Genomic DNA, 112,668 nt, shown 5'->3' with positions numbered 1-112,668 from the left:
TTGCGACAACCGGTGCAGATCCGCGCCGCGGACATGCTGTCGCACGCGCCGGTCACCGAACGCCATGTCGGCGGCGCGCTCAGCGTGGCCGAGTTGTGCCGAGCGACGCTGATCTACAGCGACAACCCGGCGGCCAACCTGCTGTTCCCGCTGGTCGGCGATCCTCCGGGGTTGACCCGCTTTCTGCGCGGGCTCGGCGATACGCAGACCCGCTCCGACCGCCACGAGCCGGAGATGAACCGGTTCGCCGCGGGCGACCCGCGCGATACCACCACGCCGGCGGCGATGGCCGCGACCCTGCGCGCGCTGCTGCTCGGCGATGCGTTGCAGCCGGCTTCGCGCGAGCAGCTGGCTGCGTGGATGATCGACAACCGTACCGGCGACGCTTGCCTGCGGGCCGGGCTGCCGCCTGGCTGGAAGATCGGCGACAAGACCGGCAGCAACGGCACCGACACCCGCAACGACATCGCCATCGTGTGGCCGCCGGGCCGGCGCACGCCGTTGCTGCTGACTGCTTATCTCAATGGTGCCAAGGTCGACGATGCGGCACGCGATGCGGCACTGAAGGCGGTGGCGGTCGCGGTGCGGGACACGCTCGCGGATTGAGCGTTGCGGCGCTGCCATCGCGCCATCGTGTATCCCCAGCGGGGCGCGGCAGCCGCACGCGCATTGCAGATCACGGCATTCAGGCGTCGGCGCATGCGCTGCCCAGCCTGTATCGAAGGCATCGCGTTTTCCACGCATCGCATCCATTCCCATTCCATCCTCGCCATCCACTGGATCACCACAATGCGCAATCTTTTGCTTTTTGCAGTCGCAGCCACCGCACTTGTGCTCGCCCACACGCCGGTGCAGGCGGAGATCTGGCAACCATCGCCCGGCCATGTGCAGGTACCGATCTGGCCTGGCAAGGTTCCCAATGCGTTGCCGCATCCGAAGCCGGAATCGGTCGGTCCCGGCGAAGGCCACACCTGGTGGGCCAGGGCCAACGATGTCAGCCAGCCGACGATGACGGTGTATGCGCCCACGGGCCGCAACAGCGGTGCGGCGGTGGTGGTGTTTCCCGGCGGTGGCTATCAGGTCCTGGCCATGGATCTGGAAGGCACGGAGATCTGCGATTGGCTGACGTCGCGGGGTATCACCTGCGTGTTGCTGAAGTACCGCGTACCGAACTCGGGGCCGACCTGGGTCAACGGCGGCCGCTACTATCCGAAGGTACAGACCGCGCTGCAGGACGCGCAGCGCACGCTGGGACTGGTGCGCCTGCATGCGGCGGAGTGGGGGATCGATCCGCACAAGGTCGGCGTGATCGGGTTTTCCGCGGGCGGGCACCTGGTGGCCGCGGCCAGCACGCATTTCGCGAAGCGCACGTATCCGGCGGTGGACGCGGCGGATGCGCAAAGTTGCCGCCCGGACTTCGCCATCGCCGCCTATCCCGGCCATCTGTGGGCGCACGAGGATGAGGATCGCGCCAAGCGCGATCCGACCCATCTGCAGATGCGGCCGGACATCACCGTGACCGCCGACACGCCGCCGACGTTCCTGCTGCAGGCCGAGGACGACGCGGTGGATGGGGTGACGCAGTCGCTGGCTTACTACGTCGCGCTGAAACAGGCCGGCGTGCCGACGGAACTGCATCTTTACGCGCAGGGCGGCCATGCGTTCGGACTGCGGCCGAGCACGTTGCCGATCGCGCAATGGCCAAGGTTGGTGGAGACGTGGCTGGGGACCATCGGCGTGCTGGACGCGGTTGCGGCGCACTGAGCGCCGCTGCGCTGCTGGCGGGGCATGCTCCACACGCAACATCCCGCCTTGCGCGCCTCCATTGCGCTGCGCAAGGCGGGTCGCTCAGCCGAGCGCGCCGATCACGATCGGGTCGTCCTGGTACAACCGCGCCGGCCCGCCCATCGCCGGATCGCTGACGCCGGGTTTGCCGGTTTCCACGCGCCCGGCCAGGCGCTGGCGCGCGCCGTCCTGGATCACCCACAGGTCGTACCAGCCGCCGCTCGGCGCCGCGCTCCAACTGCGCCGCTGTTCGGTGCCGGGCGCCAGGGTCACGCTGTCGTGCGGTTGCGCCTGCGCATAGGCGCCGGGCTGCAGTTCCACGCGCAGCGTGTTGTTGCCTGGGTTGCGCAGCAGCAGGCACAAGGCTTGCGGATCGTGCGCGTCCTGGGTGATCTCGGCGTGCAGCGGTGGTGCGTCGAGGTCGCCGCGGTAATGGCGGTGGAAGCCGTTGGGGCCGAGCAGCCACAGGTCGTAGCGGCCGTCATGGGCGGTCCAGGTGGCGTCCAGCGTGGCGCCGGCGCCGAGCGTGTAGCGCCGCGGAATCGCAGCCAGATCGTAGCGGTCGTAGACGTGCAGCACCGCGGCCGCGCCGGCATTGCCCATCCGCAGCTGCACGTCGCCGCGTGCGTCCATGTGCAGTCGTTGTACCGTCGGGCGATACGGCAAGGCGCGCGAGCGGCGCACGCCGAACGCTTGCCGCGGCGCTTGCACGGTGTCCGGCAGTGGCGGCAGCGCGAGCTCGTGCAAGGCGGCCGCGCGCGCGGCGGCGGCGCTGACGTCGGGCAGCGCAGCGAAGAACGGGCGCGTATCGGCCTGGCGGAAATCGAAGGCATCCACCAGGTCGCCGCAGACCGCGCGGCGCCACGGCGTCAGCCCGCTGGCGGTGACGCCGAAGCGGCGTTCCAGCAGGCGCAACACCGAGGTGTGATCGTAGACCTGCGAATCGATCCAGCCGCCGCGGCTCCACGGCGAGATCACGTACATCGGCACCCGCGGACCGAGCCCGTAGGGCCGGCCGCGCAGTTCGGGCGGATCGGCCTTCTCGTCGCCCGGCGCCGGGTGCAGGTGGTATTCGCCGTCGGTGTTCACCGTGGATGCGCCGGCCCAGCCACCGGCCGCGGCGGGATCGGGCGAGGGCGGCGCCGGCGGCGGCACGTGGTCGAAGAAGCCGTCGTTCTCGTCGAACATCAGCAGCAGCGCGGTGCGCGACCAGACCTTCGGATCGGCGGTCAATGCATCCAGCACGCGCGCGGTGTAGGCCGCGCCCTGCGCGGGGCTGGACGGAATGGGATGCTCGCTGCCGGCGGCGTCGGCGATGATGAAACTCACCGCCGGCAGCCGTGCGCCAAGCACGTCCTCGCGCAGCTGCGCCAGCGTACGCGTGCCGACCCCGCGTTCGCGCAGCTGCGCATCGTGCCCGGGTGCGCCGCGCCAGGCGGCGCGGAACGGGGCGAAGCCGGCCAGCGGGTTGTCGGTGAAGTTGTCGGCCATGTCCTGGTAGATCTGCCAGGACACGCCTGCCTGCTGCAACGCCTCGACGTAGCTGTGCCAACGGTAGTCGTCGGCATGCCCGCCCAGTTCGGGAAAGTTGTCGTGCGAGTTGGCGATCACCGGCCCGCCGGCGCGCGCCTGCGGATCGTTCTGTCCGGTCCACAGGAACACGCGGTTGGGATTGGTGCCGGCCTGGATCGCGCAATGGTAGGCGTCGCACAGGGTGAAGGCCTCGGCCAGCGCGAACTGGAACGGCAGGTCGCCGCGTTCGAAGTGCGCCAGCGCGTGGTCGTGCTTTGCGGCGGCCCAGCGGCCCATGCGACCGTGGTCCCAGGCCTGCTGCGCGTCGGGCCAGGTGTGTGGCGTGCCCTGCACGCGCATCGTGCGGAAGTCGCGCGCTGTCTGCAGCGGGAACGGGGTCAGCAGGCGGCTGCCGTCCTCGCTGGGTTGCAGCCAGACGTTGCGCGGGGCGATGCCGGGCAACGGCGGCGCCGGGATCGGGAAGCGGTCGCCGAAGCCGCGCGCGCCGGCGAAGCTGCCGAAGTAATGGTCGAAGGCGCGGTTCTCCTGCATCAGGATCACCACGTGTTGCAGGTCCTGCAGGGTGCCGCTGCGCACGTCCGGGGCGATCGCGGCGGCGCGGGCGATGCTGGGCGGCAACAGCGCGGCGGCGGCGCCGGCGACGCCGGCCTGGAGCAGGCGACGGCGGGGAAGATCGGTCATGGCGCGGGCACCGTCAGGACGAGACGAAAAGGGCTCGCCGGCGGCGCCAGGCCGCCGGCGAGGACGCAGCATGCGGGCTGCGCGATTACAGATCCAGCGTCAGGGTCAGGCCGACCGTGCGCGGTGCGGCGATGAACGCGCTGTCGCTGCCGTCCACGCCTTCCAGATAACGCTTGTCGGTGAGGTTGCTGACGTTGAGGTCCAGCTTCATGCCCTGCAGTTGCGTAGTCAGCTGCGACAGGCTCAGGCCCAGGTGCGCGTCGAAGGTGGTCACGCCGTCCAGGCTGTTGCGGTTGGACGCATCCAGGTAACGCTTGCCGAGGTAGCGCCCGGAGATGCCGAACGCCCAGGCCTGGCCCTGCCAGTCGGCCGAGGCCACCAGGGTGTTGCGCGGCTGGCCGATGACCTGTGAACCCTGGGCGATCTCAAGTGCCTTGTCGCGGTCGGCGTCGCCGCTGCCCAGGTAGGTCGCCTTGTTGAAGGTGTAGGCGCCGTTGACCCGCCAACCGTTGTCCCAGCGTAGCCCAGCGCCGCTTCCACGCCGCGCGCATGCACGCCGCCGAAGTTCTCGTAGACGCCGTCGGTCTGGCCGATGTAGTCGATGCCGCTGACGAAGTTTTTCGGCACGTAGACGATGCGGTTGTCGAAGCGGATGTCGTACACGGTGACGCTGCCGGTCAGCGGCCAGCGGCTCATGCGCAGGCCCAGCTCGATGTTGTCGGCGGTCTCCGGCTTGACCAGGCTCAGCACCACCGGATCGGTCTCGCCGAGCACGCCCGAGGGGATCGCAGCGAAGTTCTGCGAGTAGCCGGCGAAGGCTTCCAGGCCCTGCACCGGGGTGGTCCAGGTCAGGCCGGCGGAGACCAGCGGATCGGAATGCGAATCCGATTCGACGTGTTCGCTGTCGCCGATGCGGCGGTCGCGGGTCTGGTCGACGAAGAACTGCTTGACGCCCACGCGCCAGGCGAAGTCGCCGTAGCGCATCACGTCTTCCACGTAGTACATGCGCTCGTCGGTGTCGTAGTGGTCCTTGAACTGCACCCAGTACGGCACGTGGTCGAAGGCGATGTTGGTGCCGACGTTGAGCAAGCGGTGCCAGTCGCGGGTGACGCTGCGCTGGTATTTTTCCAGCCACACGCCGCTGCGCACGGTGTTGTCGATCGCGCCCAGGTCGGTGCGCCATTCGGCGTCGGCGGTGACGCCGGCGCGGTGGTTGTCATAGTGGCTGTGGCGGTAGGACTGCACCGCCTGCGAACCGGCCGGATAGCAGGCCGGATCCGACTTGGCCGGCAGTGTGGCGCTGCCGCTGCAGTCGGCCAGCATCGTCGCCGCCGCGCCGGTGGGAGTGACGAAGTAGATCTCGCCCAGGTCGCTGCCGCCGTACACGGTGTGTCCGCCGGTGTATTCGGATTCGGGCTTGCCGCTGCCGTCGTTGGTGACGTTCACCAGGTATGGCGGGATCCAGTCGCCGCGGCCTTCCATGCGATGCGCGTAGCCTGCGAGCGTGGCCTTGAAGCCGTTGCCGCCGTCGAACGCGCCGCGCAGGTAGCCGAAGGTGTTCTTGCGCAGCGCGCGCGAGCCGGAACGGTAGTTCTGGTCCAGATACGGAATGCCGGTGAGGGTGCCGGTCAGCAGGTCGTGCTCGGGATCGCGCGCGAACTGCTCGGGGGTGACGCTGCTGTACTCGGATTCGTCGGCGTCGTCGTAGGACAGGTAGCCGCTGAGCTTCCACGCGCCCAGGTCGCTGTCGAACTTGCCGGCGAGATGATCGCGGGTGGTGTGGCCGCTGCCGTCGATCCAGTCGGTGTTGCTGCTGTGCGAGGCGCTGAGCCAGGCCTTGCTGGTGCCGATCAGGCCGGTGTCGTAGCGGGCGTAGTACTTGCGCGCCTCGTTGTCGCCGATGCCCACCGCCATGCGCACGCGCTGCGCGTCGAGCGGTTCGCCGGTCAGGTAGTTGAGCGTGCCACCCAGCGCTTCGTTGGAGCGCGACGCGATGTCGGCCGTGCCCTGGCTGACTTCGACCGTTTCCAGATCCAGCGTGTCGATGAAGCGGTTGGCCTTGGAGCCGCCGCCGTAGGCCGAGCCGCCGTTGGGCAGGCCGTCGATGGTGGTACCGATCTGCTGCGTATCGCGGTTGCTGACGAAGCCGCGCATGCTGATCTGCGTGCCCCAGTCGGAGGAGCCGAACGCATCGGCCTCGGTCACGATCACCCCGGGCAGCTCGTTGAGCGCGTCGTTGACGCTGCCCATCGCGAACTGGCGGTCCAGCATCTCCTTGCTGACGCTGGTCTTGGCGTAGGTGGTGGCCTGGCCGACGACCTGCACCTGATCCAGCGTGGAAACCTGCGCGCCGGCGTTTGCCGCGGGAGCGTCGGCGTCTTCGGCGGCCTGGGCATGGGCGACCATCGCCGACAGTAGCAGGGCGAGGGTCGTGCGCCGCGGAGTACGGAAGCTTTTCGGAAAATTCATCAAAAGTGAACGCTTGTATGTGGGGGTTGTGATGGTGTCGACAGATGATTGCGTGTGTGTGACCGCCTGTTTGCGGCAGGCGCCACTTGGGGGCGCATCCGAAACACGGCATGCGCAGCGCGCGTACGCGCGGCGAGGTGTGCGGATACGCAGCGTCGCTGCCGAGCAGCCAGCACCTGGCGGGCCGTATCGCTTGCATGCATGGCAGGTTCTGGCAGGCAGCCGGTGCCGTCGCGCATCGCGCGTAACGACATCCGCGCCCGCCACGCGGCATCATTGCCGCCGCCGCCAGCGTCCCCCCCCCACGACGGATGCACTGCCCGATGAGCCACGAACTGATCTACCTGCTGTTGATCTTCGCCCTGCTGGTGATCCCGCGCGCGCTACAGCGCTTCAAGCTGCCGGCGCCGCTGACCTGCCTACTGTTCGGCATCGTCGCGATGCTGGCGATGGGCGAGCGGGCGCATGATGCGGTGATCGCGCTGCTGGCCACGCTCGGCATCTCCTCGCTGTTCCTGTTCGCCGGTCTGGAGGTGGACCCGAAGGCGCTGCGCCGCGGGTTGTGGCCGCTGCTGCTGCACCTGCTGGTGCGCGGCGGCACCTTGTTCGGGGTCGGCTGGCTGGCCTGGCGCTACGCCGCGCTACCGTGGCAGGCGGCCGGGTTGCTGGCGCTGGCCCTGCTGACCCCGTCCACCGGCTTCATCATCGATTCGCTGGGCCGGCTCGGGCTCGGCGAGCAGGAGCGCTTCTGGGTCACCAGCAAGGCCATCGCCGGCGAATTGCTGGCGCTGGCGGCGTTGTTCGTGATCCTGCAGGCCGGCGATCCCTGGCGAATGGGCCTGTCCAGCCTGGCGTTGCTGGCGATGCTGGTCGGCCTGCCGCTGCTGTTCGTGGCGCTGGGACGCTGGGTGGCACCACAGGCGCCCGGGTCGGAGTTCTCGCTGCTGGTGATGGTCGGTCTGATCGCCGCCTACATCACCTATTCGCTGGGCGTGTACTACCTGGTCGGCGCGTTCATCGCCGGGCTGGTCGCGCGCCTGCTGCGCCAGCGCATGCCGCTGCTGGCCTCCGACGAGAACCTGCAGGCGGTGCGGCTGTTCGCTTCGTTCTTCGTGCCGTTCTACTTCTTCAATGCCGGCACCAAGGTGCCGAGCGGGGCGCTGAGCCTGCGGGCGCTGGGACTGGGCCTGGCGCTGACCGCGTGCGTGCTGCCGTTGCGTATCGGCATCGTCTGGCTGCAGCGGCGGCTGCTGTTCGGCGAGGATGCGCGCAGCAGCCTGCGGGTGTCGCTGGCGCTGGCGCCGACCCTGATCTTCACCCTGGTGCTGGCCGGGATCCTGCGCGAGCGCTTCGCCATCGCCGATGCGCTGTTCGGCGCGCTGCTGCTGTATGCGGCGCTGAGCACGCTGCTGCCGTCGCTGCTGTTCCGCATGCCGTTCGACGTGGACCCGGTCGAGGCCGCGCCGTTGCCGGCGGCGCCGGCCCAGGGCCTGATCGAGGCGCCGGCTGCGCAAGAGCCGGCACCACCGTCGGTCCATCCGCCGCGGCCGGCGCTGCCGCAGGCGGCCGTTTGAGCGGCCCGCGGTTCCCGAACCCGCGCAGCGCCGCTGCGGCCCGCCGGGAAATGCAGGACAGGGCGCCACGCGCCGGTATCGCTTGAAAGCCGGCGCCCGGGCCCCATACTGGCTGCCTGTGTTCCTTTCGCGTTTTTGCCGCCATGCCGATCTATGCGTTCCAATGTGCCGAGTGCGGTCACAGCTTCGACCGCCTGCAGAAGCTGTCCGATCCCGACCCCGATACCTGTCCGTCCTGCGGCGCGTCCGCGGTCAAGCGCCAGCTGACCGCACCGTCGTTCCGCCTGTCCGGCAGCGGCTGGTACGAGACCGACTTCAAGAAGGACGGCGACAAGAAGCGCAACCTGGCCGAGTCCGGCAGCGGCAGCGCCGGCGAGGCCAAGCCTGCCGCCGCGGCGGCCTCCACCGACAGCGCGGCCAAGCCTGCCGCAGCGCCCGCGGCCACGCCGGCGCCGGCCGCCAAGCCTGCTGCGACCTGAGCGGGGCGTCCCGGGGCGGGGCGTCCCAAAAGCGCGAACGGCCCGCAGTCGCCTGCGGGCCGTTCGCGTTCCTGCACAGCGGGATTCAGCGCGCGCCGAAGCGTGCCCGGCAACCTTCCTTGACCCACACCGCATTGCCCTCGTAGCCCCAGTTGCGGCCCTCGACGCAGGTGGTGCCGGACAACTGCTGGATCACGCTCGGGCGGCCCTGGCCGCGATCCCAGGCGCAGCTGCGCAGGCGCTTGTCGTCGCTGCTGCAGGTCACCGAGTAGTCGTCGCCGGATGGCGGGCGGCCCGGACCCCAGCCGCCGCCGCCGCGGCCTTCGGCGAACTCGCCGCGGCAACCGTCGTCCACCCACACCGTGCCGTCGCGCTGGCCCCAGCTGCGGCCTTCGATGCAGCGGGTGTCGGACAGTTGCCGGACCAGCACCGCATTGCGCCAGCCGGTGTTGCAGACGCGCTGGCGCTGGTCCTGGCTCTCGCAGCGGATGGTGCCGCCCGGGCCGGGACCTGGGCCAGGACCCGGCCCGGGCCGGCCGCCGTCGCCCCAACCGCCACGGCCCTCGGCGAAGCGGCCGCGGCAACCGCCGTCCACCCACACCACGCCGGGGCCGGAACCCCAGGTCTGGCCTTCGATGCACGGCGAGTCCGACAGTGCGCCGACCAGCCGCGCGCGGCCGCGGAACGGGGTCGCGCACTGGCGGCGCCTGCGGTCGTTGCTGGAGCAGGCGACGGTCTGCGCGTCGAAGCCAGGCTCCGGCCGCCATTGGCCGCTGCTGCCGCGCAGCGAGGTGGAAATGTCCTGCTGGATGCGGCCGAAGCCCCAGCCGCGGTCGATCTGGTCCAGGTAGAACTCCAACTGGTCGTCGGGGATCTGCCGGCCGCGGGTCTGGTCGGCGTATTCGCGCTCGATCACCCGCACCCGGCTCGGCACCGACAGCTGCCGCAGGTCCTCCGGCGCGTAGGCGCGCGCGCTTTGCGCGGCCACCGGCCCGCTGGCCAGGGCCAGTCCGGCCACCAACAACCACCCGCTCAGTTGCTTCAACATGGGTCCCCTCCGATGCCCGTGACGGTGGGCGGACTATAGCCTCACGGAAACTTAAGGCCAGGTGAGTTGCGGCGCGATTTGCCCGGGCCGGCGCCGCGCCGCAGAATATCCGGCTTGCCGGCGCGTTCTGCGCCGGCGGCCCCACCTTGGAGTTTGCGATGCGTACCCACTTCTGCGGCCTGGTCGACGAGACCTTGATCGGCCAAACCGTCACCCTGGCCGGCTGGACCGATGTCGCCCGCAATCTCGGCGGGGTCTGCTTCATCGACCTGCGCGACCACGAGGGCATCGTGCAGGTGACGGTGGAGCCGGAGAGCGCGGAAGTGTTCGCGGTCGCCGCCTCGCTGGGTTACGAGGACGTGCTGCAGGTGGAAGGCGTGGTGCGTGCGCGGCATGCGGTCAACGACAAGCTGCGCAGCGGCAAGGTCGAGGTGATCGCCACCCGCATCACGATCCTCAACAAGGCCGCGCCGCTGCCGTTCCATGCGCACGAGAACCCGGGCGAGGAAACCCGCCTGAAGTACCGCTATCTGGATCTGCGCCGTCCGGAGATGCAGCGCATGCAGCGCACCCGCATCAAGTTGGTGCAGGCGCTGCGCCGCTACCTGGACGAGCGCGGCTTCCAGGACATCGAGACCCCGATCCTGACCAAGGCCACCCCGGAAGGCGCGCGCGACTTCCTGGTGCCGGCGCGCATGCATCCGGGCGAGTTCTATGCACTGCCGCAGAGCCCGCAGCTGTTCAAGCAGATCCTGATGGTGGCCGGCTTCGACCGCTACTACCAGATCGCGCGCTGCTTCCGCGACGAGGCGCTGCGCGCCGACCGCCAGCTCGAGTTCACCCAGCTCGACATGGAGTTCGCGTTCGTGCGCGAGCGCGATGTGCAGGATGCCGTGGAGCAGATGATCCGTCACATCTTCAAGGAAGTGGTGGAGGTGGAGCTGGCCGCGCAATTCCCGCGCATGACCTGGGCCGAAGCGATGCGCCGCTTCGGCTCGGACAAGCCGGACCTGCGCATCGGCCTGGAACTGATCGACGTGGCCGAGTTGGTCAAGTCCAGCGAGTTTCCGGTGTTCACCGCTGCTGCCAACGACGCCGCCGGCCGCGTCGCCGCGCTGCGCATTCCCGGCGGCGCCACGCTGTCGCGTAAGCAGATCGACGACTACGCCGCGCACGCGGCCAAGTACGGCGCCAAGGGGCTGGCCTACATCAAGTTGTCGGACACCGGCGAAATCAGCTCGCCGATCGCCAAGTTCTTCTCCGAAGCGGCCTTCGCCGCACTGGTCAAGCACATCGGCGCCGGCAACGGCGACATCGTGTTCTTCGGTGCCGGCGGCTACAACACCGTCTCCGACTTCATGGGCGCGCTGCGGCTGAAGGCCGGCAAGGACTTCGGCCTGGTCGCCGCCGGCTGGGCGCCGCTGTGGGTCACCGATTTCCCGATGTTCGAATGGGACGAGGAAGCGCAGCGCTACGTCGCCCTGCATCACCCCTTCACCGCGCCGGCGGTGGACGACATCGCGCAGCTGCGCACGCATGCCAGGACCGCGGTATCGCGCAGCTACGACATGGTGCTCAATGGCAATGAAATCGGCGGCGGTTCGATCCGCATCCACCGTCCGCAGATGCAGAGCGCGGTGTTCGAACTGCTCGGCATCGGCGCCGAGGAAGCGCGCGCCAAGTTCGGCTTCCTGCTCGATGCGCTGAACTACGGCGCGCCGCCGCACGGCGGCATCGCCTTCGGTATCGACCGCATCGCCGCGCTGATGGCCGGCACCGAATCGATCCGCGACGTGATCCCGTTCCCCAAGACCACCGGCGCGCAGGACCTGATGACCGACGCGCCGTCGCCGATCGCCGACGCGCAGCTGGCCGAAGTGCACGTGCAGGTGCGCGCCAGGCCGGTGCAGGGCTGATCGATGGCATTGGCGATCCGCCAGGCCACCGCGGACGACGCCGCCACCCTGGCGGCGCTGGCCGCGGCCACCTTCACCGAGACCTTCGGGCATCTGTATTCGCCGCAGGACCTGCATGGCTTTCTCGACCAGACCTACACCGCCGCGCGGCAGCGCACCATCCTGCAGCACCCGGACTACGCGGTCTGGCTGCTGGAGGACGACGGCGTGGCGGTGGGCCATGCCGCGGCCGGCCCCTGCGGCCTGCCGCATGCCGAGGTGCGGCCCGGCGATGGCGAACTGAAGCGGCTTTACCTGCTGCGTTCGCACCAGAACAGCGGCTGGGGCAGCCGCCTGTTCGAAACCGCGCTGGCCTGGCTGGAACGCGAAGGCCCGCGCACGCTGTGGATCGGCGTGTGGTCGGAAAACTTCGGCGCGCAGCGTTTCTACGCGCGCTACGGCTTCGAGAAGGTCGGCAGCTACGAGTTCCCGGTCGGGCAGACCCGCGATCTGGAGTTCATTCTGCGCAGCGTGCCGCGGCAGTAGTCTGGCCGTCGGCCCGCAGGGACGGCAGCGCATTGCCTCGCAGGCTTTGCGCCCTGTTGAACGCCTGATCGCGGTTGGTAAGGCGGCACGTTTTCGGCGCAGTCGCCGTTGTCACTCGGAAGTGCCCTGCATGCCAGGACATGCAGCGGAGCCCTTCTTTGACGATGCCGCCGCATGCCGGCAGGGCGTGTCGTTCATGCCCATCCATTCGTCGTTGCTCGCGCATGCGCAACAAGAACGATCCGTTGGAGACTGAACGACACGCCCTGTTGGGAAACGCTCTGGCCGGTCGCCCGGTCAGTTGGGCTGCAGTTCCCAGGTCTGGTTGGGATTGCCCAGGCAGTCCCACATCTGCACGCGTGCGCCGTTGCTCCTGCCGCCTTCGGAGTCATCGAGGCACTTGTTGTTGAGGTCGCTACGGATCTGCCCGCGAATCCGCCAGGCTTGCGCGGCGCTTCCATTGCAGGTGGCCATCAGGATGGTGTTGCCGTTCGCGCCGGAGTTCCCCCTGGCTTCAAGGCAGTTGCCGCCGTAGCCGACGATCGCGCCATTCGTGCCCAGCGCCCATTTCTGGTACTTGTTCCCCGAACAGTCCCAGAGTTGCACTGCCGTGCCATTGGTCACGCCGCCGCCCATCACGTCGAGGCAGCGTCCGCTGGACACCTGGATGGCGCCGGTGGCCGGATCGAAATTCCAGGTCTGGTTGCTGCCGCCGAGATTGTCCCAGGTCTGCAGGCGCGCGCCGTTGCCAGATCCGCCGTTGACCACGTCCAGCACCTTGCCGCCAGTGGCGATGATGGAGGACGAGCGGAAGTTCCAGCGCTGGTTGGACGCGCTCACCGCCTGGTAGAGCTGCACGCCCGCGCCGTTGCTGGTGTTCACCCCGGCGATATCCAGCACCTTGTCGGTGCCGTAGTTGCGCAGCGCCCGGGTTTTGCTTTGCCACTGCCATTTCTGCTGGCGCAAGCCGTTGCATCCCCAGACCTGCGTCCGCGCCGTGTTCTCGGTGCTGCCATCCACCACGTCCAGGCACTTGCCGGAGGGGCCGACGATCTGGCCTGGCGAACTCGAGTCGTCGAACGGCACGACGGTCGCTCTGTATTGAACGACGCGCGGAATGGTGAGCATGAACGCGGTCGCGTTGTCGGCTTCGGCAATCACGCCGCAGGCCTGTCCATAGCATCCCTGGATCGCGGGAGTCGAGTAGATGTTGACTTCGCGCTGGCCGTTGACGGGGTAGGCCATCACCGTGTGGAAGCTGCCCACGTCGCTACGGTGCCCGTAGTTATAGCCGGTTTCTTGCCCGGTTTCGCGTTGGTGATGCGAACCCAGCAGGTGCCCGAGTTCATGTCCAAGCGTCGTCGAGTAGCAGTAGTAGTTGCCGTCGACGCCATCGGAAACAATCGCGTACGCATAGCGAGAATCGGTGCTTCCATTGACCCAGGCGATGCCGCAGCTGTTTTGGCTGGCGCTATTGAAGCGGCGGACCAGTGCGACCAGATCGGCGCCGTAGTTCTCGCGCACTTGGCGAATCGGGCGGAATGCGTCGTTGTAGGCCTGGATCCAGGTCAGTTCGTCCAGCGCCTGGTTATTGTCGTTGTTGTTGGTATAGCCGACTTCGATGATGCCGACCAGGCGATAGCGCGCCTGCACATTGGCATTGACGAAGGCCTGATTGGCGACCTCGACCAGATTGGTCAGCACCGTCTCTATGGCCGATTCCCCGCCCCGATATGCCTTGTAGTCCGGCGTATAGCCCAGCACCACGTCGATCGTATTGGTGGAGGTGGTGCCGGCAGCGGCATTGACCTTGCCCAAATTGCTGTAGTTGGGAATGACGCCGGTGGCCGCCGCGCGCGGCGCAGCGTTGGCGCTGGGCAACATCTCCCGGGCATCGCCACGCCTGCTCGGCGCCGCCGATCGCACTTCGACTTCGGATGCCGCCATCACATAAGGTTGCCCCTCGACGGTGGAAATCCGGTAGACCTTGCCGCCGCTGGCGCCGAGCGAACCAAACACCGCGTTCTTGCCGAAGGTGATGACCGATTCCTCACCCACCAGCGCGCCGGGCAAACGTCCCACCCAGGTCCAGTTGCCGTTCTTGCCTTCCGTGTGGCGGACGTAATCCATCTGCAGCCGGGTGCCGTCGGGCGCGACGATCGTCATCTTGCCCTCCATCGTGGCGCGCAACGCATAACGCTCGCTGATGCGCGCAGGAAAGAGCTCGAATGGACCTTCCTTGGTCGGCTTGGCGTGGCCGACATAGGTGACCAGCGTGCCGTCGTCCGGTGCGTCGAAGTAGGGAGAGGTGCCTGGGGCGAGCTGCGGCGCGGCGCCATTGGCGGCGCTGCGGGCAAGAGCGGTTTTGACCGGGGCTTGGCCCTGCGCGGCGGCTTGGCCGGCGTTGAATGCGGCATGAGAGGCCCCGCTCTTCGAGACGCAACCTCCGAGCCAGACGCCGGCCGCCACGGCGATGCAGGATGCCAACATGATGCCTCTGTTATACATGCAGCGCTTCTCCTTGATGATTGCGCAGACCTGCGTTTCGATCCTGTTTCCGTCGTCCGCCGCCAGGCGGGCTGGCCCTGGACTGCATCCGGATTGAGAATTCCTTGGCGCGTCAGTTGATGCGTGGGATTGAATTTTCCATGTGCCTGCTCTGTCACTCCCGTGGCTATCGCGATGCCATGCAGCGATTGCTCCATACATGCACGACGGCGCGGGTTTTTTCGCCGTTGCTGCATCGCGTGGACGTAGCAAGGGACTACTCTGCGTTAACGGCCGGTAGTGCGCTTTCTTGAGGCAACTGGGGCGAGAATGTCGCCTTGATCGTTCGAGCTGTGACGCTTTACCGTTTCGCGGGCGCGCGGCTGTCCGCGCTGGTGCATGCAGCTGAGGCGGCGCGCATGTGCGCCGCGAACGCCGCGGCCGGTCCGTTGCCGCAGGTCCTGTTGCTGCACGGGATCTGGAACAACCGCGCCTGGCTCGGGCCGCTGGCCTGGCGGCTGCGCCGCGATGGCTTTCGTGTCGCCAGCTTCGGCTATTCGACCGCGTTCGGCGGCGCCGAGGCGGCGCTGCCGCGGCTGCAGCAGCGGATCCAGCGCCTGGCGCCGCAGGGGCCGGTGGCGCTGGTCCGGGTACAGCCTGGGCGGGCGGATCGCGCTGCATGCCTTGCGCCAGGCGCCGTCGGGTGACCCGGGGGTGGCTGCCTGGGCACGCCGCTGGCCCGCAGCGCGGCGGCACAGGCGCTGTTGCGACGCGGCCTTGGCATCGCCCTCGGGCGCAGCGCGGCCTTGCAGCAGCAGGGTCTCGGCCGCTGGGACGGGCGCGCGGCGGTCGCTATGCTGGCCGGCAGCATCGCCGATGCGGGCGCGGCGGCGCAATCGAGTAAAATCCGCCGCTTGTCCTTACTGATGTCCGGAACCCCCCATGGGTAGAGGCCCCTCGATCGAAGCCCGCAAGAACGCATCCGATGCGAAGCGCGGCAAGATTTTCACCAAGATCATCCGCGAGATCGGCGTCGCCGCGCGCGCCGGCGGCGGCGACCCGTCCAACAACCCGCGCCTGCGCGTGGCGATGGACAAGGGGCTGGCCTCGAACATGTCCAAGGACGTGATCGAGCGCGCGATCAAGAAGGCCACCGGCGAGCTGGAAGGGGTGGAGTACGAGGAGATCCGCTACGAGGGCTATGCCCCGGGCGGGGTGGCGGTGATCGTCGATTGCCTGACCGACAACCGCGTGCGCACCGTGGCCGACGTGCGCCACGCGTTCAGCAAGTGCGGCGGCAACATGGGCACCGAAGGCTCGGTGGCGTTCATGTTCAAGCGCCTGGGCGTGCTCAGCTTCGCTGCCGGTGCCGACGAGGAAGCGATCACCGAAGCGGCGATCGAGGCCGGCGCCGACGACATCGTGGTATATCCGGAGGACGGCGCGATCGACGTGCTGACCTCGGCGGATGCGTTCCAGGCAGTCAAGGACGCGATGCAGGCGGCCGGCCTGGTCGCCGACCATGCCGAGATCAGCTTCCGCGCCGACAACGACATCTCCGTGGAAGGCGACACCGCGCTGCAGGTGCGCAAGCTGCTGGACATGCTGGAAGACCTGGACGATGTGCAGGCGGTCTATTCCAATGCCGATCAGTCCGCGTTGAGTGGCGGCTGAGGTGGCGGCGGCCGGGACTCGGGACTCGGGACTCGGGACTCGGAACGGCGAGTCGACGGGGCCTGATGGATCGCCGGTGCCCCGGGGCGTACCCGCTCAAACCGTCCGCGTCGCCAGCCCTTCGAGTCCCGAGTCCCGAGTCCCGAGTCCCGGCAGAGTCCGCATCCTCGGCATCGACCCCGGTTCGCAGCGCACCGGCGTGGGCATCATCGACATCGACATCGACGGCAGCGGCCGCACCATCCATGTCTACCATGCGCCGTTGCTGCTGCTCGGGGAAGGCGACTTCTCGCAGCGGCTCAAGCGCCTGCTGCACGGGCTGGGCGCGCTGATCGAGCAATACCAGCCGCAGGAAGTGGCGATCGAGCGGGTGTTCATGGGCAAGAGCGCCGACGCGGCGCTGAAGCTCGGCCACGCGCGCGGCGCGGCGATCTGCGCGGTTGTGCTGCGCGACCTGCCGGTGCACGAGTACGCGGCCAAGGAGATCAAGCTGGCGATCGTCGGCAAGGGGGCGGCCGAGAAGCAGCAGGTGCAACATATGGTCGGTCTGATGTTGAGTCTGACCGGAAAACTGCAGGCCGACGCCGCCGACGCGCTGGCGGTGGCCATCACCCATGCCCACGTGCGCGCCACCGCGCAGCGCCTGGGCGTCAGTACGCAGCAGGCTTGGAGCAGGAAATGACGAAATGTATCGGGACTCGGGACTCGGGACTCGGGACTCGGAACGGCGGATTGTCGCGTTCCGAGGAATCGCCGCCGTGCCGGGTCGTGCCCGTTCATCCCCATCGTGCCGCCAGCCCCTCGAGTCCCGAGTCCCGAGTCCCGAGTCCCGACGGAGCGCCCCGATGATCGGCCGTCTGCGCGGCATCCTCGCCTACAAGCAGCCGCCGTGGCTGGTGATCGACGTGGGTGGGGTCGGCTATGAGCTGGAGGCGCCGATGAGCACCTTCTACGATCTGCCCGACGTCGGCCGCGACGTGATCCTGTTCACCCACTACGCGCAGAAGGAGGACAGCGTATCGCTGTACGGCTTCCTGCGCGAGGGCGAGCGGCGCCTGTTCCGCGACGTGCAGCGGGTCACCGGGATCGGCGCCAAGATCGCGCTGGCGGTGCTGTCAGGGGTCAGCGTGGACGAGTTCGCACGGATGGTCACCAGCGCCGACGTCACCGCGCTGACCCGCATCCCCGGCATCGGCAAGAAGACCGCCGAGCGCATGGTGGTGGAGCTGCGCGACCGGGCCGCGGACTTCAGCGGCGGCGCGCCGGTCAGCGGCCAGCTCGGCACCGATGCGGTGTCCGAGGCCACCGTGGCGCTGCAGCAGCTCGGCTACAAGCCGGCCGAGGCGGCGAAGATGGCGCGCGACGCCGCCGCCGACGGCGACGAGGTCGCCAGCGTCATCCGCAAGGCCCTGCAGGCCGCGTTGCGCTGACCGCGCGCCGTACCTCCTTCTTCACGCCTCGCGGCGCTAACCTGACTTCGCCATGTCCTCGAACCACACTGCTACTCCCGCCCCCTGCGACGGCAACGATGCCGCGCACGGCAAGACCGGTTTCGCCGTGGTGCTGGGCGCCATCGGCGTCGTCTTCGGCGACATCGGCACCAGTCCGCTGTATACCTTGAAGGAAGCGTTCTCGCCGCATTACGGCCTGACCCCGGACCACGACACGGTGCTGGGCATCCTGTCGCTGGTGTTCTGGGCGTTGATGATCGTGGTGACGCTCAAGTACGTGGCGATCATCATGCGCGCCGACAACGATGGCGAGGGCGGCATCATGGCGCTGACCGCGCTGACGCAGCGCACGCTGCCCGGCGGCTCGCGTTCGGTATACGTGGTCGGCATCCTGGGCATTTTCGGCGCCTCGCTGTTTTTCGGCGACGGGGTGATCACCCCGGCCATTTCGGTGTTGTCGGCGGTGGAGGGCCTGGAAGTGGCGGCGCCGCGGCTGCACAGCTTCGTCGTGCCGATCACGGTGATGGTGCTGGTGATGCTGTTCGTGGCGCAGCGCTTCGGCACCGAGCGGGTCGGCAAGGCGTTCGGTCCGATCACGGTGCTGTGGTTCCTGGCGCTGGGCGCGATCGGCGTCTACAACCTGACCAAGGCGCCGGAGGTGCTGCACGCACTCAATCCGTGGTGGGGCGTGCGCTTCTTCGCCGAGCACAACTGGCACGCGGTGTTCGTCCTCGGCGCGGTGGTGCTGGCGGTCACTGGCGGCGAAGCGCTGTATGCGGACATGGGCCATTTCGGCGCCAAGGCGATCCGCTATTCGTGGAATTTCCTGGTGCTGCCGATGCTGACCCTGACCTACCTGGGGCAGGGGGCCTTGATGCTGCGCGACCCGGCGGCGGTGCGCAATCCGTTCTACGAATCGGTGCCGGAGTGGGGCCTGTACCCGATGATCGTGCTGGCCACCGCGGCCACCGTGATCGCCTCGCAGGCGGTGATCACCGGCGCCTACTCGGTGGCCAGCCAGGCGATCCAGCTCGGCTACATCCCGCGCATGCACATCCGCCACACCTCGCATTCGACGATTGGCCAGATCTACATTCCCGGGGTCAACTGGATGCTGCTGGCGCTGGTCATCATGGCCGTGCTGGGCTTTGGCAATTCCACCGCACTGGCCACCGCCTACGGCGTTTCGGTCACCGGCACCATGCTCATCACCACTGTCCTGATGGTCATCTATGCGCGCGCCAATCCGCGCGTGCCCAGGGTCCTGCTGTGGATGATGGCGGTGGTGTTCGTGGCGGTGGACTGCGCGTTCTTCTACGCCAATATCATCAAGTTCATGGATGGCGCCTGGTTCCCGCTGCTGTTGGGATTGATCCTGTTCACCCTGATGCGCACCTGGCGTCGCGGTCGCAAGCTGCTGCAGGGTGAGATCCGCAAGGACGGCATCAAGCTCGATACCTTTCTTCCCGGGCTGATGCTGGCGCCGCCGGTGCGTGTGCCGGGGACCGCGGTGTTCCTGACCGCCGATCCGCTGGTGGTGCCGCATGCGCTGATGCACAACCTCAAGCACAACAAGGTGCTGCACGAGCGCAACGTGTTCCTGACCGTGGAGACCCTGCCGGTGCCGTACGCCACGGCCAAGCAGCGGCTGAAGATGGACGCCATCGGCGACGAGTTCTACCGGGTGATCGTGCGCTTCGGCTTCATGGAGACCCCCGACGTGCCGCTGGCGCTGATGCGCTCCTGCGACCAGGGTGGCATCTACTTCGACCCGATGGACACCACCTATTTCGCCAGCCGCGAGACCATCGTGGCCAGCGCCAACCGCGGCATGCCGATCTGGCGCGACAAGCTGTTCGCGGTCATGCACCGCAACGCCGCCCCGGCCACCGGCTTCTTCCGCATTCCGGGCAACCGGCTGGTGGAGCTGGGGGCGCAGGTGGAGATCTGAGTGGGGCCGGGACTCGGGTTTCGGGACTCGGGACTCGGAAAAGCGGCAGTTTGCCTGCCAGTTGCCTACAATAGTCGGATGCCGACCTGCGCCCGTGCCACTGTCCGTTTGCCGATAATCCGTCCGATGGCCGGAGCGTTTGCCGAGTCCCGAGTCCCGAGTCCCGAGTCCCGCTGATGGACCGCATCATCGCCAGCAGCGCCACCCGCGAAGACGACGCGGTCGAGGCCAGCATCCGTCCCAAGCGTCTGGCCGACTACCTCGGCCAGCAGCCGGTGCGCGAGCAGTTGTCGATCTATATCGAAGCGGCCAAGGCGCGCGGCGAGGCGCTGGACCATGTGCTGATCTTCGGGCCGCCGGGCCTGGGCAAGACCACGCTCAGCCATGTCATCGCCAACGAACTGGGGGTCAACCTGCGGGTGACCTCCGGCCCGGTGATCGAGAAGGCCGGCGACCTGGCGGCGCTGCTGACCAACCTGCAGCCGCACGACGTGCTGTTCGTGGACGAGATTCACCGCCTGTCGCCGGTGGTCGAGGAAGTGCTGTATCCGGCGATGGAAGACTTCCAGATCGACATCATGATCGGCGAGGGCCCGGCCGCGCGCTCGATCAAGATCGACCTGCCGCCGTTCACCCTGATCGGCGCCACCACCCGCGCCGGCCTGCTGACCGCGCCGCTGCGCGACCGCTTCGGCATCGTGCAGCGCCTGGCGTTCTATACCCCCGAAGAGCTGGGCAGGATCGTGCGCCGCTCCTCCGGCATCCTCGGCATCGCCTGCGACGCCGACGGCTGCGCCGAGATCGCGCGGCGCGCGCGCGGCACCCCCCGCATCGCCAACCGGCTGCTGCGGCGGGTCCGCGATTTCGCCCAGGTCCGCGCCGGCGGCCACATCGACCTGGACGTGGCGCAGGCGGCGATGCAGATGCTCGGGGTCGATCCGGAAGGCTTCGACGACCTGGATCGGCGCCTGCTGCGCACCATCATCGACTACTTCGACGGCGGCCCGGTCGGGGTCGAGTCGCTGGCCGCCTCGCTGTCGGAAGAGCGCGGCACCCTGGAAGACGTGATCGAGCCCTACCTGATCCAGCAGGGCTACCTGATCCGCACCGCGCGCGGGCGCATGGCGACCAACAAGGCCTATCTGCACTTGGGCCTGAAGCCGCCGCGGGACTCGGGACTCGGGACTCGGGACTCGGGAGAGCTGCTTTGAATTGCGGTATCGCCATGGCGCACCGGGCTTTCTCTTCGACCAGGTCGGTTTAATGACCACCGAGTCCCCAGTCCCGAGTCCCCAGTCCCGGCTATTCAGTTGGCCGACACGCATCTACTGGGAAGATACCGACGCCGGTGGCGTGGTCTACCATGCACGCTACGTCGCCTTTCTGGAGCGGGCGCGCACGGAGTGGCTGCGCGCGCTGGGCTACGGACAGGAGCGCCTGCGCCTGCAGCACGATCTGGTGTTCGCGGTGCGCGCGATGCAGCTCGACTTCCTGCGCCCGGCTCACCTGGACGATACCCTGCAGGTCGGCGTCGCGCTGTCGCAGTGCAAGCGCGCCAGCCTGCTGTTCGCGCAGTCGATCCACCGCGACGGCGAGTTGCTGTTGCGCGCGCAGGTGAAGGTGGCGGCGCTGGGCGCCGGCAACTTCCGCCCGCGCGGCATCGACGACGCGTTGTACGACATGTTGAAAGCTCTCGAAATCACTGAAACCGAATTACTGAGGAACGACGGATGATCGCATTGCTCCTGGCCCTGCAGGACACGGTGGCGGAGGCGCTACCGCAGGACGTGACCCAGACCGCCGCGCAGGCCGTCGCCAGCACCGCCGCCCATGGCGGCATCAACTACCTGGATCTGCTGATCAAGGCCAGCCTGCCGGTCAAGGTGATCGTGCTGCTGCTGCTGCTCGGCTCGCTGATCAGCTGGGTGATCATTTTCCGCAAGGCGCGGGTGTTCAAGCAGGCCAACCGCGACGCGGACGACTTCGAGAACCGCTTCTGGTCCGGTACCGACCTGACCAAGCTCTACGCCGGGGCGGCCGACCGCAACCGCGTGGTCGGCGGGCTGGAGGCGATCTTCGAGGCCGGGTTCCGCGAGTTCACCCGCCTGCGCGACAAGCGCAAGCTCGACGCGCGGATCCAGCTGGAAGGCGCGCAGCGGGCGATGCGCGCCACCTATGCGCGCGAAGTGGACCGCCTGGAGCGCAACCTGGAGCTGCTCGCCAACATCGGTTCCACCGCGCCGTACGTCGGCCTGGTCGGCACCGTGTTCGGCATCATGGTGACCATGCACGACATGCTCAACAGCGGCCAGCAGGCGGGCATCGCCGCGGTCGCGCCGGGCATTTCCGAGGCGCTGTTCGCCACCGCCATCGGCCTGTTCGTGGCGATCCCGGCGGTGTGGGCGTACAACCGCTTCACAACCCGGGTCGAGCGGATGGCGGTGCGCTTCGAGACCTTCTCCGAAGAGTTCAGCTCCATCCTGCAGCGCCAGGCCAGCGGCGACTGAGCGCCGCCGCGCGCTCTGCCCACGACCCCAGGATTCCCGCATGACTGCCGCCATTTCCCGCCGCAAACGCCGCAAGCTCAAGTCCGAGATCAACGTCGTGCCGTACATCGACGTGATGCTGGTGCTGCTGATCATCTTCATGGTCACCGCGCCGCTGCTCAGCCTGAGCGTGGACGTGGACCTGCCCGATTCCACCGCGCGTTCGGTGGAAAGCAAGAAGGACCCGGTCATCGTCACCGTCGACGGCGAGGGCCGCTACACCCTGACCCTGCAGGACGGCAAGCCGGAGAAGATCGGCGCGCCGGAACTGAAGGCGAAGATGCAGGCCTTCGTCAGCCAGAACAAGGACGTGCCGGTGTTCGTCGCCGCGCCCGGCAGTTCCAACTACCAGCTGGTCATGGACACCATGGTCATGCTGCAGCAGGCCGGCGTTCCCAAGGTGGGCCTGATGAGCCAGCCCGGTACCAATGCACGCTGAAGCCGATTCCCGACCGCCCCGCGACCAGGACAGCGACCAGGGCCTGATCGTCGGCGTGCTCCTCGCGCTGGCCGTGCACGTGCTGCTCGGGCTGCTGTTCTTCCTTGCCTGGTGGTGGTCGCCGGTGCGCGAGGTGGAACCGGCCGCCGGTTCGCCGATGGTCGAGGCCTCGCTGGTGGTCTCGGCTGCCGACGTGCGTTCGGCGCAGAAGGCGGTGCAGGACGCGCCCAAGCCCCTGCCCGACCCGCTGCCGGAACCGGTCAAGGAGGTCGCCGAGGACGACACGGTGCCGCCGCCGCAACCGGTGCCCGTGCCCAAGCCGCAGCAGGCGCCGACCGAGCAGCAGCAGAAGGCGCAGGACTTCATCCCGGTGCCGGACAAGGTCGACCAGGACCGCGCCAGCCGCACCGCGATCTCGCAGGAAAAGGAGAAGCAGGAGCAGGAAGCCAAGCGCCGCCAGGAGCAGATCGACCTGACCGAGCAGAAGCGCCAGCAGGAGGCCGAGCAGAAGCAGCGCCTGGCCGCGCAGCAGGAAGAGGAGCGGCAGAAGAAGATCGCCGACATCCGCAAGCAACGCGAGCAGGCCGACCGCGAGGCCAAGCTGGCCGAGCAGAAGTTGCGCCAGCTGGCCGACGTGCGCGCCAAGCAGGCCTCGGCCACCGCCGCGTCCACGCCGCAGGCCACACCCGGGCAGAACGGCACCAATACCGACCTGTCGGCCAAGTACGCCGCGGCGATCCAGCAGGCGGTGCTGAGCCAGTGGGTGCGCCCGGATTCGGTGCCGCTGGGGCAGAAGTGCAAGATCGCGATCAAGCAGATCGTCGGCGGGCAGGTGATCGAGGCCAAGGTCAGCCCCGACTGTCCCTACGACGAAGCCGGCCGGCGCTCGATCGAGGCCGCGGTGCTGCGGGCGCAGCCGTTGCCGTACCGTGGCTTCGAATCGGTGTTCGCGCGCGATCTGACCTTCAACTTCACTGCGCAGGATCGGTGAGACGCCGGGACTCGGGACTCGGGACTCGGGACTCGGGACTCGGGACTCGGGACTCGGGACTAAAAGCTTGCGCTTTCACTCGCGGGCAGCGCGATAGGCGATAATCCGGGCTTCCTGCCATCGGCTTCACATATCGATGGTTCATGATTGCGAATACGTTCACCCGCGCATTGCTATCTCTTGCGCCTTTCCCGAGTACCGCTGAGCGACCCATGAAGAAACTGCCGCGCTGGCTTGCCGTCCTGACTGCCCTGTTGCTCCCCCTGGCCGCGTTCGCGCAGGACAAGGGCCTGGAAATCGACATCGTCGGCGGCAACGCGTCGGCGACCCCGATCACCGTCGTGCCGATGCCCTATCAGGGTTCGGCGGCCGCACCGTCCACCGACGTGTCCGCCGTGGTGCGTGCCGACCTGGACCGTTCCGGCCAGTTCCGCAACCTGCCCGAGGCGCAGATCGTCGAGCGCCCGACCCGCGGCAGCGAAGTGCAATACGCCACCTGGCGCGCGCTGAAGCAGGATTACCTGGTCGCCGGCCGGGTGATGGATGCCGGCGAGGGCACCTACCGGGTCGAGTACGAACTGTTCGACGTGGCCAAGGGCGAGCGCATGCTCGGCCTGGCGATGACCGCGCGCGCCAGTGCGATGCGCGACGTGGCGCACCAGATGGCCGATGCGATCTACGAGAAGATCACCGGCGTGCGCGGCGCGTTCTGGACCCGCATCGCCTACGTCACCGCCAGCGGCAAGGGCGGGGCGATGCGCTATGCGCTGATGGTCGCCGACTCCGACGGCTACAACCCGCAGACCATCGTGCGCTCGGCCGAACCGCTGCTGTCGCCGAACTGGAGCCCGGACGGCAAGAAGCTGGCCTACGTCAGCTTCGAGCGCGGCAACTCCTCGATCTACCTGCAGGACATCGCCACCGGCGCCCGCCAGCTGGTGTCCAGCTTCCGCGGCATCAACGGCGCGCCCTCGTTCTCGCCGGACGGCCGCAAGCTGGCCCTGGCGCTGTCGCGCAGCGGCAACCCGGAGATCTACGTGATGGATCTGGGCAGCAAGCAGCTGACCCAGCTGACCAACCACTTCGGCATCGACACCGAGCCGACCTGGGCGCCGGACGGCAGCAGCATCTACTTCACCTCCGATCGCGGCGGCCGGCCGCAGATCTACCAGGTGGCGGCGACCGGCGGCAGCGCCAACCGGGTCACCTTCCAGGGCAACTACAACGCCACCGCCAGCGTGTCTTTCGACGGCAAAAAGATCGCCGTCGCCCAGGGCAGCGGCAATACCTACAAGATCGCGATGATGGACCGCAGCCTGGGTTCGCCGCGCTGGAGCACATTGTCTACGGGGTCGTTGGACGAGTCGCCGAGCTTCGCTCCGAACGCCAGTATGGTCCTGTACGCCGCCCGCGAAGGCGGGCGAGGGGTGCTGTACGCGGTCTCGGCCGATGCCCGCGTCCGTCAGCGCCTGGTCCTGGCCGATGGCGACGTGCGCGAGCCGTCGTGGTCGCCGTACCGGACGGCGCGTTGACGCGTAAGTTTGATGTTAATATTTCGCTGCGTTGAACCCCTTTTCGGCTCAGGAGCCATATAGGTATCCCCATGAACAAGACCACCCGCGTACTGCTTGTTTCGCTGTTGTCCGTCGCAGCTCTGGCCGGCTGCTCCAAGAAGGTCAAGGAAGTTCCCCAGACCGACACCACCGGCACCACTGGCACCACCACCCCGACCGGCCCGTCCACCTCCGGCCTGTACGGCCCGGGCGATCTGGACACCGATGCCTGCCTGCGCCAGCGCGTGGTCTACTTCGATCTGGACCAGGACTCGCTGAAGCCGGAGTTCCAGGCGATCATGGCCTGCCACGCCAAGTACCTGCGTGACCGTCCGTCCTCGCGCATCACGCTGCAGGGCAATGCTGACGAGCGCGGTTCGCGCGAGTACAACATGGGCCTGGGCGAGCGTCGTGGCAACGCCGTGTCTTCGGCGCTGCAGGCTGCCGGCGGTTCGGCTGCGCAGCTGACCGTGGTCAGCTACGGCGAAGAGCGTCCGGTGTGCACCGAGTCGGGCGAGTCCTGCTGGTCGCAGAACCGCCGCGTCGAGATCGTGTACACGGCTCAGTAATAGATGCGTATCGGTGTCCTTACATCGATGATCGTCGCGGCGGCCCTGGTGGCCGCCGCGCCGGCTCATGCGCAGCGCGCAAGTCTCGCCGATCGCGTGTCCGCGCTCGAGCAGCAGGCCATGAACACCCAGGGCAACACCGACATGCTGAACCAGCTCAACCAGCTGCGGACGCAGGTGCAGTCGCTGGAGGCCACGATCGAGCAATTGCAGCACGACAACGAACAACTCAAGCAGCGCGCCAAGGACCAGTACCTGGACCTGGACGGCCGCCTGAACCGGATCGAGGGTGGCGCGACGCCGCCGTTGCCGCCGGCTGGGGCTGCCGCACCCGCCGTTTCCGCACCTGTCGCCAAGCCGGCTGCCGCCGTTCCCGAACGGCCGCCGTCGGTGCATGGCGACGCCGGCACGCTCGCCGCCAGCGGCGACGAGCGCACCAGCTACAACGTCGCCTTCGACGCGCTGAAGGCCGGCAAATACGCCGACTCGGCGAATCTGTTCCAGAGCTTCCTCGAGCTGTACCCGAACGGCGTGTATGCCCCCAATGCCTTGTACTGGCTGGGCGAGAGCTATTACGCCACCAAGAATTTCCCGCTGGCCGAGGCGCAGTTTCGCGACCTGATCGGCCGCTACCCGACCCACGACAAGGCCTCCGGCGCGCTGCTCAAGCTGGGCCTGTCCCAGTACGGCGAAGGCCGCGCCCAGGATGCCGAGCAGACCCTGCAGCAGGTGATCAGCCAGTATCCGGGATCGGATGCCGCGCGCACCGCGCAGGACCGCCTGCAGTCGATCCGCATCGGCCAGCAGTTGCGCTGAGCCCCCGAACGCTGCCGCCATCGTCGCGGGGGCATACTTTCCCGCCATGGCCGCCGTTCCCAGCGATATCGTTCAAAGCCCGCTACCGCGCCTGAAGCTGACGGAGATCTTCCTGTCGCTGCAGGGCGAGGCCGACAGCGCCGGCTGGCCGACCGTGTTCGTGCGCCTGACCGGTTGCCCGCTGCGCTGCAGCTATTGCGATACCGCCTACGCTTTCCACGGCGGGCAGTGGTGGGACATCGACGCGATCCTGGCCGAAGTGGCGCGCCACGGCGTGCGCCATGTCTGCGTGACCGGCGGCGAGCCGCTGGCGCAGAAGCGCTGCCTGCGCCTGCTCGAGCAGCTGTGCGACGCCGGCTACGACGTATCGCTGGAAACTTCCGGCGCGCTGGACATCGCCGAAGTGGACCCACGCGTGTCGCGGGTGCTCGACATCAAGACCCCGGCCTCGCAGGAGGCCCAGCGCAACCGCTGGGAAAACCTGCCGCTGCTGAGCGCGCGCGACCAGATCAAGTTCGTGCTGTGCGGCCGCGCCGACTACGACTGGGCGCGCGCGATCGTCGCCGAACACCGCCTGCACGAGCGCTGCACCGTCTGGTTCTCGCCGAGCAAGAGCGAACTGGCGCCGCGCGAGTTGGCCGACTGGATCGTCGCCGACCGCCTGCCGGTGCGCTTCCAGATGCAGCTGCACAAGCTGCTGTGGAACGACGAGCCGGGGCGTTAGCGGCGCGGGCGCGCAGCCGGGAATCGGCAATGGAGCAACCGGAATCGGCAAAGCGCAGCATTGCAGGCGTCTTGTTGCTGGCCTCGCTTCCGCTTCCCTAAAACCGGCGATCCTCCCTGTTCGGTGCGGCTGCTACGCTCTACCCATTCGCGTTTCTCCATTCCCCATTCCCGGCACCCCAATGAAAAACGCCGTCGTCCTACTCTCCGGTGGCATGGATTCCGCCGTTGTCGTCGCCATCGCCCGTGAGCAGGGCTATGCCGTGCATGCGCTGAGCGTCAGCTATGGGCAGCGGCATACCTCCGAACTGGACGCGGCCACGCGCGTGGCCGCCGCGCTCGGCGCGGTGGCGCACAAGACCGTCAACGTCGACCTGCGCAGCATCGGCGGCTCCGCGCTGACCGACGACATCGAGGTGCCGGACGCGGGCGGCGAGGGCATCCCGGTCACCTACGTGCCGGCGCGCAACACCATCATATTGTCGGTGGCGCTGGGCTGGGCCGAGGTGCTGGGCGCGGCGGACATCTTCTGCGGCGTCAACGCGGTGGACTACTCCGGCTACCCGGACTGCCGTCCCGAGTTCATCGACGCGTTCCAGACCCTGGCCAACCTGGCGACCAAGGCCGGCGTGGAAGGCGCCGGCCTGCGCGTGCACGCGCCGCTGCAGCGCATGAGCAAGGCTGACATCGTGCGCGAGGGCGAGCGCCTGGGCGTGGATTTCGGCCTCACCGTGTCCTGTTACCGCGCCGATGCCGACGGCCGCGCCTGCGGTCACTGCGACGCCTGCCGGCTGCGCGCCGCCGGCTTCGCCGATGCAGGCGTGGCCGACCCGACCCGCTACGCCTGATTTCGCGTTGACCCGGAGGCTGGGGTAGACTACGCACCCGGCGCAAAGCCTGGACGTTGTTTTGGGCCGTTAGCTCAGTCGGTAGAGCAGAAGACTTTTAATCTTTTGGTCGATGGTTCGAATCCATCACGGCCCACCAATTCGATCAGCGATTCAAGCGTCGCCTTCGCTGGTTTCGCCAACGTCTCCTGAAATCACGCCTGAAAACGCTGGCGGTGAACGGGTATGCGGAACTTCGGTTGCCGCAGTGAGTGCGACGCCGGCGATACGTCGAGCGAATCCGCAGGCAGCGTTCGTAGTCGAAGCTTCTTTGCCCTGCACCCAGCGGCCTGGGTGCAAGTCACTGTGGGAAGGGCTTGGGTCGCGACAAGCGCAGCAACTGAGCACGCCCGGTTCAAGCGCGTTGCCGGTCGCCCTGCATGCTGCGCGTCGCCGTGCGCAGAACCGCCCCAGGAATCCCGGAGGCTCCATTACTTGAAAAGATGGAGCCATGAGCAGAGCAAGCAAGTTCTCCCCGGAGATCCGGGAACGGTCGGTGAAGATGGTTCTGGAGCACCAGGGCGAGTACGACTCGCAATGGGCGGCGATGGTATCGGTGTCGGCCAAGGTGGGCTGCACAGCCGAGACGCTACGGGGTTGGGTGAGGCAGCACGAGCGCGACGTTGGCAAGCGCGACGGGATGACGAGCACCGAGAAAGAGCGCATCAAGGCGCTTGAGCGCGACGTTCGCGAGCTGCGTCAGGTCGACGCAATCCTGCGCAAGGCGTCGGCCTATTTTGCGCAGGCGCAGCTCGACCGCCCCTTCAAGCGATGAAGCAGTTCATCGATGAGCATCGTGATGTCCATGGGGTCGAGCCGATCTGCAGGGTGCTGCCGATCTCCCCGTCGACCTACCACGCGCACGCGGCCAGGATGGCCGATCCGCAGTTGCGCTGCGCACGCCCGAAGACCGACGAGGCGTTGACGGCGCAAGTCCAGCGCGTGTGGGACGAGAACTTCAAGGCTACGGTGTGCGCAAGGTCTGGCGGCAACTGCGACGCGAACAGTTCGACGTGGCGCGATGCACCGTGCAGCGGTTGATGAAGCCGCAGGGCTTGCGCGGCGTCATGCGAGGCAAGACCGTGCGTACGACGGTGAGCGACCCGAAGGCACCGTGCCCGCTGGATCATGTGAAACGGCGATTCAAGGCCGATCGGCCTAACGCGTTGTGGGTCAGCGATTTCACGTACGTGTCGACGTGGCAAGGATGGGTCTATGTCGCCTTCGTCATCGACGTCTTCGCCCGTCGCATCGTGGGCGGGAAGGCGTCGTCCTCGATGCAGACGGACTTCGTGCTCGACGCGCTCGAACAGGCGCTCTACGCGCGCAAGCCGGTCGGCCCGGATCGCCTGATTCACCACAGCGACCGAGGCGTTCAGTACGTGTCGATCCGCTACACAGAGCGGCTCGTGGAGGCCGGCCTGGAGCCCTCGGTAGGCAGCGTAGGGAACTCCTACGACAACGCGCTGGCCGAGACCATCAACGGCCTCTACAAGGCCGAGGGGGTCTGCTCAAAAGATCGTGAACAGGGTCTAAGTTGTGGTCGGGCGCATGGACCATGGCGTGATTCGCCTGAAGCTGTGAGCCACGGTCGCGATTGCGCACAACTGGGCATGTCTTCACAGTCGCGACAAGATGCAATGACCTATCTGTTGCAAAGCGGTGACAGATCGCTTGTTCGTGGCAGCGGTGGCGGCTATGCTCGGGACACAGAAGCAGACAGGAGCAAGCGATGTATTGCCATGTTTACACGTCGCGTCCTGCGGCCGTCCATCCCCGCGTAATCCGATGAGTCCGGTTTCCGGTCATAAGCAAACGGCGCAGTGCGAGCACACCGGCGATGCCGATGCGGCTGCACAGGAACAGGATCCGTCGCGGCGCCGTTTCCTGCAGTGGAGCGCGCTGGCGGCAGCGGCGGGCCTGCTGCGCGTGCCGGTGGCGGCGGCCGAGTCCAGCGCAGGCCAGGTGCAGGCGCTGCCGTCGCAGCGGTACTACGACGGCGATCCCCCGGTTGGGCAGAACCCATTGCGCTTCGCGTCCTCCGGCAATGTGGTGCACAACGGCAAGGAGTCGATCGGCAAGCGCGGCGTGCAGATCCGCTGGCCCTATGTGCTTGGCTCCGCTGACCTGTCCGAGCTGCGGCTGCTGCTGGACAACTGGTGCTTTTCCTACCGCAACAATGCGATGGTCAACCTGGGCAATACGCTGCCGATTCAGGGGGCATCGTTGGAGATCGGTGGCGTGGTGAAGCCGATCACTTTCGGCGGCGCGGCCGGTATCACCCTGGACGATGGCGCCAACGACGTCCTGAGCGATCCGCTCACGCCGGCCGACTTCGCGCTTGCGACGTTCGCGCGCGGGACGATCGTGTACGTGAAGATGCTGGTGCTGTTCGACCTGTCCACGGCATCGAACCTGTGCAACAGCTCGGCGCGCGCCACGTCGCAATCCGGAGCCCGCGTGGCCTGGTTCGATCCAACGCTGACCGTCAGCAGCGACGTGTATGCGGCGGGGCAATGGACGCAAACCGGAGATGCGGTGCAGAGCCGCCCGAACGGTTATGTGCCCAAACTGGTCGGTCGGCACGTTGATGCGGCGGCCAAGGCATGGCTGTGCGTGGGCGATTCGCTCTGTCAGGGCACCGGCGATGCGGGCAGCACCACGCGCGTGGCCGGCCTGGGCTGGATGTCGCGGGCAATGCGCGATTCGAGCGACGCCGATGCAAGCCAGATCGGCTACATGAACATGGCCGTGCACGCCAGCACCAGCACGATAGCAGTCGCTGATGCGCGTAGCGCGACGCTGGCGAGATACGCGACGCATGCCGTCGTCATGTACGGTACTAACGACATCGGCATCGCCGGCACCGGCGTGTCGCTGGACACGCTGCAGACGCGGCTGTCGGCCATCTACTCGATGCTGCGCGCCAACCAGGTGCAGAAGATCCTGGTCGCGGACCTGTTGCCGCGGACCACCTCGACCGACAGCTGGGCCACAGAAGCGAACCAGAACTATTGCGGCGGCCCTGGCGGCTGGGACAGCACAGGACTCGCTGCGCAACTCAGCGCCTGGCTGGCGTCGAATGCGGGCGCAGCGGTCGATGCGTTCCAGCATTGGCCATCGATCCGCGGCAGCGACGATATGAAATTTCTGGCAACCGGAGCCGCGCGCTATGCGACCACCGACGGCACGCATCCCACCACTGCGGGCTACGGCCTCATGGCGGCAGACGTGCGTGCGCAGATGGACGCGCTGTAGCGCCGGACAGGGAAGTTCAGTGCCGCGCGTGGTGCGCCGGCCCGATGCCGATACACGCATGCCGCCGCTGCGCCGGCGGCTTGGCCGCTACCAGCCGCCGTAGGGATAGCCGTAGCCGCCGCGGCCGTAGTAGCCGCCGTGGCCTTCGCTCTGGCCGACGCTGATGCTGATGCCCACTTCGCGCGGCTTGCCGTCGTCGTTGTAATAGGTCTTGCACAGGTTGAGGTTGGCGGCCTGATAGTTGCTGTTGCCGCCGCGCGAGGAATAGCCGAAACCGGTGGCGACGCTGCCGTGCACATCGCCCTTGCAGCGGTCGGCATGCGCCTGCTCGGCCTCGGCCACGGCCTGGGTGGCCGCGGCCTTCTGCGCCGAGGCCGAGGTGCCGCTGGTGTCGCCGTAGTAGGCGCCGGGCGGATCGGCCTTGTACACCGGGTCGCTGCCGTAGGTGATCGGCTGCTGCGGCACGCTCAGGTCCAGCGCGCGCTTGGCCGCTTCGCTGTCGCGGCTGCCGGAACCGGCGTCGGCGGAGGTTTGCGCCATGGCCGGGCCGGCGAGCAGGGCGCAGGCAAGCAGGAGGGATCGTTTCATCGGACGTACGCCAAGGAAAGAGGGGCTGGAGGGCGGCAGCTGCGGCTGCGCGCCACCATGAGCCGACGCTATCAAGATCACGTTGAACCCGGCCTGTCGGTGCTGGGGAATTTTGTTGCCGGCGCCGGCCATCTGCCGCGATGCGGCGGCAAGCGCCGCCTTCTTCTTACTGTGGCTAGCCTTGCTGCAGGACGATATCGATCAGCTGCTGGCCGTAGCGGGCCAGTTTGGTGCCGCCGATGCCGCCGACGTGGGCAAGTTCGTCCAGGCTGGTCGGGCGCTGTTCGGCGATGTTGCGCAGGGTGCTGTCGTGGAAGATCACGAACGCCGGCACGTTCTGCTCCTTGGCCAGGCCCGCACGCAGGTCGCGCAGCGCATTGAACAGGCCCAGGTCCTGCGGCTGCACCGGGACGCCGGTGCGCGGGCTGCCGCTGCGCTCGCCGCGCTCGCGGCCGCGGCTGGGCGCCTCGCGGCGCATCATGATCTGGCGCTCGCCCTTGAGTACCTGGCGGCTGCCGTCGGTCAGGCGCAGCCCGCCGTAGGCGTCGCTGTCCACTTCCAGCAGCCCGGTGGCGACCAGCTGCCGGAATACGCCGCGCCAGGCGCGCGCGTCCAGGTCCTTGCCGATGCCGTAGGTGCTGAGCCGGTCGTGGCCGAACTGCTTGATCTTCTCGCCGTCGCTGCCGCGCAGGATGTCGATCAGGTGGCCGACGCCGAAGCGCTGGCCGCTGCGGTAGACGCAGCTCAGTGCCTTCTGCACGGCCACGGTGGCGTCCCAGGCCGCGGCCGGGGTCAGGCAGTTGTCGCAGTTGCCGCAGGGCTGCGGATAGGTCTCGCCGAAGCCGGCCAGCAGCACCTGGCGCCGGCATTGCATCGATTCGCAATAGCCCAGCAACTGGTCGAGCTTGCGCCGCTCGACCCGTTTGCGGTCTTCGCCGGCTTCGCCTTTTTCGATCATCTGCTTGAGCAGCACCACGTCGCCCAGGCCGTAGCACAGCCAGGCCTCGGCGGCTTCGCCATCGCGCCCGGCGCGGCCGGTTTCCTGGTAGTAGCCTTCCAGCGACTTGGGCAGGTCGGTATGCGCGACGAAGCGCACGTCCGGCTTGTCGATGCCCATGCCGAAGGCGATGGTGGCGCACATCACGATGCCGTCCTCGCGCAGGAAGCGGCGCTGGTTGCCGGCGCGCACCTCGGCCGGCAGGCCGGCGTGGTAGGGCAGGGCGTTGAGCCCTTCCTTGGCCAGGAACTCGGCGGTTTCCTCGACCTTGCGCCGCGACATGCAGTAGACGATGCCGGCGCTGCCGCGGTGCGCGCGCAGGAAATCCAGCAACTGGCGCTTGCTGTTGTCCTTCTGCACCACGGTGTAGCGGATGTTGGGGCGGTCGAAGGAACTGACGAAGTGGCGCGCCTGGGTCAGGTCCAGGCGCTCGGCGATCTCGCGCTGGGTCGGCGGATCGGCGGTGGCGGTCAGGGCGATGCGCGGGATCTGCGGCCAGCGCTCGTGCAGCACGGTCAGCTGCCGGTACTCGGGGCGGAAATCGTGGCCCCATTGCGACACGCAGTGCGCCTCGTCGATCGCGAACAGGGCGATGCGGCTGCGTTCGAGCAACGACAGGAAGCGCGGGGTCAGCAGGCGTTCGGGAGCGACGTACAGCAGGTCCAGCTCGCCGGCCAGCAGTTCGCGCTCGACCCGCTGCGCGGTCTCGGCGTCCAGCGTGGAATTGAGGTATTCGGCGCGCACGCCGAGCTGGCGCAGCGCTTCGACCTGGTCCTGCATCAGCGCGATCAGCGGCGAGATGACCAGGCCGGTGCCGTCGCGCAGCAGCGAGGGGATCTGGTAGCACAGCGACTTGCCGCCGCCGGTGGGCATCAGCACCAGCGCGTCCTGCCCGGCGGCGACGTGTTCGACGATGTCCTGCTGCGGACCGCGGAACTGGTCGTAGCCGAACACGCGGCCGAGTACGGAATGGGCGGAAGATTGCATGTGCCTAGGATACCGCGTAGGTCAAGCGCGGCAGTGCGTCACCGCCACGCACCGCGGTGTCAGGCGCCAGCGGCCGCGTGCGTAGGCATCGACCGACGCGCGCGGCGCCTGCCGACGAAGTGGCCGATCAGCAGCACCGGCAACGCGACCAGCCCATGTCCACTATTGGTGTGCACGCCCGAGTCGTCGAGTTGCGACCCCGCATAAAAGCCGGCGGCCAAGCCAGCCGCGATAGCGACGACGCATCCCAGCACGATGGCCAGCAGCGGGCCACGCAGCGAGGGAGACGCAGCACTCATCGAACGTCCATGTGGGCGGGCCGCGACCCTGGTGGGTCAGTATGCAGGATGTGTGTGAGTTAGGAGGCCTCTTGCGCAGAGGCTTCCAGCGTGCAAGCCCCCTTGAGTCAAGGGGGCGCGCCGACAGGCGCGGGGTTGTGGCAGGCGAGTGAGCAGGGGCCCAAGGTTTCGCCATCGGCGAAACTTTGGGTAAGCCCGCCAGGGGGCGGAGCCCCAGGGCTTACTGCAGCAACGACCGCAGCATCCACGCGTACTTTTCGTGGGTCTGCAGGCGCTGGGTCAGCATGTCCACCGACGGGTCGTCGCCGGCATCGTCGGCGGTCTTCAGCGCCTTGCGCGCGGTGCGGCACAGCGCCTCGTTGCCGACCACCAGCTGGCGCACCATCTCGCGCCAGTCGGCGCTGTCGCTCAGGCCCGGCTCTTCCGGGATCGAGGTCAGCGCGGCGAATTCCTTGTACGACCCCGGCGCGTTGAAGCCCAGCGCGCGGATGCGCTCGGCGACGTCGTCCAGCGCCGCCCACTGCTCGGTGTACTGGGTCTCGAACATCAGGTGCAGCGAGTTGAACATGGACCCGGTCACGTTCCAGTGGAAGTTGTGGGTCTTCAGGTACAGGGTGAACGCGTCGGCCATGAAGTGCGACAGGCCGTCGGCGATCTTCTTGCGGTCGCCGCCGCCGATCCCGATATCGATGTTGGGCGCGGACGGCGCCAGCGCGGCCAGCGGCGTGGTGGACGCTGCCTGCTTGGTGGGGCGCTTGGTCTTGCCGGGGGTCTTGCTCTTGGCCATCAGGGAATCCTCTTGAGGGGTTGGGAACGATATGGCGTCACAATAGACAGACTAAAGCATGCGCTGTTATTCAACGTTCAACGGCATCCGATTGATGAGCACGATCGAAAAAGAATTGGCCACCCGCCTGCGCGAGCGCCGCGACGCGATCGACGCGGCGCTGACCCGCGACCGCGGCCGCCTGTATGGCCTATGGTCGCGCTGGCAGGCCGCGCCCGGCGATCCCGCATTGGAGGCGGCGTTCGAGCAGGCGCTGGGCCAATCGCGGGCGCGCTGCCAGGCGCGTGCGGCAGCGGCGCCGGCGATCACCCTGGACGACCAGTTGCCGATCGCGCGCGAGGCCGAGCGCATCGTGGCGCTGATCCGCGCGCACCAGGTGGTGGTCATCGCCGGCGAGACCGGCTCGGGCAAGACCACGCAGCTGCCGAAGCTGTGCCTGGCCGCCGGCCGCGGCGCCGCCGGCATGATCGGCTGCACCCAGCCGCGGCGCATCGCCGCGCGTGCGGTGGCCGCGCGCGTGGCCGAGGAATTGCGCACGCCGGTGGGTGGGGCGGTGGGCTTCCAGGTGCGCTTCAACGACCGGGTCGGCGAGGAGACCCGGATCAAGTTCATGACCGACGGCATCCTGCTGGCCGAGATCGCCAGCGACCGCTGGCTGTCCAGCTACGACACGATCATCGTCGACGAGGCGCACGAGCGCAGCCTCAACATCGATTTCCTGCTCGGCTACCTCAAGCAGCTGCTGCGCAAGCGCCCGGAGCTGAAGGTGATCGTGACCTCGGCGACGATCGACACCGCGCGCTTCGCCGAGCATTTCGACGGCGCGCCGGTGATCAGCGTCGAGGGCCGCACGTTCCCGGTGGAAGTGCGCTACCGGCCATTGGAGGGCGAGGGCGGCGGTGCGGACGGCGAGGGCGAGGACCGTGCCGGCGAGCGCACCGTCAACGATGCGATCGTGGCCGCGGTGGACGAGATCACCCGGCTGGATGCGCGCGGTGACGTGTTGCTGTTCCTGCCCGGCGAGCGCGAGATCCGCGATGCGCACCAGGCGCTGGAGCGGCGCAAGTACCGCGAGACCGAAGTGCTGCCGCTGTACGCGCGGCTGTCCAACAGCGACCAGGACCGGGTGTTCAATCCCGGCCCGCGGCGGCGCCTGGTGCTGGCCACCAATGTCGCCGAGACCTCGCTGACCGTGCCGCGGATCCGCTACGTGGTCGATCCGGGCTATGCGCGGATCAAGCGCTATAGCCCGCGGCAGAAGCTGGACCGGCTGCACATCGAGCCGATCTCGCAGGCCAGCGCCAACCAGCGCAAGGGCCGTTGCGGGCGCGTGGCCGAGGGCATCTGCTACCGGCTGTACGCCGAGGCCGATTTCCAGGCGCGGCCGGAGTTCACCGATCCGGAGATCCTCCGCTCCAGCCTGGCCGGGGTGATCCTGCGCATGCTGCAGCTGGGCCTGGGGCGGATCGAGGATTTCCCGTTCCTGGAACCGCCGGACGAGCGCGCGGTTGCCGATGGCTGGCAGCAGCTGGTGGAACTGGGCGCGGTCGGCGAGCCCGACCGCCACGGCCTGCGCAAGCTCACCGAGATCGGCCGCAAGATGGCGCGGTTGCCGGTAGACGTGAAGCTGGCGCGGATGCTGGTGGCCGCGCAGCAGCACGGCTGCCTGCGGCCGATGCTGGTGATCGCCGCGTTCCTGGGCATCCAGGACCCGCGCGAGCGCCCGCCGGAAGCGCGCGAGGCGGCCGACAACGCACATGCCAAGTTCGCCGATGCGCGCTCGGAATTCGTCGGCATCCTGCGCCTGTGGGACGGCTATCGGCAGGCGCACGAGGAGCTGACCCAGTCCAAGCTGCGCGACTGGTGCGGGCGCCACTTCCTCGGTTTCCTGCGCATGCGCGAATGGCGCGAACTGCACCGCCAGCTGCACCTGCTGTGCGAGGAACTGGGCTGGAGCGAGGAGCCGGCGGCGGCCTCGCTGCTGCCGCTGCTGGCCGGTGCCGCAGCGCCGCCACCGGCCCGCGATGCCGAGACCAGCGCGCGCGCAACGCGTGGGCAGTTGCATCGCGCGGCGCGGCTGGCGCGCGAAGGACGCAGCGAGCCGGCGGCGGTCGCGCCGGTCGCTGCCAGGCCCGCGCCGCCGGCCAACGCAACCGACGCTGCGCCACGCGCCAGCGAGCGCGAACGCGCCGCCGCCTATCAGGCCTTGCACCGCGCACTGCTCGCCGGTCTGCCGACGCAGGTCGGCCATCGCACCGAGAAGGGCGATTTCCTGGCGCCGCGACAGCGCCGTTTCCTGCTGTTCCCCGGCTCCACGCTTGCCCGCAAGCCGCCGCCGTGGGTGTTGCCGGCCACGCTGCTGGACACGCAGAAGGTGTGGGGCATGACCAATGCCGCGGTCGAGCCGGACTGGGTCATCGCCGAGCTGCCGCACCTGCTGGCGCGCAAGCATTTCGACCCGCATTGGTCGCGCGCGCAGGGGCAGGTGCTGGCGTCCGAACAGATCAGCCTGTTCGGGCTGGTGCTGGCGCCGAAGAAGCCGGTGCACTACGGCCGCATCGACCCGCCTGGCGCGCACGAATTGTTCGTGCGCCAGGGCCTGGTGCCGGGCGAGATCGACACCCGCGCCAGCTTCGTCGCCGACAACCAGAAAGTGCTGGCGCAGGCGCACGAGGAAGAAGCCAAGCTGCGCCGCGCCGGCATCGTCGCCGACGAGGACTGGCAGGCGCGCTGGTACCTGGATCGGATTCCCGGCGAACTGCATTCGGCCGCCGGCCTGGACGCGTGGTGGAAGGCATTGGCGCCGGAGCAGCGGCGCGCGCTGCACTGGTCGTTGACCGACCTGCTGCCGGGCGAAGGCAGCGAGGCCGATCGCTATCCGAAATACTTCGCGCTGGGCGACGCGCGGCTGCCGCTGCATTACAAATTCGAACCCGGTGCGGCCGACGACGGCGTGACCCTGGAGGTGCCGCTGCACCTGCTCAATGCGCTGGATGCGGCGCGGCTGTCGTGGCTGGCGCCGGGCTTCGTCGCCGACAAGGCGGCGGCGCTGATCCGCAGCCTGCCCAAGGCGCTGCGCCGCAACTACGTGCCGGCGCCGGACTTCGCCCGCGCCTTCTGCGAGGCGTTCCCGCAGCCCAGCGCCGACGACATCCGCGGCGAGCTGGCGCGCTTCCTGCAGCGCGCCACCGGCGCGGCGCTGAGCGCGCTGGACTTCGACGAAAGCGCGCTGGAGCCGCATCTGCGTATGCACCTGCGGCTGCGCGACGACGCCGGCAAGGTGCTGGCCGAATCGCGCGACCTGGAGGCGTTGCGCGCGCGCTTCGGCGATCGCGCCGGGCAGGCGTTCGCCGCGCGCGCCGGGCGCGAGATGGCCGCGGACGGGCTGCGCGAGTTCCCGTCCGCGCCGATCCCGCTGCAGGTGCCGGGCGAAGCGGGGGTGCCGGCGTATCCGGCCCTGGTGGACGCAGGCGAGGCCGCGGCGCTGCGCATCTTCGCCGACCGCGCGCAGGCTGAGGCGGCGCATCCGCGCGGCGTGCGCCGGCTGCTGGAGATCGCGCTGGCCGACAAGGTCAAGCAGGCGCGCAAGCAACTGCCGGTGTCGCCGAAGACCGGGCTGCTGTATGCGGCGATCGAGTCGCAGGAGCGGCTGCGCGGCGATCTGGTCGATGCGGCGTTGAATGCCTTGCTCGAAGAGGGCCTGGACGCGATCCGCGACCCGGGTAGCTTCGCCCAGCGCCGCGATGCGGCCGGCAAGCAGTTGTTCGGCGAGGCGATGGAGCGATTGAAGCTGGCCGAGGCGATCATGGGCGCGGCGGCGGAATTGAAACCGCAGCTGGAATCGCCGCTGATGGGCTGGGCCAGCGGCAACCTCGACGACCTGCGCGCGCAGCTGGCGGCGCTGGTGCATCCGGGTTTCCTGCGCGAAACCCCTGCCACGGCGCTGGCGCAGTTCCCGCGCTACCTGCGTGCGATGATCCTGCGCGCCGAACGCGCCAAGCGCGATCCGGCCCGCGACCAGGCGCGGATGCTGGAATTGAAGCCCTTCGTCGATGCGCTGGCCGATGCCGCCGCGGCCGGACGCAGCGCCGATCCGCAATGGCAGGCGCTGCGTTGGGACCTGGAGGAATTGCGCGTGTCGCTGTTCGCGCAGGAACTGGGCGCCAAGGCCGGGATCTCGGCGAAGAAGCTGGCGCAGCGGGTGGCTGGGGGGCGGTGAGGCTCGGGACTCGGGACGCCTCGGGGCTCGGGGCTCGGGACTTTCGCAAGTTCGGCGCATTTTTGCTTTTCTGTAGGAGGGGCTTCAGCCCCGACGCCTTACCGGTAACGCGTCGGGGCTGAAGCCCCTCCTACAAAAAAAGCGGCTGCGCCGGAGCTGCAAAAAAAAGCCGCTTTTTTTTAAAAAATCGGCCCTTTTTGCATCAAATCGCTTGACATCGATTTACCCCGGGACATCATCCTGCCGTCCCGAGTCCCGAGTCCCGAGTCCCGAGTCCCGAGTCCCGAGTCCCGAGTCCCGAGTCCCGAGTCCCGAGTCCCGAGTCCCGAGTCCCGAGTCCCGAGTCCCGAGTCCCGAGTCCCGAGTCCCGCCTCAATCATCCACCCGCTCGCCCATCAGCTCGCGCTGGCGCTTGTCCAGCTCCTCGGCGTAGCGCTTGCGCACGAAGCTCTCGGTCAGTACGCCGAGCACCTTGCCGTGTGCGTCGACTACCGCCAGTTCGTCGCTCTGGGTCAGGTCGAACTGGCGCATCGCGGTGACCACGTCGGTCTCGGCGCGTAGCGCCACGTCGCGGTTGCCGGCGTAGTCGGCAATGGCGGCGTCGGCGTTCACGCCGTCGGCGTAGGCCGCGGCCAGCGTCACCAGCCCGGCGTAGCGGCCGTGTTCGTCTTCCAGCACCACGCGGGTGCTCGAGCCGAGCGGGAAACGTCGGCGGAACTCGGCCACCGAGGTGCCGGCGGCGAGCGGGTGCACGTCCTGGCGCATCATCCGCCCGGCGCTCAGGTGCTTGACCCAGCCTACGTCGCGCGCGCTCTTGATGGTCTCGCCGCGCAGGTGCAGGCGCCAGGTCGAGAACGAATAGCCGAACACCTGGCGCACGATGGTGTTGGCCACCAGCACCGCCACCATCACCGCGCTGGCCAGCACGAAATCATGGGTGCCCTCGAGCACCAGCATCGCCATCGTCATCGGCGCGCCGACCACCGCCGCGGCCAGCGCGGCCATGCCCGCCAGCGAGGCGGCGGTGCCATCGACCAGGGCCATGCCGGTGCCCAGGTTCAACAGGCCGGCGAACAGGCCGCCGACCAGCGAGCCCATGAACAGCGAGGCGAAGAACAGGCCGCCGCGGAAGCCGAAACCCAGGGAAATGCCCGAGGCCAGACACTTGAGCAACAACAGCACGCCCAGCCATTGCAGCGAGGTCGGGCTGGTCAGGTCCAGGTGCAGCGCGCCGTGACCGGAGGAGAGCACTTGCGGGGTGATCAGCGCCAGCGGGATCAGCATCAGCCCGCCGGCCACCGGCCTGGCCCAGCGCGGCAGCGGGCTGCGGTTGACCGCCTGCTCGATCGCCGCGACCAGGCGCATCACCGCCACCGCCAGCAGCGCGCAGATCACGCCGAGCAGCGCGTACAGCACGTAGTCGCGCGCTTCCAGCGCAGACGCCGCCGAGGCCGGCAGCAGATACGGCTGCACGCCGGCGGCCTGGGCCACGAACACCGCGCCCAGCGAGGCCACCGCCACCGGCGCCAGCGCCGACGGCGAGTACGCGCCGATCACGATCTCGAACGCATAGAACGCGCCAGCCAGCGGCGCGCCGAACGCGGCGGCGATGGCCGCGCCGGCGCCGGCGCCGACCAGGGTGCGGATGTCGGCGCGGCGCAGGCGCAGGATCCGCCCCAGGTGCGAGCCGCTGCCTGCGCCCATCTGCGTGTACGCCGCTTCCAGCCCGACCGAGGCGCCGCAGCCGTTGGACAGCAACGTCTGCGCGGACACGATCAGGTTGTCGCGCATCGACATGCGCCCGCCATGCAGCGCATTGGCTTCGACCGCATCGATCAGCTGGCGCTTGCGCGCGCGCGCGGCCATGCCGAGCAGGCCGACCAGCAGCCCGCCCAGCGGCAGCACCAGCAACTGGCCCAGGCTCAACGCCGGCAGCGCGCTGAGCCGGGCATCCACGTCCAGGCCGTACAGCCAGGCCTGCGCGCCGTGCGCCAGGCCGCTCTGCAGTAGGGTCAGCAGGCCGGCGAGCAGGCCGACCAGCAGGGCGAGCGCGATGAACCAGATATCGCTGGCGCGGAAGCGCCGGCGCAGCGCGTCGGCGAGGCTGTGCGAGGCGTCGGCCAGGCCCGGCCGCGGCGGCTGGCGCACGTTCACGGCAGGCGGTTACTTGATGCGACGGACTTTGGCGCGGGTGTTGTAGTTGTCGATCTGCATGTACCACGCGCCCATGATGCCCGGGGTGATCTTCACCTTGGGCGCGTTGCGGCGCACGCTGGCCAGGCTGGCGGCTTCGGTCTGCTCCCATTCCTGGCCGTTGGCCAGCACGTAGTGGCGGCCCTTGGAGAAGCCGCTGAACGTGCCGACCAGGGTGCTTTCGATCGGCTCCTGGCTGCCGAAGTCGAAGAAGCCGCGGTTCTTCACGATCACTTCCTGGCGGCCTTCTTCCTTGGCTTTCTCCAGCGCCACCGCGGTCTCCTTGGCGACCTTGCCCTGCAGCCAGTCGTTCAGCGCGGCCAACTCCTGCGGCGACAGCTTGTCCAGCCCGGCGGCCTTGAACTGCTGCGCCGACATCTGCGTCTGCAGGTCGCCTGCCACGGCGCGCTGCGCGGCGGCAGGAGCGGCGGCCACGGCGAGCGCCGCGCACAGGACCAGGGGAGTGAGGCGCGCAAGCAGCATGGCGGGATCCGGGCAGTGGAGTGCGAGCTAGTGTAGTCGCAAGACGTGGCGCGGGCGCCGCGGGGATGGCCGGCGCGGCGGTGCCCGCGCTGCTCCGAAGTGGGCGCGGTTGCCGCGGCGCTCAGCCGGCGCCGGATTCCGCCGTGGACGCGGTGCGGGGCGGACGCCGGTACACGAAGGCCGGCGCCGCGTCGGCGGCCTCGCGTTGCGTCAGCGCCTGCAGGTCGGCATGCTCCGGCGCGCGCTCGCAGACCGGGTCCAGCGTGGCCGCGTCGCCGCTCAGCGCCAGCGCCTGGCAGCGGCAGCCGCCCCAGTCGATCTCGCGTTTCGGACAGCCCTGGCACACCTCCGGCATCCACGCGGTGCCGCGATAACGGGCGAACGCCTCGCCGTCCTGCCAGATCGCCGCCAGCGGGCGCTCGCGCAGGTTTTCGAACACCATGTCCGGCAGGGTTTCGGCGGCATGGCAGGGCAGCACGTCGCCGCGCGGGGAGATGTTGACGAAGCGCCGGCCCCAGCCGCCCATGCACGCCTTGGGCCGCTGCGCGTAGTAGTCGGGGGTGACGAAGTCGATGGTCAGGCGCTCGCGCAGGCGTTCGCGTGCCGCGGTCACCGCGACCACGGTGGCGTCGATCTGCGCGCGGCTGGGCATCAGCGCGGCGCGGTTGCGCAGGCCCCAGCCGTAGTACTGGGTGTGCGCCACTTCCAGGCGTTCGGCGCCCAGTTCCAGCGCCAGCTCGATCATCGCCGACACCCGCTCGGCGTTGTGGCGGTGGATCACCGCATTGATCGTCAGCGGCAGGTCGAGCGCACGCACCGCTGCGGCGAAGGCGCGCTTCTTGGCCAGGCTGTCGCGGTAGCCGGCGATGAAGTCGGCGCCGGCGGCATCGGCGTCCTGCACGCTCAGTTGCACGTGTTCCAGCCCGGCGGCGGCGAGTTGCGCCAGCATCGGCGCGCCGCCGGCCACGCCGGAGGTGATCAGGTTGCTGTACAGGCCCAGCGCGCGTGCATGCGCGACCAGCGCAGGCAAGTCCTGGCGCAGCATCGGTTCGCCGCCGGAAAAATGCGCCTGCAGCACGCCCATCGCCGCGGCCTGGTCCAGCGCCGAGCGCCAGCCGGCAGTGTCCATCTCCTCGCGCAGGCTGGCCAGGGCGATCGGGTTGGAGCAGTACGGGCAGGCCAGCGGGCAGCGGTGGGTCAGCTCGAGCAGCAGCGACAGCGGCGGCGGCACGGTCGGGGTCATGCGCGCAGCAGGCGCTTGCCGTGCAGATCCGCGGCCAGCTCGAGCACGTCGCGCTCGACCTCGGCCGGATCGGCGGCGAACTCGGCGGCCAGTTCCGCGGCGATCGCCGCCAGCGAGCGCGTGCCGTCGCAGCGCGACACGATCGCATGCGCGATGTCATCCAGTTCGATCACCCGTTCCGGCGCCAGCAACACCCATTGCGCGCGGGTGCGGTCGTGCTGCAGGCGCACGCCGGCCGCCAGCCGCGGGCAGCTGTCGGGCGCCGCTGCGCTCATGCCACCGCCTGCGCCGGGGCGGCGACGAACGCCTCCGGCCAGGCCACGCCGGGTTGCACGTAGGCGAAGTGCAGCGCGTCCAGCTGCGACCACAGCACGCCGCACTTGAAGCGCAGCGCGTCCTGCACCAGTTGCTGCTTTTCCAGCGTATCGGCGTGGCGCTTGACGTAGTCCAGGGCGAAGTCCGAATCGCGCGGCGCCTCGTGCAGGCGGTGCTCGAAATACGCCAGCGCCTCGCGCGAGACGAAATCGTAGTGCTGCAGCATGCCGGCGACGCGGCGGCCGATGATGCCCGGCGCGAACAGCTCGGTCAGGGACGAGGCGATCGCCTCCAGCAGGCTCTTCTCGCGCACGAAGTGCAGGTACGCCTGCACCGCGAAGCGAGTGCCGGGCAGCAGCGCGCGACCGGACTGCACCAGCGCGCGGTCCAGGCCCAGCGCGTCGGTCAGGTGCAGCCAGCGCGCGATGCCGCCTTCGCCGTCGGCGCTGCCGTCGTGGTCGACGATGCGCTGGCGCCAGATCCGGCGCAGCGCCGGATCGTCCATCCGTGCCAGGATCGCCGCGTCCTTGAGCGGGATGCAGCGCTGGTATTCGTAGCGGTTCAACGCCCAGGCCTGGACCTGGCCGCGTTCGAGCCGGCCGCTGTGCAGCAGCGCGTGGAACGGATGCTGGTCGTGGTACAGGCGCGCGCCGATTGCGCGCAGTTCCGCTTCCAACTGTTCGGGGCTCAGCAATGCACTCACAAGCGGGTGCTCACAGGCGGATTTTTCACAGCGTGATGTCCATGCCGTCGTGGGCGACGTCCCAGCCGTGCGCGGCCACCGCCGCGCGTTCGGCCGAGCCGGCGTCGAGGATCGGGTTGGTGGTGTTGATGTGGATGAAGATCTTGCGCGCCACGTCCAGGTCGGCGAACGCGCGCAGGGTACCGGCCTCGCCGTCGATGCTGAGGTGGCCCATGCGCTGGCCGGTCTTGGTGCTGACCCCGAGTTGCACCAGTTCGTCGTCGCGCCACAGGGTGCCGTCGAAGAACACCAGTTCGGCGCCGCGCAGGCGCGCACGCAGCGCGTCGGTCATGGCGGCGCAGCCGGGAATGTAGTGGAGGCGATGGCGGCCGTCGTCGATGGTCAGGCCCAGCGTTTCCTCGTCGGAGCCGGCCAGGTCGCCGCTGTGGTGGCTCTCCATGAACAGCGGCACCTTGCCCGGCACCGCAAACGGGGTCACTTGCAGGCCGAGCAGCGACAGCGGCGTGTCCAGGGCGAAGGCATGGCGCTGCACGTAGGCCGGGTGCAGCGCGTCGAAGATCGGGTTCTGTGCCAGCAGGTCGAGCACGCGGCCGCTGGCGTACAGATCCAAGCGCTGGCTTTCGCGCATCGACAGCAGGCCGGCGATATGGTCGATCTCGCCGCTGGTCAGCAGCACGGCCTCGATCGGGGAATGGCGCAGGTCGCGTTGCGGCCACAGCACCGGGGTCGCCAACAGTTGCTGGCGGAAATCGGGCGAGGCGTTGATCAGCAGCCAGCGCTGGTTGTCTGCGCTGACCGCAATGCTGGCCTGGGTGCGACGTTGGGCACCCGCAAGCTGTTGCCATGCCCGCAGGCTCGCGGGCGTATGGCAGTTCCATTGCGGGTGCCCCCCGCCGGCCGCCGATCCCAATACGATGAGGTGCATCCGGTCTCCGTCTACGGCGCCTGGCCGGTCACGCATCGTCTCGGCAACGTGGCTGACACGCGATCAAAGATCGCCGGAGGCGTAAGCGTTTATTTCCGCACCGACGCAGATCTCGCGAATCACGGGCTTGTTCCATGTCTTCATTGCAATGCCTCTGGAAGGTTCGAACAGCTCAGCAACGACGCTCTACATTCGCCACAAACGACGAGTGCGCGTCATGCCCAGAATAGGCATGGACTTGACGGGTGTTGTGAATTTAAGGTGAAACGGTCGACAAATGTAAGTCCGATCACACTGGGCTAAAAGTGCGTCAGAAACGCGGCATCAGGAAACCGCGGCCGCCGAGGACGACGCGGCCGCCGTGTCGGAGGTCGCGTCCGCGCGGCGCGCCTGCTTGACAAGTTCGATCGGTTTCTTCTGGACCCACTCGGTTTCCACGTGCAAGCCAAGTTCCTGGAACAGGGCGGCGACATTGGCCAGATGCGACGGGGTACGGTCCGCGTATTCGCTGAACCGGCCGGAGTCGTTGTCGATGCACAGCCGGTCTTTTTCGTCGTAGTACAGCCTGCCGCAGATCCTCGATTCGGGAAGGAAGCGATTGCGTTCCCAGGGGGTGTTCCATGGTTGGCCGCCGACCAGGGTAACATGCCCTTGCGCGTACAGCTGTTCGGCCTTGCGTACCGCCTTATCCTTCATGTCGCCGGTGAGCGGGTGATTCGGATGGGTCTCGCCGACGATCAGGCTGCCGTTGCGGCTGATGTTCCATTTGTATTCGACCTGCCGCTTGCGCAGCGCCTCCAGGTTCAGGCACTGCGCCAGCTGCGCGCCTGGCGTGGCAGGCTGCATTTTCTCGATCTGTTCCTGGGTAAGCAGCGTGGGTGGCTGGCTGGCGATTTGATGCAGTTCTGCCTCGCTCAGTTCCAATGCTTTGGCCGCCGCTCTGGAGGTGGACGGGGCGGTCGCTGCCCGGCCGAGCTTGCGCAACGGCTTTGCAGTGGCGATAACCACCCGGCTCGGATTGATCTTGACCCGCCCCATGCCCTCGCCGAGCTCCTCGACTTCCTGCGCCTGGATCGGCGTTCTCTTGACCAGGGCGCCGTCTTTTTCCAACACCTTGCCGCGGGCCGGCTGGCAACTGCCGAACAGCGTATCCAGCCGTGCGGCGGGCAAGGGCGTGCCGAGCGCCATGGCCGGCAGCGAACGCGTGCGGCGTAGCGACGGTGCTTTCGGCAGCGGCGACGAGGCGGCATCCATCCCCGGTCGCGGGGATGCCTGCGGATGCGGGATGCTGCCGTCGCTGTGACCGCCGGCAACCGCAGGCTCCGAACGTGATGGGCTGACCAGGCTAGTTGTGTTGATCTTCATGGCAGTTTCGACCGAAACACGGCGCCTGAGCTTAGACATCCGCGTTGCCCGATCGCGCGACAGCTGCGAAATGTCATCGGTGCCGGCGAAAAGGCGCCGCCGCCTGGCGCGCCCGGCCGCCATCCACGGGCGATTGTGACCCGCAGCGCAAGCGGGTTAGTGTATCGGCACCCCTCTTCGCGACCGCCGCTCCTTGACTGTCTTCGCTCATCCCGGCCTGGAGGCGCTGCTGCAGCGTCCGGCTGCCGCCGCGCTGGCGCCCGCGCTGCGCGAAGCGCTGTTGCAGGCCTGGCACGCGCAGCCCGAACAGACCGCGCGCGCGCCGTGGCCGGTGCTGGCCGATACGCTGGACGCGCTGGCGCTGCTGTCCGCCGACGAAGCGGCGTTGCTGGCCGCGCTGCTGTTCGACCTGCCCGGCTTGCGCGCGCAGCTGGCGCAGTTGCCGGTCGTGCCGCCGGCGCGGGCGCAGGCGGTGGTCGGCCTGCTCGACGGCCAAGACGCGGCCGATCAGGTCTGGGCGCTGCACGCCGGGCGCGAGGCCGGGCGCAACAGCGAAGGCCTGCGCCGGCTGCTGCTGTCGATCGTGCAGGACCTGCGCGTGGTGCCGATCCTGCTGGCGCGGCAGCTGGCGAAGATGCGCGTGGCCGACAAGCTGCCCGAGGCGCAGCGCCGCGCGCTGGCGCAGCTGACCCGCGACATCCACGCGCCGCTGGCCAACCGGCTGGGCATCTGGCAGCTGAAGTGGGAGCTGGAAGACCTGGCGTTCCGCCATCTGGAACCGGACACCTACCGGCGCATCGCGCGCGAGGTGGACGAGAGCCGGGTGGCGCGCGAGCGCTACATCGAGGCGGTCAAGAAGATCCTGTCCAAGGCGCTGGGCGAGCAGGGCCTGCGTGCGGAGATCAGCGGCCGGCCCAAGCACATCTACAGCATCTGGCGGAAGATGCAGAAGAAGCGGCTGGCCTTCGACCAGCTGTACGACCTGCGCGCGGTGCGGGTGATGGTCGACGACGTCGCCGCCTGCTACGCCGCGCTGGGCGTGGTGCACGCGCTGTGGGCGCCGGTGCCCAGCGAGTTCGACGACTACATCGCCCGGCCCAAGGCCAACGACTACCGCTCGCTGCACACCGCCGTGGTCGGCCCGGAAGGGCGCACGATCGAGGTGCAGATCCGCACCCACGACATGCACGCGCAGGCCGAACTGGGCGTGGCCGCGCACTGGAAATACAAGGAAGGCGGCAAGGGCGCGGAGAAGGCATTCGACCGCAAGATCACCTGGATGCGGCAGTTGCTGGAACAGTCGCAGGACGGCGAGCAGGGCGGGCTGGCCGGCGCGCTCGACGCCGAACTGGTCGAGGACCGGGTGTATGCGCTGACCCCGATGGGCGAGGTGATCGACCTGCTGCAGGGCGCCACGCCGCTGGATTTCGCCTACCACGTGCACACCATGGTCGGGCACCGCTGCCGCGGCGCCAAGGTCAACAACCGCATCGTGCCGCTGACCCACAAGCTGCGCAGCGGCGACCGCGTCGAGATCCTCACCGGAAAGGAGGCCGAGCCCCGCCGCGACTGGCTGCTGCCGGCCAACGGCTACCTGGCCAGCGGCCGTTCGCGCGACAAGGTGCGCGCCTGGTTCCACAAGCTCGACCGCGCGCGCAACGTGCAGGCCGGCAAGGACCTGCTCGAGCGCGAGCTCAAGCGCCTGGGCCTGCAGCACGCCGACCTGCTGCCGGCGGCGAAGAAATTCCATGCCGACGGCATCGAGGAACTGTACATCCAGGTCGCGCTCGGCGACGTCGGCCCCAGCCAGGTCGGCCGCGCCCTGCACGAGGCCGAACGCGCCGCGGCGCAGCCGGCGGCGCCGGCGCTGCCGCGGCCGACCGCACGCCGCAGCGGACTGGCCAAGTCCAAGTTCACCGTGCAGGGCGTGGGCAACCTGCTGGTGCAGCTGGCACGCTGCTGCCAGCCGGTCGCCGGCGAGCCGATCGCCGGCTATCTGACCCGCACCCGCGGCGTCACCGTGCACCGGGTCGATTGCGCGTCCTTCGCCCGGCTCGCCGCCAGCAACCCGCAACGGGTGCTGCCGGTGGAGTGGGGCCAGGCCGGCGGCGGCTACGAGGTGGACGTGCTGGTGCGGGCGATGGACCGGCGCTGGCTGCTCAAGGACATCACCAACCTGATCGCGCAGGAGGAGGCGCACGTGCTGGAGATCAACAGCGACAACGTGCGCGACAGCGGCCGCACCCAATTGCGGCTGCGCCTGAAGGTCGGCGACTACGGGCAGTTGTCCACGCTGCTCGGCAAGCTCGACGCGCTGCCCGGGGTGGACGAGGCGCGGCGCCTGGGTTGAACGCAGGCCGTGCGCGGCCGGCGCATGCATGGTCTTGCCATGCACGCGCGCTAAGCTTGCGCGGTGAGCAAGCCGCCAGATCAGGTCAGGGACGAACGCCGGCGCCCGCCGCGGTCGGTGCCGCTGTGGCGCGACCGCCGTGTCTGGCGCTGGGCGCTGGCGGCGCTGCTGCTGGCGGCGCTGGCGCTGGTGATGTTCCGCCGCCCGCTGGCCGATCTGCTGTGGCCGGAAACGCGTATCCAGCAATTGCTCGACCAGGGCAATGCCGCCTTGCGCGCCGGCCGCCTCAGCACGGCCGACGGCAGCGGCGCGCGCGAGCGCTTCGAGGCGGCGCTGGCGCTGGACGGCGACCGCCTGCAGGCCCGCGCCGGACTGGCCGCGACCGGCCGCGCCGCGCTCGGCCAGGCGCGTGCGGCGCTGGCCGCCGGACGCTATGCGCAGGTGCGCTCGGCGTTGGCGCTGGCGCGCGCGCTGCAGGTGCCGCGCGCCGATGCCGATCGGATCGACGCCGCCTTGCGCCAGCGCGAGGCCGCGCATGCCGGGCTCGACCAACTGCTGCAACGGGCGGCGCAGGCCCGCCGCGAGGGCCGCCTGGATGGCGCGCCCGACGCGGCGCTGCCGCTGTACCGGCAGGTGCTGGAGTTCGCCCCGGAACGCACCGAGGCGCTGGAAGGCCGCGAGGATGCGCTGTCGGAATTGCTGCAGCGCGCGCAGGCGGCGCTGGCGCGGGGCGACGTGGCCGCGGCCGCGGCGCTGGTGGACAGCGCCCGCGACTACGATCCCGGGCATGTCGATCTGCCGGCCGCGCAGGCGGCGCTGAATCGCACGCTGGAAGCCTTGCAGCGCGACGCCGATGCGGCGCTGCGTCGGCAGCGGCTGGACGCAGCGGCGCGGGCGCTGGCCACGCTGCGCGCGGCCGCACCCGATGCCGCCGGCGCGCGCGACAGCGCCGAACGCGTGGCCGCGGCCTATGCGGCGCAGGCCACGCGCGCGGCCGCCGACTTCCGTTTCGGCGAGGCCGAGCGCGCGTTGCAGAAGGGGCAGGCGCTGGCGCCCGACAGCCGCGCGCTGGCCGACGCGCGGCAGGCGCTGCTGCGGGCGCAACAGCGCCAGGCCAGGCTGCATTCGCCGCTGTCGCCGGCGGCGCGCGCGCGCCGCCTGCAGGCCGTGCTGACCGAGCTGCAGGCGGCCGAGGCGCGCGGCGACTGGCTGACCCCGCCCGGCAGCAGCGCCTACGACGCGCTGCAGGCGGCGCAGGCGCTGGCGCCGCGCGATGCGCGCGTACGCAGCGCCGAGCAGCGCGTGCTGGCGGCGCTGCGGCGCTGCTTCGACGACGAATTGCGCGGCAACCGGGTGCTGGCGGCGAGCGCGTGCTACTACGCCTGGCGCGCGCTGGCGCCGGGCGGCAACGGCGTGGCTACGGCGCGGCGGCGGCTGGCGCAGCGCTGGCTCGCGGTCGGCGACGAGCGCCTGAGCGCCGGCGATGCCGAGTTCGCGCGCGAAGCCCTGCGCCACGCCCGCGCGATCGATCCGGGCACGCCGGAACTGGCCGCGTTCGCGCGCCGCCTGCGGAGTTTGTCGCCCGGGCGTTGAGCGGCGTTGCGCTGCCTCCGAGCTTGCTGGCGACTCCAGTCCCAGTGACTTCAGCCCAGATAGCGACTGAAGCCGTCGTGGTTCCAGACTCCGATTGTCGCGGCTGAAGCCGCTCCTACAGGGACTTGCGGCCATCCAGCCGGGTGCGCTGTAGGAGGAACTTCAGTCCCGACCGATCACCGAAACCGTCGCGGCTACCGGCTCCGCTCGTCGCGGCTGAAGCCGCTCCTACAGGAGCTTGCTGCGCTTGCTGGGTGCACTGTAGGAGCGGCTTCAGCCGCGACCGGGCGTTACCAGCAAGCAAGGCTACGGTCGCGGTGCAGGCAATGCGCCCGTGCTTGCCAACGGGTCTTCCGCCGCACGTTTAAGGTGTTCTCAGTGGTATTGGCAAGGGTTGTACGTCAATCCGCGATCAGCTCCACCTGCGTCTGCACGCGCACCCAGGCGTCCTGGCTGGGATCGTTGAGCGTGGCGTGCAGGACATAGGGACCGAGCGGATCCTCAGGCTCGAAGCGCAGCTACAGCGACAGCGGCGCCAGTTCCAGCATGCCCGCTGCGGCCGGTTTGCCGCCGCTGGTCAGCGGCCGCGCAGGTTCCTGCAGCGCGACCTGGCCATCCGGCCCGAGCATGCGCAGGCTCAGTTGCGCATCGCAGGCGCCGTCGTTGTTGGGACTGGGCGCGCAGCCCGAATACAGCACGACCACGCGCAGCGGTTCGCCACGATGCACGCGTGCGGTCGTACGCAACTGCGGGCCGTGGCTGCTGTCGGCTTCGGTCCACTCTTTGCCGAAGCGCGCGAACGCGGCGTCGTCGGCGACGTGGACGGTTGCTGCGAAATTCTTGCCGTGCGCGCGCTCGGCGCTGTCGGCGACCGGCTTGCCCTGGCGATCGTGCCACTGCGCGCAGGGGGCAAACGGCAGGGCCAGCAATCCCAGGGCGCAACACGCCAGGCCGCCGCGCAGCAGGCGCCCTGCACGCTGTTGCATGCCGACCTTCATGCCGGCGCGCCCGCGTGCCAGCGCCAATGCCAGGGTTCGTAGACGATGCCGTGCGGATTGTCGCGCGGATAGCTCATCCGGTAGCCGAAGCCGGCGGCATGCGCGCGCAGCCAGGCGAAGGCCGCGGTGCGCTCGAAGCTTTCCTCGGCCGGCGCTTCGCCGGGCGTGCCGATGTCCAGCGCGTCGCCGCTGTGGTGTTCGCTATAGCCGGGCGCGGCATTGACCTGCAGGATCTGCTGCAGGGTCTGCCCGCGCGCGAACTTGCGCGCGAAGATGCCCAGTTGGTAATCGTGGCTGCGGTAGCCGGAGATCGCCTCCAGCACCACGCCGTCGCGCGCGGCGGCGCGCTGCAGCGCCCGCCAGGCGCGCGCAGCGCCGGCGCTCAGCCACAGCGGGCGCCGGTAGCGGTCGCGGCCGGCGGCATGCAGGGTGGCGGGTTCGGCCTGCAGCGGCAGGCCGGTGCTGCGCGCGTAGTCCTCGGCGTCCAGGCCGAGGCCGGCCAGGCGTTCGTGCAGCGCGCTCAGCGGCAGCCGTGCGGCGTCGTCGGGTTGCCGGCGCAGGGGGAGTGCGTCGAGGCGATCCAGCGCCGCATCGATGCCGGATTCGTGCATCAGCCGCGGCAGCAGCGCGTGCAGGCCGTGCGCGGAGGCGGCCGCCAGATAGCGGCCGTCGCACTTGCGCCGCAATAGCCAGGTCGCCTGCGCGAGCAAACGTGCATCGAGGTTGCTGCGCGCGCGCAGCAACCTGGCCGGCAGCAGTTCGATGTATTCGGTATTGAGCAGCAGGGCGGGAGCGGGGCGCATCCGCACAGGGTAGGGCTAAGCGCGGTGCGCGGCCAGCCGTTGCAGGTCCTGCAGCAGTTGCCGCGGCTGTTCGGGGCTCAGCAGCAGCCAGCGCCCGTCGCGCAACGGCAGCGCCAGCACGCCGCTGGCATCGGTGAGCAGGCAGAACGCGCGCTGGCCGTTGCGCATGCGGAAATAGCCGGATTTGAAGCCGGGCAAGGTGTAAGCGATGCTCCTGCGGGTCGGCGCGAATTCGCCGTGCTCGGCCAGGTCCAGCACGCGTGCCTGCGCCAGATCGATCTGCGCGACGTCGGTGCGCGCGGCGAACAGGCTGGAGCGGACCAGCAGCGTTGCTCCTTGCAGGCGGATGCCGCGCCGCAGGTACAGCAGGCTCAGCACCGTGCCGGTCGTGGGCAGCAGCGCCAGCGTGGCCCAGTGCAGGCGATGGCCGCGGTCCGGGCTGGACAGGCCCACGGCGGCGACCAGCCCGGCGGCGAGCAGCAGCGGCAGCCACAGGCCCAGCAGCGGCAGGCGCCCGGGCGTGGCCACGCGGTAGTCGCGGCAGGTCGGTGCGGCGCGGGAATGGCTGTGTATGGCGGTCACTGGTGTGCGCGGATCCGTTGTGCGCGGATCCACTGCGCGGTATCGGCGATCAGCTGCGGGTCGACATGCCCGGGCTGCGCGTACTCGGCGGGGTTCGGTGCGCCGCTGCCGGCGATGCCGAGGTGGTTGAGCTGCGCATAGCGGTGCAGGGTCGCGTGCGGGTTGTCGCCCAGCGCCTGCTGCCAGCGCTGCCAGTCCGGCGCGGTGACCTGGAAGTCGCGTTCGCCCTGCAGCCACAGCACCGGCTGGCGCAGGGCGAGGACGTCCGCCACCGGATCCACCTTGTCGAAGGCGCGCCAGTACGCGGCTGGCAGGTCCTGCGGCGAATCGGTCCGCGCCACCGCGCCGTCGCCGCGGACCTTGGCCACGCGCCGCTCGATCTCGGCCAGGCGTGCCTTGCCCTCGGCGGACGGCGTGCCTTGCAGGCCCAGCAGATAGCGGTTCTGGTCGAGCAGCAGGTCCAGCAGCGCGCGCGCCGGTGCCGCCCACAGGACGATGCCGGCGGTCTTGCCGGACATGCGCGCGATGCGCGCGGCGAGCATGCCGCCCTGGCTGTGGCCCATCACGAAGATGCGCCTGGGGTCGATGCCCGGCGTGCGCGCCAGCGCCGCGACCGCGGCGACGGCATCGTCGGTGGTTTCGTCGTCCATGGTGAAGCCGTCCTCCATGCGCCCGGCGAAGCTTTCCGGCAGGGCGAAGCTGCGCTTGTCGTAGCGCAGCACTGCGATGCCTTGCGCGGCGAGGCCACGCGCGACATCGAGGAACGGCCGGTTCGGGCCGATGCTCTCGTCGCGGTCCAGCGGGCCGGAGCCCTGCACCAGCACCACGGCCGGGAACGGGCCCTTGCCGGCCGGCAAGGCCAGGGTGCCGGGCAGCGGACCGACCGCGAATGCCTGTTCGGCGAAGCCGGCATCGGCGGCGGGTGGTGGCGGTGCCGGTGGCGCCGCCGGGGTCAGCAGCAGGCCGGCGATCTTGCCGTCGGCGTTCACCGAGACATGCAACAGCATCGCCCCGCGTTCGAACTGCAGGCGTTGCTCGATCAGGCTGAGCCCTTGCTGCTGGCGTTCGCTGGCCGTGCCGCGCTGCTGCAACGCGCCCATCTGCGCGGACACCATGTGCCAGGCCTCGGCCAGTTTCTCGGCCGGCACCGCTTGCGCCATCGCCGGCGAGAAGTCGCGTTCGGCCGCAGCGATGTCGCCGGCCTGCAGGCGGTCCAGCAGCGTATCGGCGGCCTGTCGCGGCGAGGCGGCGAAGGCGGCTGCCGGGAACAGCAGCACTGCCAGTAACGGGGTGAAGGAGCCGCGCCCGCGCATGTCAGCTCTGCTTCTTGAAGACCAGCAGGACCGGCTGCAGACGTGGCGAGTTGATCACGCTGACCAGTTCCCAGCCCAGGGCGCCGTGCTTGTTCAGTTCGGCCTGGATCGGTTCGGGGTCCGCTCTGCCGAGGAAGCTGAGCTTGAATTTCACTTCGACGGTGAGGTAGGTCCAACGTGTGCTCATGGCTTGGGTTCCTTGTCGTCGCCGGGCTTGGGCAGCCGGCCGGCCTTGCGCAGCGCGTCGCGCAACACGTATTCGATCTGTGCGTTGAGGCTGCGCAGCTCGTCGTCGGCCCAGCGCTGCACCGCCGTCAGCACGTCGGCGTTGATGCGCAGCGGATAGGCCTTCTTCTCGCTCATACCGGGGTCCGGGGCTCGCGCATCAGTACAGCGAGCCGGCGTTGACGATCGGTTGCGCGCCGCGGTCCGAGCACAGCACGGTCAGCAGGTTGCTGACCATGTGCGCCTTGCGTTCCTCGTCCAGCTGCACGGTGCCGTTCTTCTCCAGTTCGGCCAGCGCCATTTCGACCATGCCCACCGCGCCGGCGACGATACGCGTGCGCGCCGCGATCACCGCGTTGGCCTGCTGCCGTTGCAACATCGCCTGGGCGATCTCCGGCGCGTAGGCGAGGTGGCTGATGCGCGCTTCGATCACGTCCACGCCGGCCTGGGTCAGGCGCTCGTCGAGGTGGCGCTTGAGCTGCTCGCTGATCTCGACGGGGTGGCTGCGCAGCGAGATCTGGCCGTCCTCGTGCTGGTCGTAGGGATAGCTGGTGGCCATCGCGCGCAGCGCCGATTCGGACTGGATGTGCACGAAGCTCTCGTAGTCGTCGACGTTGTACACCGCCTCGGACGCATCGATCACCTGCCACACGATCACCGCGGCGATCTCGATCGGGCTGCCGTCCAGTTCGTTGACCTTGAGCCGGCCGCTCTCGAAGTTGCGCACGCGCTGGCTGACCTTCTTCTTGGAATAGAAGGGGTTGTTCCAGCGCAGGCCGTTGTCCTTGACCGTGCCCACGTACTTGCCGAACAGGCTCAGCACCGCGGCCTGGTTCGGCTGCACCGTGTACAGGCCGCACAGGCTGAACAGGGCGACGGCGCCGAGCAGGAGCGACAGCAGCACCAGCGGCAGCGAGCTTGGCCCGTCGGCGACCGGGTCCTTGGTGATGCCGACCACAAACAACCACAGCGCCAGTCCGGCCAGGACCAGGACGCCGAGCAGGAGCGGAATGCCGGGCAGCGAGCGAAGCGTGCGTTCTTTCATGGCGGGGTTCCCAAAGGGGTGTGGCGGAAAGATATCACTTTGATATCGGTTTGCAAGAGGGGCGGCATGCCGCGGCGGCGCCGATCGAGCGGCGGCCCTGGGCGAAGGCATTGCCGTCATGGTCGCCGGGGAGTGCGCTGCGCTGGTGGCTGCTGCCGCAGGCACGATGCGTGGCCCGCACAGGCACGGCATGCCGCCCGGCACCGGTGCGGGCAGCGGACAAGGCGTGCGCTGCGGCAGACGCGGCGATCAGCCGTCGATGATGACCACGGGCGTGCGCAGCGTGGCCAGGTGATGGGTGCCGACGGCGATGTCGCTGCGGTAGCAACCCGGGGACGTCGACGGTGCAGCGTTTGCCGACGCGCACGCCTGCGGCGATGTCCACGCGCCGGCCCAGCGTCGCGTGGCTGCCGATCACGGCTTGCGCACCGATGAAAACCCCGGCGTCGATCCATGCCGACGCGCCGATCTTCGCGCCGTGCTCCGGCACGGCGGCCGTCCCGATCCAGGCGTTGTAGGCGATGTCGCAGTGCGCGCCGACGATCGCGCCGGCGCCGACCAGTCAGTTCTCGCCGATCTTCGCGGTGGGCGCGACCGTGGCGCCACGGCAGAGCCGAAGCGCTCGACCTTGTCGTACCAGGCGTAGTGCGGCAGCGACTGCAGCGGCTCGTTCAAGCCGCCGTTGCTGAGACTGCGCAGGCGCGCCAGGTGTTCGGCCTGCGCGGCGCTGCCTTGCGCGTGATAGCGGTGCGCGTCGGCGATGCCGGCGTCGTCCATCTGCACCTGGAACTTCACCTGCCGGGCCAGGGTGCGCGCATGCACGAAGCGCGGGTGCAGCGCATCGCGCAGGTTCTCGTAGGCCGGCTTCCAGTTGAAGTTGGCCTCGAAGGTCGCGACCAGCACCTCGCTGTCGAACTGTCCGGACGCCCGCCGCAGGTCGCTTCATGACAGCGTCCCAGGCGTGGGCGATGAAGACAGCATTCCGTCCTCTGCGCGCGCGCGGCGCCGGCGCAGGATTGCCGTCAGCGGGCGGCGCCGCGCGGCCGTTAGAATGGCGTCCTCTCTCTTTCGCGCAGGCACCGCCGCCATGACCACCCTGGGAACCCCGCTGTCCGCTTCCGCCACCCGCGTGCTGCTGCTGGGCTCGGGCGAACTGGGCAAGGAAGTGGCGATCGAGCTGCAGCGCTTCGGCGTGGAGGTGATCGCCGCCGACCGCTATGCCGACGCACCGGCGATGCAGGTGGCGCACCGCTCGCACGTGCTGGACATGCTTGATGCGATGGCGCTGCGCGAGCTGATCGCGCGCGAGCAGCCGCACCTGATCGTGCCGGAGATCGAGGCGATCCACACCGAGACGCTGGTGGCATTGGAACGCGAGCATGGCCAGCGTGTGATCCCGACCGCGCGTGCGGCGCGGCTGACCATGGACCGCGAGGGCATCCGCCGCCTGGCCGCCGAAACCCTGGGCCTGCCGACCTCGCCGTACCGCTTCGTCGACACGCCGGAGGAATACCGCGCCGCGATCGCCGCGGTCGGCCTGCCGTGCGTGGTCAAGCCGGTGATGTCGTCCTCGGGCAAGGGCCAGAGCACGCTGCGCAGCGAGGCCGACATCGATGCGGCCTGGGACTACGCGCAGACCGGCGGCCGCGCCGGCGCCGGCCGCTGCATCGTCGAAGGCTTCATCGACTTCGATTACGAGATCACCCTGCTGACCGTGCGCCATGCTGCCGGCACGTCCTTCTGCGATCCGATCGGGCACTGGCAAAAGGACGGCGACTACCGCGAGAGCTGGCAGCCGCAGCCGATGTCGGCGCTGGCGCTGCAGCGCGCGCAGCAGATCGCGCACGCGGTCACCGACGCGCTCGGCGGCTGGGGCCTGTTCGGCGTGGAACTGTTCGTCAAGGGCGACGAGGTCTGGTTCAGCGAAGTGTCGCCGCGGCCGCACGACACCGGCCTGGTCACCCTGGTGTCGCAGGAACTGAGCGAGTTCGCGCTGCATGCGCGCGCGATCCTGGGCCTGCCGATCCCGGTCATCCGCCAGAGCGGTCCATCGGCCTCGTGCGCGTTGCTGGCGCACGGCGAAGGCGTGCCGCTGTTCGGCAACGTCGCCGCCGCGCTGCAGGCCCCGGACACCGCGCTGCGCCTGTTCGGCAAGCCCGGCGTGCACGGCCACCGCCGCGTCGGCGTGACCCTGGCGCGCGGCGCCAGCATCGACGAAGCGCGGCAAATCGCCCGCGCCGCCGCCGCCGCATTGACCATCGAATTGCAGGCCTGAGCGGACCGCCTTTCCGACTGCCTAGTCCTTAGTCCCCGATCGCGGCTGCAGCGCCACATCCACCCACACCAGGTGATGGTCGCTGCCGTCGGCGATCGCCGCGGCCGGCACGCTGGAGGCCGGCCAGAACACGCCGCTGTCCAGGTAGCGGAAGTCGTTCGACGGCAACACGTAGTCCAGCCGCATCGCACCGGCCTTGGGCCCGAAATCGCCGGTGACCTGTTGCGGCGGTCCGCGGTGGGCGATGCCGTGTGCGGCGTAGGCGCGCGCGGTTTCTTCGCCGCCGGCGCTGTGCGGGGTCGGGTAGTGCAGCACGCGCGGGTGTTCGACAAGGGCGCGGATCGCGTCGTGGCGGCCATCACCGTCGATGACGTCGTTGTTGAGATCCCCGAGGATCACGAAGCGCGCATCGGCGGCGAGGCCGCCGCAGCGGCCGGCGTCGTCGCACAGCCATGCCGTGCCGGGGCGGTTGTCCAGATACTCGCGCCACAGCCGCAGCTCGTCGTGGTTGCGCGCCAGGTTGCGCTTCTCGGGACCGTCGAACACCGGCGGCGTGGGATGCGCGACCAAGGCATGGACCACGCCCAGCGGCGTGCGGACCGGCACGTCCCAATGCGATTTCGACGACAGCCGCAGTTGCGCCCAGACCGCGTCGCTGTGGAACGGGCGGCCGCTGGCCGGATCGAGCGGGCGCAGCGCGCCGGGCAGCGCGCTCCACTTCAGCAGGCGGAAGCTGCGCACCGCGGCGGCGTCGATCGGGTACCTGGACAGCAGCAGCATGCCGTACTGGCCGGGATGCAGGCCGTAGCCCCAGGCGTCGTTGCCGCGCGCGCGGCCGTCGCCGTCGCCGTCGCCGCCGACGCTGCCGTTGTTGTCCAGGTCCAGGCCGCTGGGCACGCCGGTGTTGACCGGCGCCAGGTAGCGGTATGGGTAGTGCAGTGCGGCGCCGCCGAGCGGCTGGGCGACGTCCAGGTAGCGTTGCTGGAACAGGTCGGCGGCGCGGTGCGCGTCGTCGTAGTCGAATTCGTTGAGCAGCACCAGGTCCGGGCGCACCTGCTGCAGCACCGCGGCAATCTTGCGCGCCTGCGCGCTGTCGCCTTGCAGGGCGGCGATCAGGCCGCCGTCCTCGTCCGCATTCAGCGAGGTGTTGTAGGTGGCCACGCGCAGCGTCGCGGCAGTGGGCGCGGTGGGCGTGGCCGCGGTCGGGGCGGAGCCGGTGTGCGAGCAGGCGCCGCACAGCAGGGTCAGGGCAAGCAACAGGGCGCGTGGGTTCATGCGCGCATGTTCGCATGCGGCGCATGTCCGAACGATGGCGCCGTGGCGGCCCGCGGAGCGCGGCGGATCGAGCGGGAGCGCAGGGCAGGGTTCGGTGCCGCGCGGCGGCGCACGCAGGCCGCAGGCGAGCGCCGCCGCGCTAGTCGGCGGGGCGGCCCGCATCGTCGCCGAACGCGCGCCAGCTGCGCCCGTCGTAGGCCTGCAATGGCCGGAAGCGGCGCTTGTAGTCCATCTTCTGGTGGCCGCGGATCCAGTAGCCCAGGTACAGATGGCTCAGGCCTTCGCGTCTGGCCCATGCGATCTGCTGCAGGATCGCCAGCGTGCCCAGCCCGCGCGCGGCGACGTCGGGATCGTAGAAGGTGTACACCGCCGACAGGGCCTGCTCGGCGATATCGGTGACCGCCACCCCGAGCAGCGGCCCGCGCTGTCCGTCCGCGCTCTTCTGCCGCATCTCCAGGAAACGCCCATGCGACCAACCGCCGATCAGGAACTGGTCGAACTCGTGCGCGCCATGCGTGTCCATGCCGCCGCCGGGATGGCGCATGCGCAGGTAGCGCTGGTACAGCGCCAGCTGTTCCTCGTTGCGTTCGGCGGCGACGATGCGGATGTCGATATCGGCGTTGCGCGCCAGGCAGCGGCGCTGGCTGCGGTCGGGCACGAACTCGGCGACCGGGATGCGCACCGCCACGCAGGCGCGGCAGTGGTCGCAATGCGGCCGGTAGACCAGATCGCCGGAGCGGCGGAAGCCCCAGCTCAGCGCCAGCGGATACAGCGCGCCCAGGCGCGGATCGTGCGGATCCAGCACCAGGTCGCGCGCCTGCCGCTCGGGCCAATAGCCGCAGGCGTGCTGGCCGGTCTGGAACAGGCGCAGGTCGTCGCTGGCGTCGGTGTGGATGGCCATGCACCGAGCATAGCGCTTCGCGATCGCAGCGGCCGCGACTGTCCGCCGCATGAATGCGGCCCGGCGCGGGTCAACGGCGCCCGCAACGGGGCGTTGATTGCAGTGAAGGCGCCGCTGCGCCGGCCCGCCTGGCGGTCCGTTCCTGCTGCGCTGGTGACTGCCGCACGCGCTTGCCGCGCCGGCAGGTGTCTTCCTTTCCCTCAGGGAGTTTTCCATGAATTACCGCAACCCGCTGCTCGCCCTGTCCATGCTCGCCGTGCTGTCCGGCGGCGCCTATGCCGCCAACCCGCCGCCGTCGGATCCGGCCGCGCCGGCCGCTGCCGGCGGCGTCGCCCGGCTGGACAAGAACGGCGACGGCGTCGTCGACCGCAGCGAGGCCGCGGCCAATCCGCGCCTGGCCGAGCATTTCGACGCGCTGGACAAGAACCACGATGGCAAGTTGAGCCCCGACGAGTTCCCGCGCCATGGCCGCCACGGCGAGCGCGGCGGACGTGGCTGGCATGGCGCCATGTTGGCCAAGCTGGACACCAACAAGGACGGCCGCATCAGCCGCGACGAGGCCAAGGCCGATCCGACGTTCGCCGCGCGCTTCGACAAGATGGACGCGAACAAGGACGGCTTCGTCGATCGTGCCGATTTCGAACTGCGCGCCAAACAGCATCGCGACGCATGGTTCGCCAAGGCCGACACCAACAAGGACGGCATGCTCAGCCGCGCCGAGTTCGACGCGGCGCAGTCGATGTGGATGCACAAGCCCGGCCAGAAGCCCGGTGAGAAGCATGGCGCCAAGCCGATGCCGGCCGCATCCGACGCGAACTGATCGTTCCACCCCGCAACAGGCAACACGCAACAAGGCGCCGATCGACACCCGCCCCTGCGCAGCGATGCGCAGGGGCGTTTTTATTTGTCCACGCAGCGCTCCCGCAGCGCACCGGTTCAATCGCCATGCTCCTGTAGGAGCGGTTTCAACCGCGACAGGCCCATTGGCGAAGTGGCGAACTTCGGCAGCCTGTCGGGGCTGAAGCCCCTCCTACAGTGCACCCGCCCAGCAATGCAGCCAGTCGATCGCGAGCGGCTTCAACCGCCACAGGCGCGGCGGTGAAATCGCAGGCGTCGGTGGCGGTCGATCATCAGCGGCCAGCCCAAACCCTGCAAAAAACAGCATGCCTTTGCCGCCGCCGACTCAGTTGCCGCGCTGCGCCGGCTGCACGCGTACCCGTACTTCGTCGCTGTCCTGTGCCGGTTGCGGCGCCGGTGCGGCGGCTGGTGCCACAGTCGGAGCGGGCGCGGCCGCCTGATTGCCGCGATGGCGCAGCACCGTCACCAGCGCCACCGCGCCGATCGCCAGCAGCAGCGCGACACGCAGCCGCCAGGCCCCGCGCTTGCCGCTGTCGGGCACCGCCTGCGAGCGGAATTCGCTCAGGTACGGCAGCGTCTGCGCCGGGTCCTGGCGGGTGCTGTCGATCAGGCCAGACTCGCGCAGCACGGCGCGTGCGCGCGGCTGGTCGTCGGCATGCACCACCCACACGGTCGGCTGCACCTGCGTCGCCACCGGGTCGATGTAGCTGAACTGGCCGCTGCGCCGGCTGCGGTAGGAGCGGCCGTTGCTCAGCCGCACCTCGATGCCTTGCTCGCGCAACAGCTTGGCCACGCCTTCGGCGGTTTCCACGCGTTGACTGCTGAAGATCTGCCGCATCGTCGCCGCCTCAGTGCTTGGCCGGGACCTGCGCCGCGGCGCCGGCATCGGGCACCACGCGGATCAGGCCTTCCTGCACGGTGCTGGCGACCAGCACCCCGTCGCGGGTGAAGAACTGGCCGCGCGCCAGTCCGCGCGAGCCCTGCGCGCTGGGACTGTCCAGCGCATACAGCAGCCAGTCGTCGGCGCGGAACGGGCGGTGGAACCACAGCGCATGGTCGAGCGAGGCCATCTGCACGTTCGGCGTGTAGTAGCTGATGCCGTGCGGGAAGGTCGCGGTGCCGAGCAGGTGGAAATCCGAGGCATAGGCCAGCAGCGCCTGGTGCAGTTCCGGCGCGTCGCCGACCGGTTCGCTCAGGCGCAGCCACATCTGCTGGAACGGCGGGCGCTTGGGCGGGTTCAGTTCGTCGCGCGGGTAGACGTGGCGGAACTCGAACGGGCCGCCGCGCGAGAGCCAGCGCTGCACCTTGGTCGGCAGCGTCGCCAGCACGTCCGGGTGCGCGGCCGGGGTCGGCTCGATGTCCTCCGGCTGCGGCACTTCCGGCATCTTCAGCTGGTGGGTGGCGCCGTCTTCCTGCTCCTGGAACGAGGCGGCGCAGAAGAAGATCACCTTGCCGTGCTGGAGCGCGGTGACCCGGCGCACCGAGAAACTGCCGCCGTCGCGGGTGCGGTCCACCTCATACACGAGGGGATGGTCGATGTCGCCGGCGCGCAGGAAATAGGCATGCAGCGAATGCGCGCGGCGGCCGTTGTCCACCGTCGCATGCGCCGCCGACAATGCCTGCCCCAGCACCTGCCCGCCGAACACGTACTTGGTGCCGATGTCGCGGCTCTTGCCGCGGAACAGGTTGTCCTCCAGCCGTTCCAGCGACAGCAGTTCGATCAGTTCGGAGACGACGGGGTCGGGCGGCTTGGCGGACAAGAGGCGGGGCCTGGACGAGGACTGTCCGCGATTATACCGGGCCGCCCGCGCCGGCCTGCGTGCCGGCGCCGCTCAGCGCTTGCCCAGCCTGGCCACCAGCGCGTGCAGCGCGGCCTGGGTGTCCGGCGCCTGCCAGCCGTCGACCAAGCGCTCGAGCTGGATGTGCTCGTCGGCCAGCGCCGCGCGCAGGTCGGCGCGGGCGATCGCGCGGGTCTGCAGCATCGGCTGCCGCGGAAGCCTCGACAGGTCCTGCAGCCAGGCCAGCGCACGCGCGACTACCTGTTCGGCGTCCACCAGTTCGTCGACCAGGCCGATCTGCAGCGCACGCTCGGCGCTGACCAGTTCGCCGCCGACCAGCAGCCGCTCGGCGCGGTGCGCGCCGACCACGCGCCGCAGCAGGCGCTGGATGCCTTCCGGCGCGGCCAGGCCGACCTGGGTCTCGTTGAGTCCGATGGTGACCGGATGCGCCGGTTCCGGGCTACGTGCCATCACCCGGTAGTCGCAGCACAGCGCCAGCACGCAGCCGCCGGCCGGCGCATGGCCGGTCAGCGCCGCCACCACCGGGATCGCGCTGTCGGCCAGCGCGCGCGCCGCGGCGAAGAACGCCTGCCAGCTGCCGAGCAACCTGGCGCGGTCGCTGCCGTGCCCGAGCAGGTGCGGCACGTCCATGCCGGCGGAGAAGATGCGTTCGCTGCCGGACAGGACCAGCGCGGACACCGCGTCGGCCTGCGCCTGCGCGATCGCCGCGGCCAGTTCGGTGCACAGGGCGGTATCGAGCGCATTGGCCGGCGCGCGCGCCAGGCGCAACTGGCGGATGGGGCCGTGGTCGAGAACCTGGATCAGCGAAGTCATGTGCAGCTTCCGAAGGTGGCGGGTCGCGGGACGGCTATCATAGAGCCATGAAGCTCAAACCATCCGCATGCGTACGGGGGCTGGCCATCGGGCTGGCGTGTTTGGCCGGGTTGGCGCCGGGGGCCGCCTTCGCGGCGCCGGCCGCGCGCCAGGCCGCTGGCTGTTTGCCGCAATGGCAGGCCGGCTGGGTGCGGCTGCCGCCGAGCGCGGCGATGCCGATGGCCGCCGGCTTCGGCCGCCTGCACAACCCGTGCGGGCAGGCGCTGGCGGTGGTGGCGGTGCGCAGCCCGGCGTTCGCCGAGGTGAGCCTGCACCAGACCACGCAGGTGGACGGGGTCAGCAAGATGCGCGAGCTCGAGCGCCTGCCGCTGGCCGCTGGCGCCGACGCGGTGCTGCAGCCCGGCGGCCTGCACCTGATGCTGATGCAGCCGGCGCAGCCGCTGCGCGAGGGGGCGAGCGTGCCGATCAGTTTCGTGCTGGAAGATGGGCGCGAAGTGCGGGGCGCGTTGAAGGTGAGTGCTGGCAAGCCGTAGTTTTTGCGGGACTCGGGACTCGGGACTCGGGACTCGGGATTTTCGCAAGTTCGCCGCATTTCTGCTTTTCTGTAGGAGGGGCTTCAGCCCCGACGCGTTACCGGTAAAGGCGTCGGGGCTGAAGCCCCTCCTACAAAAAAACAGCTACGCCGGAGCTGCAAAAAAAGCCGCTTTTTTTTTTAAAATCGGCCCTTTTTGCATCAAATCGCTTGACATCGATTTACCCTGGGACATCATCCTGCCGTCCCGAGTCCCGAGTCCCGAGTCCCGAGTCCCGAGTCCCGAGTCCCGAGTCCCGAGTCCCGAGTCCCGAGTCCCGAGTCCCGAGTCCCGAGTCCCGAGTCCCGAGTCCCGAGTCCCGAGTCCCGAGTCCCGCCCTTTCAGCCGCAGGCCGCGCGGATCTCGGCCGGCAGCGGCGCGCTCTTGCCGGTTTCGGTGTCGATCCACACCACCACCACGTTGCCGTCCGAGTGCAGCACGCTGTCGTCCTTCTGGTCGACGATGCGGTGGCCGACGGCGATGCTGCTGCTGCCCATGCGCTCGACGAACAGCTCCACCACGATGTCGTTCGGCCACACGATCGGGCGCCGGTAATTGACGTTGGTCGCCGCCACCACCGGGGCGATGCGGTTGCGCATCGAGAAGCCGTCCACCTGCAGCAGCCAGCGCACGCGCGCCTCTTCCAGGTAGGAAATGTACTTGGCGTTGTTGACGTGGCCCATGCTGTCCATGTCGCGCCAGCGCACGCTGATCGGCACGCGCGCCAGCGGCTTGTGCGAGGGGGAGGCGGAATCGGCGGGGGATGCGCTCATCGTGCGGCCTTCTTCTTGGTCGTGGTTTTCTTGGCCGCCTTCTTGGCGGCGGCCTTCTCGGCTTTGCTCTTGCGCGGCGGCAGCGCGTCGGGCTTGTTGGCCATCGCTGCCGGTTTGGTCGGCTTGGCCACGGTGCCGGCGGGCAGCAGCCTGGCCAGGAACTGGCCGGTGTAGGAATCCGGATGCGCGGCGATGTCCTCCGGGGTGCCGGTGGCGAGGATGGTGCCGCCGCGATGGCCGCCCTCCGGGCCCAGGTCCACCACCCAGTCCGCGGTCTTGATCACGTCCAGGTTGTGCTCGATCACGACCACCGTGTTGCCTTCGTCGCGCAGCTTGTGCAGCACGCCCAGCAGCGCTTCGATGTCGTGGAAGTGCAGGCCGGTGGTCGGCTCGTCGAGGATGTACAGGGTGCGGCCGGTATCGCGCCGCGACAGTTCCTTGGACAGCTTCACCCGCTGCGCTTCGCCGCCGGAAAGCGTGGTCGCGCTCTGCCCGAGCTTGATGTAGCTCAGGCCGACATCGACCAGCGTCTCCAGCTTGCGGGCGATGGTCGGCACCGGCTCGAACAGGCGCAGCGCATCCTCCACGGTCATCTGCAGCACGTCGTTGATGTTGAAGCCCTTGTACAGGATCTCCAGCGTCTCGCGGTTGTAGCGCTTGCCATGGCACACGTCGCAGGGCACGTACACGTCGGGCAGGAAATGCATCTCGACCTTGATCAGGCCATCGCCCTGGCACGCCTCGCAGCGGCCGCCGCGTACGTTGAAGCTGAAACGGCCAGGCGAATAGCCGCGTGCGCGCGATTCTGGCACCTGTGCGAACAGTTCGCGCAGCGGCGTGAACAGGCCGGTATAGGTGGCCGGGTTGGAGCGCGGGGTGCGCCCGATCGGCGACTGGTCGATGTCCACCACCTTGTCGAACAGGTCCAGGTGCTCGATCTCGCGGTACGGCGCCACTGCATGCGAGGCGCCGTTGATCTCGTTGGCGGCCAGGGTGAACAAGGTGTCGTTGATCAGCGTCGACTTGCCCGAGCCGGACACGCCGGTGACGCAGGTCAGCAGCCCGGCCGGGATGTCCAGGTCCACGTTCTTGAGGTTGTTGCCGGTGGCCCCGCGCAGGTGCAGGGTCATCTTCGGGTTGGCCTTGTGCCGCTTGGCGGGGATCTCGATGCGGCGCTTGCCCGACAGGTACTGGCCGGTCAGCGAGCGCGGCGCCTTCAGCAGGTCCGCCACTGTGCCCTGGCCGACGATCTCGCCGCCGTGCACGCCGGCGCCGGGGCCGATGTCCAGCACGTAGTCGGCCAGGCGGATCGCGTCCTCGTCGTGTTCGACCACGATCACCGTGTTGCCCAGGTCGCGCAGCCGGGTGAGCGTGCCGAGCAGGCGTTCGTTGTCGCGCTGGTGCAGGCCGATCGACGGTTCGTCGAGCACGTACATCACCCCGACCAGGCCGGCGCCGATCTGGCTGGCCAGGCGGATGCGCTGCGCCTCGCCGCCGGACAGGGTGTCGGCCTTGCGTTCCAGGGTCAGGTAATCCAGGCCGACATCGACCAGGAAGCCGAGCCGCTCGCCGATCTCCTTGACGATCTTGCTGGCGATCTCGCCGCGCCAGCCGGGCAGGTCGAGCTGGCGGAAGAAGCGCAGCGCGTCGTCGATCGGCAGCACCACCAGGTCCGGCAGCGGGCGGTCGGCGACGAACACGTTGCGTGCGGCCTTGTTCAGGCGCGCGCCCTTGCAGTCCGGGCACGGCCGCTGGCTGATGTACTTGGCCAGTTCCTCGCGCACCGCCGGCGATTCGGTCTCGCGGTAGCGGCGCTCCAGGTTGGGGATGATGCCTTCGAAGCGGTGCTTGCGCTGGCTGCGGCCGCCGGCGTCGGTGAAGTAGGTGAAGGTGATGGTTTCGTCGCCGCTGCCGTACAGCACCGCCTGGCGCACGCTCGCCGGCAGCGATTGCCATGGCGCGTCCACATCGAACTTGTAGTGCTTGGCCAGCGAGGCGATCAGCTGGAAGTAGTAGGCGTTGCGCCGGTCCCAGCCGCGCACCGCGCCGGCCGACAGCGACAGCTCCGGATGCACCACCACGCGCTCGGGATCGAAGAACTCGGCCACGCCCAGGCCGTCGCAGCTCGGGCAGGCGCCCATCGGCGCGTTGAACGAGAACAGCCGCGGTTCCAGCTCCGGCAGCGAGTAGTCGCAGACCGGGCAGCTGTACTTGGAGGAGAACAGGTGCGGCGCGGCCGCGGTGTCGTCCAGCGATTGCACCGAGACCATGCCGTCGGCCAGCTTCAGCGCGGTCTCGAAGCTCTCGGCCAGGCGCTGCTTGATGTCCGCGCGCGGGCGGAAGCGGTCGATCACCGCCTCGATGGTGTGCTTCTGGCGCAGCGCCAGCGCCGGCACCGCGTCGATTTCGTACAGCGCGCCGTCCACGCGCACGCGCACGAAGCCCTGCGCGCGCAGCTGCTCGAACACCTGCGCATGCTCGCCCTTGCGCTCGCGGATCACCGGCGCCAGCAGCATGTAGCGCTGCTCCGGGTCCAGGCTCAGGATGTGGTCCACCATCTGGCTGACCGTCTGCGCCTCCAGCGGATAGCCGTGGTCGGGGCAGCGCGGCTGGCCGACGCGTGCGTACAGCAGGCGCAGGTAATCGTAGATCTCGGTGATGGTGCCGACCGTGGAGCGCGGGTTGTGCGAGGTCGATTTCTGCTCGATCGCGATCGCCGGCGACAGCCCTTCGATGTGGTCGATGTCGGGCTTTTCCATCACGCTGAGGAATTGCCGCGCGTACGCCGACAGCGACTCCACGTAGCGGCGCTGGCCTTCGGCGTAGATGGTGTCGAACGCCAGCGACGACTTGCCCGAGCCGGACAGGCCGGTGATCACGATCAGCTTGTCGCGCGGCAGGTCGAGGTCGAGGTTCTTGAGGTTGTGCGTCCGCGCGCCGCGGATGCGGATGAAATCCATCGCCATGAGAAGTCCGTGTTGTGCCGGCCGGGCGTCAGCCCTGGGCCAGCGTGGGGGCGGAGAGGGGACGGCAATCGATCAGCGTACCCAGCTTGTCAGGTGGGGGCAATTGCCGGATTTGCCAGGATTGCGGGCCTGCCGCGGCTGGCCGGTTCAGCCAATCGTGGCGGGGCGCCGGGGCCGCATCCGCGCCGGGGTCGGGACTTGACCCTAAGCCGCTGAAGCCATTACAATTCCGCTCCTGTCTGCCCGAAGAGGCACGGCAGGGGCGACCACAATAACTACAGAGGAAGTCTGGTCATGTACGCAGTACTGGTAACTGGCGGTAAGCAATACCGCGTCGCGCAGGGCGAAACGCTCCGCGTGGAAAAGCTCGAAGTCGAAGCCGGCAACGAGATCAAGTTCGACAACATCCTGATGCTGGGCGACAGCGACGGCATCAAGCTCGGTGACGCGCTGAACGGCGCCACCGTCACCGCGAAGGTCGTGGCCCATGGCCGTGCCGACAAGGTGCGCATCATCAAGTTCCGCCGCCGCAAGCACCACATGAAGCGTCAGGGTCACCGGCAGCATTACACCGAAATCGAGATCACCGGCATTGCCGGTGGCGACAAGAAGTAAGGAGCAGCAGTCATGGCACATAAAAAAGGCGTAGGTTCCTCGCGCAACGGCCGCGACTCCAACCCGAAATATCTGGGCGTGAAGATCTTCGGCGGCCAGGCGATCGAGGCGGGCAACATCATCGTGCGTCAGCGCGGCACCCAGTTCCACCCGGGTTCGGGCGTCGGCCTGGGCCGCGACCACACCCTGTTCGCGCTGGTCAACGGCAAGGTCGAGTTCTCGGTGAAGGGCGCCAAGAAGCGTCGCACCGTGAGCGTGGTTGCCGAAGCGGCCACCGCCGAGGCGTAAGCGTTTCGCCTCCAGGGCCTGCGCATGGCGCAGGCTTGCTGACGAAAGCCCCGCTTCGGCGGGGTTTTTCGTTGATGGAGCCGGGACTCGGGACTCGGGACTCGGGACTCGGGATTTTCGCAAGTTTGCTGCATTTCTGCTTTTCTGTAGGAGGGGCTTCAGCCCCGACGCGTTACCGATAAGGCGTCGGGGCTGAAGCCCCTCCTACAGAAAAGCAGCTGCACCTGAGCTGCAAAAAAAGCCGCTTTTTTTAAAAAAATCGGCCCTTTTTGCATCAAATCGCTTGACATCGATTTACCCCGGGACATCATCCTGCCGTCCCGAGTCCCGAGTCCCGAGTCCCGAGTCCCGAGTCCCGAGTCCCGAGTCCCGAGTCCCGAGTCCCGAGTCCCGAGTCCCGAGTCCCGAGTCCCGAGTCCCGAGTCCCGAGTCCCGAGTCCCGAGTCCCGAGTCCCGAGTCCCGAGTCCCGAGTCCCGAGTCCCCGCTACACTTTTCACTCTCTATCAGGCCGTACCCCATGAAACTCGTAGACGAAGCAGAAATCCAGGTCAGTGCCGGCAATGGCGGCAACGGCTGCATCGGCTTCCGCCGCGAGAAGTTCATCCCGCTGGGCGGGCCGGACGGTGGCGATGGCGGCAACGGCGGCAGCGTGTGGCTGGTCGCCGACGAGAACCTCAATACCCTGGTCGATTTCCGCCACCAGCGCGCATTCCGCGCGCAGCGCGGCGAGAACGGCATGGGCCGGCAGATGTACGGCAAGGGCGGCGAAGACCTGGTCATCACCGTGCCGGTCGGCACCGTGGTGATCAACGTCGATACCGACGAGACCATCGGCGACCTGGTCGCCCACGGCGACAGGCTGCTGGTCGCGCAGGGCGGCAAGGGCGGCCTGGGCAACATGCATTTCAAGAGCTCGGTGACGCGCGCGCCGCGCAAGGCGACGCCGGGCGAGGAGGGCGAGGAGCGCACGCTGAAGCTGGAGCTGAAGCTGCTCGCCGACGTCGGCCTGCTCGGTTTCCCCAATGCCGGCAAGAGCACCTTCATCCGCGCGGTGTCCGCGGCCACGCCGAAGGTCGCCGACTATCCGTTCACCACGCTGTATCCGAATCTGGGCGTGGTCAGCGTCGAGGCCTACCGCAGCTTCGTGATCGCCGACATCCCCGGCCTGATCGAAGGCGCGGCCGACGGCGCCGGCCTGGGTGCGCAGTTCCTGCGCCATCTGCAGCGCACGCGCTTGCTGCTGCATCTGGTGGATCTGGCGCCGATGGAAGGCGGCGTGGATGGTGTATCGCCGGTCGAGCAGGTGCGCGCGATCGAGCGCGAGCTGGAAAAGCACGCCCCGGCGCTGCTGGCCAAGCCGCGCTGGCTGGTGCTGAACAAGGCCGACCTGCTGTTCGAGGACGAGGCGCGCACGCTGGCCGAGCAGGTCGTGGCCGAACTCGGCTGGACCCAGCCGTGGTACCTGGTCTCGGCGCTGAGCCGCGACGGCACCTGGCCGATCATGAAGGACGTGATGGCGTTCTTCGACCGTCAGCGCGAGGATGCGCTGGAAGCGGCCGCCAATGCCTCCGCCGCCGATGCGCTCTGAGCGCGGCGGCCGGTCCGGCGTGCGCTTGTCGCCAGCGGATCGCACGCACACGAAAAACCCGGCCGAAGCCGGGCTTTTTCGTAGTGCCGGAAGCGCGGGCGCTTCCGGCAACGACCGCAGCCGATTAGGCGGCGGTCTTGATCGCCTTGATGCGGGCGGTCAGGCGGCTCTTGTGGCGCGCTGCCTTGTTCTTGTGGATCAAACCGCGCGAGCTGAAACGGTCGAGGATCGGCTGGGCAACGGCGAAAGCGGCTTCGGCGCCGGCGGCGTCGTTGGCGTCCAGGGCCTTGATGACCTTCTTGACGGCGGTGCGCAGCATCGAACGCTGAGCCGTGTTGCGCGCGTTGCGCACGACGGTCTGCTTGGCGCGCTTCTTGGCGGACTTGATATTGGCCACGGTGGTGGTTTCCTGGAAAGCTGTGTGGTGGATAAAAACAAGCGGGAGAGTATGAAGGTTCTAAACAACTGCGTCAAGCCAATTGTCAAGAGGGTCGCTGCATGAGCGCGCCGCGCATGCTCCGCGGGCTGCTCTCGTTCAGCAGCATGACCATGGTCTCGCGCGTGCTGGGGCTGGTACGCGATCAGGCTATCACCATTTCGTTCGGCGCCAACGCGACCACCGACGCTTTCTGGGTCGCGTTCCGTATTCCGAACTTCCTGCGCCGGCTGTTCGCGGAAGGCTCGTTCGCCACCGCCTTCGTGCCGGTGTTCACCGAGGTCAAGGAAACCCGGCCGCATGCCGACCTGCGTGCGCTGATGTCGCGGGTGTCCGGCACCCTGGGCGGGATTTTGCTGCTGGTCACCGCGTTGGGGCTGATCTTCACCCCGCAGGTGGCGCTGCTGTTCAATCCCGGCTCCAGCGACGATCCGGCCAAGTTCGGCCTGATCGTGCACCTGCTGCGGCTGACCTTCCCGTTCCTGCTGTTCGTGTCGCTGACCGCGCTGGCCGGCGGCGCCTTGAACAGCTTCCATCGCTTCGGCCTGCCGGCGCTGACCCCGGTGATCCTCAACCTGTGCATGATCGCCGGCGCGCTGTGGCTGGCGCCGAAGCTGGAGGTGCCGATCCTGGCGCTGGGTTGGGCGGTGCTGGTCGCCGGGCTGCTGCAGTTGCTGTTCCAGTTGCCGGCGCTGCGCGGTATCGACCTGCTGACCCTGCCGCGCTGGGGCTGGAGCCATCCGGACGTGCGCCGGGTGCTGACCCTGATGGTGCCGACCCTGTTCGGTTCCTCGATCGCGCAGATCAACCTGCTGCTGGACACGGTGATCGCCTCGTTCCTGTACGCCGGCTCGCAGAGCTGGCTGTCGCAGGCCGACCGCTTCCTGGAACTGCCGCTGGGCGTGTTCGGCGTGGCGCTGGGCACGGTGATCCTGCCGGCGCTGTCGCGGCACCACGTCAAGACCGACCATGCTGGCTTCTCCAACGCGCTGGACTGGGGCCTGCGCACCACGCTGCTGATCGCGGTGCCGGCGATGCTGGGGTTGATGCTGCTGAGCCAGCCGCTGGTGGCCACGCTGTTCCAGTACGGCAAGTTCACCGCGTTCGACACGCGCATGGCGGCGATGTCGGTGTTCGGGCTGAGCTTCGGCCTGCCCGCGTTCGCGCTGCTGAAAGTGCTGCTGCCGGCGTTCTATTCGCGCCAGGACACGCGCACCCCGGTGCGCGCCGGCGTGGTCGCGCTGGTCGCCAACATGGTGCTGAACCTGCTGTTCCTGGCGATCCTGTACCAGCTGTGGGTGCCGGCCGAGCTGCGCGCGCAGGGCGTGCGCGCGGCATTGGAGGCGGTGCCGGGCCTGCACCTGGCGCTGGGCCTGGCCAGCGCGGTGGCCAGCTACATCAACCTGTCGCTGCTGTGGCGCTGGCTGCGCCGCGCCGAGGTGTACCGGCCGCGGCCGGGCTGGGCCGGCTACCTGCTGCGCCTGGGCGTGGCCTGCGCGGCGATGGCCGCGGTGCTGGGGCTGGGCCTGCACTGGCTGCCGGGCTTCACCACGATGGACAAGTGGCACCGCATCGGCAGCCTGCTGGCGCTGGTCGGCGGCGGCGGGGCGGTGTACCTGCTGGCGTTGCTGGTGTTGGGGTTCAGGCCGCGGGATTTGCGCGAGCAGTGAGGACTCGGGACTCGGGACTCGGGACTCGGGACTCGGGACTCGGGACTCGGGACTCGGGACTCGGGACTCGGGACTCGGGACTCGGGACGGGTCTCATCGGCGAGTGAGTCGGCTTCTGCGCATGTCGTATGAGGCGGGTAACTGCCGTGGCGCGGGAGGCTTCTGCCTTGACGGGTCCCGAGTCCCAAGTCCCGAGTCCCGCACCAGCCCGCTATACTCAACGGTTACGCATCATCGGCCGACGCACTCCAGCGTCGGCGCTTCGGACCGAGGAATGAGCAGGCTGTTTAGAGACGTCGAGGGCGGGATTTTGTTCCCGCAGGGAAGCGTGGTCTGCATCGGCGCCTTCGATGGCCTGCATCTGGGCCACCGTGCGCTGGTGCGCCATGCGCTGGCGCGCGCGCGTGCGCTGGGCGTACCCGCGGTGGCGTTGAGCTTCGAGCCGCTGCCGCGCGAGTTCTTCGCGCCGGCCGCGCCGCCGCCGCGGCTGACCCTGGCACGGACCAAGGTCGAAGGCCTGCAGCAGCTGGGCGCGGACAGCGTGGGCCTGCTGCGCTTCGATCTGCGCCTGTCGTCGATGAGCGCGCAGGATTTCGTGCGGCGCACCCTGGTCGATCGGCTGCAGGCGCGCGAGGTGTGGATCGGCCCGGCGTTCCGTTTCGGCCACAAGCGCGGCGGCGACATCGCGCTGCTGCGCGAGATGGGCGCGCAACTGGGCTTTTCCGCCGGTGAGATCGAGCCGGTGCATCTGCGCGACGAACGCATCTCCAGCACCCGCATCCGCGAATTGCTGGTGGCCGGCGCATTCGCGCATGCCGCCGAACTGCTCGGCCGCCCGTACGCGATCGACGGCCGCGTGGTGCGCGGCAAGCAGCTCGGGCGCACCCTCGGCTATCCCACCGCCAACCTGCGTTTCCCGCGCACCCCGGCGCTGTCGGGCATCTACGCGACCTGGGTGCACGGGGTGACCGCGCAGCCGTGGCCGGCGGTGTCCAGCTTCGGCACGCGGCCGACGGTGCAGGGCGTGGAGCCGCTGCTGGAAGCGCACCTGTTCGATTTCCACGGCGACCTGTATGGGCGCCATATCGCCGTGGAATTCGTCGCCAAGTTGCGCGACGAAGAAATGTTCTCCGATCTGCCGGCGCTGACCGAACAGATGCACCGCGACGCCGCCCTGGCCCGCCGCCTGCTCGCGTCCGCGCCGCCGCGCGCGCACGCCGATGGCGCGGGCCACGTGCACCAGCCCGCGCCTTCGCGCGCGGACTCCCCCATGAAGACCACCGACCGGTAAATCCCCGTGACCCAGGACTACAAAGCCACCCTCCATCTGCCGGCGACGGACTTCCCGATGCGCGGCGATCTGCCCAAGCGCGAGCCGGATACGCTGGCCCGCTGGGAGAGCGAGGGGCTGTACGCGCAGCTGCGCGACAACGCCCAGGGCCGGCCGCTGTTCGTGCTGCACGACGGCCCGCCGTACGCCAACGGCGCGATCCACCTCGGCCACGCGGTCAACAAGATCCTCAAGGACATCATCGTCAAGTCCAAGTACCTGGCCGGCTTCGATGCGCCGTACATCCCGGGCTGGGACTGCCATGGCCTGCCGATCGAGATCGCGATCGAGAAGAAGTACGGCAAGGTCGGGGTCAAGCTGGATGCGGCGCAGTTCCGGCAGAAATGCCGCGAATACGCCAACGAGCAGATCGACATCCAGCGTCGCGATTTCAAGCGCCTGGGCGTGATCGGCGACTGGGACAACCCGTACCGCACGCTCGACTTCCATTTCGAAGCCAACGAGATGCGCGCGCTGGCCCGGATCGTCGACAACGGCCACCTGACCCGCGGCGTGAAGCCGGTGCACTGGTGCTTCGATTGCGGCTCGGCGCTGGCCGAGGCGGAGATCGAATACGCCGACAAGCAGTCGCCGACCGTGGACGTGGCCTACACGGCGCGCGACGGCGCGGCGCTGGCGGCCGCGTTCGGTGTGCAATTGCCTGACGGTGTCGAAGTCGCGGTGCCGATCTGGACCACCACGCCGTGGACGCTGCCGGCCTCGCTGGCGGTGTCGCTGGGGCCGGACCTGAGCTACGCGCTGGTCGAAGGCCCGGCACGCGACGGCCGCCGCCGTTGGCTGGTGCTGGCCGATGCGCTGGCCGAGCGCGCGCTGCAGCGCTACGGCGTGAGCGAGGTGGTGGTGCACGGCCGCGTCGCCGGCGCGGCGCTGGAAAACCAGGTGCTGGCGCATCCCTTCTACGACGAGCGCGACATCCCGCTGATCCTCGGCGACCATGTGTCCGACGAGGAGGGCACCGGCGCGGTGCACACCGCCCCCGGACACGGCCAGGAAGACTATGTGGCGGCCAGGCAGTACGGCCTGATCGAGCGCTACACCGCCGCACAGATCAACCCGATCGATGGCCGCGGCGTGTACCTGTCTTCGACCCCGCCGGCCGACGGCGTGGCGCTAGCCGGGCTGCACATCTGGAAGGCCAACGACACCATCGCCGAGGTGCTGGCCACGCGCGGCGCGCTGCTGGCGCACGCGAGCATGGTCCACAGCTACCCGCACTGCTGGCGGCACAAGACTCCGATCGCGTTCCGCGCCACCCCGCAGTGGTTCATCTCGATGGAGCAGGCCAAGTTGCGCGCCGATGCGCTGCAGGCGATCGAGGGCGTGCACTGGTATCCGTCCTGGGGCCAGGCGCGCATCGCCGGCATGATCGCCGGGCGTCCGGACTGGACCATCTCGCGGCAGCGCACCTGGGGCGTGCCGATCGCGCTGTTCGTGCATCGCGAGACCGGCGAGCCGCATCCGCGCAGCACCGAGCTGATGCGCCAGGTCGCCGACCGCGTCGAAGAGAGCGGGGTGGACGTGTGGTACACCCTCGACGCCGCCGAACTGCTCGGCGAGGAAGCCGCCGACTACGACAAGATCACCGACATCCTCGACGTGTGGTTCGACTCGGGCGTCACCCACGAGACGGTGCTGGCCGAGCGCGGCATCCCCAAGCCGGCCGACCTGTACCTGGAAGGCTCGGACCAGCACCGCGGCTGGTTCCAGTCCTCGCTGCTGACCGGCGTGGCGCTGGACCAGGCCGCGCCGTACCGGCAATGCCTGACTCACGGCTTCACCGTGGACGAGCACGGCCGCAAGATGTCCAAGTCGCTGGGCAACGGCATCGAGCCGCAGGACATCATGAAGACCCTGGGCGCGGACATCCTGCGCCTGTGGATCGCCTCCAGCGACTACAGCAACGAGATGTCGCTGTCGCAGGAGATCCTCAAGCGCAACTCCGACGCCTACCGGCGCCTGCGCAACACCGCGCGCTTCCTGCTCGGCAACCTGCACGGCTTCAATCCGGCCGTGCACCTGCGCACGCTGCCGGAACTGGTGGCGCTGGACCGCTGGATCGTGCATCGCGCCTACGAGGTGCAGGAGCAGATCAAGGCCGCCTACGCGCGCTACGACTTCGCCGCGATCGTGCAGGCGCTGCTGAACTTCTGCAGCGTGGACCTGGGCTCGCTGTACCTGGACGTGACCAAGGACCGGCTGTACACGATGCCGGAGGACTCGCACGGCCGGCGTTCGGCGCAGAGCGCGATGTTCCATGTCGCCGAAGCGTTCGTGCGCTGGATCGCGCCGATCCTGAGCTTCACCGCCGACGAACTGTGGGGCTACCTGCCCGGCGCGCACGTCGGCAACGTGCTGTTCGCGACTTGGTACGAAGGCCTGGCGCCGATGCCGGACGATGCGCCGCTGAGCGCGGCCGATTTCGAGCAATTGCTGGCGCTGCGCGAGCAGGTGGCCAAGGTGCTGGAGCCGATGCGCGGCAACGGCGTGATCGGCGCGGCGCTGGAGGCGGAGATCACCGTCGCCGCCGACGCGGTCACGGCCGCCAAGCTGCAGCCGCTGCAGGAGGAACTGCGCTTCCTGTTCATCAGCGGCGACGTGGTGGTGCGCGAGGCCAGCACCGACGAGATCTTCGTCAGCGCCCAGGCCACCAGCAAGCAGAAGTGCGTGCGCTGCTGGCACCACCGCGCCGACGTGGGCGTGGATGCGGCGCACCCGGAACTGTGCGGCCGCTGCGTCGGCAACATCGACGGACCGGGCGAGGAGCGCACCTGGTTCTGATCCGCCCCCGCGCGGCAGCGGCGGCGGCGACCCATTCGCCGTCGCCGTCGTGGTTTTCGCCGCGTCGCTGTCTTTCACATCCACCCTTCGCCCGAGCCGGACCCCGCGCATGACCGTACGATCCAAACCCTCTGCCCTGAGCTGGCTGCTGCTGTCCGTGCTGGTGATCGGCCTGGACCAGTGGAGCAAGGCCTGGGTGCTGTCCAGCCTGCCCGAGTTCACCGCGGTGCCGGTGATCCCCGACTTCTGGAACTGGTACCGCACCTATAACACCGGCGCTGCGTTCAGCTTCCTGAGCCATGCCGGCGGTTGGCAGCTGTGGTTCTTCACCGCGCTGGCGGTGGGCATCAGCGCGCTATTGGCCTGGTGGCTGGCGCGCACCCCGCGCGGCGATTGGCGCGGCGCCATGCCGTACGCCCTGGTCATCGGCGGCGCGATCGGCAACGTGATCGACCGGCTGATGCACGGCCACGTGGTCGATTTCATCCAGTGGTACGTGGGCGACCATTACTGGCCCTCGTTCAACATCGCCGACTCGGCGATCGTCGCCGGTGCCGTGGGCATCGCCGTGTTCGGCGTGTTCGACGGCAAGTCGAAGCGAAAAGCGGGATAATTGGGCAATGGACGTCCTGCTCGCCAATCCCCGTGGTTTCTGCGCCGGCGTCGACCGTGCGATCGAGATCGTCAAGCGCGCCATCGAGACCCTGGGCGCGCCGATCTACGTGCGCCACGAGGTGGTGCACAACCGCTTCGTGGTCGACGACCTGAAGCAGCGCGGCGCGATCTTCGTCGAGGAACTGGACGAGGTGCCCGACGGCAACACGGTCATCTTCAGCGCCCACGGCGTGTCCCAGGCGGTCCGCCAGGAAGCCGAGCGGCGCGGGCTGAAGGTGTTCGATGCGACCTGCCCGCTGGTCACCAAGGTCCATTTCGAAGTGGCCCGGCACTGCCGCGCCGGCCGCGACGTGGTGCTGATCGGCCACGCCGGCCACCCCGAGGTGGAGGGGACGATGGGCCAGTGGAACCGCGAACGCGGCAGCGGGCGCATCTACCTGGTCGAGGACATCGAGCAGGTCGCCACGCTGGATATCCAGCAGCCGGAGAACCTGGCCTACACCACCCAGACCACGCTGTCGGTGGACGACACCCGCGGCATCATCGACGCGCTGCGCGCACGCTACCCGGCGATGCAGGGGCCGAAGAACGACGACATCTGCTACGCCACCCAGAACCGCCAGGACGCGGTGCGCGACCTGGCCCGGCAGTGCGACCTGGTGCTGGTGGTCGGCTCGCCGAACAGCTCCAATTCCAACCGGCTCAGCGAGCTGGCGCGGCGCGACGGGGTGGAGTCCTACCTGATCGACGGCGCCGACGAGATCGACCCGGCCTGGATCGCCGGCAAGCGCCGCATCGGCCTGACCGCCGGCGCCTCGGCGCCGCAGGTGCTGGTGGACGGGGTCATCGCGCGGCTGCGCGAACTGGGCGCCGACGGCGTCGGCGAACTGGCCGGCGAACCGGAGTCGATGGTGTTCGCCCTGCCCAAGGAACTGCGCCTGCGCCTGGTCAATTGACCGGCGGCCGGCGCCCCCCTAGAATTGGCGGTTCAGCCGGAATAGCTCAGTTGGTAGAGCGGCGCATTCGTAATGCGTAGGTCGTAGGTTCGATTCCTATTTCCGGCACCATGTACATCAAGCACTTAGGCCGCCTTCGGGCGGCCTAAGTGCTTTTCAGGGATGCACACGAACACAGTTTGAGCACGAATGCTCAGTTCCCGTGCGATTTCTTGCCTTTGCGGGCCTTCGCTGAAGATGAGTTGCCGCGAAGTTCCAGGTATTGCGCGAGCAGGTCCTGTGGTGCAGTTCCAAGCGCCTCGGCAAACTCGACCAACTCCACGGCGTCAATGCGCCGCTCACCGCGCTCGCACTTCGAGACGAAAGTCTGTGTGTTTCCCAAGCGGTTAGCCAAATCGACTTGCGACACTCCCGCACGCTTACGAGCCGCCTTTAGGACGGTTAGTAGAAGCTGGTAGTCGGAGTTGTGAGTCGATTGAGGCATCGTGCGATGACTTGATGGTCATCACACGCTAAAGTTCGGATTGGAATAGTCCAAAATGGACTATTCATCAACGAACGAAGGAATGCGTATGAAGCGGATAGGGGTTCTCTTGGTCGTCTTGGTTGGCCTAGCTTGGGTCGGGTCGAAAGTTGTGCCGGGCAGCAAGCCCACAGTTGCTGATGCGCCTAAGGCAGTGACCGGGCCGTCGCCTAACCGAGTCGAGGTGCCTGCGCGGACAGACTCCGAGCCGGAACGATCTATGACGGCCGCTGAGAAGAAGGCGCAGCAGGAGAAGTGGTTCGGCGCCGAGACCATTGTGGCTGCCGAGCGAGCGGTGAGGCGCGAGCTGAAGGACCCGGACGCCGCACAGTTTCGGGGCGTGCGCGCCAACTACACCGAGGAGTTCGGAGTGGTCGCCTGCGGCTGGGTTAACACCAAGAACGAACTGGGCGGGTACACTGGCTTCCGGCGCTTCGTATTCGGAGGCCGCACGGTGATCTTGGAAAAGCGTGACGCGTTGGAGGCGGCTTGGAGGGCTTCGTGCTTCTAAAGGCCTCTTTGCTGATCAACTGCTTATAGATCAATGATTTGTGCTGATTCTTTCTGCGGCTCAACGTGCTCGTCCGAGGCCAAGCTACAAGTTGTCTGAGTCAAGTTGGCTCATGGCTGTTAGTCAATGCATGACCTCTCGACTCTCATGATGGCTCTCCGTACCATCACCCATGTCTATGGCGACAGGGTGCAGTGGATCGACGATGAGCAATCAGGACAGGGACGATTGGATGAAGGCATATGAGCAGCTGTCCCCAGCGCAACAGGCGAGCGTTCTTAGGAGTGTGAGGGCCTACGCTGCTCCGAAGGAATTTTGGCGAAATCCTAGCTCCGACATCATCAACGACGCGGTGCTAAACAGCTTGGGTGATCGCCTAGTTGAGCACCATGGCGGCAGTCGCCAGGCTCTAAGCAAGGATCGTTTTGAGTTCGCTTTTGAAAGAGCGTTGCAGGAAGGCGGCTTCTCTGCTGAGTTGGCGAAAAGTCGTACGAATCGAGGTCATGACCTCACAGTGGACGGAGTTTTCGTCAATCTTAAAACTGAGGCTTCCGCGGCGGTTAAGGATGATTTCATTCATGTAAGTAAGTGGATGGAATTGGGTCGCGGTCCCTGGGATATCAGTTTTCAACGGCAGCAATTTTTAGACCATCTCAAAAATTACAATCGAATTTTTACCCTTCGTCGACTTGCTCCCTCAAATGGTAAGGTCAGGTATGAGTTGGTCGAAATTCCAAAGCAGCTGATGCTTGATTCGGCGAATTGGCCCATAGAGTTTGCAGAAAATACGAAGCAGGAGACAATTCCAGCCTATGTTCGAGTAAAGGATAAGGCTGGTAATTTGAAGTACTCGCTTTATTTTGACGCTGGGTCCGAGAGAAAGCTTCAGATTAAAAGCCTTAGTAAGGCCGAGTGCATTGTTCATGCCACTTGGACTTTTGATGGAATTTAGCTGCGCATGCCGCTCCCTTTTCCCTTGCTTCGCGGCAAGGTAGTAGGGGTCGAAAAATTATGGGTAATAAGGTGATCCAGAAGAAGCTCGGTGTTGTCGATTTGTTTTCAGGAGCTGGAGGGATGTCGTGCGGTTTTAAGCGGCACGGCGCCTTTGAAATCCTAGGGGCTGCAGATCTTGAGGTGGCCAAGCCAAGCCACGGCCCTGGTGCAACAAATTGCAATTCGACCTACGAGAGAAATCATGGGCTCAGGCCAGCAAATGTAAACTTGGCGACCACGGGGCCTGAGGAGCTTGCAAAGCACTTTGGCTTTTCACCTGATGACGTTGATGTCCTAATTTCCTGCGCGCCGTGCACTGGATTTAGCCAGAAGCAATCACGCAATCATGTAAAGGATGATTCAAGGAATCAGCTCGTTCGACGGACTGCAGTGTTTGCTGCGGCCTGGAGGCCTAAGTACATCCTTATAGAGAACGTGAAGGAACTGTTGGTCGGTAAGCATCGTCATCACTTCGATGGTCTGCGTGAAGATCTAACCGCGCTCGGTTACGAGGTCTCGGCAGAGGTCCATGATCTTTCGAAGTTCGGCTTGCCTCAACGTCGTCTGAGAGCATTGGTAGTGGCAAAGCTGGGGGGGGCATTCTCTCCGGCTCTTCCGACCATTGATCGAGTTCGAACAGTGCGTGATTTTATAGCGGATCTTCCGCCAATTGAGGCGGGAGAATGCGACGCTTCTGACCCTATGCACGTTTGTCCCACAATGACGGATGCAACGCGTGAGCGAATGCAGGCAATTCCGCATGATGGGGGTAGTTGGATCGATATTCCTCAAGAGAAATCCTATCTTCGAATTCCTAGTATGAATGTGGACAAGCCGGGATCCTTCCCGGATGTGTACGGGAGGCTCTGTTGGGATAAGCCTGCGCCTACAATCACAAGAGAGTGTAGCTCTCCTGGGAATGGTCGTTATACGCACCCCGAACAGGATCGGTTGCTCTCTGTACGGGAGATGTCTCTGTTGCAAGGCTATCCATCTGACTATGTATTCATTGGGTCGCTCTCATCTCGTTACCGGCAAATCGGCGATGCGGTCCCGCCACTCATTAGCGCTTTGCTTGCCGAGGCCGTAGCGGACGACGCTGGACTTGAAGCTCCGGTTGGATTGGAGTGCTCATCTCCGAATAGTGTTGGGATTGGCGATGATCAATTGCAGCTCGCTTTGTAGTTCGTTGACAATCGCTGATTCTCAGGTGCTTCGGTGACAGGAATGCACGGGATCATCCCTTGAATGAAATTGGGCAGCAGGTGCTTGCGTGTGGCATGAGGTATATGCCACAGGCAACGCGTTGCAGCTGAGGGAATGGCTGGTTGTCACAGCTATAGCTGCACTGAGTGGTCTGGACGATCAGGAGAAGTGTTGGTTTCGGCGTGAGAGCTATCGAGGTACAGTGTGGTTAATCGGGCTGTGGACTAGATCAGCCCAAGGATCGTCGGCAATAGCTATGGCGATCAGAAGTGCTTTCGGTGGCAAGAACAGCCGAGGCCAGCCCAGCATGACGAACTGAGCGGCCCATCTCTGCGACGCACGGCAGACCCAGTCCCCCGGTGGCATCCGCCTCCGTGGGAGCCCTGGAGATGGAGCACGCCTGTGACTACCCCCGAACCCAAGAAGCTCACACCCGAGGAGCTGGCCGAACTACACGCGCTCCCTGACGAGGCGATGGTCAAGCCCGAGGAGGCCGCAGCGTTGCTGCGGCTCAAGCGCGCCACGTTGGCGTGGTACCGCAGCCACGGCGGTGGACCGAACTACTCCCGAGTTGGAGCGAAGGTGATCCGATACCGCATGGGCGATCTGCGCGAATACGCCAAGGGCCAGCCGATGAGCGAGGGCGTCCGTAAGGTCGCCGCCGCTATGCTGGCCGCTCGCACCGCGAACGCGGAGCGCTGACTGATGGCCGCACATGAAAACGCCCACGGCATGCGGGACCGTAAGCGCAGGGGTGCAACCGACCGGGAGAGTGAGCTATCTAGGACTCACGGGATCAATGATGCCGCAGGGTCTTCCGCCGCGACGCCATCATTTGAGGCCGCCGCCGAATACTACAGCTTCCGCCTCGACCTGATCCCCCTGCGCCGCCGCGACAAGATGCCGGCCGACAAGCGCTGGCAGGAACGCAGCTACGAGCAGGGCGAGGTGCTGGAACGCGCGAGGCGCGACGGCCTGAACCTAGGCGTGCGCCTACCCGCCGACGTGGTTGTGGTGGACGTGGACCCGCGCAACTTCCCGGCAGGGCGCGACAGCCTGGCCGAGCTGGCCGCAGCCTTCGACCTGCCACTCGCTTTGGCGCCGCACGTCCTTACCGGCAACCTCTCCCACCCCGGCGAGCACTTCTATTTCCGCAAGCCCGCGGGCGTGCTGCTGCTGGACAGCGTGGATGGCTTCGAGGGGGTCGAATTCAAATCGCTTGGCCGCCAGGTTGTCATTCCTGGCTCCGTGCACCCGAGCGGCGGCAAGTACAGGTGGGCGTCCAACTCGCCCTCGCTGCACGACATGCCGGACCTACCCGTGCGGTTGGTTAATGCTGCGCGCAGACCTGAACGCACTAGAACGCAGGTGTCTGGCATTGGTGAGCTGACGCCAGAGCAGCTCTCCAAGACCTTGGAGCAACTCGACCCCTGCGACTTCGGCGAGAAGCAGCACGGCCGCTGGCTCGGCGTGATGATGGCCTCCCATTTCGCGACCAGCGGCGAGGGACGGCAGGAGTTCATCGATTGGTGCATGGGCGACAGCCACTATCGCGGCCAGGAGTGGATCATCGGTCGCCGCTGGGACTCGCTGCATGCCGACAGGGACGAGGCCGTCACCACAGCGACCCTGCAAATGTTCCTGCAGGAGGTGGGCGGCGGCATCGCACCACCTGACGCGGCTGACGACTTTGACGTGTGGGACGAGGTCGAACCTGCCGAGGCGCGCACCCGCAGGCGCTTCCTCAACGTGAACGACCTGAAGGCACTGCCGCCGCCGCGGTGGCTCGTGCCCGGCCTACTGGTGGAGGACAGCGTCGCGGCCATCTACGGCGCGCCTGAGTCGGGAAAGTCGTTCCTGGCGCTCGACATCGCGATGGCCGTCGCGGGCGGCGTGGACTGGCACGGGCGCAGGGTCACCGACGGCGGCGTCCTGTATGTCGCGGCTGAGGGCGCGTCTGGCCTCGGCAAGCGCGTCCGCGCATGGGAGATCGACCGCGGCATCGACGTGGGCAGGTTCCCGCTCTGGCTGGATCACGGTGAGGTCAACTTGGCCGCCGAGCGAGAAGGCGGCGTGCGCGCCTTCGTCAGCGACGTGGTCGAGGAACTCGGGCCGCTACGCTTGGTCGTCATCGACACCCTCAACCAGACGGCAGCAGGCGCCGACGAGAACTCGGCGAAGGACATGGGGCGCTACATTGCCAGCATGAAGCGCATTCGTGACGAGACGGGCGCAACAGTCGTGGTCGTGCACCACTCCGGCAAGGACCCCGGTAAGGGCATGCGCGGAAGCTCATCTCTGCTCGGGGCAATGGATACCACGGTCGAGGTGAGCCGCGACAAGGAAATGCGCACCATTACCGTGACCGTGCACAAGCAGAAGGACGCGGAGCGCGAGCCGCCGATGCGATTCAACCTAGAGCGCGTAGATCTTCCGGGAGAACCTGACTGGAACGGCAGACCGCCATCGTCGCTTGTGCTCCGTCCGACCTTGATGGTCGACGCGGCCTCCGACTTCGGGGGCGGGGCGACGAGGGGCGACGGACTCACTGCCCTGGCGTGCGAGCTGGGCGCATCGAGCGGGACGGTGAAGGCGTCCGACCTGCTCGACGCCGCCACCAAGCGCCTGGGAATAAGCAAGAGCTCGGCGCAGCGGGCGGTGACGGACAAGATTCCCGAGGGGCGCATCGTCGCCGTGCGCGCAAGCTGGGACGGCCGCCACTTCTGGCTGTGGTGCGAGCGCGTTGGCAAGTACGCCACGGCGCCGAAGGTGGTGCACGTCGAGGCCGCGTCATGGACGCCCGCGAAGTCTCCTGAAGTCTGATTCTGAAGTCTCGGGACTTCGGAGACTTCGCGGCATTCTGAAGTCTGAAGTCTGTTCCGAATCAGCAGCTTATGCGACCACTCGATTGGAAGACTTCGGACGAGATTTCGGCCACGGCAGACGAGACTTCGCAGCTTTCACTTTCTTAAGAAAGTGAAAGCGAAGTCTGCCCGGAATCTGATTCTTGAATAACGACATAAACGGTGAGCGTGTGGACGGGTGTGTGCAACCTGGCGCGCCGTGTCCCTCGCGCGCGAGGCGAACAGGCCAAGTGATCCCCGCCGAAGCGCACCATCTAATCGCACATCAGAGGGGCGGGGCCGTCCAAGTCCTTGATCCGCCTGCTTGAACGATGGCGTGCCTGCACGCGTAAGCACGACACCATCACAGCGTAAGCCACTTTTCACCCCGGAGACCGCAGCCGTGCTTTCCATCCCGAACACCTTCACGCTCGAACGGCGCGAGCTGTTCTTCCAGGTGCTGGGGGACACGTGCTCGCCCAAGCAGGCCGCAGCTGCTGCAGGCATCAGCAGGCAGACGGCCTTCTACCACAAGGCCAATGACATCGAGTTCCGCATGCGGTGGGAGAAGGCCATCGAGGTCGCCCTGGACTCGCTTCTGGACGAGGCGTACAGGCGCGCGGCGATCGGCTACGACGAGCCCGTGATTCACCAAGGGCGCCTAGCTACCACTGCGGACCCGACGACAGGCGAGGAGCGGCCCCTGACAGTTCGCAAGCATAGCGACAGGCTCCTGGAGGTGCTGCTTAAGTTCCGCTACGGCGACCAGATGGCCGACAGGCTGCGCGTCAGGGTCGAGGACACGGGCCTGTCGGCCGACGCGCTGCTGGCGATGCCAGCCGACGAGCGCGGCCAGCTCGTGGCGCTGCTTTCCAAGTACAACGCGGCGCGTCCGCACGACAAGGAACAGGACGATGAGTGAGAAGCTGACGGTGGCCGAGGCGCTCGCGAAGGCCGAGCAGATCGATGTGATGCTGGAGGCGATCAACGGCACAGCGCCCGATGCGGTCCAGGCGATGGGCGGGCGCGACGCCCTGGCCCGGCGCAGCGAGATGACGTGCCTCGGCCCGGTGCCGCGCCTCGACGCGGACGAGTGGGAGCGCATGTCGCAGGAGTACGAGGGCCGGCGTGAGCACGGCAGCATCAATCGCGGCGAATAGGAGCTATCCCATTGCTGGGCTAAAGAACGCCTCTCGCAGGCTGGGAGATGCATTGACTAGTCGTTCGATGATGCAGGTTGCGGCTGCCATGAGGCGTTGGTCTCGGCCTGCGTCTTGGCTTTCTGGGGCGAGAAATTTGGCTCCATGCATCAAGTTATTTCGCACTCCTTGTACGCGGAAAAGCAGGACGCGTTCCGCTGACCAACTTTCCTTCCCAGCCTGATGGGACCAGCCGAGCTTTCCATCTTTGTATGTCTGAGACTTGGGTGGATTAGAAGATAGATACTTTGCGGCTCGTTCGTATTCTTCAGAGCCTTGCGTCTTCAGTACGTCGGCAATGGCCAGAGCAAACGCGTCCCAATCAGCCTTTGCCTCTCCCCATCCCCCTTGCTTCACATAGCCTGCGGCTTTCACGGCAAACTCAAAACGGGAAAAGATGAGGAAGAACTCACCTAGTTCATCTCTACGTGCGCTCAGTACGTGCTCAGGAACGATGAACATTCTCTCTGGCCCTCCCTGTTGTTGCCAAAGCCTAACACTGAGTTAGAGCGTCGCGCGGCGCCAAGCTCATGAATCGCAAACCACAATGATGGTTGCAGCTTCGAGGGAAACATGGCCGAACAACAATGGCGTTCAGGCCCAACGATCCGCGACAAATTGCAGGCATCCGGTCAGCGCATTGGCGCGCAGACCACCCCGCGGCTCCTGATTAGCGCTGTGTCTCAGCTGGTGATGCTGCCTTGGTTTAGAAATGCAGGTTCTTCAGTGAGATACGGCGATGACGCTCAATCGGATCCAGTTCCAAAAGGGGCTTTCGATTCCGGCTTTTCTGAGCCGCTACGGCTCCGAGGCGCAATGTGTCGAGGCCTTGGTTCAGGCCAGGTGGCCCAATGGCTTCGTGTGTCCGCAGTGCGGACACACGCATGCCAGTGGCTTTGAGCGGGGACGCCAGCACCTGTGGCAGTGCGCGCGCTGCCGGGTACAGACCAGCTTGACCGCCGGCACGCCCATGGCAGACACCAAGCTTCCCTTGCGGGTGTGGTGGCTGGCCATCTATCTGGTGAGCCAAGCCAAGAACGGAATTGCTGCGCTGGAACTGGCTCGGCAACTGGGCGTGTGCTATCGCACTGCATGGCGGATCAAGCACAAAGTGATGTCGGCGATGGCCGATCGTGAGCAGTCACGCCGGCTCGACGGAGAGGTCCAGATCGATGATGCCTATCTGGGCGGCGAACGCGCCGGTGGTCCAGGCCAACCGCAGTGGCGCAATAAAGTGCCGTTTATTGCAGCGGTTTCCCTGCATCAAGGGCGCCCGCGCTATCTCCGCCTGGATGTGGTCTCCAGCTTCCGAAGAAGCGTCGTGCACACGTGGGCTCAGCAGGCACTGGCACCGGGCACCCATGTCGTCAGTGATGGGCTGACAGCGTTCACCGGTGTGGGCTGGGCAGGCCTGACCCACGATGCCATCGTGACCGGAAGCGGCCGCAAAGGCGTCCAGCAGCCTCGTCTGCGTTGGGTCAATACGATCCTGGGCAATCTCAAAACGGCGCTTAGCGGCACCCACCATGCGGTGGACTTCCCCAAATACGGCGCGCGCTACCTGCATGCGCATGCCTACCGCTTCAATCGCCGCTTCAACCTGGCCGCCATGGTGCCGCGCCTGGCCAGTGCCCTGGCCGGCGCGGGAAGGCTCACAGAGCAGCAACTGCGTACGACAGCTGAGACACAGCGCTAATCAGGCCCGCGGCTGGGGATGCGCTCGTGATAGGCGACCGGAGGACCAAAACCCACCGGAGCACACGAGCCATGAAGATCACCCTCAGCGACACCCCCCTCCTCAGCACCCAGCAGATCGGCGAGCTCGCCTCGACCCTGGACCTGCTGCACAAGCGAACCCTCGCCGCGATCGAGCGGCTGAACAAGGACATCGCGACTCGCAAGCAGCAGATCGCCGCGCGCTGGAAGAGCGCCCCCGGCATCGGCATGGCCGACGTGGCGCGCTTCGCCGAGCACGAGACCCTCGCCAGCGTCCGCGAGATCAAGGACAACTCCAAGGCCGAGTTGGACAAGATCATGAAGGAGGCCGGCGTGCCGCACGCGCAGCTGGTCGGGCAGCGCCAGTTCTACGACTCCCCGGCCAAGGTCCTGGCCCGCGCGGCCCTAGGCGACCCCAAGCGCACCGAGTACTTCCAGCAGCTCCAGCACGCAGGTCCCGCCGAGCTCGGCCACATGGCCCAGATCGCAGTCGGCACGAGCAACGTCGCACTGGCCTCGGCCGTGCTGTCCCTGATAGACCGCATGCCCAGCAAGGACCGCCCGGTCGGCTCGGTGGAGCTGGCGACGGCGATGAAGCAGGACGACTTCCTGAAGGTCCATGAGTACATCAAGCTGGGCGACGCGCGCCTCCAGGGCATCCTGATCGCCATCCGCGCCTGGCACGCCGGCAGGTCCAACCCACTCGGCTCGGTGCAGCTCGCCATGCGCGAGCGGGGGATCGACCACGACCTGATCGGGGGCGAGAGCGATGACTGACCGACGCGCCGACTATTCACCGTCCCATCCAGCAATGATGGCCCTTGCGGCACTGGTCGCCGCGATGCAGAACAGGTGCGATCTGTTCCCTGAGCTGGAAGCCGTTGCCACGCGCAACGGCGTGATCGTCGGATCCAAGGAGTTTGATAAAGCTGCCGCTCTGGCCGGGCAACCCTACTGTCGCGCGCTGGACCTGTACGTCGACCGCGAGACCAAGCGCAGGGCGAACGCCCTGGGGGCGGGGATGGCGCACCTGGCCTTCCTCCCGGTCTGACCCGAGCAAACCCGGCCGGGTTGGTTAGGTGCGCAGGCGGCAAGGGGTGGCCCGGCCGTGTCTCGGAGGGGGTGTCTTCACGGCATTCCCTTCTTTTTCATGGGCTTGCGGGCCTCCGCGCGCCGACAGCCAGTTAGATGGCCTAAAAGCAGCGGCAAGGGGGCTCCCGGATCGAGGGAACCACGACCTAATGCCTACGTACCCACTAACACGTAGGAAAGCGCCATGAAGCTGGAAGAAATGCAAACCAAAGAACTGCTGGCCCTGCACAACCGGATCGCCGACAAATCGGCAGGACCCAAGACCTTCGCGACGCGTACCAAGCTCGTCGCCCGGATCGAGCAGGTCGCGGCCGACAAGAGCATCGACCTGGCCTCGTTCGGGCAGCCGAAGAAGCCCAAGGCGATCCCACCGCGCGCAGAGCCAAATACCGAGGCCACCGAGACGTCCGAAGCGACCGAAGCGACCGAGAAGAAGCCGCGCGGTCTTGGCGTGGGCGCACTCGCACGTGCGATCCTGATGGACCCAGCGGGCTTCCCGCACGCGCTGGTGGCCGACATGGTCAACGCGCAGATCGAGGGCGCGGCGACGACTGCAAAGAGTGTTCGTTGGTATGCCAACGACATGCGCAAGAAGGGCGTCGAGGTGCCGCCACGTCAGAAGCACCACCCGGCAGACATGGACGAAGAGCAGTCAGTCGAGGCGCTGGCCACCGTTCGGGTGGTCGAGCCCGCGCCATCCGACGACTGACGCCGTTCTCCCATCATGCACAAGAAAGGGCCACCGTCACGGTGGCCCCTTCTTTTCATGCGCTTGTGCGCGATCGCGTCCCGACTGTGGATCAGGCGTGCGCCTTCCTGAACTCGTCCAACTCGGTCAAGCACTCTTCCAGCAGTAACCGCAGCTCCATCATTGCCACCTCGCCCTGTCGGTAGATCATCGCGTCGCGGATGGCGAGGATCAGGCGGTCCGCCTCGCTGCCGACGCGGACGGTCCTGCCGACTTGCCGGGTCAGTCGATCTTGGACGCGACCTCGCACCCGGTCATGGGGATCGAGCGTCATGCGGCTCTCTCACTCAGGCTATCCGCAATACGTTCGACGGCTTCGGTTCTATCATTCATATTCAATCTCCTGTCAGTTGGTGGTACCGAGGGTCCCCGGCCTTATCGCGCGATGGAGACCAGTCTCGTTTGCCGATCTCTGCGCGTCCATCAACGTTTGTAGGCACTACGCGCCCTCGCATTCGTTTGTTGACGGCGAGTCTGGGCGCGTGGTTGCGAGCCTTGGAGGCCATTCGCCTGCGGTCCACTCGAGGCCGAGGTGATCGAGGATGTAGCGCGACGCCGTCTCCTGGTGCTTGCGCAGGTGTTCGGGTCCGACGTGGATGTAGCCCATCGTGACATTGCTCGCTGCGTGGTTGAGTAGGTACTTCAACTCTAGGAGCGGGACGCCCGACTCTACCGCTAGCGTGGCGAATGTGTGCCGCAGGGCGTGGCCCGTCAGTCCGTCCAGTTCGTGCTGCGCGACCTCGGCGACATGGCCCGACTTCGAGTCTGCGGGGAACAGCCATGGGCTCTTGCGATGCAAGCGCGGATTCTCCTCGATACGGTGGCTGAGCAGGGCCGCGAGTGGTCCTGACAGCGACAGATCGAATGCCCTCGTCGATCCACCCTTAGGCTTCGGCACGTGCAGGCGTCCGGAGGCGAGGTCCAAGTCCGACGCGCGTGCCTCGCAGGCAGACGTGCGCCGCATGCCTGTGAGCACCATGAACAGGTGCAGGTCGCGCCGCACCGGGTGGAGGCCGAGCACAGCCTTGCCCCACGCCCTGAGCCTATCCGTCGGGGCAGCCACCTTGCGGCGCCGAAGTCCGTGATAGTCAACGTTCCCGCAAGGGTTCGGCGGCAGGTCCGGGTGCTCGCGCAGGCCACGGTTGTACACGGCGCGGAAGATGCGAAAGGCGTTGTCTGCCGAGGGCGCGCCGTGTCGATCGGTGATGCGGCGGTGCCTGTCGCGGACGCCTGAGCGGTCCGTGCCGAGCTCGGCCAGCGGGCGGTCGAGCCAGTCGGACAGGTACTGCTCGCAGTTGTAGCGGTAGTCGTCCTTTGTCCTCGGGGACAGTGGCTTGGCTGCCAGGTGGAGGTCGAGCGCCTCGCGCAAGGTGATGCCACGCGCTCGTGCTCGGCGGCGCTCCTCGTTCGGGTTGACCCCGCCGCGCATACCGACCAGCGTCTGCCGGGCGGCGTCGCGTGCCTGCTTGGCGTCCATCGCCGGGTGGTCGCCCAGCTTCGTCCTGACCTGACGCCCATTGACGAGGGATTGCACGTAGAAGCTGCGCTTCGTGGGCGTGACGATGAGGTAAAACCCCCGCATTTCGGTGTCGGCGTACAGGACCGACTTGCGCGGCTCGGGCTTCGGTGCCCTCTCGACAAGGGACTGGGTGATCTTCGACTTCATGCTGGCTCCGTGGGTGGCTGGGCCACGGCGCGGACACGGTTTTGCACCACAAGGTGCCGTGTTCAGACGCGCCGTAAGTGCCCCTGAAGCCTTATTAGGTCGCGGTTTTCCCTTGCTGTAAGCGACTCCGGACCGTCTGATTTCAAATCATGGCACTATGCGCGCGCAGCGATTCGTAATGCGTAGGTCGTAGGTTCGATTCCTATTTCCGGCACCAGATGCAGCGAAGAACCCTGGCCTCGGTCGGGGTTTTTTGTTAGTGGAGTTTGTAAAGAACCAGAAACCGTCCAACGGGCCACTTCCACAGCGCTCTCGCACTACTTTTCTCCGCCATACTCAGCCAGAAAGGCCGACAGCGACATCCCGGATTGGAACTGGATACGGTTCATTGCCATGCTCTGACTGCTGCACGAATGACTTGCCGTCAATGTGCGGGCCGGCTGGCTCCAAGCCTGCGACCGGGCTGAAGCAGCGTGCTAATCAGGTATATTTTGGGGTGCGCACTGAAACGGATCATGAGCCTGGTCTCGCTGCCCTATCAAATTCAGCTCGACCCTGTTCCAGGTGGCTTCGTATCAGGCACCAGCCATTCGCGTAGCATGCGAACGGCGCAGCATTCGGTGGTTTACTTAGGCATTGATTTAGCGCCCATCGACCAGTGATTGAGTAGCGAACTGCTTGCGTTGAAACGGCGATCACAGGCACCACAGAGACATCGCTGCGGATGCGTCAGCCACGATCGCATGATGAAGAACGGCAGGGCTGATCCAACATCACGCGATGCAGGCACTGCGACATGCAGCGTGATCCGGCAGACGGACTGAGTGCTATGACGCACGTAAAACGAGTGTTGCACCACGCCGCGGCACCGGGCGTCTTCGCTGACTTGCCAGGCCTTTCCGTGCCACACCACCAAGATCCACGCACATCCCGAAAACGGTTGCATCTGGGCGTCATGCGCGTGGCAATTGAATGGCAATATCAGAGGATGCACCGTGCCTAAAGTCAGAACGACCAATCAGACCCCACTGGATCCCTCGCAATCCACGCAACCTGCACCGACGCCCCCGGATCCGGGGTCAACCGCAAGTGCGTCTACCGACGTTGTGGCGCCTTCCGCGCAACTCCGTGGGCTTGCCATCAGACCGCCGAGGCCGGTCAGAGCGTCCAGAGCCAATGCCCCAGCGGAATCGTCCGCCAATGCCAGGGACGTCAGGGCGTTGCTCTTTGCCCCGACGCCTGCCTCGCAAGGGCCAGATCCTTTCGACGTATTGAACAAGGCCTCGTCCAGGCTGAAACTGTTCAACCACTTGGTAATAAACGTAGCGCCGACGGATCCGGCGGACACAAGGGGCATGGAAGCAAGACTCAAGTCCGGCGAGTCCGCCATCCAATCCGCTCGACAAGGGTTGCAGGCGCTTGCCGAGCTGAAGATCCAACAGCGGATGCCGCTCTCCCAAGTCGAATACTACGAGAGTGAGTTGGTTTCGGGTCTCGCAAAAGCTGCGGCGCTGAACTGTGATTCGTGCCAAAAGATAATCAAAGAGAAGATGGCCAAGGAATTGGGCGGCGGCTTCAACTCCGATTCGCAACACCAACGGTTGTGAAGTGGCCCGGCGACCTGACTTGAGCGACTTCACCGCCAAGTGGAGTTGCCCATGTCATCCAGCCGCCTGGACCAGGCCGAACGATACCGTTTGCATGCGTTATATGAAACCGGGATGTCGATGCGGGCCATCGCCGATGCGTTGGAGCGCGCGCCCAGCACGATCAGCCGCGAACTGCGCCGCAATCAGCACGCTCGGCACTATCTGCCAGATCACGCACAGCGCATCAGCGAGCATCGGCGCACGCAGGCCAGCCGGCGTCCACGCATCGACGCTGAGCGCATCGCACAGATCGAGGTCCTGCTGAGCGAGGACTTCAGCCCGGAACAGATTGCCGGTCGCACCGGCCTGGCCAGTCACGAATGGATCTATCGGCACATCTACGCTGACCACAAGCGCGGTGGCCAGTTGTTCACGCATCTACGCAAGCGCCGCCGCAAGCGCCGTCGGCGGGGCGTGCGCGATGGCCGCGGACAGCTGACACATCGGCGCAGCTGGACACAGCGCCCCAGCGTGGTGGAGCAGCGAAGCCGCATCGGCGACTGGGAGCTGGATACCCTCCGGGCCTCACACGGAAAGGCCGTGGTGGTCAGCATGACCGAACGCCGCAGTCGCCTGCATCTGCTGGCTTACTCGCCTGACGGCACCGCCGAGAACGTGCGCAACGCCATCGTCCAGCGCCTGGGCGGCCTAGGCCACACGGTGCACACCCTCACCGCCGACAACGGCAAGGAATTCGCCGATCATCGGCTCATTGCCGCCTGCTTGCAGAGCGACTTCTATTTTGCAGATCCGTACTGCGCATGGCAGCGAGGCAGCAACGAAAATGCCAACGGATTGACGCGCCAGTACTTGCCACGACACATCGATTTCAGCACCATCACCGATGCGCACCTGCGATGGATCGAACAGCGACTCTACAATCGTCCGCGCAAGATACTCGGATTCAAAACGCCCCTCGAAGTCTTCTCCGAGGAGGTCCTCAACAGCGTTGCGAATCGGAGTTGAATCCGCCGGCTATGTGATCACGGAAAGGGTCGCCATGGTGACGTTGAACCCCGAAGCCATCCGTCTGCAACAGCCGGAATCATGGCTTGCGTTACGCGCTCATCTTCTTGATGCCATTGCAGCGTTGGAGGAATGTTGCCGACGCATCAAGTCGCCGATGACGGATCAAGCGCTGCACGACTCGCTCAAGGCCAAGCTGCCGTACGTCAAGACGATGATAGGAGTTTGCCACGAGAAGCTACAGACCGTCCGCGGAATGGTCTACAAAATACATTCAAAGAAACTCTTCGATCAGGCCAGCGATTGCGGCCTAACACAGGTGCTGGACCAACTGAGAGAGCTTCAAGAAGTCGACAGATGTATGCACGCCGAGATGACCGAAGCGATCAAGGGACTGATCAATGTCCGTCTCGAACGCCTGTCCGCAACCGAGCACTCGCTTACACCGGAGGAGCTGGCCATGTGCAAAGGTGTCCTTATCGAATACGCCGAGATTCGTGGCCGAGCGGGGATAAAGCTGTGTCTAGATGCTGCCGCGCTCATCGAGGAAGGGGATCATTCCAGAGATCATCTATGGCCGACCATGCTTGAACTCGCAACGGCGCTTGCCGATCAACGCCAGGCGTTTCTTGATCTGTGTCAGTTCGCTGTCCATGACAGGCAGCTGATTGGCGTAGCGAAGGCCCCGACCGAGCAAGCATCCGCATCAGTGACGCCACGATTATCGATAACGACATCGAGCGAATCGGCCAAGTCACGCAAGGTTCGCAATGAGACGCGCGGTGCCTCCAGCTCGACGGAAGTGCCCGCACGGCTGGCAAACGATGATCGCAGCGCAGCGCAGAAGCAGAGCGACGAGGTGCTGAGAGGCCCCCCCTTGGAGCCGTCACTTGTGGCGGATCTCGGAGGGGATTTCATCAAGATCGCCAAACGCCTTGGCAAGGACACCACAAACGTAGAGCGACTGATCGGCGATTCCAGGCATGACGCTGCGACGGCCTTCGATTTTGCCAGGACCTCCATGCAGGGCTGGTTTGGATCGAGAGAGCGTCTGCTGCAACTCAGAAGCAAGCTCCCCGCGCAAGACGAACGCATTGCGCAACTCGACACGCGGTTGCGTTTTCTCCAGACGATCGAGCACGATTTCGATCGGCGCGAAGCCGATGCGCTCAAGACCGATCCGCAGCCGCGCGCGCCGCATTTGGAGCGCTTGTTGGCAATGAATGGACTGGCATGCGTCGCGGCTCCGAAGCGCCTTCCCTCGGAGGGCGACCGCGGCAACCGTGGCAGGCTGTTCGAAGTGCGTATCGACCACACGCCGCAGTCGAATGGCAACCTCCCTGCGCCTTGGTTCGTACACCTGCATACCGAAAAGCCGGTGACACCCACTGTGCTGCGCTCGCTTCCTTATAAGGACTTTACCGCTGTGCACCTCAAGACGGCGAGGGAGGTCAACTTGGGCTCACGTTGGGAAGAGGTGATGCACGCACTCGGACACACCGATGCCAAGGTGCACCGGGCAACGATTGGCTCGAAGCTGCTCGGCCAGCTTTGGAAGGCTGGCTCTGGTGGACAGAGGTAACTGGCTCGACCAACCGTGTGGACCGACCAGCCTTTGGTAGACACCCGCGCTTAGGCGCTTGTCTTTGGGTTGTTGGGTTATGCACTATTTTTCGCATTGCCGAAGTCCGTCATGACATCTTCGGCCCGCTCTTGCTTGGATCATCCGGACCACGATCACGCGCTTGCGCGAGTTCTTGCAAGCGCGTCTGCTCCTGCATATCGCGAGTCTGATTGGCAGCCAGGTAGTGTTGTTGCTGCGACGCGGCCAGTGCCTCGCTCGTCGGCATTTGAGCACGATTGGCGTAAGGATCGGGCGATGCTCCAGGGCCGGAGCGCATGACGAACATGGTCTCGCCTGCCGATTGCGTCGCTGTAGGCAGGTTCAACGCAACTGCCACTTTGTCATCGGGTTTGAATCCCGCCTCCACGGCCATCTTGTATGCGCTGGCGAGCATTCGTTCACTGCGTTCGTCCCACGGCTTGTTGGCCTTTTCATCGAGTCCGGCGACAGATGAGCGTAATTGCTCCACCATCGCGGCATCTTCGGGCCTTGGGCCGGAGGGGCCGAGCCCGCTATGCTTTTGCGGGGCCGCCTGAGGACGTGCGTCGCCAGCGCCCGGTCCGCTCAGGGTGATCCCCAGCTGGCCGCTCTGGAAATTCTCGATGACCGCCCGTTCCCGTAGCGCCTGATCGGAGGCCTGCGTGTCGGTGATCGAGAGGTTGTTGTGTTCCAGGGTGTAGAGGAAGCGCCCATCTTCGCTGCGGTAGGTGTTGGCGGGATCGGATTCCGAGCGCCTGCCACCCGTCAGCTCCTGCCCGCCCCAGCGCACTTCGCCCAAGCCGTCGCTGTCCATCACGGTGTCGCCGGCGTCGATCACGTAGGTGTCGTGACCTTCGCCACCTTCCATCCGGTCGCGGCCCTGCCCGCCGATCAGGATGTCATCGCCACGATGTGACCGCAGGGTGTCGTTGCCGCCTTGTCCCATCAGCAAGTCGTTGCTGGCAATCTCCTGTGGATTATGGCCGTGCGACATCCGTCGAGAATCGATAGTTGTGGCATGGTTCGGATCGACATCCTCTGTGGTCGAGTTGCGCTGCTCTCGGCCGACGGCGTTGATCGTCGCCGCCCTTGGCGGATTATGTTGGTTGCGCATAGTCGCTAGGTCATGATCGACGCTGGCGGCATCCCGTAAGTCTCGATTCGGATCAAGATGAATCCGGTCCGCAGTGAAGTTCTCTGGTGTGAGCCGATCCGCCAAAGCAGGGTTTTCCTCGCGGGCTTGCCTCAACAGCGTCTGGCGGGCCGGCTCCAGTGATTCCGCGATGGTTTGGACGATTCCATACTCGCGGACGAGGGCGGGGTAGTCCCGGTTCGCCTCCGCGATTCGATTCCGCCCGGCCATATCGCCGTAGATCGATACGCCATGGGCTTGTTCCACCCGATCGATCTCATCCCGATGCAGGCCGTACATCTGGGCAACGCTGCGCGCCTCATCCGGCGACACGTTGTTTGGATTGTCGTAGAGCCTGAACACTTGTGCCTCGGCGAACCGACGCTTGCGCAGACCACCCTCGAACTGAGCATCTGAAGATGCCCTAGCAGTTGTATCGCATCTGGAACCATGCTTCTGCCCTGTTTCCATCCCGGATGGCATCCATAATGGGATGTTCCGGAATGTGCTTGGCCGTGTCGCCTATCAATGCTTCGGCACCGCGGTTGTAGGTCAGCGAGACCATGGCAACACGCTCTTCGGACAGCGGCATATTCAGAGAATTTGCGGGTCCTTCGTATTCGCGCATGGAGGTCCGCAGCAATTGCTCCGACTCTGCTGCGGTAAGTTCGCGTGGGAAGGCAAGTCCAAGGCGCGTGCGGTTCGCAGCCGGCGCAGCGTCAATGGCTTCCAGGGCCGAGACTTCCTGGGGCGTCAGATGTATGCCTGAGGCTTGCCAGAGTTCAGTGTTGTTGCCCCGATTGAACGTATATCCATAGCCGATCGTAGCCATGCCGTCGTGTACATCCTGGGCTCGCGCGTGAAGACTTTCAGCGCCAGCCACCACGATGCGAACGCGGGCGTAGTATTCCTGTTCGGTCAGCTCGCGGTAGTTCATGTGCCCTCTTATTAAGGCGGTTTCAATGTTTCCCTACTTCTTGCGCCATTGAGCTTGGCAGTCCGATACGGTATCCGCGTGTTTCAAAGCCAGATCCCCTTGGAGTGGTCTTCGATCAAGCTTCTCGTCAATCGCAATGATGTCGATGTCCCGGTCAGCCTCTCGGATGGTTTCTCTCAGCTTCCAATGGATTTGGCTACCATCGAACACTGCTTGGGCGATGTACTTTCCACCGCTACGCTCGCTTTCCACCGTTAGAACTGCGCTCTTGCCATTGGCAGAGCCTGAGACTCTTCCGCCCTCATCGATCTGGGAAAATCCGGCGCGGGCGCTGTCATAGCTACCGCACAGTCGGCTTCCATCTTGGACAAGATCAAGGTTGAAACCCCCGCAATCTGTGTCAGGTTTTGATTGATCGCACCACTTCACAGACCATGCGCCATTGAAATCGGCTTTTGCAGCTTTCGCGGGTGGGCTGGACGTGCAAGCACCCAAGCCAGCGCACGAGACGAGTAGAAAGCTCGCCAGTGCGCCGACCGCGGATCTCCGGATTGCCATGTGGTTCTCTCACCCTTTTTCATACGAGTGGCAGTCTAGCCAAAGATGAATTCTGATCCTACTTTTCCAGGCTAGAATTTTCCTGCTGTGACGTCAGGGAATGTCTCGATTGGTGACGTGAACCGAAAAAATGGACCGCCCTGGGATTTCGGGAGACTCCGATTTTTGAGAAGTTGGGCCATGAGCAAGATGAAGTATTCGCCGGATCATCGGCTGGAATTGCGTCAGGCGTTTGCCCAGGGAGGAAGCCTGTTGGTCATTGCGCGTGCGCGGTGGTGAGCAGCGAACTGGTCGGGTCCGAGATACCTTGCTTGCGCTTCCACTGCCACGTCGGCACGGTCTCGCCACGCGGCTTGTACGAAACCGTCAGTAGCTTGCCGTCGCGCTGCAACTGCAGCGTGAGGATGCCGTCTTGTTCGCCTTGCAGCTGATCCTGGCCGACCGGGCGGGTGATCTCGTGGCCGTTGTGCACGCCGGCCTTGGCGGCGGCCGAGTCGGGGATCAGGTCGCGGACGATGCGGGGGGATTCGGTCAGCGCGGCGGGGGCGAAGCCGAGGTGGAGCAGGCGGCGGCGCTGGGGGTCAGCCACTTCACCATCTACAACTACGTCGAGCAGATCAAGCAGAAGAAGGCGGCGTCGCGGCCGTAGCGGCGCCGCGGGTGTGGCCGGGGCGTCGCGGCGCTAATGCCTTGGTCAGTCGGGACGTCGATCCTGGTCGAAAGAAGAAATGCCGTGCCGAAGCGGTGCCAGTCGCGCCTGATGTCATCTCAGCTTGTAACGAGATCGAAGGCGCGGACTGCGCGTTGCGGGCAGGCTGCGGCGATCCGTCGCACGCAGGTGCGGCAATGTGTCGCACACAAAAACACGCCTGTGCGCACGCTCGGCCTTGTCAATGGCTTTCGGAAATGCCGCAGGGCAGCATAAAATGCGCGGTCGATCGCGCATGCCGGCCAGGATGCCGCAGGAAACGCGGAAAAGCCGTCTGTGCCGCTCCCGTTCGCCACTGCGCGGTCCGCATCCCTTACGCAATTGGATCGTTCGATGATTCCGTTGAAACAACTCCGGCGCTCGCTGCGCTCCGGTCTGTCGCTCCTGCCCGCGCTGCTGCTGGCCGGGTGCGATGCGGCCATCCTCAACCCCAAGGGGCAGATCGGCCACGACGAAAAGACGTTGCTGATCACCTCGGTGGTGTTGATGCTGCTGGTGGTGATCCCGGTCATCGTGATGACCCTGGCCTTCGCCTGGCGCTATCGCGCGTCCAACACCAAGGCCCGCTACGAGCCGAACTGGTCGCATTCCACCGCGATCGAGGTGGTGGTGTGGTCGATCCCGTGCATGATCATCCTGGTGCTGGCGGTGCTGACCTGGCGCTCCTCGCATGCGCTGGACCCCTACAAGCCGCTGGATTCCAAGGTCAAGCCGATCACCATCGAGGCGGTGGCGCTGGACTGGAAGTGGATGTTCATCTACCCGGAGCAGGGCATCGCCACGGTCAACGAGATCGCGTTCCCGGTGGATACGCCGCTGAACTTCAGGATCACCTCCGATACGGTGATGAACTCGTTCTTCATCCCGCACCTGGGCACGCAGATCTACGCGATGGCCGGCATGGAGACCAAGCTGCACCTGATCGCCAACGCGCCGGGCGACTACTTCGGCCTGTCGGCGAACTACAGCGGCCACGGCTTCTCGAAGATGGGCTTCACCGCGCACGCCACCGACCGCGCCGGTTTCGACGCGTGGGTGGCCAAGGTCAAGGCCGCGCCGAAGGCGCTGGACCAGGCCGAGTTCCAGATCCTGGCGGCCAACCGCAACGACAAGGCGCCGTACCCGGTGACCTACTACGCGTCGGTGCAGGACGGCATGTTCAAGTCGTTGATTCACAAATACATGATGGGCAAGGGTCAGCATATGGAAGGCCACGACGCCCATCCGGCATCGGCTGCTGAGCCGGTCGCCATGTGCACTTCTGGAGACAAGTGATGCTAGGCAAACTCACGCTCGAGGCGATTCCGTTCCACGAGCCGATCGTCATGGGCGCCCTCGGCGGCGCCGGCCTGCTCGGCCTGCTGGTCGTGGCGGCGGTCACCAAGTACAAGCAGTGGGGCTACCTGTGGCACGAGTGGCTGACCTCGGTCGACCACAAGCGCATCGGCGTCATGTACATCGTGGTGGCGCTGGTGATGCTGCTGCGCGGCTTCGCCGACGCGGCGATGATGCGCACCCAGCAGGCGATGGCGCACGGCGGCAACGAGGGCATCTTCCCGCCGCACCACTACGACCAGATCTTCACCGCGCACGGCGTGATCATGATCTTCTTCATGGCCATGCCGTTCATGACCGGCCTGCTGAACCTGATCGTGCCGCTGCAGATCGGCGCGCGCGACGTGGCCTTCCCGTTCCTGAACTCGCTGAGCTTCTGGCTGTTCGTGGCCGGCGCGGCGCTGGTCAACATCTCGCTGGGCGTGGGCGAATTCGCCCAGACCGGCTGGCTGGCGTATCCGCCGCTGTCGGGGCTGGAATACAGTCCCGGGGTCGGCGTCGATTACTACATCTGGGCCTTGCAGATCTCCGGCCTGGGCACATTGCTGACCGGCATCAACTTCTTCGTGACGATCCTGCGCATGCGCACGCCGGGCATGACCCTGATGCGCATGCCGATCTTCACCTGGACCGCGCTGATCACCAACATCCTGATCATCGCCGCGTTCCCGATCCTGACCGTGGCGCTGGCGCTGCTGGGCGCGGACCGCTACCTGGGCACGCACTTCTTCACCAACGACGGCGGCGGCAACGCCATGATGTACGTCAATCTGATCTGGATCTGGGGCCATCCGGAGGTCTACATCCTGATCCTGCCGGCGTTCGGCATCTTCTCCGAGCTGATCGCCACCTTCAGCAGCAAGCGCCTGTTCGGCTACACCTCGATGGTCTACGCCACTTCGTGCATCGGCGTGCTGTCGTTCGTGGTGTGGCTGCACCACTTCTTCACCATGGGCTCGGGCGCCAACGTCAACGCGTTCTTCGGCATCACCACGATGATCATCTCCATTCCCACCGGAGTGAAGATCTTCAACTGGCTGTTCACCATGTTCCGCGGCCGCGTGCGCATGACCGCACCGGTGCTGTGGACGATCGGCTTCATGATCACCTTCACCATCGGCGGCATGACCGGGGTGATGCTGGCGATCCCGGCGGTGGACTTCGTGCTGCACAACAGCCTGTTCCTGATCGCGCACTTCCATAACGTGATCATCGGCGGCGTGGTGTTCGGCTACCTGGCCGGCCTGACCTACTGGTTCCCGAAGGCGTTCGGCTTCAAGCTCAACGAGACGCTGGGCAAGGCCTCGTTCTGGTGCTGGATCGTCGGCTTCTTCGTCGCCTTCATGCCGCTGTACGTGCTCGGCTTCATGGGCATGACCCGGCGCATGAACAGCTACAACCATCCGGAGTGGGCGCCGTGGCTGATGGTGGCCGCGGCTGGCGCGGCGATCATCGGCTGCGGCATCTTCCTGAACCTGGTGCAGATCGGCTACAGCATCTGGAAGCGCAAGGACAACCTGGACCTGACCGGCGACCCGTGGGGCGGGCGCACGCTGGAGTGGGCCACGTCCTCGCCGCCGCCGTTCTACAACTTCGCCGTGCTGCCGCACATCGACGACCGCGACCAGTTCTGGGAAGACAAGCTCAAGGGCAAGGGCTGGACGCGTCCGGCCAAGTACGAGCCGATCCACATGCCGCGCAACACCGCGGCCGGGGTCTGGATCGGCGCCTTCAGCGTGGTGCTGGGCTTCGGCTTGATCTGGCACATCTGGTGGATGGCGATCATCGGCCTGGTCGGCATGATCGGCAGCTTCATCGCGCGCACGTTCGACGACGACGTCGATTACTGGGTCCCGGCAGAGGAAGTGGAACGCATCGAGAACGCGCGTTTCGCCCTGCTGGAACAGCAACAGGCGGCGCATGCCGCAAAGGTGGTCTGAACCATGTCCTCCACGACGCTCGACAACCACCACGCCGTCCACGCCGACGGCCACGACGACCACGCCCACCACGACAGCGGCGGCAACACCGTGTTCGGGTTCTGGGTCTACCTGATGAGCGACTGCCTCATCTTCGCCGGCCTGTTCGCGACCTACGCGGTGCTGGCCGGCGCGACGGTGGACGGCCCCACCGCCAAGGAACTGTTCGACCTGAAGTTCGTGCTGGTGGAAACCTTCCTGCTGCTGTTCAGCAGCCTGAGCTTCGGCCTGGCGATGATCTCCGCGCACAAGCGCAGCCTGGGCGGCCTGTACGCCTGGCTGGCGGTCACCGCGGCGCTGGGCCTGGGCTTTCTGGGCATGGAAATCTACGAGTTCCACCATCTGATCGAAGAGGGCGCCGGCCCCGGCCGCAGCGCGTTCCTGTCGGCGTTCTTCACCCTGGTCGGCACCCACGGCCTGCACGTGGCCTCGGGCCTGCTGTGGATGACGGTGCTGGTGATCCAGATCGCCAAGAACGGCCTGACCCCGCGCACCACCACTCGCCTGGCGTGCCTGAGCCTGTTCTGGCACTTCCTGGACGTGATCTGGATCGGCGTGTTCACCATCGTCTACCTGCTGGGAGCGCTGTAATGGCCAACCATTCTCCTTCCGACGCACACGCCGAGTCGCACGGCAGCGGCCTGAAGTCCTACCTGATCGGCTTCGTGATGGCGGTGGTGCTCACCGTGATCCCGTTCGGCATGGTCATGAGCGGCGCGTTCCCCAAGGGCGTGACCGTCATCGTCATCGCGGTGCTGGCCGCACTGCAGATGCTGGTGCACCTGATCTACTTCCTGCACATGGACCGCTCCGCCGAGCAGCGCTCCAACGTGCACGTGGGCCTGTTCTCGCTGCTGATCATCGGCATCGTGGTGGTCGGCTCGCTGTGGGTCATGCACAACCTCAACGTCAACATGATGCATTGAGGCCGCGCAGTCGCCGCAACGCAAGAGGCCGCCTCCGGGCGGCCTCTTGCGTTGCGGCGCTCGCATCGGCGTGCAATGTCGGCCGATGTCGCCGGCGATGGCGCCCATGCATGACCAATGGCATGGAACGCCACGCCGTAGCCGGCATAGCATCACAGATTGTCCGTTCGCCGTACCACGGGAGATCCCATGACCAAGTCCACCGCCTGGATGGCGCCGCTGCTGCTGGCCGCCACCGCCGCCTTCCAGGCCGCAGCGCAGACCGCGCCGCCGCAGGACGTGCCGTTCGCCGGCACGCTGAAGATCGACGTCGATGCCACCGACCTGGCGCATCGCATCTTTCGCGTGCGCACCACGATCCCGGCCACGCCGGGTCCGATGACCCTGCTGTATCCGCAGTGGATTCCCGGCAACCATTCGCCGACCGGGCCGATCGACAAGCTGGCCGGGCTGGTGATCAAGGCCAACGGCCAGGTGCTGCCGTGGAAGCGCGACCAGTTCGACGTGTACGCGTTCAAGGTCGAGGTGCCGCCGGGCGCCAGCGAACTCGTCGCCGAGTTCCAGTTCCTGTCCTCGCAGGGCGACGGCCAGGGCCGGGTGATGATGACCCCGGAGATGCTCAACCTGCAGTGGAACACCACCGCGCTGTACCCGGCCGGCACCTACGCGCGCAACATCAAGGCCCAGGCCAGCGTGACCCTGCCGCCGGGCTGGAGCTACGCCACCGCGCTGGAAACCGCCACGCGGGTTGGCGACACGGTGACGTTCAAGCCGATCGACTTCGACGACCTGGTCGATTCGCCGATGTTCGCCGGCAAGTACTACAAGCGCATCGCGCTGGATGCCGGCGGCAAGGCGCCGGTGTACCTGAACGTGTTCGCCGACGAGGCCAAGTCGCTGGAGGCCAAGCCCGAGCAGATCAAGGCGCACGCGGCGCTGGTGCAGCAGATGGACAAGCTGTACGGCGCGCGCCATTTCGACCACTACGACTTCCTGCTGGCGCTGACCGAGAAACTCGGCGGCATCGGCCTGGAGCATCACCGCTCCAGCGAGAACAGCGGCCCGCTCAACTATTTCACCGAGTGGGACAAGAGCTGGGACCGGCGCGACCTGCTTTCGCACGAGTTCAACCATTCCTGGAACGGCAAGTACCGCCGCGGCGCCGACCTGGCCACGCCGAACTTCAACGTGCCGATGGGCGACAGCCTGCTGTGGCTGTACGAGGGCCAGACCCAGTTCTGGGGCGAAGTGCTGGCCGCGCGCTCCGGCCTGTGGACGCAGCCCCAGGCGCGCGACGTGCTCGCCGACGTCGCCGCCACCTACCAGCGCGGCCGTCCCGGCCTGGCCTGGCGCGCGCTGCAGGACACCACCAACGACCCGACCATGTCGCTGCGCCGGCCGCGCGCCTACCGCAGCTACCAGATGAGCGAGGACTACTACGCCGGCGGGCAGATGCTGTGGCTGGAGATCGATGCCAAGCTGCGCGAACTCAGCGGCAACAAGCGCTCGATCGACGACTTCGCCAAGGCCTTCTTCGGCATGCACGACGGCGCCTGGGACGTGAATCCGTATACCTTCGAGGACATCGTCGCCACGCTCGACGGCGTGGCCAGGTACGACTGGGCGACGTTCCTGCGCAGCCGCGTCGATGGCCACGGCCCGCTGGTCGGCGGCATCGAGGCCAGCGGCTGGAAGCTGGTCTATACCGACCAGCCGAACGAGGCGATCAAGACCTACGAGGCGACCAAGAAGGGCGTCAGCCTGACCTATTCGCTGGGCCTGAGCCTGGACGACAAGGGCAGCGTGCAGGACGTGCTGTGGGACGGTCCGGCGTTCGATGCCGGCATCATCACCGACAACAGCATCGTCGCGGTCAACGGCCGCGAGTACAGCGCCGATGCGATCAAGGAGGCGATTACCGCGGCCAAGGGCGCTGCCGCGCCGATCGAACTGCTGGTCAAGCGCGGCAACCGCTACGACACGCTGCGCATCGCCTACCACGGCGGCCTGCAGTATCCGCACCTGGAGCGCATCGCCGGCAAGCCGGACCGGTTGAGCGAGGTGTACAAGGCCAGATAAGCGGTCGGGGACGCCGTTGCGCCGCGCTGCATGGACGGCGCCGCGGTGGCTGTGGCCAGGCCGTCGGGCCGCGTGGCGCATGCGCGGTTACGCAAGTTTTATCCCGCCGGCCTGGTTGTTTACGCGCACAGGCATAGCGCCTTTACGGGGGCGCGCGCGATCGTAGGTGGGCCGCTAGTAAGCGGCCTTTCGACCCTCGATCAACCTGCCACGGCCCCCACGATGAAGCCTTCTTTGCCTAACGTTTCTCTCGCAGCCGACGCCGTTGGTCAATGCGATCCGCTGCCCCAAAGCGGGGAGAACTTCGATCCGGCGTTGCTGTTCGACAACCGCGGCATGCGCCTGCGGCAGCGGGCGCAGTATGTCGCGACGCTGGTTGCGCATGACCGCGAGCAAGGGCGCATGCCCTACCACCGGCAGATTTGCTCTCCGGCCGATCGCCAGGTGCTGCTGCGCGATGGTGCCGGCGGCGCGGCGCGTCCAGTGCTGATGTTCGGTTCCAACAATTATCTGGGCCTGGCCAATCACCCGCACGTGCGCGAGCGGGTAGGGCGTGCCATCGCCGAATACGGCACGGGTATCGGCGGGCCGCCGTTCCTCAATGGTTACCTGCGCATCACCCGCGAGCTGGAAGAGCGGCTGGCCGCGCACAAGGGCCAGGAGGACGCAATGATCTTCCCCAGCGGGTTTTCCGCGAACCTGGCCTTGCCCGGCGCGCTGGCGCGCAACGGCGACCGCATCTACTACGACGCTTATTCGCATGCGTCCTGGTTCGACGGGCTGAAACTGGCCGGGCTGTCCTCGCGCCGGTTCCCGCACAACGACCTACAGCGTCTGGCGCATTGGCTGGAGCGCAGCGGCCGCTGCGAGCAGGACACCTTCGTCGCCGTGGAAGGGGTGTACTCGATGAATGGCGACCTGGCGCCGCTGGATCAGCTGGTGCCGCTATGCAAGCGCCATTCGGTGCTGCTGGTGGTCGACGATGCGCACGGCAGCGGCGTGCTCGGCGCGCAGGGCGGCGGCAGCGGTGAGCACTTCGGCGTGGCGCAGGAGATCGACGTGTTGATGGGTACCTTCAGCAAGACCTTGGCGGTCAATGGCGGCTTCGTGTGCGCTTCGCGTCCGCTGATCGAGTATCTGCGCTGGATCTCGCGCTCGTACATGTTCTCCGCCGCATTGCCGCCGGCCACGATCGCGGCGGCGCATGGCGCATTGGACGTCATCGCCGCCGAGCCTGAGCGGATGCGCCAGCTGCACGCCAATGCCGCCGGCCTGTGCGCGCGGCTCAATGCGCTGCCCTGGGGGCTGGACGTGTCCACGCCTTCGGCGATCCTGATCGTGCATACCCCGCCGGACATGGATGCCAAGGCGGCGGCGATGCGCCTGGAGCAGTTGGGGCTGTTCGTCAATCCGGTGCATTTCCCGGCGGTGCCGCGCGGCCAGGAGCGCCTGCGCATCAGTGTGATGGCCACGCATACCGAGCAGGACCTGGATTGCCTGGCCGAGGGCATCGACCGGATCTGGGGCGAGCACGCGCATGGCGATGTGCGCCTGCGCGCGGCATAGCGCCGCGGCAGCGGCGCACGGCGCGGTTCTCGCCCGGCGAGACGCCGCGCGGCTACAGTAGCGCTCCCACCGCTTTTCCGGATGTTCCGATGGCCAAGAGCGCCGCCAGCAAAGCCAGAACCGCCTACGTCTGCGGCGAGTGCGGCGCCGAGTACACCAAATGGCAAGGCCAGTGCACCGAGTGCGGGGCGTGGAATTCGCTGAGCGAGATCGTGCTGGAGAGCGCGTCGGCGGCGAAGGCGCCGGCCGCGGCGCGGCGCAGCGGCTGGGCCGGCAAGACCGAGACGCCGAAGATCACCGCGCTCAAGGACGTGGAGCATCGCGACCAGGCGCGCGTGTCCACCGGCATCGGCGAGTTCGACCGGGTGCTCGGCGGCGGCCTGGTCGAAGGCGCGGTGGTGCTGATCGGCGGCGACCCGGGCATCGGCAAGTCGACGCTGCTGCTGCAGGCGCTGGCGAAGATGGCCAGCACGCTGCCGGTGCTGTACGTGACCGGCGAGGAATCGCTGGCCCAGGTCGCCGGCCGCGCGGTGCGCCTGGACCTGCCGCTGGACGGCCTCAACGCACTGGCCGAGACCGGCATCGAGCAGATCCTGCAGCAGGCCAGCGCGGCGCGGCCCAAGCTGATCGTGGCCGATTCGGTGCAGACCCTGTGGACCGAGTCGCTGACCGCCGCGCCCGGCTCGGTCAGCCAGGTGCGCGAGAGCGCGGCGCGGCTGGTGCGCTACGCCAAGGAGACCGGCACCGCGGTGTTCCTGGTCGGCCACGTGACCAAGGAAGGCGGCATCGCCGGGCCGCGCGTGCTCGAGCACATGGTCGATGCGGTGCTGTATTTCGAGGGCGAGAGCGGCAGCCGCTTCCGCCTGCTGCGCGCGTTCAAGAACCGCTTCGGCGCGGTCAACGAGCTGGGCGTGTTCGCGATGGGCGAGAAGGGGCTGAAGGAAGTCTCCAACCCGTCGGCGATCTTCCTGTCCGGCAGCAGCGCCAACCAGCCCGGCAGCTGCGTGATGGTCACGCGCGAGGGCACGCGGCCGTTGATGGTGGAAGTGCAGGCGCTGGTCGATGCCTCGCCGCTGTCCAATCCGCGGCGGGTGGCGGTGGGCCTGGAACAGAACCGCTTGGCGATGTTGCTGGCGGTGCTGCACCGGCACGGCGGCATCGTGGTCGGCGACCAGGACGTGTTCGTCAACGTGGTCGGCGGCATCCGCGTGCAGGAGACCGCGGCCGACCTGCCGGTACTGCTGGCGGTGCTGTCCTCGCTGCGCGACCGGCCGCTCGCGGAGAAGACCATCGCCTTCGGCGAGGTCGGTCTGTCCGGCGAGATCCGCCCGGTGCCAAATGGCGAGGACCGGCTGCGCGAGGCGGCCACGCACGGCTTCAAGCGCGCCATCGTGCCCAAGGCCAATGCGCCCAAGACGGGCGTGGTCAAGGGCATGGAGGTGATCGCGGTGGAGCGCCTGTCGCAGGCGCTGGAGGCGGCGAGCGAGTAGCTGCAAGCGTTTCCCTGCGGCAGGGTTTATGCCACCATGCCGTCCGCTGCAGTGACGCAGCGGTTCGAAAAAGGGAAACACAATGGAATGGATGTTGATGCCGCTCAAGCGCTACGCGGATTTTTCCGGGCGTTCGCGGCGCAAGGAGTACTGGATGTTCACGCTGTTGAACATCATCGTGATCATGGTGTTGATGGTGCTGGTCGGCATCGGCGGCGGCTTCGGCGGCCAGAACGGGACCAGTGCGTTGTCGATGGCTGCGTTCGTGCTGGTATGCCTGTATTCGCTCGCCATGCTGGTGCCGTCGCTCGCGGTGCAGGTGCGCCGTTTCCACGATCAGGGCAAGTCCGGCTGGTACGTGCTGCTGGGCCTGATCCCCTGGCTGGGCGGTGTCGTGGTGATGGTCTTCATGTTGATGGAGGGCGCCAGGGGCGCCAACGCTTACGGCCCGGATCCGAAGCAGGACTGAGCGGCGTCCGATCCGGTAGCGGCCGCGTAGCCGAAACGGCGCTCGCGTTTGCGAGCGCCGTTCTCTTTTGTGCGCGAACGCGTGGCGCCCCGCCGCGATCCCTCAGTTCTTCTGGTACACCACGCCGAGCTTGTCGATCGCGTCGCCGGCGCGGCCGGTGAAGCCGGCGATGTGCCAGCCGCTGGGCGCGGTCAGCGTATAGGTTTCGCTGGTCGGCTTGCCCACCTGCACGCTGCGGCCGCTGCTGGTGCGCAGGCTCAGCGAGAACACGCGGGTGCTGTCGTTGTACTTGCCGACGCTGACGGTGGCCGAGGTCAGCGTCTCGTTGGCGCCCAGCGACAGGGTCGTCGCCTGTCCGCCGGTGCCGCCGTGCGCGAGCAGCTTGCCGGTGTCCAGGATCGCGCCGACGCTGTCCAGGCGCTCGGCGCCGCGCAGGGTCACGCCGCTGAGCGGACGCCCGCTGCTGTTGTCGGCCAGGTCGTTGAACGGCATGCCGTGCGGGCCGCCGACCTGGTCGCTGGTGCGCACGCTGCTGCCCACCGCCCAGCCGAATTGCGCGTACAGCGGGTAATGGTCGGACAGCGGCTTGCCGGCGCTGTCGTAGAAGTTGCCAGGGTTGAGCTGGTAGCGGTTGGCGACCAGGGTCAGCTGCGGCGCATCGCGGTACAGGATCTTGTCGACCACTTCGCAGCTATTGGTCGGCGGCGTGCCGCACAACAGCGGTTCGGCGCCGGCGGCCGGCGCGCTGCCCTTGACCAGCTCCAGCCACGCATCGGTCAGCCCGTTGGACGCGGTCAGCGCGCGGATGTTGTCGTCGGCGCGGGTGTAGCGGGTGTTGGAATCCATCATCACCAGCACTGCGTTGCCGGCCGACCAGGTCTGGATGAACTGCGAGAGCTGGCCGATGTTGGCGCGGCGTGCGGACAGGTCGCCGGCTTCGGTGCCGGCGTTGGGATGGGCGTTGTACACGTCCAGCAGCACGCCGTCGGCCAGGCGCACGCGCATGTAGCTGAAGCCCTTCGGGGTCAGGCAGTCGGTGCCATTGCACTGGTTCCACTTGACCCGGGTGAAGTCGCTGAAGGGATAGTTGCTCAGCGTGTTGAGGCCGTCGCCGATCGCGGCGCCGCCGCTGGTCGGGGTGCGGTAGGGATGCGCGTCGCCGGCGTACAGGGTGGCGTGGTAGTTGAAGTCCTCCTGCACGTGGATCAGGCCGTACGGCGCCAGTTTCGGCGCCAGTTGCGCGGTGTTGGCGGACGGGTTGCTGCTGGAGATGCCCTCGGGCAGTCCGGCGACGTTGTAGCTGAGCACGTCGAGCACGCCGGTGTCCGATTGCGCGTGCGCCACGCCGGCACAGGCCAGGCTCAGTCCGATGCCGAAACTCACGAGGGTGCGGAGATGCTGGATCATGAATCGCCTCTTGCGGTGGTGGGGAACTGCGGTTGGCACGATGGCCAGGGACGCGGCGCGGGATGCGCCGATGCGGCAGCCACGTCGCCGGCCGATGGCCGGAGGCATGGCCTCATTCGCTCAGGAACTGCGGGTCGATCGCCGCACCGATCAGCGCCGCCAGCGTCGGCAGCGCACAGTCGTAGTTCGGCGTGGCGCTGCTACAGCCGGGAATGAACACCGGCGCCGACGGTGGCGGCGCCTGCAGCGTCAGCGTGCGCCGTTCGCGCAGTTGCTCCAGGCTCTGCGCGGTGTAGCGCAGGCGGATCACGCGTTGCCCGTCGGCGCGGCGCCAGCGCTCGAACACCAGCGCGCCGCCAGGCACGGTCTGGTCGGGCTGGTAGCCGGGCAACTGCCAATGCAGATCGAGCATGCCGGCCAGCAGGGTCAGCGTGCCGTCGTGTCCGGACAGCACCACCAGCCGCGCATCGCCACCGATCGGCGCGGCATGCGCGGCGTTGTCGCTGCCTTGCTGCAACGTGGCCAGCACGCGCGCGGCCAGCGGCGAAGCGGCCATGCGCGCCACCGCCGGCGCGCGCAGGCGCAGCGCGAATTCGGCCTGGTGCGGGGCGAAGGCGCGCAGCAGGCTGGCCTCGTCCAGGCCTTGCCAGCCCAGCGCGGCGAAGTCCTGACCGTCGGCCCAGCCCATCAGCAGGCTTTCGCTGATGCCGGAGGCCGCCGCCGCGGGGCCTTCGATGCCGGGAATCCCATCGTTGGTATCGCCCATCTGCGCGGTTACCGCGTCCAGGCGCTGCTTGCCGGCGCCCGCGTCGGCGGGGCACGGCCGCTGCGCGCACTGCAACAGCAACTGCTGCAGCGTGTCGATCGCATCGCGCTGCGCCGCGTTCCAGGCGGCGGCGTCGCCGCCGATGCGGCCGGCGATGGCCGCGCGCATCAGCGCGGTCGCGGCGGGCGTGCGCAAGGCCGCCGCGCCGTCGAACAGCGGATCGGACGCGCCGTCGGCGACGCTGTGCACCTCGTTCGTGCAACCCGGCGTCAGCGTGCTCGCCAATGCGTGCGCCGAGGCGATGGTGCGCTGGGTGCGATTGGCCCAGTAGTAGGCGCTGGCGCAGGCGTCGCCGGCGAACAGGCCCTGCGGGGCATAGAGCGCGTGGTAATAGGCGCCGAACAACTGCTCCAGGCGCGCGCCATTCTCGGTCAGGTGGCCGGCCGGCACGCCGAAGCGCTGCCATGGGCGCGCCGAATAGCGGCCCAGCTGTTCCGGGCTGGACATCGCCGAGCGCACGCCGTGGCGCTTGAGGATCAGCACTTTTTCCAGGGTGTCCTGCGGCGTTGCGACTGCGGTGTGCGCGGCGGCGAACGGCAGCAGGGCGAGGACGCGCAGCGCGGCGGCGGCTAGGCGAGGGATCGATGGCATCGGCATGGTCCGGAAGAGGCGGGACGACAAGGCGCGGCATGCCGCTGGCCGCGGCACCGGCCGGGAAGACGGTTCAGCGTGCAGCGGCGCCGACCGCGCTGGCACGGCTCAGAAGCGCGCCCGCAGGCCGACCGACCAGGTGCGGCCGTAGTCGGTGTAGCCGCCGAACAAGTGGTCGCCGACGTACTGGCGCTGCACCTGACCGGTGAGATTGATCGCGTTGACGAACACCGACAGGCTGTCGTTGACCTTGTAGGCCACGTTCGCGTCCAGGCTGCCGAACCTGTCGCTGTTGAGCGTGGCGACGTTGGCGGTGCCGACCGCGTTGAGGATGTCGTCGCTCCAGCCGTAGCTGAGCCGCGCCATCAGCGGTCCCTTCTCGTAGAACAGCACCGCGTTGTAGGTATTCCTGGCCACGCCTTCCAGGCTGTCGGTGAAGCTGCGGCTGCCGTCGCGGTAAGTGGCCTCGCTGTCGGTCCAGGTGTAGTTGAGCTGCATGCCCAACCCGTCCAGCGGTGCCGGCAGGCCGGCGAACACCTGCTGGTAGGCCACTTCGGCGCCCTTGACCTTGGCCTGGCTGCCGTTGGTCTTGGACGACAGCAGATAGGTCTGGCCCTGGTAGAGCAGGTTCGACATCTGGGTCTGGATGAAGCTGGAGATGTCCTTGTAGAACACGCCGCCGGTCAGCGCCGAGGTGCCGTCGAGGTACCACTCGAAGGTCAGGTCGTACTGCCACGCCTCGAACGGCTTGAGCGCGGGATTGCCGCCGCTGGCGGTGAGGATCTCGCCGCTGGAGTTGAAGGTGAGCTTGGACGACAGGTCGGTGAGATCGGGGCGGGTGATGACCTTGGCCGCCGAGCTGCGCAGCACCATGTCCTCGCGCACGTCCCAGGCGGCGTTGAACGAGGGCAGCACGTTGCTGTAGCTGCGCGCGAAATGCACCGGCTGCGCGGTGGCGTCCACGTCGGCATGGCCGTCGGTGGTCTGCGCGGTGCGCACCAGGCGCACGCCGAGATTGCCGCGCACCTCGCGCCCGGCCAGCTCGCTGCCGAAATCGGCCATCGCATAGGCCGAGCCGATCTTTTCCTGCACCTCGTAGGAGTTCTGCAGGTCGGCGCTGTTGGGCGTGTTGCTCAGGTCTGCGGCGGTCGGCCAGTTGCCCCAGAAGCGGGATTCGACCGGCGCCAGCCATTGCCTGGGTAGATTGCCGTTGGCGTCGGCGAGCATGCCGTCCACCGGCAGCGCGGTGAAGTGGCCGGCCGGGAAACGCACCCCGGCGATGCTGTTGAGCAGCAGGTCGGCGCGGTCGTAAGTGCGCGAGCGCTGGCGGTATTTAGCGCCGAATTTCAGGTCGCGGAAGAAGTCGCCGTCGAGCGCGCGCCTGGCATCGAACTGCAGCGCGTCCTCCTTGTCGCGCGCGTCGATCTCGCGCCACTCCAGGCGGCGCCCGGCCACGGTGGCCGGGTTGTTCGGATCGAAGCCGTTGGTGAAGCTCCAGTCGGGCACGTTGTCGCCGTCGGCCTGCGGCATCTCCACGCGCATCGAGAGATTCGTGCCGCTGCGCAGGCGGGTGCGCCGGATCGGGTCCGAATCGTAGCTGTGCGCCTGCGAGTGGAACGCGACCGCGCCCAGCGTCCAGCGATCGCCGCTCCAGGTGCTGGACAGGCGCGCGCTGCGGTTGTCGTCGGTGATGCCGGAGGTCTCGCGCGAGATCTGCACCTGGCCGTTGCGGTAGTCGAAACCGGCGATGCCGCCGTGCTCGACGCGAATGTTGCTCATCTTCGCTATGCTGTCGAAGCCCACGCCCAGGCTGTACTCGTCGTAGTGCACGGTCTGCTTGGCGTACAGCAGATCCAGATTGGTTTCCCACGCCGCGCTCGGTTTCCACTGCAGCGAGGCGGCCACGCCGCTGCGTTGGCGGTGTTCCAGTTCCAGCGTCGGGCGCAAGCCGGTCGGCGCGTAGTAGGCGCCGGGCGCGCCCGGCACGCCGTTGCGGTAGTAGTCCCAGCTCACTTCGTTGACCCGGTCCTGGCGCAGGCTGCGCTGCGCGT

102 protein-coding genes, 2 tRNA genes, 2 pseudogenes and 1 other annotated feature (2 of these 107 running past the window's edge) are annotated in these 112,668 nt (G+C 67.4%); of the genes and pseudogenes, 62 read left to right on the top strand and 44 right to left on the bottom strand.

The genetic code is table 11. From position 1 onward, the window contains the following. Positions 1-606, top strand: partial view of a class A beta-lactamase gene (gene bla, locus KHF85_RS14420; RefSeq protein ID WP_284567189.1) — the 3' portion only. The gene continues 285 nt to the left of window position 1, outside the view; 606 of the gene's 891 nt are visible here — the last part of the coding sequence; its start codon lies off the left edge, out of view; it ends in the stop codon at positions 604-606. Positions 607-789: 183 nt separating this feature from the next. Continuing rightward, entirely contained in the window at positions 790-1,764 is a 975-nt protein-coding gene (locus KHF85_RS14415) for an alpha/beta hydrolase (RefSeq protein ID WP_284569561.1), read from the top strand. Between the two features lie 84 nt (positions 1,765-1,848). Here KHF85_RS14415 and KHF85_RS14410 read toward each other — a convergent pair whose 3' ends face one another. Together KHF85_RS14410 and KHF85_RS14405 are read right to left on the bottom strand one after the other, a co-directional pair. Then, positions 1,849-3,999, bottom strand: a complete 2,151-nt coding sequence (locus tag KHF85_RS14410; RefSeq protein WP_284567188.1) for a phosphocholine-specific phospholipase C — start codon at positions 3,997-3,999, stop codon at positions 1,849-1,851. A gap of 85 nt (positions 4,000-4,084) precedes the next feature. Then, a pseudogene (locus KHF85_RS14405) lies at positions 4,085-6,468 on the bottom strand (TonB-dependent receptor). A gap of 323 nt (positions 6,469-6,791) precedes the next feature. On the opposite strand from KHF85_RS14405, the gene KHF85_RS14400 reads away from it, so the two are divergent. Further along, entirely contained in the window at positions 6,792-8,042 is a 1,251-nt protein-coding gene (locus tag KHF85_RS14400; protein WP_284567187.1) for a cation:proton antiporter, read from the top strand. A gap of 143 nt (positions 8,043-8,185) precedes the next feature. Continuing rightward, a complete protein-coding gene (locus KHF85_RS14395) occupies positions 8,186-8,521 on the top strand; it encodes an FmdB family zinc ribbon protein (RefSeq protein ID WP_064538072.1) in 336 nt (111 codons plus the stop codon). An 85-nt stretch (positions 8,522-8,606) separates the two neighbouring features. Here the strand turns inward: KHF85_RS14395 and KHF85_RS14390 are convergent, their stop codons facing one another. Further along, positions 8,607-9,569, bottom strand: a complete 963-nt coding sequence (locus tag KHF85_RS14390; RefSeq protein WP_284567186.1) for a DUF3011 domain-containing protein — start codon at positions 9,567-9,569, stop codon at positions 8,607-8,609. Positions 9,570-9,727: 158 nt separating this feature from the next. On the opposite strand from KHF85_RS14390, the gene aspS reads away from it, so the two are divergent. Together aspS and KHF85_RS14380 are read left to right on the top strand one after the other, a co-directional pair. Beyond that, complete coding sequence (gene aspS, locus KHF85_RS14385; protein ID WP_284567185.1) at positions 9,728-11,485, top strand: aspartate--tRNA ligase; 1,758 nt, start codon at positions 9,728-9,730, stop codon at positions 11,483-11,485. 3 nt (positions 11,486-11,488) lie between these two features. Further along, positions 11,489-12,010 carry a GNAT family N-acetyltransferase gene (locus KHF85_RS14380; protein WP_284567184.1) on the top strand — a complete coding sequence of 174 codons (522 nt, stop codon included), beginning with the start codon at positions 11,489-11,491 and terminating at the stop codon, positions 12,008-12,010. A gap of 297 nt (positions 12,011-12,307) precedes the next feature. Here the strand turns inward: KHF85_RS14380 and KHF85_RS14375 are convergent, their stop codons facing one another. After that, the gene (locus tag KHF85_RS14375) at positions 12,308-14,518 is read right to left on the bottom strand and encodes a ricin-type beta-trefoil lectin domain protein (protein WP_284567183.1); all 2,211 of its coding nucleotides are present in this window, start codon (positions 14,516-14,518) and stop codon (positions 12,308-12,310) included. A 332-nt stretch (positions 14,519-14,850) separates the two neighbouring features. Here KHF85_RS14375 and KHF85_RS14370 point away from each other — a divergent pair, with 332 nt between their 5' ends. The 18 genes and pseudogenes from KHF85_RS14370 (at position 14,851) to KHF85_RS14285 (ending at position 31,355) form a co-directional block, all read left to right on the top strand. Next, entirely contained in the window at positions 14,851-15,204 is a 354-nt protein-coding gene (locus KHF85_RS14370; protein ID WP_284567182.1) for an esterase/lipase family protein, read from the top strand. Between the two features lie 235 nt (positions 15,205-15,439). After that, positions 15,440-16,171, top strand: a complete 732-nt coding sequence (locus KHF85_RS14365; RefSeq protein WP_284567181.1) for a YebC/PmpR family DNA-binding transcriptional regulator — start codon at positions 15,440-15,442, stop codon at positions 16,169-16,171. 163 nt (positions 16,172-16,334) lie between these two features. Continuing rightward, positions 16,335-16,853 (top strand): crossover junction endodeoxyribonuclease RuvC, encoded by a 519-nt coding sequence (gene ruvC / locus KHF85_RS14360; RefSeq protein WP_284569560.1) that lies wholly within the window; start codon positions 16,335-16,337, stop codon positions 16,851-16,853. Between the two features lie 163 nt (positions 16,854-17,016). Continuing rightward, entirely contained in the window at positions 17,017-17,601 is a 585-nt protein-coding gene (gene ruvA, locus KHF85_RS14355; RefSeq protein ID WP_003478950.1) for a Holliday junction branch migration protein RuvA, read from the top strand. A 52-nt stretch (positions 17,602-17,653) separates the two neighbouring features. Beyond that, positions 17,654-19,573, top strand: coding sequence for a potassium transporter Kup (locus KHF85_RS14350; RefSeq protein WP_284567180.1), 1,920 nt, complete (start codon positions 17,654-17,656; stop codon positions 19,571-19,573). A gap of 176 nt (positions 19,574-19,749) precedes the next feature. Next, entirely contained in the window at positions 19,750-20,784 is a 1,035-nt protein-coding gene (gene ruvB / locus KHF85_RS14345) for a Holliday junction branch migration DNA helicase RuvB (RefSeq protein WP_284567179.1), read from the top strand. Between the two features lie 52 nt (positions 20,785-20,836). Continuing rightward, positions 20,837-21,307: a tol-pal system-associated acyl-CoA thioesterase gene (ybgC, locus tag KHF85_RS14340; RefSeq protein WP_064538067.1), complete on the top strand. Its 471-nt coding sequence runs from the start codon at positions 20,837-20,839 to the stop codon at positions 21,305-21,307. Next, positions 21,304-22,080, top strand: a complete 777-nt coding sequence (gene tolQ, locus KHF85_RS14335; RefSeq protein ID WP_003478956.1) for a protein TolQ — start codon at positions 21,304-21,306, stop codon at positions 22,078-22,080. Before ybgC ends, tolQ begins: the two co-directional genes overlap by 4 nt. A gap of 40 nt (positions 22,081-22,120) precedes the next feature. Continuing rightward, positions 22,121-22,558 (top strand): protein TolR, encoded by a 438-nt coding sequence (gene tolR / locus KHF85_RS14330; RefSeq protein WP_053833786.1) that lies wholly within the window; start codon positions 22,121-22,123, stop codon positions 22,556-22,558. Continuing rightward, the gene (tolA, locus tag KHF85_RS14325; RefSeq protein WP_053840462.1) at positions 22,548-23,549 is read left to right on the top strand and encodes a cell envelope integrity protein TolA; all 1,002 of its coding nucleotides are present in this window, start codon (positions 22,548-22,550) and stop codon (positions 23,547-23,549) included. Before tolR ends, tolA begins: the two co-directional genes overlap by 11 nt. A 212-nt stretch (positions 23,550-23,761) precedes the next feature. Next, positions 23,762-25,081 carry a Tol-Pal system beta propeller repeat protein TolB gene (gene tolB / locus KHF85_RS14320; RefSeq protein WP_284567178.1) on the top strand — a complete coding sequence of 440 codons (1,320 nt, stop codon included), beginning with the start codon at positions 23,762-23,764 and terminating at the stop codon, positions 25,079-25,081. A 71-nt stretch (positions 25,082-25,152) separates the two neighbouring features. Further along, positions 25,153-25,671, top strand: coding sequence for a peptidoglycan-associated lipoprotein Pal (pal, locus tag KHF85_RS14315; RefSeq protein ID WP_009581525.1), 519 nt, complete (start codon positions 25,153-25,155; stop codon positions 25,669-25,671). A 3-nt stretch (positions 25,672-25,674) separates the two neighbouring features. Continuing rightward, the gene (gene ybgF, locus KHF85_RS14310) at positions 25,675-26,487 is read left to right on the top strand and encodes a tol-pal system protein YbgF (RefSeq protein WP_284567177.1); all 813 of its coding nucleotides are present in this window, start codon (positions 25,675-25,677) and stop codon (positions 26,485-26,487) included. A gap of 46 nt (positions 26,488-26,533) precedes the next feature. Continuing rightward, a complete protein-coding gene (queE, locus tag KHF85_RS14305) occupies positions 26,534-27,211 on the top strand; it encodes a 7-carboxy-7-deazaguanine synthase QueE (RefSeq protein WP_053838661.1) in 678 nt (225 codons plus the stop codon). A 181-nt stretch (positions 27,212-27,392) separates the two neighbouring features. Next, the gene (gene queC / locus KHF85_RS14300; RefSeq protein ID WP_284567176.1) at positions 27,393-28,058 is read left to right on the top strand and encodes a 7-cyano-7-deazaguanine synthase QueC; all 666 of its coding nucleotides are present in this window, start codon (positions 27,393-27,395) and stop codon (positions 28,056-28,058) included. Between the two features lie 63 nt (positions 28,059-28,121). Continuing rightward, positions 28,122-28,197, top strand: a tRNA-Lys gene (locus KHF85_RS14295). A 351-nt stretch (positions 28,198-28,548) separates the two neighbouring features. Next, positions 28,549-29,599 (top strand): annotated as a pseudogene (locus KHF85_RS14290) (IS3 family transposase); the annotation flags it as partial. Continuing rightward, positions 28,827-28,943 (top strand) — a sequence feature (AL1L pseudoknot). It overlaps the preceding pseudogene by 117 nt. A gap of 286 nt (positions 29,600-29,885) precedes the next feature. Continuing rightward, positions 29,886-31,355, top strand: coding sequence for an SGNH/GDSL hydrolase family protein (locus KHF85_RS14285; protein WP_284567175.1), 1,470 nt, complete (start codon positions 29,886-29,888; stop codon positions 31,353-31,355). Positions 31,356-31,442: 87 nt separating this feature from the next. Here the strand turns inward: KHF85_RS14285 and KHF85_RS14280 are convergent, their stop codons facing one another. The 4 genes from KHF85_RS14280 to KHF85_RS14265 all read right to left on the bottom strand — a co-directional run bounded on the left by KHF85_RS14280 (position 31,443) and on the right by KHF85_RS14265 (position 35,013). Beyond that, positions 31,443-31,943 carry a hypothetical protein gene (locus KHF85_RS14280; protein WP_284567174.1) on the bottom strand — a complete coding sequence of 167 codons (501 nt, stop codon included), beginning with the start codon at positions 31,941-31,943 and terminating at the stop codon, positions 31,443-31,445. Between the two features lie 175 nt (positions 31,944-32,118). Beyond that, positions 32,119-33,927: a DNA helicase RecQ gene (gene recQ, locus KHF85_RS14275; RefSeq protein WP_284567173.1), complete on the bottom strand. Its 1,809-nt coding sequence runs from the start codon at positions 33,925-33,927 to the stop codon at positions 32,119-32,121. A 59-nt stretch (positions 33,928-33,986) separates the two neighbouring features. Next, positions 33,987-34,226, bottom strand: a complete 240-nt coding sequence (locus tag KHF85_RS14270) for a hypothetical protein (protein WP_284567172.1) — start codon at positions 34,224-34,226, stop codon at positions 33,987-33,989. A 220-nt stretch (positions 34,227-34,446) separates the two neighbouring features. Beyond that, positions 34,447-35,013 carry a Dps family protein gene (locus tag KHF85_RS14265; protein WP_064538059.1) on the bottom strand — a complete coding sequence of 189 codons (567 nt, stop codon included), beginning with the start codon at positions 35,011-35,013 and terminating at the stop codon, positions 34,447-34,449. A gap of 94 nt (positions 35,014-35,107) precedes the next feature. Here KHF85_RS14265 and hrpA point away from each other — a divergent pair, with 94 nt between their 5' ends. Next, positions 35,108-39,232 (top strand): ATP-dependent RNA helicase HrpA, encoded by a 4,125-nt coding sequence (gene hrpA / locus KHF85_RS14260; RefSeq protein WP_284567171.1) that lies wholly within the window; start codon positions 35,108-35,110, stop codon positions 39,230-39,232. Between the two features lie 372 nt (positions 39,233-39,604). Here the strand turns inward: hrpA and KHF85_RS14255 are convergent, their stop codons facing one another. The 8 genes from KHF85_RS14255 to xopV form a co-directional block, all read right to left on the bottom strand. After that, positions 39,605-41,386, bottom strand: a complete 1,782-nt coding sequence (locus KHF85_RS14255; protein ID WP_284567170.1) for a chloride channel protein — start codon at positions 41,384-41,386, stop codon at positions 39,605-39,607. Positions 41,387-41,395: 9 nt separating this feature from the next. Continuing rightward, positions 41,396-41,908 carry a hypothetical protein gene (locus KHF85_RS14250; protein WP_237653237.1) on the bottom strand — a complete coding sequence of 171 codons (513 nt, stop codon included), beginning with the start codon at positions 41,906-41,908 and terminating at the stop codon, positions 41,396-41,398. Between the two features lie 121 nt (positions 41,909-42,029). Continuing rightward, positions 42,030-43,151 carry a pyrroloquinoline quinone biosynthesis protein PqqE gene (gene pqqE, locus KHF85_RS14245; protein ID WP_284567169.1) on the bottom strand — a complete coding sequence of 374 codons (1,122 nt, stop codon included), beginning with the start codon at positions 43,149-43,151 and terminating at the stop codon, positions 42,030-42,032. After that, on the bottom strand, positions 43,148-43,426 hold the full coding sequence (gene pqqD, locus KHF85_RS14240; protein ID WP_284567168.1) for a pyrroloquinoline quinone biosynthesis peptide chaperone PqqD: 279 nt from the start codon (positions 43,424-43,426) through the stop codon (positions 43,148-43,150). Before pqqD ends, pqqE begins: the two co-directional genes overlap by 4 nt. After that, positions 43,423-44,169, bottom strand: a complete 747-nt coding sequence (gene pqqC / locus KHF85_RS14235; protein WP_284567167.1) for a pyrroloquinoline-quinone synthase PqqC — start codon at positions 44,167-44,169, stop codon at positions 43,423-43,425. The genes pqqD and pqqC overlap by 4 nt, the downstream gene beginning before the upstream one ends. A gap of 25 nt (positions 44,170-44,194) precedes the next feature. Further along, positions 44,195-45,094, bottom strand: coding sequence for a pyrroloquinoline quinone biosynthesis protein PqqB (pqqB, locus tag KHF85_RS14230; RefSeq protein WP_284567166.1), 900 nt, complete (start codon positions 45,092-45,094; stop codon positions 44,195-44,197). A 63-nt stretch (positions 45,095-45,157) separates the two neighbouring features. Beyond that, positions 45,158-45,238 (bottom strand): pyrroloquinoline quinone precursor peptide PqqA, encoded by an 81-nt coding sequence (pqqA, locus tag KHF85_RS14225; protein WP_081274989.1) that lies wholly within the window; start codon positions 45,236-45,238, stop codon positions 45,158-45,160. 180 nt (positions 45,239-45,418) lie between these two features. After that, a complete protein-coding gene (gene xopV, locus KHF85_RS14220; RefSeq protein ID WP_409976709.1) occupies positions 45,419-46,282 on the bottom strand; it encodes a XopV/AopV family type III secretion system effector in 864 nt (287 codons plus the stop codon). Positions 46,283-46,652: 370 nt separating this feature from the next. Here xopV and KHF85_RS14215 point away from each other — a divergent pair, with 370 nt between their 5' ends. Together KHF85_RS14215 and KHF85_RS14210 are read left to right on the top strand one after the other, a co-directional pair. Beyond that, complete coding sequence (locus tag KHF85_RS14215) at positions 46,653-48,809, top strand: RelA/SpoT family protein (protein WP_284567164.1); 2,157 nt, start codon at positions 46,653-46,655, stop codon at positions 48,807-48,809. A gap of 63 nt (positions 48,810-48,872) precedes the next feature. Next, complete coding sequence (locus tag KHF85_RS14210) at positions 48,873-50,402, top strand: hypothetical protein (RefSeq protein WP_284567163.1); 1,530 nt, start codon at positions 48,873-48,875, stop codon at positions 50,400-50,402. A gap of 518 nt (positions 50,403-50,920) precedes the next feature. Here KHF85_RS14210 and KHF85_RS14205 read toward each other — a convergent pair. Genes KHF85_RS14205 through KHF85_RS14165 form a run of 9 tightly spaced genes read right to left on the bottom strand, consistent with a single transcriptional unit; the run spans position 50,921 to position 56,271 of the window. Continuing rightward, positions 50,921-51,388, bottom strand: a complete 468-nt coding sequence (locus KHF85_RS14205) for a hypothetical protein (RefSeq protein ID WP_284567162.1) — start codon at positions 51,386-51,388, stop codon at positions 50,921-50,923. An 8-nt stretch (positions 51,389-51,396) separates the two neighbouring features. Further along, positions 51,397-52,203 carry a M15 family metallopeptidase gene (locus KHF85_RS14200; RefSeq protein ID WP_284567161.1) on the bottom strand — a complete coding sequence of 269 codons (807 nt, stop codon included), beginning with the start codon at positions 52,201-52,203 and terminating at the stop codon, positions 51,397-51,399. Between the two features lie 15 nt (positions 52,204-52,218). Beyond that, a complete protein-coding gene (locus KHF85_RS14195; protein ID WP_284567160.1) occupies positions 52,219-52,785 on the bottom strand; it encodes a hypothetical protein in 567 nt (188 codons plus the stop codon). Then, positions 52,782-54,098 (bottom strand): alpha/beta hydrolase, encoded by a 1,317-nt coding sequence (locus tag KHF85_RS14190; protein ID WP_284567159.1) that lies wholly within the window; start codon positions 54,096-54,098, stop codon positions 52,782-52,784. The genes KHF85_RS14195 and KHF85_RS14190 overlap by 4 nt, the downstream gene beginning before the upstream one ends. 1 nt (position 54,099) lies before the next feature. Then, on the bottom strand, positions 54,100-54,285 hold the full coding sequence (locus KHF85_RS14185; RefSeq protein WP_064539207.1) for a DUF4177 domain-containing protein: 186 nt from the start codon (positions 54,283-54,285) through the stop codon (positions 54,100-54,102). Continuing rightward, positions 54,282-54,461, bottom strand: coding sequence for a type II toxin-antitoxin system antitoxin (locus KHF85_RS14180; RefSeq protein ID WP_064539206.1), 180 nt, complete (start codon positions 54,459-54,461; stop codon positions 54,282-54,284). The genes KHF85_RS14185 and KHF85_RS14180 overlap by 4 nt, the downstream gene beginning before the upstream one ends. Before the next feature lie 22 nt (positions 54,462-54,483). After that, a complete protein-coding gene (locus tag KHF85_RS14175) occupies positions 54,484-55,368 on the bottom strand; it encodes an SPFH domain-containing protein (RefSeq protein ID WP_284567158.1) in 885 nt (294 codons plus the stop codon). A gap of 34 nt (positions 55,369-55,402) precedes the next feature. Further along, positions 55,403-55,786 carry a hypothetical protein gene (locus KHF85_RS14170; RefSeq protein ID WP_284567157.1) on the bottom strand — a complete coding sequence of 128 codons (384 nt, stop codon included), beginning with the start codon at positions 55,784-55,786 and terminating at the stop codon, positions 55,403-55,405. After that, entirely contained in the window at positions 55,783-56,271 is a 489-nt protein-coding gene (locus KHF85_RS14165; RefSeq protein ID WP_284567156.1) for an SRPBCC family protein, read from the bottom strand. Before KHF85_RS14165 ends, KHF85_RS14170 begins: the two co-directional genes overlap by 4 nt. Before the next feature lie 184 nt (positions 56,272-56,455). Here KHF85_RS14165 and purT point away from each other — a divergent pair, with 184 nt between their 5' ends. Beyond that, on the top strand, positions 56,456-57,643 hold the full coding sequence (purT, locus tag KHF85_RS14160) for a formate-dependent phosphoribosylglycinamide formyltransferase (RefSeq protein ID WP_064539203.1): 1,188 nt from the start codon (positions 56,456-56,458) through the stop codon (positions 57,641-57,643). A 21-nt stretch (positions 57,644-57,664) separates the two neighbouring features. Here purT and KHF85_RS14155 read toward each other — a convergent pair whose 3' ends face one another. Further along, entirely contained in the window at positions 57,665-58,918 is a 1,254-nt protein-coding gene (locus KHF85_RS14155) for an endonuclease/exonuclease/phosphatase family protein (protein ID WP_284567155.1), read from the bottom strand. 139 nt (positions 58,919-59,057) lie between these two features. Then, a complete protein-coding gene (locus tag KHF85_RS14150; protein WP_345782164.1) occupies positions 59,058-59,819 on the bottom strand; it encodes an arginyltransferase in 762 nt (253 codons plus the stop codon). A gap of 214 nt (positions 59,820-60,033) precedes the next feature. Here KHF85_RS14150 and KHF85_RS14145 point away from each other — a divergent pair, with 214 nt between their 5' ends. After that, on the top strand, positions 60,034-60,639 hold the full coding sequence (locus KHF85_RS14145; RefSeq protein WP_284567154.1) for an EF-hand domain-containing protein: 606 nt from the start codon (positions 60,034-60,036) through the stop codon (positions 60,637-60,639). 363 nt (positions 60,640-61,002) lie between these two features. Here the strand turns inward: KHF85_RS14145 and KHF85_RS14140 are convergent, their stop codons facing one another. The 3 genes from KHF85_RS14140 to KHF85_RS14130 form a co-directional block, all read right to left on the bottom strand. Continuing rightward, complete coding sequence (locus tag KHF85_RS14140; protein ID WP_284567153.1) at positions 61,003-61,515, bottom strand: putative signal transducing protein; 513 nt, start codon at positions 61,513-61,515, stop codon at positions 61,003-61,005. A 10-nt stretch (positions 61,516-61,525) separates the two neighbouring features. Beyond that, positions 61,526-62,437 (bottom strand): acyl-CoA thioesterase II, encoded by a 912-nt coding sequence (gene tesB, locus KHF85_RS14135; RefSeq protein WP_284567152.1) that lies wholly within the window; start codon positions 62,435-62,437, stop codon positions 61,526-61,528. A 72-nt stretch (positions 62,438-62,509) separates the two neighbouring features. After that, positions 62,510-63,289, bottom strand: a complete 780-nt coding sequence (locus KHF85_RS14130; RefSeq protein WP_284567151.1) for an enoyl-CoA hydratase/isomerase family protein — start codon at positions 63,287-63,289, stop codon at positions 62,510-62,512. Between the two features lie 110 nt (positions 63,290-63,399). Here KHF85_RS14130 and KHF85_RS14125 point away from each other — a divergent pair, with 110 nt between their 5' ends. Continuing rightward, the gene (locus tag KHF85_RS14125) at positions 63,400-63,822 is read left to right on the top strand and encodes a copper chaperone PCu(A)C (RefSeq protein WP_409976708.1); all 423 of its coding nucleotides are present in this window, start codon (positions 63,400-63,402) and stop codon (positions 63,820-63,822) included. Between the two features lie 380 nt (positions 63,823-64,202). Here KHF85_RS14125 and KHF85_RS14120 read toward each other — a convergent pair whose 3' ends face one another. Then, positions 64,203-64,634, bottom strand: coding sequence for an acyl-CoA thioesterase (locus KHF85_RS14120; protein WP_284567149.1), 432 nt, complete (start codon positions 64,632-64,634; stop codon positions 64,203-64,205). Next, entirely contained in the window at positions 64,631-67,600 is a 2,970-nt protein-coding gene (uvrA, locus tag KHF85_RS14115) for an excinuclease ABC subunit UvrA (protein WP_284567148.1), read from the bottom strand. Before uvrA ends, KHF85_RS14120 begins: the two co-directional genes overlap by 4 nt. A 294-nt stretch (positions 67,601-67,894) precedes the next feature. Here uvrA and rplU point away from each other — a divergent pair, with 294 nt between their 5' ends. The 3 genes from rplU to cgtA all read left to right on the top strand — a co-directional run bounded on the left by rplU (position 67,895) and on the right by cgtA (position 70,092). Continuing rightward, positions 67,895-68,215 carry a 50S ribosomal protein L21 gene (rplU, locus tag KHF85_RS14110; protein ID WP_039005690.1) on the top strand — a complete coding sequence of 107 codons (321 nt, stop codon included), beginning with the start codon at positions 67,895-67,897 and terminating at the stop codon, positions 68,213-68,215. A 12-nt stretch (positions 68,216-68,227) separates the two neighbouring features. After that, positions 68,228-68,503, top strand: a complete 276-nt coding sequence (rpmA, locus tag KHF85_RS14105; RefSeq protein ID WP_003468912.1) for a 50S ribosomal protein L27 — start codon at positions 68,228-68,230, stop codon at positions 68,501-68,503. 518 nt (positions 68,504-69,021) lie between these two features. Beyond that, entirely contained in the window at positions 69,022-70,092 is a 1,071-nt protein-coding gene (gene cgtA, locus KHF85_RS14100) for an Obg family GTPase CgtA (protein WP_284567147.1), read from the top strand. Positions 70,093-70,216: 124 nt separating this feature from the next. Here the strand turns inward: cgtA and rpsT are convergent, their stop codons facing one another. Continuing rightward, positions 70,217-70,489 carry a 30S ribosomal protein S20 gene (gene rpsT, locus KHF85_RS14095; protein ID WP_003469619.1) on the bottom strand — a complete coding sequence of 91 codons (273 nt, stop codon included), beginning with the start codon at positions 70,487-70,489 and terminating at the stop codon, positions 70,217-70,219. 116 nt (positions 70,490-70,605) lie between these two features. Between rpsT and murJ the strand changes: the two genes are divergently transcribed. The 6 genes from murJ to KHF85_RS14065 all read left to right on the top strand — a co-directional run bounded on the left by murJ (position 70,606) and on the right by KHF85_RS14065 (position 78,009). Continuing rightward, positions 70,606-72,198 carry a murein biosynthesis integral membrane protein MurJ gene (murJ, locus tag KHF85_RS14090; protein WP_284569559.1) on the top strand — a complete coding sequence of 531 codons (1,593 nt, stop codon included), beginning with the start codon at positions 70,606-70,608 and terminating at the stop codon, positions 72,196-72,198. Positions 72,199-72,472: 274 nt separating this feature from the next. Beyond that, a complete protein-coding gene (locus KHF85_RS14085; protein ID WP_345782163.1) occupies positions 72,473-73,489 on the top strand; it encodes a bifunctional riboflavin kinase/FAD synthetase in 1,017 nt (338 codons plus the stop codon). Positions 73,490-73,495: 6 nt separating this feature from the next. Then, positions 73,496-76,327, top strand: coding sequence for an isoleucine--tRNA ligase (gene ileS / locus KHF85_RS14080; RefSeq protein WP_284567146.1), 2,832 nt, complete (start codon positions 73,496-73,498; stop codon positions 76,325-76,327). Positions 76,328-76,436: 109 nt separating this feature from the next. After that, complete coding sequence (lspA, locus tag KHF85_RS14075) at positions 76,437-76,940, top strand: signal peptidase II (RefSeq protein WP_284567145.1); 504 nt, start codon at positions 76,437-76,439, stop codon at positions 76,938-76,940. Between the two features lie 7 nt (positions 76,941-76,947). Continuing rightward, positions 76,948-77,898 carry a 4-hydroxy-3-methylbut-2-enyl diphosphate reductase gene (gene ispH, locus KHF85_RS14070; RefSeq protein ID WP_284567144.1) on the top strand — a complete coding sequence of 317 codons (951 nt, stop codon included), beginning with the start codon at positions 76,948-76,950 and terminating at the stop codon, positions 77,896-77,898. Positions 77,899-77,933: 35 nt separating this feature from the next. Continuing rightward, positions 77,934-78,009, top strand: a tRNA-Thr gene (locus KHF85_RS14065). A gap of 82 nt (positions 78,010-78,091) precedes the next feature. On the opposite strand, the gene KHF85_RS14060 is transcribed toward KHF85_RS14065, so the two are convergent. Further along, the gene (locus KHF85_RS14060; protein ID WP_284567143.1) at positions 78,092-78,382 is read right to left on the bottom strand and encodes a helix-turn-helix domain-containing protein; all 291 of its coding nucleotides are present in this window, start codon (positions 78,380-78,382) and stop codon (positions 78,092-78,094) included. Positions 78,383-78,641: 259 nt separating this feature from the next. On the opposite strand from KHF85_RS14060, the gene KHF85_RS14055 reads away from it, so the two are divergent. From KHF85_RS14055 to KHF85_RS14025, 7 genes are all read left to right on the top strand, one after another. Further along, positions 78,642-78,932: a hypothetical protein gene (locus KHF85_RS14055; protein WP_284567142.1), complete on the top strand. Its 291-nt coding sequence runs from the start codon at positions 78,642-78,644 to the stop codon at positions 78,930-78,932. Between the two features lie 205 nt (positions 78,933-79,137). Further along, the gene (locus KHF85_RS14050; protein ID WP_284567141.1) at positions 79,138-79,884 is read left to right on the top strand and encodes a hypothetical protein; all 747 of its coding nucleotides are present in this window, start codon (positions 79,138-79,140) and stop codon (positions 79,882-79,884) included. 59 nt (positions 79,885-79,943) lie between these two features. Continuing rightward, complete coding sequence (locus KHF85_RS14045) at positions 79,944-81,110, top strand: DNA cytosine methyltransferase (protein WP_284567140.1); 1,167 nt, start codon at positions 79,944-79,946, stop codon at positions 81,108-81,110. Between the two features lie 423 nt (positions 81,111-81,533). Then, positions 81,534-81,833 carry a helix-turn-helix transcriptional regulator gene (locus tag KHF85_RS14040; RefSeq protein WP_284567139.1) on the top strand — a complete coding sequence of 100 codons (300 nt, stop codon included), beginning with the start codon at positions 81,534-81,536 and terminating at the stop codon, positions 81,831-81,833. 3 nt (positions 81,834-81,836) lie between these two features. Continuing rightward, positions 81,837-83,954, top strand: a complete 2,118-nt coding sequence (locus KHF85_RS14035) for an AAA family ATPase (RefSeq protein ID WP_284567138.1) — start codon at positions 81,837-81,839, stop codon at positions 83,952-83,954. 423 nt (positions 83,955-84,377) lie between these two features. Then, positions 84,378-84,896 carry a hypothetical protein gene (locus tag KHF85_RS14030; RefSeq protein WP_284567137.1) on the top strand — a complete coding sequence of 173 codons (519 nt, stop codon included), beginning with the start codon at positions 84,378-84,380 and terminating at the stop codon, positions 84,894-84,896. Further along, a complete protein-coding gene (locus tag KHF85_RS14025; RefSeq protein WP_284567136.1) occupies positions 84,889-85,134 on the top strand; it encodes a hypothetical protein in 246 nt (81 codons plus the stop codon). The genes KHF85_RS14030 and KHF85_RS14025 overlap by 8 nt, the downstream gene beginning before the upstream one ends. A 3-nt stretch (positions 85,135-85,137) precedes the next feature. On the opposite strand, the gene KHF85_RS14020 is transcribed toward KHF85_RS14025, so the two are convergent. Next, on the bottom strand, positions 85,138-85,635 hold the full coding sequence (locus tag KHF85_RS14020; RefSeq protein WP_284567135.1) for a hypothetical protein: 498 nt from the start codon (positions 85,633-85,635) through the stop codon (positions 85,138-85,140). A gap of 277 nt (positions 85,636-85,912) precedes the next feature. On the opposite strand from KHF85_RS14020, the gene KHF85_RS14015 reads away from it, so the two are divergent. The 4 genes from KHF85_RS14015 to KHF85_RS14000 all read left to right on the top strand — a co-directional run bounded on the left by KHF85_RS14015 (position 85,913) and on the right by KHF85_RS14000 (position 88,690). After that, positions 85,913-86,869, top strand: coding sequence for an IS1595 family transposase (locus KHF85_RS14015; protein WP_284566649.1), 957 nt, complete (start codon positions 85,913-85,915; stop codon positions 86,867-86,869). Between the two features lie 71 nt (positions 86,870-86,940). Continuing rightward, positions 86,941-87,666, top strand: coding sequence for a hypothetical protein (locus KHF85_RS14010; RefSeq protein ID WP_284567134.1), 726 nt, complete (start codon positions 86,941-86,943; stop codon positions 87,664-87,666). 34 nt (positions 87,667-87,700) lie between these two features. Continuing rightward, complete coding sequence (locus KHF85_RS14005; protein WP_284567133.1) at positions 87,701-87,940, top strand: hypothetical protein; 240 nt, start codon at positions 87,701-87,703, stop codon at positions 87,938-87,940. A gap of 225 nt (positions 87,941-88,165) precedes the next feature. Continuing rightward, complete coding sequence (locus KHF85_RS14000) at positions 88,166-88,690, top strand: hypothetical protein (RefSeq protein ID WP_284567132.1); 525 nt, start codon at positions 88,166-88,168, stop codon at positions 88,688-88,690. Positions 88,691-88,781: 91 nt separating this feature from the next. Here the strand turns inward: KHF85_RS14000 and KHF85_RS13995 are convergent, their stop codons facing one another. Together KHF85_RS13995 and KHF85_RS13990 are read right to left on the bottom strand one after the other, a co-directional pair. Beyond that, entirely contained in the window at positions 88,782-89,003 is a 222-nt protein-coding gene (locus KHF85_RS13995) for a hypothetical protein (RefSeq protein ID WP_284567131.1), read from the bottom strand. A gap of 165 nt (positions 89,004-89,168) precedes the next feature. Next, the gene (locus KHF85_RS13990) at positions 89,169-90,395 is read right to left on the bottom strand and encodes a tyrosine-type recombinase/integrase (protein WP_284567130.1); all 1,227 of its coding nucleotides are present in this window, start codon (positions 90,393-90,395) and stop codon (positions 89,169-89,171) included. Between the two features lie 515 nt (positions 90,396-90,910). Between KHF85_RS13990 and KHF85_RS13985 the strand changes: the two genes are divergently transcribed. The 4 genes from KHF85_RS13985 to KHF85_RS13970 all read left to right on the top strand — a co-directional run bounded on the left by KHF85_RS13985 (position 90,911) and on the right by KHF85_RS13970 (position 94,592). Then, complete coding sequence (locus tag KHF85_RS13985) at positions 90,911-91,057, top strand: hypothetical protein (RefSeq protein WP_284567129.1); 147 nt, start codon at positions 90,911-90,913, stop codon at positions 91,055-91,057. A 693-nt stretch (positions 91,058-91,750) separates the two neighbouring features. Beyond that, entirely contained in the window at positions 91,751-92,002 is a 252-nt protein-coding gene (locus KHF85_RS13980) for a hypothetical protein (protein ID WP_284567128.1), read from the top strand. Positions 92,003-92,053: 51 nt separating this feature from the next. Beyond that, positions 92,054-93,010, top strand: a complete 957-nt coding sequence (locus tag KHF85_RS13975) for an IS30 family transposase (protein WP_009597007.1) — start codon at positions 92,054-92,056, stop codon at positions 93,008-93,010. Positions 93,011-93,044: 34 nt separating this feature from the next. Beyond that, positions 93,045-94,592: an outer protein P gene (locus tag KHF85_RS13970; protein ID WP_284567127.1), complete on the top strand. Its 1,548-nt coding sequence runs from the start codon at positions 93,045-93,047 to the stop codon at positions 94,590-94,592. Between the two features lie 109 nt (positions 94,593-94,701). Here the strand turns inward: KHF85_RS13970 and KHF85_RS13965 are convergent, their stop codons facing one another. The 4 genes from KHF85_RS13965 to KHF85_RS13950 all read right to left on the bottom strand — a co-directional run bounded on the left by KHF85_RS13965 (position 94,702) and on the right by KHF85_RS13950 (position 97,829). Continuing rightward, positions 94,702-96,216 carry an XVIPCD domain-containing protein gene (locus KHF85_RS13965; protein WP_284567126.1) on the bottom strand — a complete coding sequence of 505 codons (1,515 nt, stop codon included), beginning with the start codon at positions 96,214-96,216 and terminating at the stop codon, positions 94,702-94,704. Further along, positions 96,170-96,682: a glycoside hydrolase family protein gene (locus KHF85_RS13960; RefSeq protein WP_284567125.1), complete on the bottom strand. Its 513-nt coding sequence runs from the start codon at positions 96,680-96,682 to the stop codon at positions 96,170-96,172. The genes KHF85_RS13965 and KHF85_RS13960 overlap by 47 nt, the downstream gene beginning before the upstream one ends. Before the next feature lie 33 nt (positions 96,683-96,715). After that, a complete protein-coding gene (locus tag KHF85_RS13955; protein ID WP_284567124.1) occupies positions 96,716-97,240 on the bottom strand; it encodes a hypothetical protein in 525 nt (174 codons plus the stop codon). Between the two features lie 256 nt (positions 97,241-97,496). Next, positions 97,497-97,829: a hypothetical protein gene (locus KHF85_RS13950; protein ID WP_284567123.1), complete on the bottom strand. Its 333-nt coding sequence runs from the start codon at positions 97,827-97,829 to the stop codon at positions 97,497-97,499. Positions 97,830-98,282: 453 nt separating this feature from the next. On the opposite strand from KHF85_RS13950, the gene cyoA reads away from it, so the two are divergent. From cyoA to KHF85_RS13910, 8 genes are all read left to right on the top strand, one after another. Beyond that, complete coding sequence (gene cyoA / locus KHF85_RS13945; RefSeq protein ID WP_284567122.1) at positions 98,283-99,224, top strand: ubiquinol oxidase subunit II; 942 nt, start codon at positions 98,283-98,285, stop codon at positions 99,222-99,224. Continuing rightward, positions 99,224-101,224 carry a cytochrome o ubiquinol oxidase subunit I gene (gene cyoB, locus KHF85_RS13940; RefSeq protein WP_284567121.1) on the top strand — a complete coding sequence of 667 codons (2,001 nt, stop codon included), beginning with the start codon at positions 99,224-99,226 and terminating at the stop codon, positions 101,222-101,224. Before cyoA ends, cyoB begins: the two co-directional genes overlap by 1 nt. A gap of 3 nt (positions 101,225-101,227) precedes the next feature. Further along, positions 101,228-101,854 (top strand): cytochrome o ubiquinol oxidase subunit III, encoded by a 627-nt coding sequence (gene cyoC, locus KHF85_RS13935; RefSeq protein WP_284567120.1) that lies wholly within the window; start codon positions 101,228-101,230, stop codon positions 101,852-101,854. Beyond that, a complete protein-coding gene (cyoD, locus tag KHF85_RS13930) occupies positions 101,854-102,189 on the top strand; it encodes a cytochrome o ubiquinol oxidase subunit IV (protein WP_009582621.1) in 336 nt (111 codons plus the stop codon). Before cyoC ends, cyoD begins: the two co-directional genes overlap by 1 nt. 189 nt (positions 102,190-102,378) lie before the next feature. Beyond that, entirely contained in the window at positions 102,379-104,268 is a 1,890-nt protein-coding gene (locus tag KHF85_RS13925; protein WP_284567119.1) for a M61 family metallopeptidase, read from the top strand. A 30-nt stretch (positions 104,269-104,298) separates the two neighbouring features. After that, positions 104,299-105,834 carry an aminotransferase class I/II-fold pyridoxal phosphate-dependent enzyme gene (locus tag KHF85_RS13920; protein WP_284567118.1) on the top strand — a complete coding sequence of 512 codons (1,536 nt, stop codon included), beginning with the start codon at positions 104,299-104,301 and terminating at the stop codon, positions 105,832-105,834. A gap of 89 nt (positions 105,835-105,923) precedes the next feature. Continuing rightward, complete coding sequence (radA, locus tag KHF85_RS13915) at positions 105,924-107,324, top strand: DNA repair protein RadA (protein ID WP_284567117.1); 1,401 nt, start codon at positions 105,924-105,926, stop codon at positions 107,322-107,324. An 82-nt stretch (positions 107,325-107,406) separates the two neighbouring features. Further along, complete coding sequence (locus KHF85_RS13910) at positions 107,407-107,793, top strand: DUF805 domain-containing protein (protein WP_284567116.1); 387 nt, start codon at positions 107,407-107,409, stop codon at positions 107,791-107,793. A 102-nt stretch (positions 107,794-107,895) separates the two neighbouring features. Here the strand turns inward: KHF85_RS13910 and KHF85_RS13905 are convergent, their stop codons facing one another. From KHF85_RS13905 to KHF85_RS13895, 3 genes are all read right to left on the bottom strand, one after another. Beyond that, positions 107,896-109,200, bottom strand: coding sequence for a jacalin-like lectin (locus tag KHF85_RS13905; protein ID WP_284567115.1), 1,305 nt, complete (start codon positions 109,198-109,200; stop codon positions 107,896-107,898). A 112-nt stretch (positions 109,201-109,312) separates the two neighbouring features. Continuing rightward, positions 109,313-110,617, bottom strand: a complete 1,305-nt coding sequence (locus KHF85_RS13900) for a histidine-type phosphatase (protein WP_284567114.1) — start codon at positions 110,615-110,617, stop codon at positions 109,313-109,315. Positions 110,618-110,725: 108 nt separating this feature from the next. Beyond that, positions 110,726-112,668, bottom strand: the 3' portion of a protein-coding gene (locus KHF85_RS13895) for a TonB-dependent receptor (RefSeq protein WP_284567113.1). Its footprint extends 952 nt past the window's final position; 1,943 of the gene's 2,895 nt are visible here — the last part of the coding sequence; the start codon falls outside the window, past its right edge — the gene reads right to left on this strand; the stop codon is at positions 110,726-110,728.

The organism is Xanthomonas graminis pv. graminis, assembly GCF_030168915.1.
In the GTDB taxonomy this organism is placed as follows: Bacteria; Pseudomonadota; Gammaproteobacteria; order Xanthomonadales; family Xanthomonadaceae; genus Xanthomonas_A; species Xanthomonas_A translucens.
The sequence above is the reverse complement of the archived record's forward strand: the minus strand, read 5'-3'. Positions and strand labels throughout refer to the sequence as shown.

What these genes read in the sequence shown, in the direction of transcription:
- purT (WP_064539203.1), top strand. Translation starts at nt 56,456, where the DNA reads ATGACCACCCTGGGAACCCCGCTGTCCGCTTCCGCCACCCGCGTGCTG.
- tolQ (WP_003478956.1), top strand. Translation starts at nt 21,304, where the DNA reads ATGATCGCATTGCTCCTGGCCCTGCAGGACACGGTGGCGGAGGCGCTA.
- tolA (WP_053840462.1), top strand. Translation starts at nt 22,548, where the DNA reads ATGCACGCTGAAGCCGATTCCCGACCGCCCCGCGACCAGGACAGCGAC.
- KHF85_RS14415 (WP_284569561.1), top strand. Translation starts at nt 790, where the DNA reads ATGCGCAATCTTTTGCTTTTTGCAGTCGCAGCCACCGCACTTGTGCTC.
- KHF85_RS14265 (WP_064538059.1), bottom strand. Translation starts at nt 35,013, where the DNA reads ATGGCCAAGAGCAAGACCCCCGGCAAGACCAAGCGCCCCACCAAGCAG.
- KHF85_RS13980 (WP_284567128.1), top strand. Translation starts at nt 91,751, where the DNA reads ATGGAAGCAAGACTCAAGTCCGGCGAGTCCGCCATCCAATCCGCTCGA.
- pqqD (WP_284567168.1), bottom strand. Translation starts at nt 43,426, where the DNA reads ATGAGCGCAGCGGCGCCCGACAGCTGCCCGCGGCTGGCGGCCGGCGTG.
- KHF85_RS14285 (WP_284567175.1), top strand. Translation starts at nt 29,886, where the DNA reads ATGAGTCCGGTTTCCGGTCATAAGCAAACGGCGCAGTGCGAGCACACC.
- murJ (WP_284569559.1), top strand. Translation starts at nt 70,606, where the DNA reads ATGCTCCGCGGGCTGCTCTCGTTCAGCAGCATGACCATGGTCTCGCGC.
- KHF85_RS14180 (WP_064539206.1), bottom strand. Translation starts at nt 54,461, where the DNA reads ATGAGCGAGAAGAAGGCCTATCCGCTGCGCATCAACGCCGACGTGCTG.
- radA (WP_284567117.1), top strand. Translation starts at nt 105,924, where the DNA reads ATGGCCAAGAGCGCCGCCAGCAAAGCCAGAACCGCCTACGTCTGCGGC.
- KHF85_RS14155 (WP_284567155.1), bottom strand. Translation starts at nt 58,918, where the DNA reads ATGAACCCACGCGCCCTGTTGCTTGCCCTGACCCTGCTGTGCGGCGCC.
- KHF85_RS14120 (WP_284567149.1), bottom strand. Translation starts at nt 64,634, where the DNA reads ATGAGCGCATCCCCCGCCGATTCCGCCTCCCCCTCGCACAAGCCGCTG.
- KHF85_RS14015 (WP_284566649.1), top strand. Translation starts at nt 85,913, where the DNA reads ATGACGCTCAATCGGATCCAGTTCCAAAAGGGGCTTTCGATTCCGGCT.
- tolR (WP_053833786.1), top strand. Translation starts at nt 22,121, where the DNA reads ATGACTGCCGCCATTTCCCGCCGCAAACGCCGCAAGCTCAAGTCCGAG.
- KHF85_RS14175 (WP_284567158.1), bottom strand. Translation starts at nt 55,368, where the DNA reads ATGAAAGAACGCACGCTTCGCTCGCTGCCCGGCATTCCGCTCCTGCTC.
- ruvB (WP_284567179.1), top strand. Translation starts at nt 19,750, where the DNA reads ATGGACCGCATCATCGCCAGCAGCGCCACCCGCGAAGACGACGCGGTC.
- cgtA (WP_284567147.1), top strand. Translation starts at nt 69,022, where the DNA reads ATGAAACTCGTAGACGAAGCAGAAATCCAGGTCAGTGCCGGCAATGGC.
- ybgF (WP_284567177.1), top strand. Translation starts at nt 25,675, where the DNA reads ATGCGTATCGGTGTCCTTACATCGATGATCGTCGCGGCGGCCCTGGTG.
- queE (WP_053838661.1), top strand. Translation starts at nt 26,534, where the DNA reads ATGGCCGCCGTTCCCAGCGATATCGTTCAAAGCCCGCTACCGCGCCTG.
- cyoB (WP_284567121.1), top strand. Translation starts at nt 99,224, where the DNA reads ATGCTAGGCAAACTCACGCTCGAGGCGATTCCGTTCCACGAGCCGATC.
- KHF85_RS14035 (WP_284567138.1), top strand. Translation starts at nt 81,837, where the DNA reads ATGGCCGCACATGAAAACGCCCACGGCATGCGGGACCGTAAGCGCAGG.
- KHF85_RS13995 (WP_284567131.1), bottom strand. Translation starts at nt 89,003, where the DNA reads ATGACGCTCGATCCCCATGACCGGGTGCGAGGTCGCGTCCAAGATCGA.
- lspA (WP_284567145.1), top strand. Translation starts at nt 76,437, where the DNA reads ATGACCGTACGATCCAAACCCTCTGCCCTGAGCTGGCTGCTGCTGTCC.
- KHF85_RS14060 (WP_284567143.1), bottom strand. Translation starts at nt 78,382, where the DNA reads ATGCCTCAATCGACTCACAACTCCGACTACCAGCTTCTACTAACCGTC.
- uvrA (WP_284567148.1), bottom strand. Translation starts at nt 67,600, where the DNA reads ATGGCGATGGATTTCATCCGCATCCGCGGCGCGCGGACGCACAACCTC.
- KHF85_RS13925 (WP_284567119.1), top strand. Translation starts at nt 102,379, where the DNA reads ATGACCAAGTCCACCGCCTGGATGGCGCCGCTGCTGCTGGCCGCCACC.
- pqqB (WP_284567166.1), bottom strand. Translation starts at nt 45,094, where the DNA reads ATGCACCTCATCGTATTGGGATCGGCGGCCGGCGGGGGGCACCCGCAA.
- ruvA (WP_003478950.1), top strand. Translation starts at nt 17,017, where the DNA reads ATGATCGGCCGTCTGCGCGGCATCCTCGCCTACAAGCAGCCGCCGTGG.
- KHF85_RS14395 (WP_064538072.1), top strand. Translation starts at nt 8,186, where the DNA reads ATGCCGATCTATGCGTTCCAATGTGCCGAGTGCGGTCACAGCTTCGAC.
- cyoA (WP_284567122.1), top strand. Translation starts at nt 98,283, where the DNA reads ATGATTCCGTTGAAACAACTCCGGCGCTCGCTGCGCTCCGGTCTGTCG.
- KHF85_RS13910 (WP_284567116.1), top strand. Translation starts at nt 107,407, where the DNA reads ATGGAATGGATGTTGATGCCGCTCAAGCGCTACGCGGATTTTTCCGGG.
- KHF85_RS14365 (WP_284567181.1), top strand. Translation starts at nt 15,440, where the DNA reads ATGGGTAGAGGCCCCTCGATCGAAGCCCGCAAGAACGCATCCGATGCG.
- cyoC (WP_284567120.1), top strand. Translation starts at nt 101,228, where the DNA reads ATGTCCTCCACGACGCTCGACAACCACCACGCCGTCCACGCCGACGGC.
- ybgC (WP_064538067.1), top strand. Translation starts at nt 20,837, where the DNA reads ATGACCACCGAGTCCCCAGTCCCGAGTCCCCAGTCCCGGCTATTCAGT.
- KHF85_RS13920 (WP_284567118.1), top strand. Translation starts at nt 104,299, where the DNA reads ATGGACGGCGCCGCGGTGGCTGTGGCCAGGCCGTCGGGCCGCGTGGCG.
- KHF85_RS13990 (WP_284567130.1), bottom strand. Translation starts at nt 90,395, where the DNA reads ATGAAGTCGAAGATCACCCAGTCCCTTGTCGAGAGGGCACCGAAGCCC.
- KHF85_RS14000 (WP_284567132.1), top strand. Translation starts at nt 88,166, where the DNA reads ATGAAGCTGGAAGAAATGCAAACCAAAGAACTGCTGGCCCTGCACAAC.
- KHF85_RS14400 (WP_284567187.1), top strand. Translation starts at nt 6,792, where the DNA reads ATGAGCCACGAACTGATCTACCTGCTGTTGATCTTCGCCCTGCTGGTG.
- KHF85_RS14005 (WP_284567133.1), top strand. Translation starts at nt 87,701, where the DNA reads ATGATGGCCCTTGCGGCACTGGTCGCCGCGATGCAGAACAGGTGCGAT.
- KHF85_RS14085 (WP_345782163.1), top strand. Translation starts at nt 72,473, where the DNA reads ATGAGCAGGCTGTTTAGAGACGTCGAGGGCGGGATTTTGTTCCCGCAG.
- tolB (WP_284567178.1), top strand. Translation starts at nt 23,762, where the DNA reads ATGAAGAAACTGCCGCGCTGGCTTGCCGTCCTGACTGCCCTGTTGCTC.
- KHF85_RS14185 (WP_064539207.1), bottom strand. Translation starts at nt 54,285, where the DNA reads ATGAGCACACGTTGGACCTACCTCACCGTCGAAGTGAAATTCAAGCTC.
- KHF85_RS14375 (WP_284567183.1), bottom strand. Translation starts at nt 14,518, where the DNA reads ATGTATAACAGAGGCATCATGTTGGCATCCTGCATCGCCGTGGCGGCC.
- rplU (WP_039005690.1), top strand. Translation starts at nt 67,895, where the DNA reads ATGTACGCAGTACTGGTAACTGGCGGTAAGCAATACCGCGTCGCGCAG.
- recQ (WP_284567173.1), bottom strand. Translation starts at nt 33,927, where the DNA reads ATGCAATCTTCCGCCCATTCCGTACTCGGCCGCGTGTTCGGCTACGAC.
- KHF85_RS14020 (WP_284567135.1), bottom strand. Translation starts at nt 85,635, where the DNA reads ATGTTCATCGTTCCTGAGCACGTACTGAGCGCACGTAGAGATGAACTA.
- KHF85_RS13970 (WP_284567127.1), top strand. Translation starts at nt 93,045, where the DNA reads ATGGTGACGTTGAACCCCGAAGCCATCCGTCTGCAACAGCCGGAATCA.
- KHF85_RS14130 (WP_284567151.1), bottom strand. Translation starts at nt 63,289, where the DNA reads ATGACTTCGCTGATCCAGGTTCTCGACCACGGCCCCATCCGCCAGTTG.
- KHF85_RS14200 (WP_284567161.1), bottom strand. Translation starts at nt 52,203, where the DNA reads ATGCGCCCCGCTCCCGCCCTGCTGCTCAATACCGAATACATCGAACTG.
- KHF85_RS14390 (WP_284567186.1), bottom strand. Translation starts at nt 9,569, where the DNA reads ATGTTGAAGCAACTGAGCGGGTGGTTGTTGGTGGCCGGACTGGCCCTG.
- KHF85_RS13965 (WP_284567126.1), bottom strand. Translation starts at nt 96,216, where the DNA reads ATGGAAACAGGGCAGAAGCATGGTTCCAGATGCGATACAACTGCTAGG.
- KHF85_RS14270 (WP_284567172.1), bottom strand. Translation starts at nt 34,226, where the DNA reads ATGAGTGCTGCGTCTCCCTCGCTGCGTGGCCCGCTGCTGGCCATCGTG.
- KHF85_RS13975 (WP_009597007.1), top strand. Translation starts at nt 92,054, where the DNA reads ATGTCATCCAGCCGCCTGGACCAGGCCGAACGATACCGTTTGCATGCG.
- KHF85_RS14045 (WP_284567140.1), top strand. Translation starts at nt 79,944, where the DNA reads ATGGGTAATAAGGTGATCCAGAAGAAGCTCGGTGTTGTCGATTTGTTT.
- KHF85_RS14250 (WP_237653237.1), bottom strand. Translation starts at nt 41,908, where the DNA reads ATGCTGCTTGCGCGCCTCACTCCCCTGGTCCTGTGCGCGGCGCTCGCC.
- KHF85_RS13900 (WP_284567114.1), bottom strand. Translation starts at nt 110,617, where the DNA reads ATGCCATCGATCCCTCGCCTAGCCGCCGCCGCGCTGCGCGTCCTCGCC.
- KHF85_RS14205 (WP_284567162.1), bottom strand. Translation starts at nt 51,388, where the DNA reads ATGCAACAGCGTGCAGGGCGCCTGCTGCGCGGCGGCCTGGCGTGTTGC.
- KHF85_RS14190 (WP_284567159.1), bottom strand. Translation starts at nt 54,098, where the DNA reads ATGCGCGGGCGCGGCTCCTTCACCCCGTTACTGGCAGTGCTGCTGTTC.
- KHF85_RS14150 (WP_345782164.1), bottom strand. Translation starts at nt 59,819, where the DNA reads ATGGCCATCCACACCGACGCCAGCGACGACCTGCGCCTGTTCCAGACC.
- KHF85_RS13955 (WP_284567124.1), bottom strand. Translation starts at nt 97,240, where the DNA reads ATGGCAATCCGGAGATCCGCGGTCGGCGCACTGGCGAGCTTTCTACTC.
- aspS (WP_284567185.1), top strand. Translation starts at nt 9,728, where the DNA reads ATGCGTACCCACTTCTGCGGCCTGGTCGACGAGACCTTGATCGGCCAA.
- KHF85_RS14350 (WP_284567180.1), top strand. Translation starts at nt 17,654, where the DNA reads ATGTCCTCGAACCACACTGCTACTCCCGCCCCCTGCGACGGCAACGAT.
- queC (WP_284567176.1), top strand. Translation starts at nt 27,393, where the DNA reads ATGAAAAACGCCGTCGTCCTACTCTCCGGTGGCATGGATTCCGCCGTT.
- hrpA (WP_284567171.1), top strand. Translation starts at nt 35,108, where the DNA reads ATGAGCACGATCGAAAAAGAATTGGCCACCCGCCTGCGCGAGCGCCGC.
- KHF85_RS13960 (WP_284567125.1), bottom strand. Translation starts at nt 96,682, where the DNA reads ATGAACTACCGCGAGCTGACCGAACAGGAATACTACGCCCGCGTTCGC.
- cyoD (WP_009582621.1), top strand. Translation starts at nt 101,854, where the DNA reads ATGGCCAACCATTCTCCTTCCGACGCACACGCCGAGTCGCACGGCAGC.
- KHF85_RS13985 (WP_284567129.1), top strand. Translation starts at nt 90,911, where the DNA reads ATGAGCCTGGTCTCGCTGCCCTATCAAATTCAGCTCGACCCTGTTCCA.
- xopV (WP_409976709.1), bottom strand. Translation starts at nt 46,282, where the DNA reads ATGGCGCTCGGCACGCCCTTGCCCGCCGCACGGCTGGATACGCTGTTC.
- pal (WP_009581525.1), top strand. Translation starts at nt 25,153, where the DNA reads ATGAACAAGACCACCCGCGTACTGCTTGTTTCGCTGTTGTCCGTCGCA.
- pqqE (WP_284567169.1), bottom strand. Translation starts at nt 43,151, where the DNA reads ATGACCCCGACCGTGCCGCCGCCGCTGTCGCTGCTGCTCGAGCTGACC.
- KHF85_RS14145 (WP_284567154.1), top strand. Translation starts at nt 60,034, where the DNA reads ATGAATTACCGCAACCCGCTGCTCGCCCTGTCCATGCTCGCCGTGCTG.
- KHF85_RS14025 (WP_284567136.1), top strand. Translation starts at nt 84,889, where the DNA reads ATGAGTGAGAAGCTGACGGTGGCCGAGGCGCTCGCGAAGGCCGAGCAG.
- pqqA (WP_081274989.1), bottom strand. Translation starts at nt 45,238, where the DNA reads ATGAAGACATGGAACAAGCCCGTGATTCGCGAGATCTGCGTCGGTGCG.
- rpmA (WP_003468912.1), top strand. Translation starts at nt 68,228, where the DNA reads ATGGCACATAAAAAAGGCGTAGGTTCCTCGCGCAACGGCCGCGACTCC.
- KHF85_RS14010 (WP_284567134.1), top strand. Translation starts at nt 86,941, where the DNA reads ATGAAGATCACCCTCAGCGACACCCCCCTCCTCAGCACCCAGCAGATC.
- KHF85_RS14280 (WP_284567174.1), bottom strand. Translation starts at nt 31,943, where the DNA reads ATGAAACGATCCCTCCTGCTTGCCTGCGCCCTGCTCGCCGGCCCGGCC.
- KHF85_RS14055 (WP_284567142.1), top strand. Translation starts at nt 78,642, where the DNA reads ATGACGGCCGCTGAGAAGAAGGCGCAGCAGGAGAAGTGGTTCGGCGCC.
- KHF85_RS14050 (WP_284567141.1), top strand. Translation starts at nt 79,138, where the DNA reads ATGAGCAATCAGGACAGGGACGATTGGATGAAGGCATATGAGCAGCTG.
- KHF85_RS14140 (WP_284567153.1), bottom strand. Translation starts at nt 61,515, where the DNA reads ATGCGGCAGATCTTCAGCAGTCAACGCGTGGAAACCGCCGAAGGCGTG.
- KHF85_RS14410 (WP_284567188.1), bottom strand. Translation starts at nt 3,999, where the DNA reads ATGACCGATCTTCCCCGCCGTCGCCTGCTCCAGGCCGGCGTCGCCGGC.
- KHF85_RS14380 (WP_284567184.1), top strand. Translation starts at nt 11,489, where the DNA reads ATGGCATTGGCGATCCGCCAGGCCACCGCGGACGACGCCGCCACCCTG.
- KHF85_RS13905 (WP_284567115.1), bottom strand. Translation starts at nt 109,200, where the DNA reads ATGATCCAGCATCTCCGCACCCTCGTGAGTTTCGGCATCGGACTGAGC.
- ispH (WP_284567144.1), top strand. Translation starts at nt 76,948, where the DNA reads ATGGACGTCCTGCTCGCCAATCCCCGTGGTTTCTGCGCCGGCGTCGAC.